Origin of the sequence: Chryseobacterium taeanense, from assembly GCF_900099685.1 — a bacterium.
Lineage (GTDB): Bacteria > Bacteroidota > Bacteroidia > Flavobacteriales > Weeksellaceae > Chryseobacterium > Chryseobacterium taeanense.
The window spans coordinates 1-106056 of the sequence record NZ_FNDW01000014.1; the positions used below are offsets into that span (position 1 = coordinate 1).

A 106056-nucleotide genomic window follows, 5' to 3' on the forward strand; every position below is an offset into this window, starting at 1 on the left:
TCCACGATTCTGCCATTTCTGCGTACAGGAACTACAAGATAGCTTTCGTCAAACTTATCCATCGTCATTGCATATTCCCATAATGGTGCTCCATGTTCTTTCCGGATCTCATTTTCATTTTCTTCGTAGATTTTAATAATATTTTTGATGTAGATTTCATCCTCTTTCCAGAGACTTTTAGAGTGATACTCTTCAGAAGCGGAGGCAGAATAGATTTCATCATGTACACAGGAGTTGAGAAGAAAAAGAAACACTGCCATGAAAGACAGCCATGAAATTTTTTTCGTCATAGTTATTGTAACGTTTTTTTGAGGGTTAAATATATAAATTTTTATCACTCAAATATGATAAAAAATAAATAAATTTCAATGCCCTGTTTTTGATGCATATTTATTTTAAGAAAAAAATTATATTTGTTCTGTTCAAATTGATATACGTATGAATGCAACTATTGGTAAGAGAATAAGAAAATATAGAGAAGAAAAGGGGTTTTCTCAGGAAGAGCTGGCAGAGAGACTACACATTTCACGTTCAACGTATCAGAGAATCGAAAACGGAGAGACCAATTCGTGGGTCAATCATATTGAAAACATCTGCACTTCTCTGGAAGTTAATATGGATGAAATATTAAAACCGGAAGAAGGATTTACACAAATCAACAAAGAAAACTCTTCAAGCGATAATGCTTATAATAATATGATTCAAAATCAGACCAATAATTACAATGCTTCCGAAAAGCTTATTGAGCAATACGAAGATCGCATTAAAGAACTAAAAGACCAGGTAGCATACTGGAAAAGCCAGGCTGAAAATAGTAAATAAATTCTGCCTTTTCCGAAAAGTTGTCGCAACCTTGCAATGACTTTTCGGGAACACCCGAAAGTTTGTCGCACCCTCGCAACGGCTTTTCGGGAACCTCCGAAAGTTCCCTGCAACCTGCAGGAGGTTTTCGGAAACATCCGAAAGGTATTCTTATCCCTCAGAGACTTTCGGATTGTAATAAGAACAAAAACCGTATCGTACGGTTTATCATAATTAAATACATATAATGATGAATTCTATTGATTTACCTAAACTCCGCAACGCAGAATACCTGCAGTACGTGAAAGACTTCTCAGGAATCATTAACCTGAACAATCCCGAAACCTTACAGATCGATGCCAAGCTTTCGGCTTTTAATGCCAGAATTGCAGAGCTGGAGGCACTTTACAAAAAAGCGTTAGCCAACGATAAGACCCAGGAACTGTTGCTGCTGGATGAAAGAAGAGACAATGCCATCAACGGGATCAATTACTTTGCCTTATCACAGTCTTACCATTATGACAGTGAAAAAAGACAGAAAGCACAGCTGATTCTCAACAACATTGCATTGTATGGCAGCGGTATCCCAAGACTCAATTACCAGGCAGAAACCGCCACCCTCAACAACCTGATCCGCGACTGGGAAAATAAACCGGAGCTGATGGATGCGATCGCTTCTTTTGATTTGTCGGATTGGGTTAATGAACTGAAAGATGCCAACGACCAGTTCAATGCAAAATATCTTTCCCGAACTCAGGAATATGGTGATGCGAATCCGGATACTATTAAATCGAAAAGGGGAGAAACCAATGCGGCTTATTATGCACTACGCGACCGTATCGATGCGCTTCATCTTTTGGCAGAAACTTCGCCATCACCTTACGCCACCCTTATTAATCAACTGAATGCCCTTACCGATCAATACAATGTACTGTTGGTAAATCGAAAGGATACGACAGCTCCCGGGAATAATCAGCAGCCTCCTTTACAGCAATAACATTCGAATCGACGAATCAGAAAATATATATACCCGCCCAATCACTGGCGGGTTTCTTTTTGAATTAATTTCAAAGAACTAAGAATTTAACCTATTCACTTCTTGTTTTACTTTTGTACATTTTGAAATATTTTGATATCTGAGTTTATCCATTTGCTGAGCAGCCAATCCGAAGCCACTGGAAAATAATCTCCCGCAAATTATGGTAATTAAGCAGATTTTAATAAAAAATCCGCTCAATCTGCTCAATCCGCGGGAGTATCTGTTAGCTCAAATGTCTTTTGCAGTGAAGCTGCGAAAAATGTATCGAAAACCTGTGGGTACAGACGGCTGGTAGCTGAACTTCTCTATATTATTTTGTTCAAAAATAACCCGACGAGACGAAATGGATCAAAATGCACAACAGATATTATATAATTAAAAAAAATACTTTCTCTACCTTTGTAAGTAATAAATGTATTCACATACAATACATCAATTCCAACCAATAATTAAAATACCTTGAATCAAAATATTCCATTAGCCGAAAAATTACGGCCGAAAACACTGGATGATGTTCTGGGGCAGGAGCATCTGACAGGGGAGAAGGGGACGATACGGAAAATGCTGCAGAATAATTCGCTGAACTCTCTCATTTTCTGGGGACCGCCGGGAACGGGAAAGACAACGCTGGCCGAAATTATTTCGGAACAATCCGGAAGGAAATTTTATAAGCTTTCGGCGGTATCATCGGGGGTAAAAGACGTTCGGGATGTAATTGAAGATGCCAAGAAGCAGAATCTTTTTTCCGGGAAGTCGCCCATCTTATTTATTGATGAAATTCACCGTTTCAACAAATCGCAGCAGGATTCTCTGCTTCATGCCGTAGAGAAAGGCTGGATCGTACTGATCGGAGCAACTACGGAAAATCCCAGCTTCGAGGTGGTTTCCGCATTGCTTTCAAGAAGTCAGGTTTATGTGCTGAAGGCGTTAAGCTACGAAAAACTGGAAGAGTTGATTGATATTGCGCTGGAGAGATTCAACCGTGATGAAAATACGGCATTCAAAATCCTTGAAAAAGAAGCGATGATACAGTATTCTGGGGGAGATGCCAGGAAGCTCATCAATTCTGTGGAGCTGGTGCTGAATCAGTATAAAGGTTCTTCTAAAACAGACATTGCGAATGATGATGTCATGGAGGTTTTGCAGGAAACAATGGCTTTGTATGACAAAAATGGAGAGCAGCATTACGATATTATTTCAGCCTTCATCAAGTCGATGCGCGGAAGCGATCCAAACGGGGCAGTGTACTGGCTGGCAAGAATGCTTGCGGGAGGTGAGGATATTAAATTCATTGCAAGAAGAATGCTGATTCTGGCCTCTGAAGATATCGGACTGGCCAACCCGAATGCTTTGGTCATTGCCAATAATTGTTTTCAGGCCGTGAATGTGATCGGGAATCCGGAGGCAAGAATTATTCTGAGCGAAACGGCTGTTTACCTGGCAGTTTCTCCGAAGAGCAATTCTACGTATGTGGCGATTAATGAGGCGATGGCACTGGTAAAGAAAACCGGAAACCTGCCCGTTCCTCTGCATCTGAGAAATGCACCTACCAAACTGATGAAAGATCTTGATTACGGTAAGGAGTATAAATACGCCCATTCGTATGAAGGAAACTTTGTTGACCAGGATTTTCTTCCGGAAGAGATCCGGGATGTAAAATTGTATGAACCGGGAAATAATGCTACGGAGAAAAAGATCTACGAGGAACTGAAAAAGAAATGGAACGACAGGTATTAGAGATTAAACCAAGTTTTATCTTTACTGATTTTACGATAAGCAAAAAGGATACTTCTCGAAGTATCCTTTCATTTTAAATATGATCTAAGAAATTATTGTTTTGTAGAAATCGACACCATTTTTTTGCCGTTATGGTCTACGGGATGCATTTTATTCAGGATATCCCCGAAAATAAGAGTATCGGCATTGGTAAATTCGTAGCCGTCAATAAGCACCGGATTGTCTTTAGGGAAACCAAACTGTGCGTTGATCTCTGAAACCGCAATTCTGTCGATGTTTGCCTGTCCGTTTTTCAGCTTGTATTCTACCAGTCCGTTGTCTGCGATAAAGCCGAATTTTTTTAGGTTCTGCGGAAGTTCTGCCGCCGATTTAAAGGTACGTGTACTCTGAATGGCATTTTTATGATTGACAGTAAACATATCTACTGTTCCGACAATATCATTGGCTACTGCAAATTTTGTTGATGCATTCTTTTGTGCAAATAAAGTGGCGGAAGCCAACAATAAAAAAGAGTAGAGAAATTTTTTCATATGCTTTTGGAATAAGTAAGTAATAAAAACGTGATAAATATAGTTATTTTTTATAAAATGTGAATTTAATTACGGCATAATTTAAAGATTATTTATAAATAAGATTTTTTTATAATTAAGCATCATTATTTTCTGTACTGTTTTTCTTTTTTTCAACCATGCTTTTCAATATATTTTTGAGTCTCTGGAATAAGAAAGAACTCAGCAGCAGGATGATCCCCAGTATGATAAAAGCAATGATTCTGGATACGTTGTCCATTTCCCATACATCGTACAGGTATAGTTTTAAGATGGTCACGATGAGTAAAGCAAATCCGGCTTGGCTGTATTCCTGTGCGTTACTTTTTAATCCTTTGTAGATGAAAATACTGGCCAGAACTGCCCAGATGATCGGCAGGTACAACAGGCTGAAATGTTCCCGAAGTATTGCAATCTCCGAAATGTTCTCAGCAAAGCTTACTATATACAGATGGTAAAATTCCATGCTGACTGCAATTACAATGGCTGTTGCCAGCAGCCAGAAAGACATTCTGATCCTGAAAAATTCTGAATCGGGTGGGATCTTTACCGTTGTGAAAATCAGTGGAGCAAGGTATAAGCCGTAAAGGAAATAGAGTGCGGGATCTGTTTGTTTACCGACAATATCGTGTATGATACCGGTACCTGCAATGGTAGTATCAAAAATAATCAGGGATAAAAATATATATAGAAGTACTGTTTGCAGCGTAGAACTGATTTCCAGTTTTTTTCTGAATAATAAAATAATGAAAATATAATAGAGGCTGAACAGCATTGCAATACTAAAAACCGTAATGAATGGTTTTTCGGAAATATGGTAAATGAGTTCAAGTAAAACGGCAATATATATTATAGTATAACTTACGAGTGTAAATGCATTTTCAAAAAAGCTGTTTTCCTGCTCTCTTTTTTCAGGCAGTTTTCTAAGTAAGGTTAAATTGACAAAGGTTGTGAATACTGTTACGGAACTTGTCAGAAACAGCGGATTAAAAATAATATGCAGATTTTTAGCATCGATATATTCTGCCCAGGTCATCAGCTGAGCAATAATTACCAAAGGAAACAGAATATAAAAAAAGATTCTGAAAATGCGAAGATTAGTCTTTTTCCAGATGAATAATAGAAGAGTGGCCTCAACAGCCCAAGCGCTGGTAATTAAATGAGTTTTGAATTGTAAAGCGACGGCCAGGGTGAGAAGGCTGATGGTTATTCCGGAAAATACAGAGTGATTGATCCCTGATTTTTTTTCTGTGTATTCCCTGTAGAGGAGAATGGCATTGATTAAAGTAAATCCAACGGGGAAAAGAATAACAGGATCATACTGTAGTTGTTTAAAAATATAAACCGTACCGATAATACTGGTAAAGTTGATTAGTACGAGCATTAAAATATCCCACTGAAATAAAACGCCTTTCCTGAAATAATTATAAAGGGCGAATGCATAGAAAATAATATAGCTTGCAATATAAAAATATACCGTAATGATTTCGGTTTTTTCAATCGTCCAGTAAAACAGGTATATATTCGTGAAAACAAAAGCAATCCAGCCGATACTTTTCCATTCTTTTAAATATGCAACAGCCAGCATCCCAAGATTGATAACCGTAATATAGATAAACAGAAAAGGATAATTGCTTTGTCCGTCACTAATCATTAACGGGGCAAGAAATCCTCCGAAAAGAGAAAAAATAATGAGTATTTCACTTTTATAGTAATATGAGAGTGATATAGAGATGAGCGTAATGAGACAAGTAATTGAGAATGCAGCTGTCTGTGAAAACAGATGATACTCCCGGAAAGCAATTGTGGTGGTAAAATACAAAATGGCGATACCACCTCCTGTAATAATAGAAGCAAAAACAGTATAATTTCTTCGGAGAAAATGTCCCAGCGTAATGATTCCTGCTCCGGCGGTAAATCCTATTCCTGCTCTTGAAACTTCACCGATCCAGTTTTTATCAATAGCATATTTTACGAAATATCCGATTCCAAGCACAAGCGTGAAAATTCCTGCTATGGTTAAAGCATTTTGCTGTAAAAAATTAAATAGTGGAGCAAGACGGTCTTTGGCTTCTTCTTCCGGAATAGAAACGGGAATTTTTTCCTCATCATGTTCAGGTACCGGAACGATAATGGTTTCGGAAATTTCCTGTATTTCCTCAGTCTGCTTCTTAGGTTGGCTTTTTCTGATTTCAGAAATCTCATTTTCCAGAATCCTGATCCTTTTATTCAGATTGCTATAGAGAATAATAATGATTATAACTAATATAATGACCAGGATATACATTATTTTCTGTTTAAATTAAATCAAATATAATCAAATGTTTTTAAGTGTGATGATGGTTAATCCACTATATCTATAATACAGTGGATTACTATTTTTTAGCTCTCTAAATAAAACTCCTGATAGCTTCCCAAAAAATAAGCTTCGGCATCGAGCGCCTTCAGTTCTTCCAAAGCATTTTGGTAAAGAGCAGATTCCCATTTTCCGACGACGTTGATGAAGAAAAAATAATTTCCTAATCCTCTTTTCAGGGTTCTTGATTCTATTTTGCTGAGGTTCATTTTCCGCCATGCAAATACCGATAAAACCTGGTGAAGTCCTCCGGCATGATCTTCAGGAAGTGTGATAAGCAATCCCGATTTTTCACCTAAAACCTGTATGGTTTCATTACGGTAGCTTTCGGAGTCTTTAGATATGATAATGAATCTTGTATGATTCTGCTCAAAATCGTGAATATTTCGATGGATGATTTTCAGTCCGTAAAGATTGGCTGCGAACTGATTGGCTACGGCCGCAAGATTTCTGTCGGGATTTTCTGATACGTGTCTGGCTGCCGCTGCTGTGGAAGAGAAATCCTGTTTGGGAATCTCTTTGAAGTGCTCGTCAAGATAATGAAAGCTTTGTGCTAATGCCTGCGGATGCGAGTAGATTTTTTCAATACGGGAAAGGTCACAATCAGGATGTATCATCAGATGATGTGCTATGGGCATCACGGCTTCTGCCTGTATTTTAATTCCGGATGTTTTATATAAATAGTCAAGCGTCATGGAAACCGTCCCTTCAATAGAATTTTCCAGAGGAACAACCGCTTTGTCGACATCACCGTTTTCCACGGCAATAAAGCAGTCCAGAATATTGGGCTGTGGGATAAGCTCTTCGTCAGGAAAAAGCTGAATAGCGGCAAGCTGTGTAAAGCTGGCTTGCGGTCCTAAAAATGCAATCTTCATTATTTTTTTATTATGATTGAAATTTATTCATTCCAGTTTTGTTTAATCAGTTCCATGAGATAATCCGGACATTTTACTACTTTGCCGGTCTTCGCATCCAAAAAGAAAAGTGTGGTAGATGCTTCGGTAATTTTTATATTTTCTTCGTTGAAAATCTCATAATCGAATTCAATTCTTACCCCGGGGATTTTCCTGATATAAGTGTGGATTTCCAGTTTTTCATCGTAAAAAGCAGGCCTTAAATACTTAATTTTATACTCTGAAACAGGCAGCCAAATTCCCTGATTTTCAATTTCATTATAAGACATTCCTATGCTTCGGAAAAGCTCTACTCTGCCAATTTCGAGGTACTCGGCGTAATTGCCGTAGTAGACGTATTTCATAGGGTCTGTTTCTCCATAACGTACTCTTAATGAGTGTTTTGTATGTATCATTATCGTGGGTTAAATATACATACAAATATATTTTTAAATAATCAATAAGTGCAAAATTTTTTTTTGAAATAAAAAATATAGACCTTTGTCTTCCTTCCACAAACAATACTAACAAAGAACTAATCGGGGCATAAATTATGGGTGAAAATTTAATAATGACATGGCAGAAGTGCCTTCAGTTCATGAGAGACAATCTGAACGCAGCTGAAGACAATTCTGATCTTAAAAAACTTGAAAAATCTTTCGACCTGCTATTTGATAAGGTTCAGCCAATTTCTTTGGTTGACAATAACCTTACGTTGATGGTTCCGAGTGATTTTTACAAGGAATATATAGAGGATAATTACCTGTCCTTACTTTCTGCTGCCCTGAAGAAAAACATAGGAAAAGGTGTAAAACTTTGGTATTCTGTAATGGAAAACAAACCTTCCGGTTTAGAAAAACCCGTTACCATGAATATGAAAGGAAAGACGGTTCCTACTCCGAAGGTTCAGGAAACAATGCCTCAGGGATTTTCATCTAATATCGTAAATCCTTTTGTGGTACCGGGAATCAAAAAAGTAAATATTGATTCTAACTTAAAATCTGATTTTTCTTTCGATAATTATGTAGAAGGAGAAAGCAATAAATTTGCGGCTACGGTAGCAAGATCTATCGCCAAAAGACCGGGCGCAACAGCGTTCAACCCATTGTTTTTATATGGCGGATACGGAGTGGGTAAAACCCATCTCGGACAGGCGGTAGGACTGGAAGTAAAAAGCCAGTTTCCTGACAAAGTGGTTTTGTATTTGTCGTCAGAAAAATTCATTCAGCAGTTTATTTCGGCTGCCAAAGCGCATAAGCAGACCGAGTTTGCTAATTTTTACCAAATGGTTGATGTGCTGATTATTGATGATATTCAGTTCCTGTCGGGGAAATCTGCTACGCAGGATAGTTTCTTCCATATTTTCGATTATCTGCATCAGAATGGAAAACAGATTATCCTTACTTCTGATAAAGCTCCGGCAGATATTATGGACATTCAGGACAGAATTGTTTCCCGTTTTAAGTGGGGACTATCTGCAGAGATTAAATCTCCGGATTACAGTACACGTAAACAGATTATTGTAGATAAATTAAGCAGAGACGGTATTGTACTGACTGAAGATATGCTTGATTTCCTTGCGTCGGAAGCCAAAACAAACGTTAGAGAACTTATTGGAGTTATCAATTCAGTAATTGCTTATTCCACTATTTATAAGTCTGATCTTAGTCTTGAATTATTAAAGGATACGATCAATAAGATTGCCGCGAATCAAAAGAAAATCATCAACATTCCTTATATTCAGGAAGTGGTTTGTGATTATTTCGGGATTAAAAGAGAACAGCTTTTATCAAAAACAAGAAAAAGAGAAATTGCTCTTCCGAGACAACTGGCGATGTATTTTGCAAAAGAATTAACGAACGCTACTTTCACTAAAATCGGTGAAGAAATGGGAGGAAAAGACCATTCTACGGTAATGTATGCCTGTGAAACCATTAAAGATGTTTCTAAGATCGACAAAGAAGTGAAAAAATACGTCAAAGAATTGTCTGAAAGAATAAAACAATAAGAAAAAATTTAATTTAAATATCTGAAATGGAGAATAATTTTTATTCTTCATTTTTTATATAGTTTTGTAAAGTTTTTAACATATTGATATATTGCGATGAAAATATTAATGGTTTGTCTCGGAAACATTTGCAGAAGTCCTCTCGCCGAAGGAATAATGAAAGCTAAAGCTCCCAAGGATTTTCTGATAGACTCTGCAGGAACGATTTCACTTCATGAAGGTGAGCATCCGGATAAAAGAGCCATAAAGACTGCAGCTCATCACGGAATCGATATTTCAAAACAAAGATCAAGGCCGATTACAGCGAAAGATTTCGAGATATTTGATAAAATTTACTGTATGGATGCGGATATATTGGCAGATGTCGTTTCAAAAGTCGAAAGTGAAAATCAGAGACAAAAAATTTCTTTATTTCTGGAAACTTTAGGCGATCACAAGAACGTTGAAGTCCCGGATCCTTATTGGGGTGACATGAAAGATTTTGAAGATGTTTTCCAACTTTTGGATCATGGATGTGATGCTATTCTAAAACAAATAATTTAATATGAGAAAGATATTGATTTTACTTTTGCTGAGCTGTAATTTTATTTTCGGACAGACTAAAGATGAAAAGGATATCAGACAAGTAATGACTGATTTTATGAATTGCATTAAAACGAGGGATGAAGCTAAATTTGTTTCTCTTTTTCAAGAACCTGTTCTCTGGGCCGGAGTTTATACTGATCGGACTTACAGAAAAGTTTTAGAAAAAGACCCTAATGAAAAAAGTTTTTTTACAGATAATTATAAAGCATTTATCAAGAGTTTTAAAAACAATAAATCTGAAGAGCGGTTTGATAATGTTAAAATTATAGAAGACGGATCGATTGCCTCTGCTAATTTTGACTACAGTTTTTGGTATGATGGCAAGATGCTAAACTGGGGAAAAGAAATATGGACACTGATGAAGATCAACGGTCTATGGAAAATAACATCAGTTTCTTTTTCAATGGATATGACAGAATATTACGTACAACCTTCTTTACAAGATAGACTTAAAAAATAAGACAATGCTTTTTCTACTTCCTGCTTATCTTTCGGAAAATACTTCTATCACGCACTTTTCACCGGTGATAAAAGATTACATCATGCAAACTGACTATTTTTTTGTGGAAAATGAAAAAACAGCTCGGAAGGTTGTTAAATTTTTTACCCCTGAAAAAAAGCAGTCGGATCTTAAACTTTTTCTTTTAGATAAATACACGGAAAATGCCGATATTAAAGAAGCTCAGGAGTTGATGCTGAAAGGTCAGGATTTTGGGTTGCTTTCCGAAGCCGGACTTCCCTGTATTGCAGATCCTGGAAATTTAATGGTGAAATGGTGTCATGAAAAGAATATTCGTGTGATACCGATTTCAGGACCATCGTCGATTATTCTTGCTTTAATTTCAAGCGGTTTTAACGGTCAGGAATTCACATTCAACGGATATCTGCCCATTGATAAAGGAGAAAAAAAGAAACAAATTCTTCAGCTTGAAAGTCTTGTTCAAAAGACGGGATATTCTCAGATATTTATGGAGACTCCGTATCGAAATAATCATCTTTTTGAAGATCTGACGAAATTTTTATCTCCGAATACAAAGCTTTGCATCGCCGCTAACATCAACGATCCTGAACACGAATTCATTAAAACAAAAACTATAAAAGAATGGCAAAAGCAAAAGCCGGAACTTCATAAAATCCCGGCTGTATTTGTGTTAGGGAAATAGTTTTGAGGTCATTGCGAGGAGCAAAAGTGACGAAGCAATCCCGTATAAGCAGATACTTTTTTGCCTTATTATTTTTTTTCTTCTATTTCTCAATTTTTTCCAGAAAATGATTATAATCGGAATCAACAATAAGAAAGGCCAAAAAGAAATAATACCGAGTAGAAATTCGACAAAACTGTTCCAGCCCTCTGTAACAGAATCACCAAAACGGCTTCCGAAACCTATTTTTGAAGTAGCCGAACTTCTTATTTTTTCTTTGTAGATATTTAAATTCAATGTGCTGTAATTCACCCGGTCATCAATAAAACGCAGTCTCCCTTCTGCTATATCGATTTCATCTTCAAGTGCACGAATGTTTTCCTGTATTTCCAGCATATCTTTCGTTGTTTTTGCACTTTTCAGCATATCACGGTATTTTTCGAGATAAATTTTTTTGTTGCCAAGTTTTATGGAAATATCGGTATATTCTTCTGTTACATCATTTGATGATATATTTTTAGACAATACAGAACCAACTCCATTAGAAAAAGAATTGACTAAAGCATCAAAATTCTGATGAGGAACTCTTATCGTAATATCTAAATTCTCGTCAACATCCGTATTCTGGAATTCTTCTTTCTGAATATAGGCCTTATTATTTTTAAGGATCAAATTAATTTGTTGCTGAGCTTTCTTGATATCACCTACCTGAATCCTCATATCTCCGTTTTTGATGATTTTCTTAGAAATAGTATCAATTTTAGAAAACTTATTTTGTGATGTTTGATTATCTGGTAAAAGTTTTTCTGAGATAGCATTTGGCGGAGCAACGCTAGCTATTTTATCCTCTTGAATTATTTCAGATAAATCGGCTTTAAGCTCTAAATGAGAAGAGTTTTTTGATTTATTACAGTTGATAAGAAATAAACATAATAATGGTACAATTAATTTTTTCATGAACAAAAGTTTTTTGTTGAATCACATCAAAAATTGTACTGAAAAGCAAATAGTACTTATAGCCAGCTTTGATTTCTTTGCTTTTTATTGGATTTATTAATTTAGCTAAATTAATTTTATACTTTTAATCAATGAAAAAAAGTCTTTTAGCCGTTGTTTTCTTTCCGTTTTTAACGTTTGCTCAGGAAATTTCGACGCTTACCGATGAGATGGCGATGAAATTATCTGAAAAACCTCTTCACTGTATCAATCAGGAATATCCGAATAAAACCGCACATATTATCAATAATGCTGATGAAGTTTCTCTGAGTCCGAAAGCGCTTCATCCCACTTTTTATGGATGTTTCGACTGGCACAGTTCGGTACACGGTCACTGGATGCTGGTTCGCGTATTAAAAACAAAACCGGATCTGGCAATTGCTAAACAGATAGAAGATATTTTAAATGAATCATTTAAAAAAGAGAATCTGCAGATTGAAGCAGATTATTTTACAAAATACCAATTGACAGGAACTTTTGAAAGAACTTATGGCTGGGCATGGCTATTAAAGCTGGATGAAGAATTGGCAACATGGAATGATCCAAAAGCTAAAATTTGGCATCAGAATCTCAAACCTTTGATGGATAAAATTTTAAGTTCCTGGAAAACCTATCTGCCGAAACAGACTTATCCTAACCGAACGGGCGTTCATCCCAATACTGCGTTTGCGATGGCCTTTGCGATTGACTGGGCAAGAGCAACAGGCGACAGCGATTTTGAAAAACAATTGATCGAAAAAGCAAAATATTTTTATTTAAAAGATGAAAAAACACCGGCTTATCTTGAACCGGACGGCTCTGATTTTTTCTCGCCGAGTCTTGAAATCGCAGACCTGATGAGGAGAGTTCTTCCACAAAAAGAATTTGTACAGTGGCTGAACAGATTTTATGAAAAGCGTAGCCTGGAAAATATTGAAAAGATTCCGATTGTAAGTGATCTGAGTGACTATCAAACCGTTCATCTGGTCGGACTTTCCTTCTCTAAAGCTTGGTGTATGAAAGGAATTGCCAAATCCCTTCCTGATAATCATTCACTAAAAAAAGAATTTCAAAAAACGGCAAACACATTTCTTAATAATGGACTTCCGTTATTATTTCAGGGAAATTATGGAGGAGATCACTGGCTTGCAAGTTTTGCGGTATACGCACTGGAAGATTGATCCTTGAAAATAGTTTTAATCTATTTCTAAGCAGAATTTATTTCTCATGATGTAAAATAACATACTCCCATGCTTCCATGCTGAGGATCATCGTATCCGGAACAGCCTGCTGTTTTCCGGTGAAAAGATTTGTATAGAGGCCGGTATCAAATGAAGTGTCTAGCTGAACCATTACAGATGTATTGCTGAGATTCATAAAGGTAAGAACTTTGTCACCTTCTTTCTCCCTCACAAAAGAAATCACCTGATCCATCCTGTCGTTGATAATCCTTACCATTTCTCCGCCATATATGCCGTTCCAAAGGGCTTTGTTTTGGTGCTTTAATTTAAAAAGCAGAGTATAAAGCTTCTCATTTTCATGAGACTTCCAGTCAATCGGGTCTTTCTCAAAAAATTCTAAAGAACGGTCAAGACCAGCTTCCTGGCCACTATAGACAAGAGGCATGCCATCCATCATCACTGTGAAAACAATGCCCGCTTTCAAAGCGTCACCGAAATTGCTGTACTGATTGCCCTCCCAAGAGTTTTTATCATGATTATCAATGAAATTCAAACGGATGCCTTCTTTAGGAAAGATAGATACATGCTCGGCGAGATATGCTTCAGTAAGTGTTTTTACGCTTCTTTCATTCATAGCAATCTGGTGCAGGATATTCCATAAAGTCCAGTTATAGGTAGCGTCAAACGCTTTCCTGTGAAGCTCTCGATCTTCGGCTTCTGCAAGCATAAATACAGGTTTTATGGAATCAAGTTCGGCTCTGGCATTTTCCCAAAAATCGATAGGAATAAAACTCGCAATATCACATCGGTAGCCGTCAATATTATATTCACGGATCCAGTATTTAAGAGCCTCCGTCATGTATTTCCGAAGTTCGGGATATTGGTAATCCAGCTCAATAATATCGTCATAATCTCTCCAGCGGGTCGACTGAAACGTGTTTTTTCTGGATTTTCGGTACCATTCCGGATGTTCGTCTACCAAAGGATTGTCCCAGCTGGTGTGATTGGCCACCCAATCCAGGATGACATACATGCCTTCCTGATGAATAGCATGAACCAGACTTTTGAAATCATCCGGTGTCCCAAATTCCGGGTTTACTCCCATATAATCTTTCACAGAATAATAACTTCCTAAGCTTCCTTTACGGTGTACCTCTCCGATAGGCTGTACCGGCATCAGCCATATAATATCAATACCCATCTTTTTCAGCCCTGACAACTGTTTTTCTACGGCCTTAAATGTGCCTTCCTGTGAAAACTGCCGGATATTAAGTTCATAAACCGTGGCATTTTTAGCCCAGTCTGGGAGACTTATTTCTACGTATTGTTCAGGAATATAGCGGGATTCAGAGTGATGTTGCATAATTTTATTAAAGATAAAAGAAATATGATTATCAGCATGAAAGAAATAAATGTACCATAGTCGGTTTTATTAAAAAATAAGAGATTAATTCTGTAAAGTTTATTCTTAAATATAAAGCAAGACGTTGTGATAATTAATTTGTGGTATATAAATAGTCAGCAATTAAAATTTAAGGTTTAATTTTTGCAACTGCTTACTGAGGCAACTTGCCATCATTAAAAACCAATCACTTAATTATTAATATATGATTCCAAAAAAAATACATTATTGCTGGTTTGGAAGCCATGCAAAGCACGAACTTGCGGAACACTGCATCGAATCCTGGAAGAAGATTCATCCCGATTATGAGATTATAGAATGGAATGAAAGTAATTCGCCGCTGGAAGATAATCAGTATGTAAAAGAAGCTTTTGAGCAGAAAAAGTGGGCTTTCGTATCCGATTATGTAAGATCTAAGGTGATGTATGAGCACGGCGGAATTTATATGGATACTGATATGGAACTGAAGTTACCGCTGGATGAATTTCTAAATGAAAAAGCCGTTTGCGGTTTTGAAGTAAAAGGAGTTCCTTACTCTGCGTTCTGGATGGCTGAACCTAAGCATAAACTGGCAAAGGACTTTGTAGATTATTATGAACAACAGAAAGGCTTTGAAGAACGTATCAATACCGATATTTTTTCTGAAATGCTTGAAAAGGAATATGGAGCAGACCGCTACAGCGATACGGTTCAGGAATTAAGACATGGCGTAACTTTATATCCATCTGTATATTTTTCGCAGGATCTGCCTAAAAATTATGTAAGTCATCATTTTAACGGTTCGTGGTTCGGCGGAGATGAGGAAAACACCCATAAAAAGATGGTGAATACATATGGAATTCTAGAGCGGCTAATCAACCAGCCTGATGCTGTAAAATCAATAGAAAGTATTCTCAACGAGCATAAAATCATTGATATTAATAAAGTGCTGGATCTGTTTCCTGAAGAAAGTATCTTGGCATATCTTAAAGGCAAAAAAATAGAAAGCCGGTCTGAGTAAGGTAAAATACAATTCATTAAAATAAAAGCTCTGAAGATACTGCTTCGGAGCTTCTTTTATATATTAAATTAATATCTGATTCCCAGCTTTTTCAGGATGAAACTTAACAGCCAGATTGGTCCGACAAGCAGGAACTGAAGGTCTTTCAGGAAAGAAGGCTTTTTACCTTCAATTTTATGTCCTAAGAATTGAAGAATCCAGGTGATGATGAAAACTGAAAGATACACCAACCAGGAATTTTCTCTAAAACGAATGTTGATTCCATAGGCAAAGCTTTCCATAATGATCATAATGATAAGCATGATTAAACTTACAGTAAATGAAAGTCTCATATAAAATATTGTGACTAAAGCCATCGCAGCAATACTTATATAGCTGATGCAACCGATATAGATAAAGCATATGGACTTTGAGGGAATAAGTGAAATAAAACCAAGGATCGTCCAGAAAATTAAGGGGACACAGATCCAGTGAATCAGTTTGTTCGTAGAATTTCTGTGGCTTTCACTATACTCTGCGAAAAGCAAATCAATTTTTCTCATAGTTATAAATTGGGAATCACTAAAATAATAAATTTTTGTAATCACTCGACAGATTGCTTACATTTGTGTTATGTCTGTCTTAGAAAAATTCGGGGTTGAGATCTTTACACAACATAATATCTTCGAGAGAATCGCTGTCGACAAACCTTTCCGTCCGGATAATCCTGCATTTATCTTTATTAAAACAGGAACAATTAAGCTAAAGCAATCTTTCCGTGATCTGGAACTTTCTGCTAATATGTTTATGGTAACAGATCCGCAGACAGTCTACGAAATGATCTCAGTAAGCGATGATTTTCAATCGAGAATGGTTTCCTATAAAAGAGAATTTATTTCGGCATTATCATTAAAATTCAACAGATTAATAACGTACAGGTATTTCCGCCAGCAGATGAACATTGGTGTTCCTTTTCATGCGGATGAGATGGAAGTCGTATGGAAAAGTGTTAATTTTTTAAAATATATCCTCGACTCTGATACAGAGATGACCTATAAAAAAGAAATTGTAGAGCATCTTTTTTCTGTATTCTGTTATCAGATGGCTGGAATCATTTCCAAGGAAGACAGCAATGCCATGAATCAGATGTCGAGACAGGAAGAAATTGTATTTGTTTTTCTCAATGACGTAGCAAAATACCACAATACTGAAAGAAGCGTTGAGTTTTATGCCGGCCGCCAGTCGATTACAACCAGACATCTCTCATCAGTCATTAAGTCAGTTACCGGAAAGCCGGCCAGTGAGATTATTGCTTTAATTGTAATCAATGAAGCAAAAGTTCTTCTAAATTCTTCCAATAAGCCTGTTTTAGAAATTTCTTCGATACTTGGTTTTAGCGATCAGTACTCTTTTTCACACTTTTTTAAAAAGCATTTAGGTGAAAGCCCTACACAATACAGAAATCAGTTCGAAAGTTAGAATCTTACATTTGAACATCTTTTTCCAAAATTCAAACATTTGTTTGAGTTTCTTCGTGCCATAACTTTGCATTCGTAAAACAAGGTAAAATGGTACAGAATATAAAAACAGCGCTGTCATTTATGATAGGAGTCTTTCCTGCGCTGTTTTTTTCACAGGAAATAAAACAAATGACAGCGAATGAAGTGGCAGAACTTGCCCTTCAGAATCATCAGCAGCTGAAAGTTTCAGCCCAGAATATTGATATTGCGAAACAGAATACTAATGTTGTAAAACTTCAGAAGCTTCCCAACATTACTGCTTCTACAAGTCAGTTTTATTTAGGTGATGCGGTGGCGATTGATAAAGATTTTTCAAATTCCACAAACATTCCGATGCCTCATTATGGAAGTTCGTATGGTGTTCAGGCAACGCAACTAATCTTCAAAGGCGGATTAATCAATAAATCTATTGAACTGGCCAATCTTCGTGAACAGCTTTCTGAATTAGATCTCGAAAAGAATAAGCAGGACGTGAAATTCCTGGTAATCTCCAATTATTTGGATGTTTATAAAATCTTAAATCAACAGAAGGTTTTTGAAAGTAACAAAAAACTGGCTCAGGAGCGTCTTAAAAACATTCAGAAATTCTACCAGCAGGGAATGGTGACCCGAAATGAAGTGATCCGTGGTGAGCTGGCTATTAAGAATTTAGACCAGGGAATTCTGACATTGGTCAACAACAGGAAAATTCTAAACTATAATCTGAATATTGCTCTTGGACTTCCTTCAGATACTGAAATTCTTCCCGTTGAAAGTCTGGAAAACAAAGAATCCGGAATCGGAATAGAGTATTATCTGAATCTTGCCCATGACAACAATCCTTTGCTGAAATCTGCACAAACCAATGTTAATGTTGCCGACAAGAATATTGAAATCATTAAAACCGATAAGATGCCTACTATTTCAGGTTTTGGCGGATATACTTTACAAAGACCGATCACTACAAGAAATCCTGTTCTGGATATGTACTCAGGAGGATGGCAAACCGGAATCTCTTTGAGCTATAATATTGATAATTTATATAAAACAAAAGAACGGGTAAAGTTAGGAGAACTTCAAAAAAACCAGGCGAATGATGCGGTAACGCTGACTCAGCAGAATGTGGATATGGCTGTGAATGCTGCTTATATCAAATATCAGGAATCGATACAGCAGGCTGAAATTCTTAATGATGCTAAAAAACTGGCTGAAGAAAACTATAAAATTACTGAAGCTAAATACCTTAATCAGCTGGCCGTACAGGCAGAAATGATCGATGCACAGAACCAGAAATTACAATCTGAATTAGATTATGCCAATGCTGAGATCAATATGCTGTATCAATATTACAATCTTCTGAAATCTACGGGGACATTATAATTTTTAAAAGGTAAATAAAACAATGGAAAACAAGGAACAAAATACACAGAATACATCTTCTGCTCAGGTACAATCAAGTGCTGAAGCAAAAAAGAAACAAAATAAAAAGAACAGAATAAGAGCTATTATCTCCAATATCATCGTTTTTTTGGTAATTGGTTTCGGACTGTTCTGGCTGGTGCGCGAATATTTTCATGTGGGAGATAAAACCTATACGGAAGCAGCACAGGTTGAGGAATTTATCAATCCTATCAACACAAGGGTTTCAGCTTATATCAAAGAAATAAAATTCATAGAACATCAAAAGGTAAAAAAAGGAGATACTCTGGTGATTCTTGACGACCGTGAAATCCTTACCCAGCTGGGACAGGCAGAAGCGGCTTATCAGAATGCTCTTGCGCAGAGAACCGCTACAAGTTCTTCCGTGAATACAGTTTCCAATAATGTCAGTGTGATGCAATCCAATATTGCCGGAGCTAAAGCAAGACTCTGGAATGCTGAGCAGAATCTCAACCGTTACAAAAACCTGTTGGCTTCTGAAGCGGTGACCAGACAGCAATACGATCAGGTAAAAACCGAATATGATGCACAAAAAGCAGCCTATGAAACTTTAGTTAACCAAAAACAGTCTGCAAATCTTTCTACCAAAGAGGTGAAAAGCAAATTGGGAATCAATGATGCTGAAATCAAGAGAACCAAAGCGGCACTTGAGATGGCAAAGATCAATCTTTCCTATACTGTAATCACAGCACCATATGACGGGGTAATGGGGCGCAGAACAATCTCTGAAGGTCAACTCATACAACCTGGGCAGCAGGTAGCGACCATTGTATTAAACGGACAGAAATGGGTAACTGCCAATTTCCTTGAAAGCCAGATGCCGGATGTGAAAATCGGTGAAAAACTGATGATGACCGTAGATGCATTAGGCGGACAAAAATTTGAAGGCGTTGTGACGGCTATTTCTGCAGCAACAGGCTCAAGATATTCCAATGTTCCGACGGATAACTCTACCGGAAACTTTATCAAAGTTCAACAGAGAATCCCGGTAAGAATAGAGTTTACCGAATCCAACAAGAAAGCGGATCTCAATAAGCTTAGCGCAGGAATGAATGTGAATGTGAGAATTAATGGTGAGAAGTGAAATGTGAAAAGTGAATTATGAAAAGGAAAACATTTTACCTTCGAACTTCCAGCCTCAACCTTCAACCTCTAACCTAAATCTATGTACAACAAAGGACTATATAACGACTGGGTTCCCAAGCCCCTACAGCTACTTCTCATTGTATTGCTGCTTGCGGTAGTGATGCCACTGGGTGGTGTGTACACGGGAAACATCAGTTATCTCGTAAACGGTACCGGATCAATGACCGAATATTTTCTGTGGGCCAATTATGCCAATACCATCGGAATGGGAGCCTGTATGCCCATCGTACTCAGAATGAAAATGAGATTTAAAGTCCGTGATAAAATGGTGGTTTTACTGGTGCTTCTGGGATTGTTAAGCTATCTGAACTCTACGACTTATGACCCTATGATTTTTGTGTTCAGTTCATTGGTGATAGGGTTTTTAAAAATGATGGTCACGATTGAGCTTTTCCTTCCGTTGATGGCAATGGTCGGCAACCGCGGAATGTTTTATGGTGGATTTTATACCTTTATTCTCGTTTTGAATCAGGCAGTTGCTTATTATGCAGTAGATATTTCCATCCGTTACAACTGGCAGCATTTCTATATCATGGCGGCGGTAGGATGTTTCATTCTGGCTCTTCTGCACTGGATTTTTATGCATGATAAATATTTCGCCTTAAAAGTTCCATTACATTGTATAGACTGGCTCAGTGTCTTGCTTTTTGTGTCTACCTTTATGTTTTCGGCATATGTATTTTCATTTGGAAAACAGCAGGACTGGCTTAATTCAAACAAGATCATCAACGCCGGAATTGCAGCTTTCATAAGTTTTGCATTGCTCGCGATACGTCAGCTGACCCTAAAAAGACCTTATTTATCCTTTAAGATTTTTTCTAAAAATAATGTACAGCACGGACTATTCATGCTTTTGTGTCTGGGAATGTTTTTAGGAACAACCTCTATTCAGAATACTTTTGCGGTAGGGGTCTTAGGATACGATCAGCTTACAAATGCCAGACTGAATCTCTTAATGATTCCCGGACTGATACTGGCAGGTGTAATAGCTATCTTTTGGTTTAAAAAAGAAATTCCACTGAAAATGTATATCTTTTCAGGCTTTTCAGCGATGCTGGGGTACGCCATTGTCATGTATTTCTCCATGGTGCTGGAATTCAGCTATGATTACTGGTATTTACCGATGTTCCTGAAAGGATATGGAATGGGAGCGCTCTTCATCTCCGTATGGTTTTATACGCTGGACAAACTGGAATTAGATGATATGCTTGCTGCCATCGGTCTGGTTTTGGTGTGGAGAACGTTTCTCGCGGTTGGTATTTTTTCAGCATTATATTCCTGGTTTCAGTACCGTTTTCAGGTAGTGGCCATCGGTGATCTGGCAGTGTATATGGACGGAATGACGGTGACTCCTCAAAACGTAGCCTCTAATATGAAGCTCATTCAGCTGAATGCTATTATCATCGCTTCAAAAAAAATATTCGGATATATTATTCTGGCTGGTATCGGTATTCTGATCTATGTTTTCACCCACCATTTCGGAAAAGAACGTTTCGAATATGTACGATTTATAAGAATGCTTAACGGAAAGTCGGTTATCTCAAGAAGGAGACTCCGTGAGCGGAAAAAACTCTTGGAAGAGATAAAAGACGCAGCAGGACCTGCACTATAAAGATACCTTGTTTTTCATTTACTTAGTCAAAGCTTCATTTTATTTATAGAATGGAGCTTTGCATTTTTATGCCATTGTTTTTTAAAAGAGGTTTTTGGGGCAAATTCGCTATTGCTTGTCAATGCATTGTTGACCGCACTGTTGTGAGTGTGTTGACCGCACGGTCAAGGATGTGTTGACCGTACGGTCAAGGGTATGTTGACCGACCGATGCATGAGGAGTTGACAGGTCGAGATGAACTGCTCGTACGAAGCAAGGTGCTTGTGTCGGGGCTAGCACGATGCTTGTGACGTACCTTGCACGATGCTTGCAAGCTACCTTGCATGGTGCTGTGTTTTAGATGGTAGTGTCCTGATGGAGGTCACTCGAAGCCACCAAGATTTTAAGATTTGCTATCATTTGCTGAGCAAAGCGCCTTTGCGCCCGAAAAAAGTATGCGTATAGTAAATGTTCTTGCGGCCATAGCGTTAATAACTTCAAGAGATTCTTCATTTCGCTCTGCTACATTCAGAATGACAAACGTGAGATGAAGGTTGAAGGGTTTTAGGGTTTGAGAGTGAGAGTGTTTCAGATTGGTAGTGCCCTGGTGGCTTCTAGTAACCTCATCCATCAGGATTTATATCATTAGGAGTTGCTATCATTTGCTGAGCAAAGCGCCTTTGCGCTCGAAAAAAATATGTGTATAGTAAATGTTCTTGCGAGCATAGCGTTAATAACTGCAAGAGATTCTTCACTTCGCTTTGTTACGTTCAGAATGACAAACGTGAGATGAAGGTTGAAGGGTTTTAGGGTTTGAGAGTGAGAGTGTTTCAGATTGGTAGTACCCTGGTGGTTTCTAGTAACCTCAGCCATCAGGATTTATATCATTAGGAGTAGCTATCATTTGCTGAGCAAAGCGCCTTTGCGCTCGAAAAAAATATGTGTATAGTAAATGTTCTTGCGAGCATAGCGTTAATAACTTGTAGTAACCGGAAAATAAGTGAAAAACAGCTATCTTTACAGTCATAATTAAGCACTATGAAAGATCTTATGGGAAAGGCGATCCAGGATTATTATCATCAGGAAAATCCCGACAACCTGCAGACTGAAACTTCAATTTCCGAACTGGATGAACTTCCGGTAGATTACCTCTTCCGTGATTTTGAAGAAATGAATGAAATCGAGCAGAAAGCTTTGAAACTGGCTCACGGAAAAGTTCTCGATATTGGAGCGGGAGCAGGGTCTCATTCAATTTATCTTCAGAATGAAAGAAATCTTGATGTTACGGCCCTTGATATTTCGCCAAAATCTATTGAAGTGTGCCGACTGCGGGGAATCCGGAAGGCCGTTTGTGAAAATATGCTTCAGTTTTCGGATGAAACTTATGATACGATTCTTCTTCTGATGAACGGAACAGGAATTTTCCAAAGTCTTACGGTTATTGATATGTATCTTAAAAAGCTTCATTCGCTTCTGAATGAAAACGGACAAATTCTGATCGACAGTACCGATATTCTTTATATGTTTGACCGTGATGAAGACGGCGGTGTGTATATTCCTGCAGAAGGTTATTATGGGGAACTCGATTATATTGTTCACTACAAAGGTGAATCAGAAGAAGCAATCAAGTGGCTCTATCTTGACTTTAATACGTTAAAAAATGCCGCGGAAAACAATGGCTTTAAAATAGAAAAGATATTGCAGGAAGATGATTCTTATCTGGCAAAACTGACTAAAGAATAAGTCATTGCTAGGAGCAAAGCGACGAAGCAATCTCTTAATGATCTTAACAACTTAAATTACCTTAATGTTTCAATTCTAGTAATTAAGATTCTATTAGGGCTTTAAGAAAGTTAAGTTTAATGTTATTAAGAGATTGCTTCGTCGTTTCACTCCTCGCAATGACAAATAAAAAAATCCACATGAAAAACTCATGTGGATTTTGTATATCTACGAATGATGGTTTATCCAATCTCAATACCGTTTTCTACATTGCTGTCGTCCGGTGTTACGAAAGATAATTTCCCGTCTGGTTTCGTTGTTAATAATAACATTCCCTGAGATTCGATTCCTCTGATTTTTCTTGGCGCAAGATTTAATAAGATCATCACCTGCTTTCCAATTACCTCTTCCGGAGTGAAGCTTTCTGCAATCCCTGAAACCACAGTTCTTACATCAACACCGGTATCTACCGTTAGTTTTAATAATTTATCTGCTTTTTCCACTTTTTCAGCCTCTACAATGGTTGCTGTTCTCAGGTCGATTTTTGTAAAATCATCAAAAGTGATTTCGTCTTTCATAGGGTTGGCGTTAGGGTTTGTTTTCTTATTGTTTTGTTTTGTATTTTCAAGCTTTTGGATTTGGGCTTCAATCACATCATCTTCAATTTTAGAGAAAAGAAGAGAAGCTTCATTGATTTTATGACCGGTTTCTATCAATACAGATTTTGTTTCAATATCAGTCCAGCTTTGTTTTTCAACATTAAACATATTCAGTAGCTTCTCAGAGCTGAAAGGCATAAACGGTTCGCACAACTGCGCTAAAGCAACTGCAATCTGAGCACCTACAAACAAGGAATGAGCCGCTTTTTCAGGATTATCTTTAATTGTCTTCCAAGGTTCTTCAGTCTGTAAATACTGGTTTCCGAAACGTGCCAGATTCATCAACGCTGTTAAAGAATTTCTGAATTCATAATTCTCTAAAAATCCTCCAATCTCTTTTGCTGATTTATTGATTTCCTTTAATTCAGGAGCATTTGCATCACCTTGCGGAACAATTCCATCGTAATATTTATGAATAAGCACAGTAACCCTGTTGATGAAGTTTCCGAAAATTCCTACCAGCTCAGAGTTATTCTTGGTCTGGAAATCTTTCCAGGTGAAATTATTATCCTTTGTTTCCGGAGCCGACGAAAGGAGAGCGTATCTCAACACATCCTGTTGACCCGGGAAATCTTCCACGTATTCATGCGCCCAAACCGCCCAGTTTCTTGAGGTTGAAATTTTATCATTTTCAAGATTCAAGAATTCAAAAGCAGGTACATTTGCCGGCATAATGAAATCTCCGTGAGCCTTCATCATACTTGGGAAAATAATACAGTGGAATACGATATTATCCTTTCCGATGAAGTGAACCAGATCAGATTCTTCGCTCTGCCAGTAGTCTTTCCAGTCTTTCCCGTTTTTCTCCGCCCATTCTTTGGTGAAAGAAATATAGCCGATCGGCGCATCGAACCAAACATACAATACTTTTCCCTCAGCACCCGGAAGCGGAACCGGAACTCCCCAATTAAGGTCTCTCGTCATGGCGCGAGGCTTCAGTCCGTCATTCAACCATGATTTTACCTGTCCGTAAACGTTTGGTTTCCAATCGTCCTTATGACCTTCAATGATCCATTCGTTCAGGAAATCTTCGTATTCGTTTAATGGTAAATACCAGTTTTTTGTTTCTTTAAGAATAGGAACATTTCCGCTCAACATTGATTTTGGATTAATCAGCTCAGAGGGTGAAAGGGTAGATCCACATCGTTCACACTGATCTCCATAAGCGTTTTCGTTACCACAGTTAGGGCAGGTACCGACAATATACCGGTCTGCAAGGAATTCTCCTGCCTGTTCATCAAAATATTGCTCAGATATTTCTTCCGTAAACTTCCCTTTTTCATAAAGAACTTTAAAGAAATCCTGACTTGTTTCGTAATGTTTTTTAGAAGTCGTTCTGGAATACTCATCAAATGAAATCCCCAAATCTGAAAAAGATTTTTTAATGATTTCGTGGTATTTATCAACGATATCCTGAGGGGTAACTCCTTCTTTTTTGGCTCTTATGGTAATAGGAATTCCGTGTTCATCTGAGCCACAAATAAACGCTACTTCTTTTCCTGTTCTTCTTTGAAATCTTGCATAAACATCCGCAGGAATATACACTCCTGCCAAATGTCCTATATGAACCGGTCCGTTTGCATAAGGCAAAGCTGCCGTAATCATCTTTCTGTTCGACATTTATAGTAAAATTTTTATATGCAAAGATAGCGAATATCTGTGGAATACTGTATGGTATATTTTAAGGGGTTTTAAAGTCTATTAAGATGGTCGGATATTATATTTAGTTAAACCAATGTTTAACTTTATGTTAAATTTAAAATGGTGTTATGTTGTGCATATTTTAGTTTAAACAATTGATAATTAGATGTATGTAATAAAATGTTCGTTTAATTTACATAATTTTAATAAAATTTTTAAAAATTTAAGATAATTCTGGATTTTTTTTAAATTGCAACAGGCTCCGGCCATGTACGATAAAAAAGAAACTATATAAAAATAATATTGTGAAGAATTTTACAACGGTATTAAAAATTGCGCCTGCATTTTTATTGGCAAGTACAATAATTCATGCGCAAACCAACGACTCTGTAACAAAAGAGAAAAAAATAGAGGAGGTTGTTCTGATTGGTTATGGGAAACAGAAGAAAACGGATCTAACGGGGTCGATTACTTCTATTACTTCCAAAGATTTTAATGCTGGTGCTTCAACTGCGGATCAATTAATCGTAGGAAAGACACCGGGAGTACAGATTACCGGAAATAGTGGTGCACCAGGAGCTGGTTCAACCATTAGAGTAAGAGGAGGGTCTTCATTTATTAATAATGATCCTTTGATTGTAATTGATGGTGTTCCCATTGATTTTAACAGTTTAAGTGGGGCAACTAATCCTTTATCATTAATTAATCCTAATGATATCGAGACTTTCGATATTCTTAAAGATGCTTCTTCTGCAGCAATCTATGGGAACAGAGCTTCCAACGGTGTAATTTTAATTACGACTAAAAAGGGAACAACAGGAAAATTCAGAGTAAACTTCAATACCAATTTTTCAGTTTCCGAGAAAATGGGAAATGTTGATGTCATGAATGCTAGTCAATTCAGAAGTTTTGTAGATTCTTATGGAACTGCTGCGCAAAAATCTTATTTAGGTAATGCAGATACAAACTGGCAAGACCAAATTTATCAACAAGCTTGGGGAACGGATAATAATGTCGCTTTTTCAGGTGGTGTAAAAGGTTTGCCTTACAGGGTTTCATTAGGGTATAATGAACAAAACGGGATCGTAAAAACAAATGAATTTAGAAGAACATCCTTAGGTTTCAACTTATCACCTAAATTTTTTGATAATCATTTAACCGTCAATGGTAATTTTAAAGGAACTTTCTCTGAAAACAGATTTCCGGACGGTGGAGCTATCGGAGCTTCAATTTATTTCGATCCGACGCAGCCTGTTTATTCAGGAAATTCTAATTACGGAGGTTATTACGAATGGTTAGATCCTGCCAACACAGCAACCGGATTGAATGTAAACGGAACAAGAAACCCGCTTGGTTTATTGTATGGTAAAAGAGATATTTCTTCGGTATTCAGAATTATTCCAAGTTTGCAGTTGGATTATAAATTCCATTTTTTACCTGATTTAAGATTAAATTTAAACGGATCTTATGATTACGCAAAAAGTGACGGTTCTGTAAATGTATCAAAAGATTTTGCTCAGGGCATAGGAACTTTGGGTTCTTATAGGTCTTATTCTCAAGAGATTAAAAGTAAATTATTTGAATCATATCTGAATTATGTGAAAAAGATTCAGGCTATTAATACAACAGTAGATGTAATTGGTGGTTATTCTTATCAGAATAGACATGTTATTACTCCTGAAGCTCCTACCTATTATGGTAATGGTCAGAAAACTGATTTCTCAACACCAGGCGATGCCGAAAGAACATTAATTTCTTTTTATGCAAGAGGGATTTTTACTATTGCAGATAGATACGTTATTAATGGTTCCATAAGAAGAGATGGATCTTCAATATTTTGGAATGGAAACAGAGATCATTTATGGGGTAATTTCCCTGCGGTGTCGATTGCCTGGAAAATTAATGAAGAGGGATTCTTAAAAAACATATCAAGCATTAACTCTTTGAAAGTAAGAGCGGGTTGGGGGAAAACGGGTCAGCAAGAAACCGGGAATGATTATCCTGCTTTTGGTTCATATTCTTATAGTAATAGCAGTACTTCACAATATCAATTTGGAAATAATTACTACACTTTATTACGACCTGATGTTTATAATCCAAATCTTGTGTGGGAAACTACGACCACTAAAAATATTGGGTTGGATTTTGCCATCTTGAATAATAGAATTAGTGGATCATTTGATTATTTTGATAAAAAATCTGAAAATCTTATTTCAAGAGTACCGACTTGGGCTGGTGATCTAAGTAATTTCAATGTTAAAAATGTAGGAATTATCGCCAATAAAGGTTTTGAAGTTAATTTAAATTTAGTTCCTGTTAAAAAAGATAATATAACATGGGATGTTAATTTAAACGCTACTAGATTTAATCCAAAAGTAACAAGCTTATCACAATTTGTTGATTCCTCATATAAAATTCCGGTAGGAACACTTACTGGCATTAATAATTATATTCAGGCTGTTACGGTTGGTCAACCACTCAATTCATTTTACGTTTACCAACAGGTATATGACAGTAATGGTAAACCATTAGAAGGTATTTACGTTGACCGAAACGGAGATGGAAAATCTACTGAAGACGATAAATACTTTTATAAGTCTCCTAATCCTGATGTGATTTTAGGTTTCTCTACAAAAGTCAGCGTTAAAAAATGGGAATTCAGTACTGCGCTTAGAGCTGTGTTAGGAAATTATGTTTACAATAATTCAGCGTCTAACAGTTCTATTGCAAATATCCAGGCAAATAATTTCTTGAGTAACACGAATGTAAGTGTTTTAAGTACACAGTTTGCAACAACACAGCTTTTCTCTGATATGTTTATAGAAGATGCTTCATTTTTGAGAATGGATAATTTTTCAGTTGCTTATAATGTAGGAGAATTTATGGGTAAGGGAACTAATCTAAGAGTAAATGCAATGGCACAAAACGTATTTGTCATTACAAAATACAAAGGGGTAGATCCAGAGATTTTCGGAGGAATTGATAACGGATTTTATCAAAGGCCGAAAGTGTATTCAGTTGGCTTTAACTTTCAATTTTAATTAACATGAGAAATAAATATTTATATAAAAAGATTATTCTAGGATCTATTACTTTAGGAACTCTGTTTTTTGCGGGTTCCTGTACACAAGATCTCGAACAAGAACCTAGTTTAGGGCTGACCTCGGCTGTATTATACAAAGATTTTAATAATTATAAACCTGCTTTGGCTAAAATCTACGCAGGTCTTGCAATCGGAGGACAGGGAGATCAAAATAACGGCGATGCAAATACAGACATAGGAGGTATTGATGGCGGATTTTCAAACTATCTTCGCCAAATGTACAGTATGCAGGTTTTAACAACTGATGAAGCTGTTATAGCATGGGCAGATGCGGGTCTTCCAGAAATGCATAGCATGACTTGGAATGCTTCTAATCCTTTTGTAGCTGCAATCTATTATAGAATATTCAATGTAATTGCTGTAAGTAATGAGTTTATCAAAAACACAACAGATGAAAAACTTTCTTCAAATGGTATTAGTGGCGCTAACCTTACAGAAGCTAAATATATGCGTGCTGAAGCTCGCTTTTTGAGAGCACAATCATATTATCATGCAATGGATTTATTCGGAAATGTACCTTATGTCACCGAAGATACTGATATAATCAATACCCCACCGCCAAGAATTGTAAGAGCAGAATTATTCAAATACGTAGAGTCAGAACTTTTGGCTTGTGCTAATGACTTAAAAGATGCAAAAACCAATGAGTATGGTAGAGCAGATAAGGCTGCAGCGTGGGCGTTGCTGGCAAGATTATATCTTAATGCTCAGGTTTACACAGGTACAGGAAGATATACAGATTGTATTACGTATTGTAACAAAGTTATAAGTGCGGGTTATTCTCTGAAATCAAATTATGGATCATTATTTATGGCTGATAATAATATAAATAATCCTGAAGTTATTTTATCAGTGAATTACGATGGCACGAGTACAAAAACTTATGGAGGATCAACTTTTATGGTTCATGCTGCAGTTGGTGGTTCTATGCCAGCTTCCCAGTTTGGAATAAATGGAGGTTGGGGTGGTATAAGAACTACAAAATCTTTCGTTAATTTATTTTCAGGCTCTCCTAATGATCAAAGAGGAAACTTTTATACAAACGGTCAAAGTTTAGAAATAAACAGTGTTTCTACTTTTACAGATGGTTATGCATTTATTAAATATAAAAATATAAAATTCGCAAACGGTGCTGCAGGATCAGATGCGTCTGGTAATTTTGTAGATGCAGATATTCCATTATACCGTTTAGCAGATATATATTTAATGTACGGTGAAGCAGTTGCAAGAGGTGGCTCCGGTGGTAATATAGCTACAGCATTGGGTTATGTGAACGCTTTAAGAACTAGAGCAGGAGCAAATACTGTTTCGTCAGTTAATACCGATTTCTTTTTGGATGAAAGAGCCAGGGAACTATCTTGGGAAGCAACAAGAAGAACTGACTTAATTCGTTATGGTAAATTTACATCTTCATCATATTTATGGCCATGGAAAGGAGGAGTGAAAGATGGAAAAGCCGTTGAAGATTACAGAAATTTATTCCCAATTCCTGCAAACGATATTGTAGCAAATCCGAACTTGATTCAAAATCCTGGATACTAATCTTAAAACACTTTTAAAAATGAAAAATATATTCAAATTTTTAGTTTGTGGGCTGGTTGCAGTGATGCTTTTCTCATGCGAAAAAGATGAAGATCAGGCCATCGCAAGTTTGAAATCGAATGCGAACCTTAGTGCTGATAAAACGTCTATTGTACTTACAAAGCCAAATGCAACACAGAATGCTATCAAATATTCTTGGAGTAATCCGGATTATGGAGTAAACCTTGCCATAACAAATCAATTACAATTCGCAGTACAGGGTACGAATTTCGCAACACCTAAAACAATAGATCTTGCAGCAGGTACAAAACAAATTTCTTATACTGTTGAAGAATTTAATGCTATTTTGTTAGGATTAGCGCTTACACCAGATGTTGCATCAAATGTACAGATTAGATTAAAATCTACTCTAGGTACTTCGGTTACATATTCAAATATTATAAGTTTAACGGCAACGCCTTACGCGCTAATCTCTTATATGTATGCTCCTGGCGCATATCAGGGATGGAATCCTCCGACTGCGAATACATTGGTTTCGGCAAATTCTAATGGAATTTATATTGGATTTATCAATTTTACTGCAGGGAATTTAGTTTTTAAAATTACACCTCAAACAAACTGGAATAATTCTTACGGAACCAATTCTCAATTTAACTCTTCTACAAATACAATTCCCGTTATATATAATGGAGGAGGAGATATTGTAGCTCCCGGAATAGGATATTATCAAGCAACCATAGATACCAATGCAAATACTTTAAAAATGATTCCTTATCAAATGAGCCTTATTGGTTCTGCAACACCAGGAGGGAATTGGAGTACAGATATAGACATGGTCTGGGATAATACGTTACTGAAATGGAAAGCAACAGCTACATTTCTTTCAGGGGAGTTTAAATTTAGATTAAATCATGACTGGAACCAGACAAATTGGGGAGGTTCAGGCGGTGTTGCTTCTACTTCGGGAGCTAATATAGCGATCACGGCAGGAGTACATACTGTTTTATTTGATCCATACAACCTGAACTATTCGATTCAATAAACTCATATAAATTATTTAGCAAAGTGTTGCTTTTCGGCAGCACTTTCTTTATTTTTAAAAAATATTAATAGTCATTATGAAGAAAATTACAATTGGGGCATTATTGTTCTCGATGATGTTTGCAGGTGTTAATGCACAATCTTTAAAATCGCCGGACGGAAAATTTGAAATGGATTTCCAGCTAAAGCAGGGCGTACCTTACTATAACCTAAAATACGATGGAAAAATAATAGTTGAAGATTCAAAACTGGGACTGAGATTATTTAAAGATACTTCTATTAAATTTGCGTCTGAAATTGCAAAACCGGAAGATGCCAAATTTGATTTAAACAATGGCTTCACCAAAACAGACGAAAAAAGAGATGCTAAAAATGAAACCTGGCAACCTGTTTTAGGAGAAAAGAAAAATTATATCAATCATTACAACGAATTAGCAGTTACACTACATCAGGATGCTACCGACAGAGATATGATCGTTAAATTCAGACTATTTAATGATGGGTTGGGTTTCCGATATGAATTCCCGCAACAGAAAAACCTTAATTATTTTGTAATCCGTGAAGAAGATTCTGAGATTGATTTTCCGACCGACATGAAAGCCTGGTGGATTGCAGCCGATTATGACTCGCAGGAATATCAGCCACAAACTACGAAAATCTCTGAAATTCCGGCAAGATGGCCAAGTTCCTTCGACAGCAATGCTTCACAGCAGATGGTTCCTAATGCTGTGCAGTCACCACTGATGCTTAAAAAAGAAGGTAAAGATCCTTTATATGTCAATGTGGGAGAAGCCGCCGTTTTGAATTACCCTGCTTCTCATCTTGAAGTAGATGCAGTTAATTTTAAATTTAAAACACATCTAACTCCCGACAGACAAGGGGCAAAAGGCTATATGCAGACTTCAACCGTTTCCCCTTGGAGAACAATTATTGTGTCTCCAAAAGCTGAAGAAGTACTGGGATCTAAGATGATGTTTAATCTGAATGAGCCTACAAAATACACCGATACTTCCTACATTCATCCTACGAAATATATGGGAGTCTGGTGGGAAATGATTATCGGAAAATCACAATGGGCTTATTCCACGGCTGAAAACGTTCATATCGGAGTAACCGATTTTTCAAAGCTTACCCCTAATGGAAAACACGCTGCAAACAATACAAAAGTGAAAGAATACATCGATTTCGCAGCAGAAAACGGTTTCGGAGGACTTTTAATTGAAGGGTGGAATGTCGGCTGGGAAGATTGGTTTGGTCACTCAAAAGAATTTGTATTTGACTTTATAACACCATATCCTGATTTTGATATTAAAATGCTGAATGAATATGCTCATTCAAAAGGGATTAAGCTAATAATGCATCATGAAACATCGGGTTCTGCAACCAATTATGAAAGATGGGCAGATAAAGCATTCAAATTGATGAACGACTATGGTTACGATGCAGTGAAAACCGGTTATGTAGGAGATATTATTCCAAGAGGTGAGCATCATTATTCGCAATGGACAATCAATCACTTCTACAGAATTGCAGAAAAGGCCAATGAATATAAAATAATGGTTAATTCCCACGAATCGGTAAGACCAGGAGGAGAAAGCAGAACATACCCAAACTGGATCTCCGCAGAAGCGGCAAGAGGAACCGAATTTGAAGCTTTTGCTGGAAATAATCCGGATCATCAGACCATTCTTCCATTTACAAGATGGATGGGCGGACCGATGGATTATACTCCAGGGATTTTCCAGACAAAATTGGATTACTATTTTCCAGGAGATAAACGGTTTGTAAAAACAACCTTGGCAAAACAGTTGGCGTTGTATGTGGTAATGTACATGCCTCTTCAGATGGCTGCAGACCTGCCTGAAAATTACAAAAGGCATATGGATGCTTTCCAGTTTATCAAAGATGTAGCGGCAGATTGGGACGACACTAAAATTTTATCGGCAGAGCCGGGAGATTATATCATTACTGCCAGAAAAGCAAAAGGTACAGAAAACTGGTTCGTAGGTGGAATTACCGATGAGAACAAACGTGATTACACGGTAGATTTTTCTTTCCTCGATAAAGGTAAAAAGTATGAAGCAACAATTTATGAAGATGGAAAAGATGCAGATTACATCAACAATCCTCAGAGCTACAATATTTATAAAAAGAAAATTACAAGCAAATCTAAGATCAATATGAAGATGGTCAGAAGTGGCGGTTTTGCGATTTCTATAAAACCATTGTAATAGGTAATCAACTTTGTCAAAGTCTAATCTTTGACAAAGTTTTTTATTTTTTGAAGCTTTTTCCCCTTGGAATTTATGCTGAGCCTTTCGAGCGTTTTTATCAGGACTAATAATTACACACCAAACAAACGACTTGTTCAAAGTTGAATCTTTGTTAACGTAAAATCATAAAATGAAAAAAATAATCACAATATTTGCTTTATCGGCAGCATCCGTTGCATTTTCGCAAATCCAGAAAGTAGAACCGGCCTTTTGGTGGAAAGGAATGAAAAATCCTGAACTTCAGATCCTGGTTTACGGAAAAAATATTGCCAATGACGAAATCGAAATTTCAGACGGAGTTCAGATCAAAGATATTCAGAAAGTAGAAAACCCGAATTATGTTTTTATCACTGTAAATACCAATGAGGTCAACGTTCCGAAGTTTAAGATAAATACTAAAAAAGGCAAAAAAATCACAAGCTCTTATACGTACGAATTAAAGCAAAGAGAACCCCATTCTGCAGACAGAGAATCTTTTACGTCTAAAGATGTTATGTATCTCATCATGCCTGACCGTTTTGCAAATGGTGACGAGAAAAATGATTCAAGCCCAAACCTAACGGAAAAAGCAAACAGAAACCTTCCCAACGGTCGTCATGGAGGAGATTTGCGCGGAATTATCAATAATCTCGATTATATCCAGAACCTCGGAGCGACGGCAGTCTGGCTCACTCCGGTGAATGAAGACAATGAAAAAGTGTACTCTTATCATGGCTATGCGCAGACCGATTTATATAAAATAGATGCTCGCTACGGAACCAATGAAGAGTATCGCGAACTTTCCCAAAAATTAAATAAAAGAAACATGAAGCTCGTGATGGATTATGTCACCAATCACTGGGGAATTTCACACTGGATGATCAAAGATCTGCCGACAAAAGACTGGATTCATTGGTTTAATGACGGAGAAAATGGTTTTAAACGTTCCAATTATAAAACAACCACACAGTTTGATACCAATGCTTCTGATATTGATAAAATATCAGCGTTGGATGGGTGGTTTGATACAACAATGCCTGATATTAACCAAAAAAATCCTTTGGTTTTAAAATATCTTACTCAAAATGCAATCTGGTGGATTGAATATGCAGAGCTGGGAGGTTTTCGTGTGGATACTTATCCCTACAACGATAAAGAGGCAATGGCTAAATGGGCGAAAGCGATTACCGATGAATATCCGAAATTTAACATCGTAGGGGAAACCTGGCTGAATACAGCGGCATATATTTCGGCGTGGCAGAAAAATTCAAAAACAGGAGAAGCGGCAAATTATAATTCCAATCTTCCTTCAGTGATGGATTTTATGTTGTACAGCGATATGCCAAAAGCATTGAAGGAAAAAGAAGGATGGGACAGCGGAATGAATCGTATATATAACAGTCTTGCAAGCGATTTCCTTTATCCTGATATCAACAATGTTATGGTTTTCTTTGAAAATCATGATACCGAAAGATGGAATGAAATATTCAATGATGATCCGAAAGCTTATAAATTAGGATTAACATTAATATCAACTGTTCGCGGAATTCCACAGATTTATTACGGATCGGAAGTCGGAATGCGCGGTGATAAAAATAAAGGCGGGGATGCCGATATCCGAAGAGATTTTCCGGGCGGCTGGAAATCTGACAAAGTAAATGCCTTTAAACTTTCGGAGCAGACTGCCGAACAAAAGGAATTTTATCAGTTTACCCAAAAACTATTAAACTGGAGAAAAGGAAAAGAAGTCATTCACACAGGAAAAACTAAAAATTTTGTCCCGCAGAATAATGTTTTTGTGTATTTTAGATATAATGAAAAAGAAAGTGTAATGGTTATTTTAAATAACAATGAAACAGAACAAGCGGTTGACTTGAAACATTTTGCTGAATCATTAAAAGGATTTTCAAAAGGAAAAGACATCATCTCCGATAAAGAATTTTTATTGCAAAACAACTTAACCATACCCGCAAAAACTTCTATGGTCATTGAATTAAAGTAACTTAAAAATATATTAATTCACTTTGCTGAGTGATAGTTTATGCTGAGCCTGTCGAAGTACCTTTGCGAACGAAATATTAAGTGAAATTAAAAAAAATGCTTGGTGCTCTTTGCGTTAAAAACAAAAATTAAATATGAAAACAACAACAATATTCTATACTTTCATCATATGTCTATTGAGCTTTAATACCATTTCGGCTCAAACAAAATTTGAAAAAGAAAAAACAGAAATCGGAACAATGCTCGACGGATTCAATGTCGCAGCTGCAAAAGCAGATTTTGTAACCTATTTCAATTATTTCACAGATGAATCTACCTTCATCGGAACAGACGCAACGGAAGTCTGGGACAAAAAAGCTTTTATGGCTTGGGCTAAACCTTATTTCGACAAAAAGAAAACCTGGAATTTTACTTCCTTAAAAAGAAATATCTATTTCAGCAAAGATGGAAAGCTAGCCTGGTTTGATGAATTGCTCGATACTCAAATGAAGATCTGCCGTGGTTCTGGTGTGGTTGAAAAAATCAACGGGGAATGGAAAGTGAAACAATATGTTCTTTCGGTAACAGTTCCCAATGAAATTGTCGATAAAGTGGTCGTTGAAAAAACTCCGATCGAAGATGCTTTAATTAAACAATTAAAATCAAACTAAGATAATGATGAAAAAAGTAAAGCCAAATCTGTCCATGCTTCAAATCATTAACATGAGCATGGGCTTTTTGGGAATTCAGATGGCTTTTGGTCTGCAAAATGGAAATGCGAGCAGAATCTTGGCAAATTTTGGAGCAGATGTTCACGAGTTGTCGTGGTTTTGGCTGGTGGCTCCTATAACAGGTTTGATTGTTCAGCCAATCATCGGTCATATGGGAGATAATACCTGGAGTCCGTTGGGAAGAAGAAAACCTTACTTTTTAATAGGAGCTGTTTTATGTGCGATCGGATTGGTAATGCTTCCTAATGCAGCTTCTGCAACGCAGATGATGGCAGCAAACGTTTTGTTAATAGCTGTCATTTTCTTAGCAATGATGGATGCCTCTATAAATGTTGCCATGGAACCATTCCGGGCTTTGGTGGGAGATATGCTGCCGAAACATCAGGCAACGATAGGCTTTTCAGTTCAGACAATTCTCATAGGGATCGGTGCTGTGATCGGATCGGATCTTCCGGGATGGTTAACTAAAATGGGAATTTCAAATGAAGCGCCTAAAGGATTTGTGGCAGACAATGTGATTTATGCTTTCTATATTGGCGCAGCAGTGTTGATCTTATCCATTCTGTACACGATTATCACCACCAAAGAATACTCACCCGAAGAATTTGCTTCATTTGAAGGAGGAAAGGAAATAGTAGAAGAAAAGTCAAAACTTTCTGATATCTTTAAAGATTTTGCGAATGTACCTTCTCAGATGAAGAAATTAGGAATTGTACAGTTCTTTTCCTGGTTTGCTTTGTTTACAATGTGGGTTTTTACAACGAGTGCTCTGGCAACACATCATTTCGGACTTTCACCTGATGATACCCATTCTGCGGAATTTAATAAAGCCGGAGATTTAACAGGAAGTTTGTTCGGAAGTTATAATTTTTATGCCATTTTCTTTGCTTTTGCTTTAACGCCGATTGCGAAATTGATAGGTAAAAAGCAGACACACGCTTTAGCGCTGACTTGTGGAGGATTGGGGCTGATTGCCATGTATTTCATTAAAGACATTCATGATCTATGGATTTCAATGGTCGGACTGGGATTTGCCTGGGCAAGTATTTTAGCGATGCCTTATGCTATGCTGATTGATTCAATTCCACAAAAGAAAATGGGAGTTTATATGGGGATTTTCAACTTCTTTATCGTAATTCCTCAGATCATCAATGGTGTTTTCGGAGGTCCGATTGTAAGTGGAATCTTTGGTAAAATGGCCATTGATTACATCGTAGTCGGTGGAATCTGTATGCTGTTGGGCGCTGTTTTAACAATGATTTTTATTAAACCGGAACATGATACTCCAAAGGAAATCGAAGAAGAAATTCAACAGGTACATTTTTAATTTACTATGATAAACTTGAATAATTGGTAGATTTTAAAGTCTTTTACGCCAAAACTGCTTCAATTTTCTCTACCGCTTTCATTAAATTTTCTTCCTTCAATTGAGGAATCATTGTTCCCTGAGTCTGGAAAACTTCTACATCCGTAATTCCGATAAATCCGAATAAAGTCCTTAAATAATGTTCCATATTCTCAACAAGCCCATTTTCATAAACTCCGCCAATTGCAAAATTTAAATATAATTTTTTGTTTTCCAGAAGGCCCTTCGGCGTTCCGTCTGCATACGAAAATGTTTTTCCTGCAACAGAAATGCTGTCAATCCACGATTTTAAAGTAGATGGAAAAGTAAAATTGTAGAAAGGAACTCCAATGATGATGATATCCGCTTCCTGAATTTCTTTTAAGGCTTCATCAGAATATTTGGAAGCTTCTTTTTGTTCTTCACTCTTTTCCTCATGTGGTACCGCAAATGATGCAAAATGCTTAATTTCCAAATGCGGAATAGGATCTGCAGAAAGGTCACGAACTACAACTTTGCTTTCAGGATTTTTTTCTAAAAGTTGATTAATAAGAGTTTGAGAAAGTTTGTTACTTACAGAATTTTCTCCGCTGATGCTTGTTTTAATATTTAAAATATTAGCCATTTTGTTTAAATTTTTTGTTTTTATGTATGACAAAATTATTGTAAATTTACTTTCAAAAGGATAGCAGTTACCTAAAGGAAAGTGGAAAAATGGAGAAACAGCACAATCATAAAGAATGTATGCAGGTTCTGAAACCTGTCCGCGATACCTTAGATGTCATCAACGGAAAATGGAAGCTTCAGATCATTGTATCGCTTAATGCCGGGAACAAACGTTTTACGGAAATTGAGAGAAGTATTCCCAAGCTTACCTCAAAAGTTTTAGCCAAAGAATTAAAAGAGCTTGAGCAAAACGGACTGGTTGAAAGAATCGTAACCGACACTTATCCCGTCTCTATCGAATATTTGCCGACATCGTATACCAAAACCTTGCAACCCGTGGTAGAATCATTAAAAGACTGGGGAGAAAATCATCGCAGGCATATTTTTGGAAGCCCTTCAGAAACTGTAAATGGAGGTAAGTAATATTATTTCATAAAAAATGATAAATATTGATTTACAAACAATAGCAGCAATAAGTAATTTTACTCTAACCCCCAACCCCTAAAACTCTAACCCCCGAATCTCGTATCCCGAATTCTTTCTTACCTTACATCAACATTTCCCAGCGTAAGACTTCCGACATTTGTACCATAAATAATCACAATATGAAAACAGTATATCATAAAGCAGATACAAGAGGCCATGCCAATCATGGATGGTTGAATTCTTATCACACCTTCAGTTTTGCCAATTACCAGAATCCGGAAAGAACACATTTTGGAGCTCTGAGAGTGCTGAACGATGACACCGTTTCTCAGGGAATGGGCTTCGGAACACATCCTCACAGAGATATGGAAATCATTTCAATTCCGCTGGAAGGTGATCTGGAACACAAAGATTCTATGGGAACGACAGCCGTGATCAGAAAAGGTGAAATTCAGGTGATGAGTGCCGGAACCGGCGTAATGCACAGCGAGTACAATAAGAATAAAGATGAAGAAGTAAAATTTTTACAGATCTGGGTATTTCCAAGAGAAGTAGGGGTAGAACCGAGATATGACCAGAAAAGCATCAAAGAAGGTGAAAAAATCAATGGATTTCAGCAAATTTTATCGCCGGATAAAAACGACGACGGAGTCTGGATTCATCAGGATGCCTGGTTCAATCTGGCCAACTTTACTAAAGGAAACGGCAAGAATTATATGTTTCATAAAGAAGGAAACGGAGTATATACATTTGTTTTAAAAGGGAGCGCAAAAATTGGCGACAGAATTTTAAACGAAAAAGATGGTTTAGGAATCTGGGATACCCAAAGTTTCAACATTGAAGCCGTTGAAGATACCGAAATTCTCTTAATGGAAGTTCCAATGGAATTACCGGCATATTTAAAATAAACAATTTTAAACCACAAAAACCACAAAAGATATTATAAAGCTATTCTTTTAGATAATTAAAGTTCTCAAAAGAGAAAAAATCAAAGATTTTTAAAGCTTATGTGTTCTTAATTAACAATTTTAAATTAAACTTAAAAATAACTTAAGTGTTAAAATCTTTTGCGGCTTTTGCGGTTTTAAGAAATAGTAAAATAATATAAATCAGATTATACAATGAAAATCTTAGCAGTAGCAGGAAGCAATTCCGAAACATCAATCAACAAACTTTTAGTTTCTTACGCAGCTTCACTCATTCAGAATGCAGAAGTGGAAATTGTAGATATGAATCAATTTGAAATGCCGATTTACAAGCATCAGCGTGAAGTGGAAAATGGCGTTCCTCAACAGGCAATAGATTTTGCTTCAAAAATTGATGCAGCAGATATACTTTTGGTTTCTCTTTCCGAACATAACGGAACATATTCTACCGCTTTCAAAAATGTATTCGACTGGACTTCCAGAATCAAAGACAGAGCCGTATGGAATGAAAAACCAATGTTGTTGATGGCAACAGCTCCCGGAGCAAGAGGAGGACTGGGTGTTTTAGAAGCCGCAGCTAAACGTTTTCCACTTCACGGCGGAAATATTGTCGATACCTTTACGCTTCCTTTCTTTAATGATAATTTTGATAAATCGGCTCAGAAAATCTCTAATGACGAGAAAGACAGCGAATTGAAAGAAAAGATTGCAAAAATTTCGGCAGTAGAAATTATCCTTGAAAAATAGATTTGAATATTAATTTAAAATTAATATCTTTGCAAAAAGAAAAAAAGATGAATATTCAGACCACTTTTAAAGAATGTTTCTCCAAGAAAGGGAATATTGTGGACTCTGAAATTCTGAGATAATACAACGGCCGATAATCTACTAAGATTGTCGGCTTTTTTATTTTCGAAATTTAAACTTAAACATAGAAATAAATTGTGCCAATTTAGCACATTAACAATTAAAATTATTGTTAATCGTTAAACTGATACACTCTTACATTAATAATATGAGCAACACGTACAAATCAGCAGGAGTAGACAAAGAAGAAGGATACAAAACCGTTGACAAGATCAAGAAGGCGGTTGGAGAAACTCACAATTCCAATGTATTGAATCATTTAGGAAGTTTTGGAGCTTTTTATGAAATCGGAGGATATAAAAATCCTGTTTTGGTTTCAGGAACAGATGGTGTAGGAACAAAGCTGAAAGTAGCCTTAGACTCTAAAAAATACGATTCTATAGGGGTAGACTGTTTCGCCATGTGTGCCAATGATATCCTTTGCCACGGTGCAAAACCATTATTTTTCCTGGATTATTTAGCTTGTGGAAAATTGGATTCTGAAATCGCTGCTGAAATCGTTTTAGGAATGGTAGAAGCCTGTAAAGACAACAACTGTGCATTGATCGGTGGAGAAACTGCCGAAATGCCTGGAATGTACCAACCTGGAGATTATGATGTTGCAGGATTCTGTGTGGGAATCGTTGAAAAAGACCAGATTATTGATGGTTCAGGAATTAAAGCAGGTAATAAAATTATTTCATTACCAAGTTCAGGGTTTCACTCCAACGGATTCTCTTTGGTAAGAAAAGTTTTCCCTGATTTTAATGAAGAGTTTGAAGGAAAACCTTTGTACGAGACGCTTTTGGTACCTACAAGATTATATTATAAAGATATCCATAAAGTTCTTGAAGAAGTAAAAGTTTGCGGAATTGCCCACATCACAGGAGGCGGATTATATGAAAATGTTCCGAGAATTATTCCTGAAGGGCTTTGTGCTTCAATCGAGGCATCGAAAATTCAAATTCCATCCATCATGCTTGAATTGGAAAAAAGAGGTGGCGTAGCCCGTGAAGAGATGTTCGGAACATTCAATATGGGTGTCGGAATGATCGTTGTGGTAGATGCCGAACATGCAGAAAAAGTACTGCACCTTCTGGATGATGCTTACGAAATCGGAGAAATTACAGAAGGAAACGAAAAAATAGATTTAAAATTCTAAAAAGACATCAGATTTGAGATATCAGACGCAAGACTTTTAGTCTAAAATCTAGTATCTGACATCTAACATCTAATTAATGAAAAACCTAGTTATACTCGTTTCAGGTTCAGGAACCAATCTTCAGCGAATTATCGATACTATTGATAACGGAGAAATCCCGAATGCAAAAATATCTTTGGTAGTGGCCGACAGAGAATGCTACGGACTTGAAAGAGCAAAAAATCACAACATAAGTAACGTTCTGATTCCAAGAGGAAAAAACTTCAGCAGTGAACTGAGTAAAGTGATTCCTGAAAATACAGACTTAATCGTTTTAGCCGGATTTTTATCCATTCTAAAACCTGAATTCTGTGAGAACTGGGACAGAAAAATAATCAATATTCATCCTGCCTTGCTTCCGAAATTCGGAGGAAAAGGAATGTGGGGACATCACGTCCACAACGCGGTGATTGAAGCCAAGGAAAAAGAAAGTGGAGCTACTGTACATTTCGTGACATCAGGAATTGATGAAGGAGAAATCATCCTTCAAAAATCTTTTAGCATCACAGAAAATGACATCCCCGAATCTGTAGCAGAAAAAGTTCATTTAATTGAATATGAAATTTTTCCTGAAGCGATTAATAAAGTATTAGGAAACTAATGTTTATATCAAAAATGTATATGAAAACAAATCTATTCGTATTATTACTGGTGTTGGTAACTTTAAATTCTTGTTCATTCAATGAAGAAGATTTTGAGGAAACTAATGTTACAAACGTTGATAATGATTTAAAACCGGAAAAAATTTACAGGTCTCATTTTGGGTTTGAAGAATATGAAGTTTTGCCTATACCAGATCTAGTTTATGATTTATTTACTTATAATAATGTGAATAAACTTGTTAAAATGGAAAAAGCTAATTTTTCAAATATTGTTTATTGGGTTTATTTAAATTTTGAGTATAATGGAAATAAGGTTGTTCTTGAAAATAAGAGTGATTTACCAAACCTTCCAGTTCCTAAAAAGAAGATTATTTATACTTTAGATAATAGTGGCAGAATCATTGAAAAAAGTATTCCGGATCCTATAGCTCCTTATGCTGAAAAAAAGTATAACTTTCAGTATAATAGTCAGGGAAGATTGTATCAGATTAGATTAACTTATCCTAATATAACGCAGGAAAGCCCTTATTTTTCAATGATTCAGGATTTTGAAAATGTAGAAACGTTTTATTATCAAGGAGGAAATCTGGAAAAAACAATTACACAAACGATGAGAAGTATTTATGAAAATTCCAATGTTAAAGTTGAAAAGGTATTTTCTGATTATGATGCTGCGAAAAATCCTTTTAAAAAATTAGAAATGATAGATTTTTATTTTTATCGTAGCATTTCTGATAATAATTACAGAAACCTTAAAACCTATGCATATGATGAGAATAATGTTAAGACTTTATATTCAGAACAAGGTTTTCAATTTTCGTATGACCCAAATCATAATTTAATATTGACCTTTTAATAAAATCTAAGTAAAAATAATAGACCGGAGGTGAAAGACCCGGTCTACAGTTTGAAATAGCTGTAAAAAGTAAAAATTGAAAGTAAAAGTTCTTAGGTAAAAAGAGTCCTGAAAGGACCATCTATATCAGCATAGGATGAAAATCCTATCAGATTATGAATGAAGAACAACTACAAAGAAAAAATTGAAAGTAAGATGAGCAAAAAAAGAGTTTTAATCAGTGTTTCTGACAAAAGCGGATTAATAGAATTCGCACAGTTTTTGGAAGCCCAAAATTATGAATTGATTTCTACGGGGGGTACATTCAAACATTTGAAAGACGCTGGTTTAAATCCGATTCAGATTGATGAGGTTACCGATTTTCCTGAAATGTTGGATGGAAGAGTGAAAACATTACATCCAAAAGTTCACGGTGGATTATTGGCTGTACGTTCCAACGAAGAACACATGAATACCGTTCAGGAGCACGGAATTGGTCTGATTGACATGGTAATCGTAAATCTTTATCCCTTCTTTGAAAATGTAAACAAAAACATTTCTCTACACGAAAAGGTAGAATTCATCGATATTGGTGGTCCTTCAATGCTTCGTTCTGCAGCTAAAAATTTTGATTCTGTAACGGTAATTACTGATGTTGAAGATTATGCAGCCGTAAAAATCGAAATGGAACAGAACGGTGATACATACATTGAAACTCGTAAGAAATTAGCAGGAAAAGTATTCAACCTTACCTCTGCTTATGATGCAGCAATTTCAAGAATGCTTTTAGAAGAAGATTATCCTGCTTATTTAAATGCCTCTTACAAAAAAGTTTCTGACCTGAGATATGGCGAAAACCCACATCAGACAGCGGCTTACTATGTTTCTACTTTCGAAAACGGTGCCATGAAAGATTTCGAACAATTGGGAGGTAAAGAATTGTCTTTCAATAATCTTCGTGATATGGATCTTTGCTGGAAAGTGGTAACAGAATTCAAAGAAGAAATGGCTTGTTGCGCCGTAAAACACTCTACACCTTGTGGCGTTGCGATCGGAACCTCAGCGTTGGAAACCTATCAGAAAACTTTCGAATGTGATCCTGTTTCTATCTTTGGCGGAATTGTTGCAATGAACTACAAAATCGACGCAGCAACAGCGGAAGAATTAAATAAAACGTTCCTTGAAATCGTAATGGCTCCCGAGTTTGATGAAGAAGCCCTGGAAATTTTAAGAAAGAAGAAAAATCTGAGAATTATAAAAATCGTAAACCCTGTTTCTGATAAGCAGACTTGGGTAAAAATTGACGGTGGAATTCTTGTTCAGGACAACGACAATATATTCTCTGAAGATATTAAAGTGGTAACTGAAACCCAGCCTACGGAAGAACAGAAGAAAGCGTTGTTATTCTCTCAGAGAGTAGTAAAATATGTTAAATCCAATGCGATTGTCGTTTCCAACGGAATTCAGGCTTTCGGAATCGGTGGCGGACAGGTCAACAGAATCTGGGCAACCCAACAGGCGATAGAAAGAGCCAAAGAAAAGTTCTCAGGAGAATTGGTATTGGCTTCAGATGCATTTTTCCCTTTCCGTGATGTGGTAGATTTCTGCGCTCAGGAAGGAATAACCGCAATCATCCAGCCTGGAGGAAGTGTAAAAGATCAGGACAGTATTGATGCTGCCAATGAGCACAACATTCCGATGATGTTTACAGGAATCAGACATTTTTTACATTAATTAAAATTAGATTAAAATTACAGATGAAAATGTGTAATTTGATATAATCCCTTTTTAATCTTTGCTGAGTGTTAACGCCTTTGCGATCTTAAAAACAGTTAGTTAATAAAAAAATCTTAGCGGACTTTGCGTTAATAATTTTTATCAGGATTAAATGCATACATCCAAAAATCATTTTTGAGATTGTATTTATAGCATTCAAAATTATATATTTGTAAATTATAGACTAGATAATTAAATAAAGTATGAGAATATTAATCATAGGTGAAGGTGGAAGAGAATCTGCTTTGGCAGCAAAACTTCAGGATGATCCGAGAATTACGAAGATGTTTTTCGCCAACGGAAACGCTACCACGGATGTAATAGGAAAAAATGTTCATTTATCAGAGATTAAAGAACTTAGAGATTTCGCAATCAAAGAAAAGATTGATTTAACGATCGTTGGTCCCGAAGCGCCGCTTGTAGCTGGTTTGAAGGATGAATTTAAAAAACACGATCTTAAAGTATTTGGTCCCGCTCACAAAGTGGCAAGCCTCGAAGGAAGTAAGGCTTTCTCTAAAAAATTTATGCAGACCTATGATATCAAAACAGCAAAAGCTGAAGTATTTGAGTCATACAATGAGGCTAAAGAATATGTTCAGACACAGCAATATCCTTTAGTAATTAAAGCAAGCGGACTGGCTGGTGGAAAAGGTGTGGTGATCTGTGATACCTTGGAAGAAGCTGAAGCTACCATCCATGATTTCATGATCAGAAGAATCTTTGGAGATGCCGGAATCCGTTTAGTGATCGAAGAATATCTTGAAGGGTTTGAAGCATCCATCATTGCTTTTTCAAACGGGGAAAAACTTTTCCCTTGTGTAGCTGCTAAAGACTATAAAAAAGCCGGAAACGGAGATACAGGACCTAACACCGGAGGTATGGGATGCGTAGCTCCAAGCCCTGAATTTACGCAGGCACATTACGAAGACTTTGAGAAAAATATCATGCGGCCTACTCTTGATGGGCTTAAAGCAGAAGGCCTTGGGTTTAAAGGAATCATTTTCTTCGGATTAATGGTCACCAAAAACGGAACTTACCTTCTTGAATACAACATGAGATTCGGAGATCCTGAAACGCAGGTATTAATGGCCTTAATGGAAAACAATCTTCTTGATGTAATCCAGGATTGTATGGATGGAAAAGAGGTTGACCTTAAATTTAAGGATGAAAAAGCCGTTTGCTTGGTAATGTGTTCAGGAGGATATCCTAGAAATATCGAATTAGGTTTCGAGATTGTAGGAGAAGATAAATTAAAATACAGCAAACTTTTATACGCAGGAGCAATAAGAAAAGGTGACAAAGTAGTTTCAAACGGAGGCAGAGTGCTGAACATCGTGGCTACCGGAGCAACTTACGAAGATGCCCGCAATAAAGTTTACGAAGATGCAAGTCACGTACATTTCGATTACGGCTTCTACAGAGAAGACATCGGAAAGTTCTAACATAAATCACGAAAAAAGATTTGGAGAAATCCAGGTCTTTTTTTGTAAAGAATTTAATAGCAGTAAGCTTTAAGCTATAGGCGATAAGCTTTACAAATGCCTACTGCTTTCAGCCTATAGCCTAAAGCATTAACAATTATAAAAAATGAACAACGGGATTATCATATTAGATTTCGGATCACAGTACAACCAGCTTATCGGAAGAAGAATCCGTGAGATGGGTGTGTATTCTGAAATTTTACCTTTCAATACACCATTAGAAACCATCTTAGAAAAACAGCCAAAAGGAATTATCCTTTCCGGCGGACCAAGCTCTGTCAATGCAGAAAATGCTCACCTGGTGCAAAAGGAATTATACGAGCAGGGGATTCCCGTATTAGGAATCTGCTACGGAATGCAGCTTACAGCGCATCTTTTAGGCGGAAAAGTTCATAAAGGTGTAAAAGGGGAGTACGGAAAAGCGCACCTGGAAATCGTAAAAGAATCTTCTTTGCTAAAAGGCGTAACCAATAATTCTATCGTTTGGATGAGCCACTTTGATGAAGTTGGACAATTGCCTCCAGGATTTGAATTAAATGCTCAGTCGGGTGTCGTGGCCTCCATGGCAAATGAAGATAAAAAAATATATTGCGTGCAGTTCCATCCCGAAGTTTCTCACACCGAAGAAGGTGGGAAAATGTTGGAGAATTTCGTGTTCGGAATCTGTAATGCAGAAAAAAACTGGAAACTGACGAACTATATCGATAAAACAGTTGCAGAAATCCGTGAAAGAGTAGGAGATCAGAAAGTGATTCTTGGACTTTCCGGAGGCGTAGATTCTTCCGTTGCAGCGGTATTGATTCACAGAGCAATCGGCGATCAGCTGACTTGTATCTTCGTTGATACAGGGCTTTTAAGAAAAGACGAAGGTAAAAAAGTGATGGATAATTATGGAGAACATTTCCATATGAACATCAAACTGGTAGATGCTTCCGAAAGATTTTTATCAAAACTGGCTGGAGTTGATGATCCTGAAGCCAAAAGAAAGATCATCGGAAACGAATTCATTCATGTTTTTGATGAAGAATCTCATAAAATTGAAGGAGCTAAATTCTTAGCTCAGGGAACAATTTATCCCGATGTGATTGAAAGCCAGTCAGTGAACGGACCTTCTGCCGTAATCAAATCTCACCACAACGTTGGCGGGCTTCCGGAAGAAATGGAGTTTGAATTGCTGGAGCCTTTAAGAGAATTATTTAAAGATGAAGTAAGAAAAGTAGGTGAAGAATTGGGAATTCCTCATCATTTGGTACACAGGCATCCTTTCCCTGGTCCTGGCTTGGGAATCAGAGTATTAGGAGCGGTAGATGCGGAGAAAGTAAGAATCCTTCAGGAAGCAGATGATATTTTCATTGAAGAATTGTATAAAAACGATTTGTACGAAAAAGTTTCTCAGGCATTCGTTGTGCTTCTTCCAGTAAAATCGGTAGGGGTAATGGGCGATGAGAGAACGTACGAATACACAGCCGTAGTTCGTTCCGCCAATACCATAGACTTTATGACAGCAACGTGGAGCAGACTTCCTTACGAGTTCTTAGATACCGTTTCAAGCAGAATCATCAACGAAGTAAGAGGAATCAACAGAGTAGCGTATGATATTTCAAGCAAACCCCCTGCAACCATTGAGTGGGAATAATTTTTGACTTGAATTTTAGATATACATCCTGCCTTCGGGCGGGATTTTTTGTTTGAAATTTTATCTAAATATTTATCAGCAATACTTATTAAGATTTCTTATTTTTCTTTTTTTTGTTATAATATTCAGATTCTTTATCCCTATATTTAACCTGATTGCCTATCATAAATGGCATAATGATAAACACTATAATCAATAATACTATTACTTTAAACCACATAATTAATTTATAAAGTAAAAATAATCATTAAGCCGATATATCTGTATCAAAAATTACTATAATTTTCGGTTAAAGTTCTCAATCTTATTCCTTGCCTTAAAAGTCAAGTTTAAAGTCAGACGCTATTGATTTGTATGACAACGATGGAAGAAATAAGTTTATCAATTCATCCATTATAATTATTTGAATTGTTTATCAGTCCAGGCAATTTTGATAACTTCAGTTTAATATTCACGCCGTTATTGAATATTTTAGTAACATCGGTTTAAATATTAGTAAGGTTATTTTAGATGTTAGCACCGTTGGATTAGATATTCGTAATGTAAGTTTAGATATTAGCAATGTCATTGTATATTTTAGCAATGTGGCTTTATAAATTCTCATTGTTGACTTAGATATTAACACTGTTGATTTAAATATTAGCAATGTCATTTTAAATATTGGCAATGTAGATTTGGATATTAGCAATGTAATTTTAAATATTAACATCGTTGGTTTAAATATTATTAACTTCGATTTAGATATTAATAACTTTGATTTAAATACTCACAACTTCGATGTAGATATTAGGAACTTCGATTTAAATATGAGTAACTTCATTTAAAAAGCTTGTGACTTCAATGTAGATGTTAGCGACTATGATTTAAATATTTACAACTTCAATGTAGATATTAGCAACTTCGATTTAAATATTCACAACTTCGACTTAAATATGAGCGACTTCATTTAAGATATTCGCAACTTTAGAAAAAAAAATAGTAAAACAATTTTAAACAGCTATAATAGAATTTATAAATTGGAATGAAAAATGCTTAGGTACCTCAAAAAGTCTGAGATTTTCCCTAAATTTAAATAAAATTACATCAAATGCAAATAGAAACAAGACCATTAACCGTGCAGGATTACGATGAATTAGTCGTTACCATGAAGAGGGCTTATCCTCAAATGTCAGAATATGTGTGGTCTAAAAAAAGCATCGAAAAACTTACGCGGATATTTCCTAAAGGTCAGATCTGCATTACGGTAGATGGTAAGTTAGCTGCAGTAGCGCTTTCCATTATTGTTGATTATGATGAGTTTGGGGACGATCATACCTATAGTGATATCACGGGCAATTATACATTTAATACCCATATTTCCACAGGAAACGTTTTGTACGGAATTGAAGTATTTGTTGATCCTGAATTTCGTGAACTTCGCCTCGGAAGAAGATTATACGATGCCCGCAAAGAACTTTGCGAGTTGTTGAATTTAAGATCTATCATTTTAGGAGGAAGAATTCCGAACTACCATAAGCATAGTGAACTTTCACCGAGAGAATATATCCGCAGAGTACGCGATAAGGAGATTTATGATCCTGTTTTATCATTTCAGCTTTCCAATAATTTTCTGCCGATCAGAGTTCTTAAAAAATATCTTCCCGAAGATGAGTCTTCCAGGGAGAATGCAGTCTTGTTGCAATGGAATAACATCTATTACAGCAAAAAGCCCAACACAATGCAGGACAGTATTATCCGTCTCGGACTTGTACAATGGCAGATGAGACATTTTAAAGACATCGATGCATTCTACGAACAGGTCGAATTTTTTGTTGATGTGATGGGCGATTATAAAGCAGATTTCGTATTGTTCCCGGAACTTTTCAATACGCCTTTATTAGCTCCTTTCAACAAGCTTTCAGAAAGAGACAGCATGATTGAGCTTGCCAAACTAACTGAAGAAATTAAAATGAAAATCTCCGATCTGGCGATCAGTTACAATGTCAATATCATTTCCGGAAGTATGCCGGTTTTTGAAAATAATGATCTGTATAATGTAAGTTACCTGCTTCATAGAGACGGAAGAGTCGATGAATACCGTAAAATTCACATCACGCCAAATGAGAAAAAATATTATGGCATGAAAGGAGGAAATGAGATTCGTGTTTTTGATACCGACTGCGGGAAAATAGGCTTAGTCATTTGCTATGATGTCGAGTTCCCTGAGCTTCCGAGAATTTTGGCAGATCAGGGGATGAAGATTCTTTTTGTTCCTTACCTTACCGATACGCAGAATGCCTACATGAGAGTACGTCACTGCGCTGCGGCCAGAGCTATAGAAAATGAATGCTATGTGGCTATAGCAGGTTGCGTAGGTAATCTACCAGGCGTTAATAATATGGATATTCAGTTTGGTCAGGCGGCAGTTTTCACACCATCCGATTTTGCTTTTCCGTCAAATGCTGTCAAAGGAGAAGCAACACCCAATACCGAAATGACCCTGATTGTTGATGTCGATCTGAACTTACTCAAAGACCTTCATCATCATGGCTCAGTTCAGGTCATGAAAGACCGCAGAAAAGATCTTTACGAAACATATTTGAAGTAAATCAGTAAAATACTAAATGTAGCCTCTCTTTTTCGGGAGGTTTTTTATTTTCCGAATCTTAAAGTTTTTAGGGTAAAGATATTGTCTGATGTAAGGTTAATTCTTTTTTTCGCTAAATGCTGTATAAATCTGACAGTTAATTATATTCATTTTTTTGGTATGTATTTTTAAATAATTTATTCTAAATAAAAAGCTCAATTAAATTGATAAAACATTGTAAGTGAAGCCTTTTTATCGTTGATATTTAAATATCAATATTTTAAACATATTGCATTATTGTTACAATTTGACTAAATTTGTACAATAGCAGTTTGATTACAACTGATATTGACCAAATCATAACCTGAGAAACTCATTAAATATTATAATAAGTATGAAAAAAATAGATTACAGATCCCTTATAAGAGATAAAAGTTTGTATTGCTTTGGAGTTGTATTTTTCTGACGAAATAAATGTCTGCGAAATAGTGCTGCAATTTTTATCTTAACCCCTAAACATACCGTTAATCGTTTGAGATAAAAAGCTTTTTCCTCAATTAATATTTCCCTTGCTAAAAAAATATTTTCATCATTATTTATAAAACATGAAAATAATTTAAAATTTATAAATATCACTGAGATTAATAAATAAAGTAACCTATATAAGTACATACGTAATATAAACAGAGATGAAATTTGACTATAAAGAAATACATATCGGAAGTATCATACAGACTCGTGTAGAAGATACCTCAACAGATTTAGAGAGAATTTGCAAATTCATGAAATCTACAAAAAAACAGGTTAGTGACATGTATGCATCTAAAAGTCTTGATACAGATGTTCTGATGAGATGGAGCAAGCTTCTCGAATATGACTTTTTCAGGATATATTCCCAACATCTTATTCTATACTCACCTCCGTCAAAAGTAGATAAAAAGGACGAAAAGAAATCTATGCTTCCGAACTTCCGCAAGAGCATCTATACCCGTGAGGTTATTGATTTTATTGTTGAGCTCATAGAAACTCAGGAAAAGACGATGCCTCAGATCGTTAAGGAGTACAGAATTCCGAAATCTACTCTGCATCGATGGACTAAAAAATATGGTAATCTTAATAATAATTAATTATGAAAAAGAATACTTCACAACCAGACTTCAGAAAAATTTATACTGATATTCTTCAAAAGAAATTTCCTGAAAAAAAGAAAGATTGTGAAAAGCTTTTAAATAAAAAAGTGTTTACGGAACTGGATGTTATTGCAATTAATAATATCATATTTCCTCCCTCCTCAAAAGATACCACAAGATCTAATCAACAGCACAGATCTTACAGTAAATCTACAATTATTAAAATCCTGGAATTCCAGAAACAGCATGGTCTGAATAATACCAAACTTGCTCTACATTACAAGTTGAGCCGTAATACGGTTTCAAAATGGAAAAAACTCTTTGTCGTATAAATCTGCTATTAATTAGGAATGCTTTTTGAAATAGTTGTGGCTTGTTTTTTTGTATTTTTATAAATTATGTTTGACAAGCAACAAAGAAAATTTAAAAGGTCTGCCAAATTGATTTCCGTATTGAGTAAATACGGCTTCAAAGATCTTCTGGCAAGAATGAATGTCGGAAATAAGCAGGTTGAAATCTCTGCGAATCCTGAAGAAATTATATCCAAAGGTACGGTTTATGAAAGAATAAGGTTGGCTTTGGAAGAACTGGGGCCAACTTTTGTGAAACTTGGTCAGACTTTCAGCAACCGGGAAGATCTTCTTCCGCCGGAATTGATTCAGGAACTGCAAAAACTTCAGGACAAGGTGGAGAAAGTAGAAATGGACGTTGCCGAAATCCTTGAGAACGAATTTAATATTATAGCAGACGAACATTTTTCGGATATACAAAACGAGCCTCTGGCTACGGCATCCATTGCGCAAGTTTACAAAGCAACAATGTCAGATGGCGCAGAGGTTATCCTGAAAATTAAAAAACCTGATGTACAAGCGGTTATTGAAGATGATTTGCTACTGCTAAAAGATATTGAAAAACTCATCTCATCCTATTCTGAAATAGGAGATAAGCTGAATCTGAAGCAGGCCATTTCAACCTTTGAAAAATCATTACTTGAAGAGGTTTCCTTAATCAATGAAAAGGAAAATATTCTACAGTTCAGGAGAAATTTTAAAAACTCAAGAGAAAGCTACGTTCCTGCAGTATATGAAGAATTCTCCAACAATAATATACTCTGCATGGAGTTTATTGATGGTATAAAAGTAACAGATAAAGTAACCCTTTTAGCCAATTCTATCGATCCTGTAACAGTATCCGAAACCGGTCTTAGACTGTTTGTCTCGCAAATCCTGGATTACGGCTTTTTTCACGCAGATCCTCACGCCGGGAATATTTTAGTCAAAAAAGACGGGAAAATTGTTTTCATAGACTTTGGCGCAGTGGGTAAAATTCCTCCGAATGATAAAGAAATTCTTGAAAATCTTATCGTAAGCTTTGTTGCTAAAAATCCGCATAAAATTGTACGCTACCTAAAGAAAATGGCAGTCAGTTATCAGATTCCTGATGAAAGAAGATTTGAAGGCGATGTAGAAGATATTCTGGATTTTGTTCACAGTACCTCACTGAAAGAAATCGATCCTCATGCCGTAATGAACAAAATGAAAGATGTTCTGAAGGATAACCGTCTTTATATGCCCGATTATTTTTATCTTTTATTTAAAGGAATAGGTTTGATCGAAGGAGTCGGAAGAACCATCAATCCGGATCTGGATATTGTGAAAAGTTTACATCCCTACACCAAAAAAATATTTGCAAGAAAAATAAGTCCGCAAAATATTTTTAAGACAGGAATGGATAAACTGATGAATTTTACAGATAATGTAGATGAAATTCCCAAAGAATTACGTTCTGTTTTACAAAAGTTAGATGAAAATAAATTCACGGTTTCCAGCGAAATTAAAAATATTGAAAAGACCAATCAATTAATAAAATCAAGCATTGTCAATCTGATTCTGGCTATGATTCTAGGAGCAAATATCATTGCAACGGCCATTGTTTTCGCTTCAGAATCCGGACCAAGAATAGGAGAGATGTCTTTGATAGCTGTACTTGGATTTATTTTTTCAATTTTATTGGTTGTCATTATTTTGTTAAGGATTACAAGAAAATAATTGTTAGGGATGTTTCGATAAGTTCAGCATAACATTTCTAAAAACTTCCATCATCCATCTTCAAAGCTTCCCGCTAAAGTTTAAAAAATTAATTACCTATCTTTGCAAAATGGAAAAACTCACTTTTGCAGATTTTGATCTCCCGGTTAAAATCCTTGATGTTTTAGCAGATTTGGAATTGTTCGAGCCCACACCGATTCAGGAGAAAAGCCTGAAGCCTATACTTTCAGGGCGCGATGTGATGGGGATTGCACAAACCGGAACCGGAAAAACACTCGCTTATCTGTTACCTGTCCTTAAAACATGGAAATACAATAAAAACGGGAATCCTACTGTTCTGATTCTGGTCCCTACAAGAGAACTTGTAGTGCAGGTTTCAGAAATTGTTGAGAAATTAACAGAAAATACCACTGCAAGAGTTATAGGAATTTACGGAGGAAAAAATATCAATACCCAAAAACTTTTGTTCGACGGAGGTTGCGATATTCTTGTGGGAACTCCGGGAAGAGTAATGGATCTCGCGATCGATAATGCGATTTCTCTGAAAGAGGTTCAGAAGCTGATTATTGATGAGTTTGATGAAATGCTGAATCTTGGTTTCAGACCACAGCTTACCCATATTTTTGAAATGATGAAGGAGAAAAGACAGAATATCCTTTTTTCCGCAACCATGACAGATGCTGTAGATGAAATGCTGGATGAGTATTTTGCAAGCCCGGTTGAAATTTCATTAGCAAAATCCGGAACTCCGCTTGAAAAAATTGAGCAGACCGCTTATAAAGTAGAAAACTTCAACACAAAAATTAATCTTCTTGAATATTTGTTGAAGAAAGATTCTGAAATGTCAAAAGTTTTGATTTTCACTAATAATAAGAAAAATTCCGATCTTGTTTTCACCAAAATTGATGAGCTTTTCCCGGAGCAGTTTGATGTTATTCACTCCAATAAATCCCAGAATTACAGGCTTAAAGCCATGAAACGTTTTGAAAATGAAGAAATAAGAGGTCTTATTACAACGGATGTCATGGCAAGAGGTCTTGATATTTCAGATATTACTCACGTTATTAATTTTGAAACACCCGATATTCCGGAACAGTACATTCACAGAATCGGTAGAACGGGTAGAGCCGATAAGGATGGAAAAGCGGTGACTTTCGTAACGAAAAAAGAAGAAACTTTAGCGCTTGACATCGAATTGCTGATGGATAAAGAACTAAAATATATCGACTTCCCTGAAGAAGTGAAGATTAATCCTAAAAAGATTGCTTCTGAAGAAGAGCAGATTTTGATGAAAAATCCGGCTCAAGTAAAATTGAATGAAGGAGGAGGTGCTTTCCATGAAAAGAAAGACAAAAACAAGAAAGAAAACTGGGGCGGCCCATCCAAAAGAAAAGCACCGAAAAAATTCGGGGCAAACAGGGCTCAGCAAAAAGCGATCTCTAAATCAAAAAGAAAGAAATAATAAAAAAGCGATTCCATCCGGAATCGCTTTTTAGTTTATAATTCTTCATTATTTATTTCATATAAGGGCGCATAACGGAAGTCCAAAGCTGATAGCCTTCCGGAGTCATATGAAGCATATCTTCCACAAAAATATCTTTTCTTACATTTCCATTGCTGTCCTGCATTACTTTTGTAATATCGATAAATTCAGCATTCGGTTGTTTTTTCATAAAAGCTGCAATCTTTTCATTAGCTTCCTTCATTTGAGGCCAAAGCTTTTCGCGGCTCGGAGAATATTTTATGGAAATATAATCAACTTCTATTTTCGGGAATTTTGCTCTTATTTTTTTATAAAATGTTTTAAATCTGTCTACAACGACATCAGCTTTTAATTTGTCATCATCGGCAAAATCGTTCTCACCGCAATAAATGATGATCTGTTTCGGCTGATAGTTTAAAAGATCGTTGGAATAATAATTAAGATCAGTTAATCTTGAACCTCCAAAACCTCTGTTGATGATAGTTTTATCTGGAAAATAATTAGCAACATCTTTCCATTTTGTAAAAGATGAACTTCCGATTAAAAGAATCGCATCTTTTGGCGGTGTAGTTTCCTGATCCAGCTTTTTGAAATTTTGGATATCCTGCCAGAACATTGGTTTTTTTTCCTGTGAAAAGAAAAGGGCAAAAGTCAGCAATAAAAATGCTGATAACATCTTCTTCATTGTTTAATCATTTTAAAATTTTTATCTCATAAAAAACTCCCGAAGACCGGGAGCTTAATTTTTTTATCTTTTATAAGAAATGTAAGTGTAATCGATCACCTGATCTCCATCCTGATCAATATTCCCGAACATCTGTTTAAGTTTCATTTCCGAACTTGTAAGAACAACTACCTGATATTTTCTTGAGCTGTCGTTATCATATTTGATGATAAGGTTTTTGGTCTCCGTATCATACTCATAAGTTCCTTCCGATTTATAGCTTACCTGGCAGTCTGCGCCTGTTCCTGTATAGGCAGTGTAAGACGTATAATAATCTGTTCTGTATTCGGTAATATTTTTTGCAGAGCATCCGCTGGGAACATCTGTTTCAATGACAGTCTTATCGTCTTTACCTGAAATTACTTCTGTTTTACTGGTTTTCCACTCACCTTTCATCATGTCCATTTCATAAGCTTGGATATCGTCATCTTGACATGAACTGAGCGCTAACGCTGAAAAGGCAAATAAAAGTAATTGTTTTTTCATTTTCACAAATTTAAGAATATGCTAAAATATAAATAAATTTGAAATATCTCTAATGAAATCAAGGTTTTTTAAACGAATGTTTGTAGAAAAAATAATCTATGCCGGAAGTTTGAAGCTTGATGCTGGAAGTTTATTATTATACCACTTGATTTTTTTGTTTAAGGTTTGAAGATGTATGCTGGAAGTTTATTGTGTACGCTTAATTTTTTTTAACATAGCGAAAATAAACCTCCATCATCCAGCCTCCAGCTTCCTAATAACTCATTTCTACAATCTTGCGGGCATCCTCTGGACTAAGTTTTTTGTATTCTCCGAGACCCGTCCAATTTCTTTCTGTAAATGCCTTTTCCACTCTTTCAGCGGTTCCCTGGAAATCTTCGGTATATTCTGATAGTTTTGTCTGAATATGAAGGCTGTGAAAGAATTCTTCCAGTTTTTTGATTCCGGCTTCGGCTTTTTCTTCAATACTTCCGTCCTTTATTCCCCAGACTCTTTCAGCATACTGTGCAAGCTTTCCTTTTTTAGTCTCAAAATTATAACGGTAATGAGACGGAGCAATAATTGCCAGCGTTCTCGCATGATCTATCCCGAAATATGCTGTAAGCTCGTGTCCCATAGCGTGAACCGCCCAATCGGTAATCACACCTTTCTGAATCAGACCGTTCAGAGCCATGGTGCAGCACCACATAAAATTTCCTGCAGCATCATAATCGAACTCGTCTGCAAGAACTTTCGGAACCGTTTCCTGTAAGCTGATGAGAATGCTTTCCGCAATTCTTTCCTGAAGGTCAGCAGATGAAGGAGCGGTCATGTATTGTTCCAGAACGTGAGTATAAGCGTCTGTTAAACCATTAACAATCTGTCTTGGCGGAATTGATTTTACCACTTCAGGATCCAGCACTGAAAATTCAGGGAAAAGACCCGGGCCGCCGGATGCCAATTTTTCATTGGTTTCTCTTCTTGAAATTACATATCCGGAATTCATTTCAGAACCTGTTGCAGGTAAAGTCAGTACACTTCCGAAAGGCATTCCTTCTCCTTCAAAAGTTCTTACAGGTTTTGTAAGAATTTCCCATGGCTCGCCGTCATAATTAGCTGCTGCAGAGAGAAATTTGGTTCCGTCGATTACCGATCCTCCGCCCACGGCAAGAAGATAAGTGATGCCTTTTTCTTTGATGAAACTTAAAGCGTTGAGCAGAACTTCATATTCCGGATTGGCAGGAACGCCACCAAATTCGTACACTTCATGATCTTTCAGTGCCTCTTTCACCTGGTCGTAAACACCATTATTTTTGATGCTTCCGCCACCATAGATAATTAAAACTTTGGCTTCTGCAGGAATTTCCTTTGAAATTTTGGCGATTTCACCTTTTCCGAAAAGTATTTTTGTTGGATTTTTAAACTCGAAATTAAGCATTGTTCTTAAATTTATTTTGATTCAAATGTACGCAATGCGTAATGAAAAATGAGTTAAGAAAGTTTTAAAATTCTTATGATTGATTTTTATTAAAACTATCGGTTGTATTGTAAACGGCGTATTATATATTTGATATAGATGCTTCGTCGGTTCGAGTGAAATTCTGAAAGAATTTTGTATCGAGAACATATTGATGACGAGAAGTTCTCGATACGATTTTCTCCATTACATTACGAAAACCTACTCGAACTGACGATTTTTGTATGTAAAGTGAAATTCAGGCATTCAGTTGAGAACATCAACTACTTCAATGAGACCGTCAAGTAGTCCGAATAGGGGATCAATCAGTTCGATGAAGCAAGCAGGTGTTTCGAATAAGCGATCAATCACTCCGAATGAGCAATCAACCGTTCAGAAGTATCGATCAACCGTTCCGAAGAGATAATCAACCGTTCAGAAGAAGCGATCAACTGCTCAGAAGAGGCAATCAAGTACAATTTGTTATTTTTCAATGCTTTACAGCTTCGTTTGAAGAGATGAATCAGTTAAACAATATACTGTATAATAGAATTCAGATCTATTTTTGAACGTAAAAAGTAATTCTGTGCATGAAATAAGTTACGGATGTTATAGAAATAGAACTTGAATACCCATATTAATAAGTCCCATTATTTTTTGTCTCAATTTTTCCCGTTTTCCTGTTGATTTTAATGAAAAAAGACTCTTTATTTTCAGCATTGTTTGTAAGCTTGGAGAGATAAAGAAAGATATTTTTATCGTCCATTGTATAAGATCTGCCCGATACATTACCAGTGTCAACAGTATAACCATAGGTGTTGGCTATTAAAATGGCTTCCGGAAGATTATCGACCGTTCCGATAAAACTTCTCAGTTGCTGTTCGGTGGAAAAGTATTTCGTTTTACCTTTTTCGCAGGCCAGCAGATAAGAAAAGCAATCTTCTCCCAGACATTTCTGGAAAAATCCTTTTTCAGGAGCGGGATCGTTTAAGGTCATAAAATCCGGTGCCTGACTTTCATAGATAACCGCTTTGTCGGGATCGGGATTGTTGCGGAGAACAGACCAGTAATCGTATTTTTTATCGGGAACAATAAAAGGGAAAAGCAATTCGGGATTATCTAAAATTTCCGGGATCTTTTTGTAATCTGAAGGAACCGTTTTCTGACCGAAAACCAAACCTGAACATAGCAATAAAACCGGAAGTAATACTTTCATTCTGTTATTTTTTTTATTTAGCAAAAAAGCTGTTTAAACTATTTTAAATTTAACCACAAACCGAAGGTTCGACGGAGTCAAAAGAGTCAAAAGGCTATTTTAAAGTTGTTATTAGAGAAACAAAATTCTCAAAAGAATAAAAATCAAAGATTTTTTTAAAACTATTGTATTCTTTATTCTTCATGTTGATGAACTTTAATTAAAATTATCTAAATCTTTTGCATCTTTTGCGGTTAATAGAAAGTTTAAACAAGTAAAAAGTAAATTTACTGGAATATAATTTTGTAATACCCGTTTTCATCTTTCACATCAATTCCCACGCCAGTAAAAGTTAATTTGTTAATCTGGTAACCATCACACCCGCCTTTAAATTCGGATGACTGAATCGTGAATGTAAAATTTTTGATATTGGAAATGAAATTATAATTTTTTGTTCCATCATAAGCGCCTACATTTTCCAGAATAAGCATATCATCATTCGTTTTTGTAAGCTGTATCGTAGTCTGGTTTTCTTCCTTAACTGAATAATTGGTAAGCGTTCCGTTTGTGATCAGATTTACATCATTGGAATCCACAAATTTAAAGGCAATTGGTTGCGGCGCGTTGTAGCAGTCTTCGCCGCAAGCGGTGAAAAGGAGAAAGGGGAGGAGGAATAGGAATATTTTTTTCATGGGATTGATTTTGTAATTGATAAAAATAATGATTTTATTACTAATTAATAAATCTTCGTGTCGCCCTAACAATATTATAGATCATATATGATGACCATATTCTCATTAAAATATCTATAATAATCAAATAGCCTGAGAATGATGTGTCAGTTTTTCTAAGAGGGTTGATGTAAATGAAGAATTTTTCGAATGCAAATTTTAATCCATCCCATGACCAATCAAATAAAGAAATTTGCAGATTATTAAACCCATTCAATGAAATTGCAATTAAAAATAATGTAAGATGACCTAATAGCAAATATAAAAAAGGCTTAATAAAACTTTGTCCATATTCACTGAGTGAGTTACTTAGAATTAAAATGACCTTATCCCAAAAATCATTTTTTAAAGGTGATGACCATTTAATGGTCTTATTGTGATAATTTAATTCATTTTTGTAAAACCTATTTTCATTAATTTTATCATCTAGTTTTGACATTGATATTTTTAATTGACGATAATTTTCTTTAATTGAAGGGTACTCCGATGAAGCTAATTTTCTGTTATTTAAAAGAGTATTTTCAAAACCAATAAAATTAGGACCTTTAAGCGCTCTCAAATTTTCTTTCCAACTACAGTTTATAAAAAGACAATCTGAGATAAAACTATCAATAATTACTAATTCATTATATTTTTTAAAATCTATTCTAAAAAATTGTCCTTTTTCTAAATTACTATCAACTATTTGAAAATATCCGTTATTTTGATCATTTATTATTGTTGAAATATTTGCTAAATGCAGAATACCATTATTATTGAAATTATCTAATAAAAAGTTATTACATTTTATATCCTCAAGTTTTAAACTTTTATTTTTTAGATTCCCAGAAATAGTTATATTGTTGATTTCTAAATTATTAATGGCTATATTCCCAGAATTACTATCCCCATAATAAATAACAAGTTTTTCTAACTTGTTACTATTAATGTTGAAATTTTCAAATGAGACTCGATAAAAAGCAAATTTTTTGGAATTATACGTATCGAAATTGATGTTTTTAAATTCACCGTCCCAAATGTCAATGTTTTGTATATCACTAAATTTAATATCAAAGTCTTTTTTTAATATTGCATTCTTCATAAAAATGCCATTCTTTATTGAACATTCTGAAAACATTATATTCTCCTGAAATTTACACTCTGAAAAAAATATAAATTGTTCTAACTCAAAACTGCAATTTTTAATAATTACTGGCAGAGATATATTTATAGTTTCATCTAAATGCATGGCTTGACCTACAATTTTATAGTTTTCAAAGATTATTTTAGTATTGTAGTCTGTTGATAAAATATCTGTTGTAGGATTTTTAAGTAATTCTACAAATTCGTTTGATGAAATTGTTGTTCTGGTCATGTGTAAGATGGTTTGGTTATTTTTTGTAAAAATATTTTATTTTAATTAAATAGCTTCTTAAAAAAGTTTTATTTAATATAATTTTCCACCCAAAATCCCCTACATTTGTTATATGATACACGACCAACGCGCAGAAAAATTCAGGCAGATCGTGGAAAATAAGTTCCAGATCTACAATTCATTGTTTATGAGCCTGCCTTATGATAAAATGACGAATATTGGGATGCTCCTTCCATTTCTTTGTGAAGAAAGCAAAATCGGCTATGAAGCCGGAAAAACTCCCGAAGAAATTGTTGAAGAATTCTTTAAAAGTCATACCGATTTACAAACCGAAGAGCAGAAACTCGAACTGCTTTTTAAAATCATACAATACATCGAAAGACAGGTGGTTCTGTTCGACAGTATTGAAGATGCAGCGTTTCCTAATCTTCACTCCGACAGTGATAAAGGAACAGTGACCAACCTTTACGAGCATTCGCTTCAGGATCACAAACTTGAAGAAGTTCGCCAGAAACTGAAAGATTTTACGGTGAAAATTGTTTTTACTGCACACCCGACACAGTTTTACCCGAACTCTGTGCAGAGAATCCTTCATGATCTCAGAAATGCAATAACCAACGACTCGATCACCAATATCGATATGCTTTTGCAGCAGCTGGGTAAAACACCTTTCGTCAACAAAGAAAAACCGACTCCGATTGATGAAGCGATGAGCATCATTTATTACCTGAGATATGTGTATTATGATACGATCGGAGAGCTTTTCACTAAAATAAAAGAAACCTTCGGAAATGAGCATTTCCATCTTCATGAAGATCTTATCCAGTTAGGATTCTGGCCGGGCGGTGACAGGGACGGAAATCCTTTTGTAACTGCAGATACTACGAAAAGAGTTGCGGAAGAACTTCATTCTGCGATTCTGAAAGCGTATTACAATAATCTGAAATCGGTGAGAAGAAGGTTAAGTTTCAGAGGGGTTTCTGAAGTGCTTACCAAACTGAGCAATGAATTGTACGCTGCTATTTTCAGGAATGAAAAAATAACAGCGGAAGATATCATCAGAAGAATTGACGAGGCTGAAAAAATTCTTGTTGAACAACATAATTCCCTATTTGTTAATTTGCTGACCGATTTCAGAGATCGCGTAAGAATTTTCGGGACGCACTTTGCTACGCTGGATGTACGTCAGGACAGCAGGATTCATCAGAAAGTGATGGACGAGGTTTTTGCTAAAATAAACGGAAATACGGATGCCGATTATGAAGAAAAATTTAACAGCCTGATTAATGTTTCGGAAAAGGTAAATCCCGAAGATTTTGAAGATATCGTTAAAGATACTTTGCTTACGGTTTCACAAATTTCCGAAATACAGAAACTGAATGGCTCAAGAGGAATGAACCGTTATATTATTTCCAATTCCGATGCGGTAAAAGATGTGATGAATGTTTATGCATTTTTCAAAGTTTCCGGTTATCAGGACGAAGAAATTAATGTCGATATCGTGCCACTTTTTGAAACGATGGAAGGACTTGCCAACGCAGAAAATGTGATGCATGAACTGTATCAGAATCCTGTATATAAAAAGCATCTGGAAAGAAGAGGAAATCAGCAGACGATAATGCTTGGTTTTTCAGACGGAACCAAAGACGGCGGTTACCTGAAAGCCAACTGGGAAATTTATAAGGCTAAAGAAGTTCTTACCAAATTATCCGAAGAAAGTGGAATTAAAGTAGTCTTTTTCGACGGACGCGGCGGTCCGCCCGCAAGAGGTGGCGGAAAAACGCACGATTTCTATGCTTCGCAGGGAAAAACAATTGCCAACCATAAAATTGAACTGACAATCCAAGGGCAGACGATTACCAGCATTTTCGGAAATAAAGAACAGGCGAAATATAATTTTGAGCAGCTCTTAACCGCCGGTGTGGAAAATGATGTTTTTAAAAATTCCAAAAAAGATTTTACGGAAAAAGAAAGAGCATTAATCATCGAACTGGCAGAAATCAGCTATAAAAAATATTCAGATTTAAAAGCTCATCCGATGTTTGTTCCTTATCTTCAGGAAATGAGTACGCTGGAATATTACGGAAAAACCAATATTGGAAGCCGTCCGTCAAAAAGAGGTGCCGGAAATGAGCTTAAATTTGAGGATCTGAGAGCGATTCCGTTTGTGGGATCATGGTCGCAATTGAAGCAAAATGTTCCGGGATTTTTCGGATTTGGTTTTGCCATGCAGCAGATGAAGGAGCAGGGAAGATTTGATGAAGTAAAAGAATTGTATAAAGGCTCCGATTTCTTTAAAACATTGGTGCTAAACTCAATGATGAGTATGAATAAAACGTATTTCCCATTAACGTATTATATTAAGAATAATCCAAAATTCGGCGCGTTCTGGAATGTTTTGTTTGATGAATATAATCTTTCCAAAAGTATTATGCTGGAACTTACAGGCTTCAAAATGTTACAGGAAGAAGATCCGCTTTCAAGAAAATCGGTGAAGATCCGTGAAAGAATTGTACTTCCGTTATTGAGTATTCAGCAATATGCTTTAATGAAAATTCAGAAAGGAGAAGGAAATAAGGAAGCCTATGAAAAACTTGTGACACGTTCATTGTTTGGAAATATTAATGCGAGCAGGAATTCGGCGTAATCAATGATATGTTGTTTTTTTAATGCATTGAAAAATAACATAATCACTAGAATTTGAATCAGACTTCGACCTCGCTCAGTCTTCGTAAATTACAAGAAAACCTCTCAATCCGAGAGGTTTTTGTATTTATTGTTTGATAAATTTCTCATAATAGACTTTATCCTTTGTTTGAATTTTAAGGTAATAAACTCCTTTTGCAAAATCCTCAACTTTCAGCGATTTTTGATGGTTGACTTTTGTAATCAATCGCCCTAAATTATCATAAACCTCCAAAGATAAAACTTCACTTTCAGAAGCAACATTCAGAATGTTTTTAACCGGATTCGGGAAAATGGTTAAATTGTTTTTCTTTACTAATTCTGAAGTATTTAAAACATTATTATATAAACTTCCAAAGTTTAAAATCCCAAAACCCATCTGATCAGAGTGACTTGGATAAAGAGATGCTGTTTGCCTTAATTTATTTCTCATCAAATCCCTGTTCATGGTAGGAAAAGCCTGAACGAGACAGGCGACTCCTCCCGCTGCGATAGGGGTGGCTATTGATGTTCCACTCACCAAAACAGTTGAATTGTTATTGTTAACCGTTGTCGCTAAACTACCCCTGGCGCTGGCATCCGGTTTTATGGCTCCTGCTGAATTGGGTCCGTAAGAAGAAAAATCAGAAGATACTCCGCTAGCATCTACGGAACCGATTGAAAAGACTTTTGCATTGTCGGCCGGTGTCATGATATAATGCCATGGCTGCATTCCGGAATTACCGGCGGCAAATAATACAAAAATTCCTTTATTGACGGCAATTTCAGCACCACGCGCAATGAAGGAAGTGCTGCCGTTCATGTCGGAGTATGTATAGCTGTATTTCGGGTCGTCAAAAGTGGCATATCCTAAAGAGGTCGTAATCATATCGACTCCTTTTCGGTCGGCTTCTTCCGCAGCTTCGATCCAGTACAATTCTTCTTCAGGGATTTCTACGGTGGCATTTTCGCTTCGGTAAAGATAAAAATCGGCATCCGGGGCAGACCCTACAAAAGTATCCAGTATGTATCCTCCGATGGCTCCAAGTACTACAGATCCGTGAGCGTTGAGCGATGTGTTGTAAATATCCGTTCCTTTTGTGACAAAATCGTATCCGCCTTTGATTTGATTATTGGTCCATAATCTTGCGTATGCTGAACCCGTATTCACATTTGGAAAGCCAGCATCGATAACGGCAATCGTAACGCCTGTTCCTGTGTATCCTGCAAGATGTAACGGACGAAGATTGATCTGGTCAATCTGTTCAGAACCGGAACCATAATTAAAAACCGTTAAATTTTTATTTACAGTAGATGAAGGATCTTCCCATTTATTAACGTTTTTAATTTTCGGAACCCCAGACGTATTTTTAGCAAAACTTTCTACTGATGCAACATAGCTTTGAGATTCCAGTATTGATATTTGAGCCGGAGTAGCATTTACCGCAACACCATTCAGCCATTTTGAATAATCCGTAACCGTAAATCCTAAATTTTGAATATTGGTGATGTATGATTGTTCAATTGGTGCATCCTGATCGTTGAGTGCTACGCCTAGTGCTGTTCTGCGGTCGAGGGATTTCTGGGATAGCTCAGACAGCGGATTGGCATAAAATGCAGCTTTGTTGGGCTTGTCATTAAAAAATACGAAAACAAGCGATGTTTGGGCAAAACTTATCGAATAACCTGCTAAGAGACAAAAAAGTAAAGTTTTTTTCATGTATCTATTTTTAGATAAAGATAAAACAAAATCAATAAAATTTTTGAAAGGATTTTAAATTCCTTATTTTTACAGAAATATTTATTTATGAAAAAGATTCAAATGGTTGACTTACAAAGTCAGTATTACAAAATAAAAAATGAAGTAGATAATGCAGTTTTAAATGTAATGGATTCAGCGGCTTTTATCAACGGCCCTGAGGTAAAGTCTTTCCAGAATGAATTGGAGTCTTATTTAGACGTAAAACACGTGATTCCGTGTGCAAATGGTACGGATGCGCTTCAGATCGCTTTAATGTCGCTCGATCTTAAAGAAGGCGATGAGATCATTACCGCAGATTTTACTTTTGCGGCAACGGTTGAGGTCATTCATCTTCTTAAACTTAAATCTGTGTTGGTAGACGTAGACTACGATACTTTCACGATCTCTACAGAAGCTATTAAAAAAGCGATTACTCCAAAAACAAAAGCGATTATTCCTGTTCATATTTTCGGACAATGTGCCAATATGGAAGAAATTTTAAAGATTGCCGAAGAACATAATTTATACGTCATTGAAGATAATGCTCAGGCTATTGGTTCCGAATTTACTTTTGCAGACGGAACGGTAAAAAAAGCAGGAACAATGTCTACGGTAGGGACAACTTCTTTTTTTCCATCGAAAAATTTAGGCTGTTACGGTGATGGTGGAGCAATATTTACCAATAATGATGAATTGGCGCATCGTTTAAGAGGGATCGTAAATCATGGAATGTATGAAAGATACTACCACGATGAGGTTGGGGTAAATTCAAGATTGGATAGTGTACAGGCTGCTATTTTAAGAAAAAAATTACCCAATCTTGACAATTATAACGAGGCAAGAAAAAAAGCAGCAGATTATTATGATGAAGCTTTTGCAGGAAATGAACACATTTTAACGCCGAAAAGAGCTGAATATTCTACTCATGTTTTTCATCAATATACTTTAAGAATTCTGAACGGTAAACGTAATGAGTTGCAGAAATTTTTAACTGAGAAGGAAATTCCTGCCATGATTTATTATCCTGTAGCATTAAGAAAGCAAAAAGCATATTATCAGGAAAGTAATGATGCAGATTTTGTAAATACAGACAAGCTTTTGGATCAGGTAATCTCTCTTCCGATGCACACTGAGCTTGATGATGAGCAGCTGAAATATATTACGGATGCGGTGTTGGAGTTTATAGGATAAGCTATGCTTCACGACGAAAGGATTTTAAAAAATAAGTTTGCTTATTTTTTTACAATAGTTTTTATTCTTGGTTGGATTATTTACTATAGTGTATTTGTAATCAATATTTTACTTAAAGGTTACAGATTAGCTGAAAAATATGTAAAATTCAGATCTTTTGCATATTTTCTGAATTTTATTGTATTTGTACTATTAATAGTAACATTTATATATATTTTTAAGGAATCAAAAAAAATGTTTACATATTTAAATATTACAAGTTTTTTGATAATAATTTTAGGCTCTTTAAGTTTTTATATGAATTATGGAGAACTTTGGAAAACTTATCTTAAATCTTTTATAATTACACTTTTCATGTTTTTAATAGTCCCGACATTATTGATAAATTATTTTAAGCATACTCCAAAGAAGAATGAAATAGAAGAAATAGGAACACACAATGATTAAAAAAATAATAATTAAAAAATGGCAATACTTGTAACAGGAGGTTTAGGATATATCGGTTCGCACACGGTTGTAGAACTTTTGAATAACAATTTTGAAGTTGTTATTGTGGATGATTTATCGAACTCCGAGAAATTTATATTAAAAAATATTGAAGAAATTACAGGTAGAAAGCCTGTTTTTTATCCTTTTGATTTAAAAAGAAGAGAACTTCTGACTCAGGTTTTCGATGCCCATAATATTGAAGGCTGTATTAATTTTGCCGCATCGAAAGCAGTGGGAGAGAGCCAGCTAAAGCCTGTTGACTATTACGAAAACAATTTGTTCTCACTTATTAATATTTTACAGGAATTTAAAGAAAGAGAAATTTCAAACTTTATTTTCAGTTCTTCATGTACGGTGTATGGCCAGGCCGATACGATGCCGATTGATGAGAATACTCCTCTGAAAACGCCGGAAAGCGTTTACGGAAAGACGAAACAGATGGGAGAGGAAATTTTAATTGATTTCGCTAAAGCTTACCAACGTAAAATTACTTTATTAAGGTATTTTAATCCGATCGGAGCGCATCCTTCTGCCAAAATCGGAGAACTACCTATAGGAGTTCCGAATAATTTAGTACCTTACGTCATGCAGACGGCAGCCGGCATCCGTGAAAAACTTAATATCTGGGGAAATGATTATCCTACTGAAGATGGTACAGCGGTTCGTGATTATATTTATGTGGTAGATCTTGCCAAAGCTCACGTTGCGGCATTAAAAAAATTAATGCAAATTACATCCGATGGCACTGTGGTTGATATCTATAATCTTGGCACAGGGAAAGGCTCTTCAGTTTTAGAGGTCGTTACAGCATTTGAAATTGCAAACCATGTAGAAGTTCCTTATCAGGTCTGTGATCGTAGAGAAGGTGATATTACAATCGCTTACGCCAATGCAGATAAAGCAGAAAGAGAACTCGGCTGGAAATCTGAAACCACTCTGGAAGAAGCACTAAAAACGGTTTGGGAATGGCAGAAGTATCTGGAGACAAAAAAATAAAGAAGTTAAATTATAATAAAAAAAATATATGAAAACACAAAGAATAGGAATTACGTTTTCCTCATTCGATTTGCTGCATGCAGGCCATATCAAGATGCTTGAGGAAGCCAAAACGGTTTGTGATTATTTAATTGTAGGTCTTCAGATTGATCCTTCGCATGATCGTCCTAATAAGAATAAACCTACGCAGACTATTGTTGAAAGATATATTCAGCTGAAAGCAGTAGATGCTGTAGATGAAATAATTCCTTATTACACCGAGCAGGATTTGGAAGATATTCTAAAGTCTTTTGTGATTGACGTGAGAATTATCGGAGACGATTATCTTGACCGCGACTTTACAGGGAAAAAATATTGCGAAGAAAAAGGAATTGAAATTTTTTATAATAAAAGAGATCATCGGTTTTCCTCAAGCGATCTGAGAAAAAGAATTTATGAGGCAGAGCTAAAAAAGATTTCCCATGCGGAAGCAAAATAAAAAAATCCCGAAATAATAAGTTTCGGGATTTTTGTTGTATATATAGAAAGGATTACATTGGTCCTCCCTGTTGATCGTCTCCTGTAGCATTGGAGTTGATGTCTTTTTTACGCTTAGGCTGTTCGATTTTCTCTCCCTGCTTGAATCTATAAGTAAAAGAAAGTGCAAACTGTCTTGGTTGCCATTGCATATAAGAATCTCTGACACTATTTGCTGTGTAAGTAGTAGATCGCATTGCTCTGGTATTGAAGATATCCTGGATGTTAAATGAAATTGTAGCATTTCCGCTCCAGATGGTTTTTGATGCGCCAAAATTAATGGCATACATGTCTTTCCTTTCCTGATATGCTGTTTTCTGACCTCCTCTGTAGAATCCTTGTAGCTGTAAACTGAATGTTTTGTCAACTTTAAATGTAGAGGTAAGTCTTGCCCTCGTTGAAAGTCCTTTTCCTTCAAAATTAGCGACTGCCTGAATTGGATTTCCTAATTTGTCAAAGGTATCATAAAGCGTACTTCCTTTGGTGTTGTATCCGAATAAATCTAGATTTCCAAGTAATTTCAACCAACCGGTTGCGTCCCAGTTAAAGTTTAAATCCAGTCCATAACGGTCATCAGTACCCAAGTTAATAGGTTTTGTATGAGATTCAATCACTTTAGGCATCATGATATTTCCATCTTCATCTTCAGCTAATTTATTATATACTAGCATTTTAGTATCGTCAGTCTGATGTCTGTAATACAAAGTAGGATTGATCGTAAATTTCCTTTTGGAAATACTGTAGCCAAATTCATAAGAATCAACATATGAAGGATTCAGATTAATATTTCCATCAAAAATATTCTGATTGTCATTATAATTCGGGTTAGGAATCATGAAGAACGATCTCGGACGGTCAATTCTCCTTGTATAGTTTAATAATAACTGATTATCTTTAGCAAATTCATAGCTTAAATAAACACTAGGAAATAAATTGTTATAATTTTTTGTAGTGTTAAGAGCCGGACTGTTTGGTACTAAATTTTTATAAAAAATATCCACATTGGAAAGCTCATCTCTTAATCCTAACTGATATCCCAGATTTCCGATTTTACTTCTAAATTGTAAGTAGAAAGCGTTAAAAGTTTCTTTATAAGTTGCATCATAGGTATATGGTGTCAGAAAAGAGAAAACAGGAGGTTCTTCCGTACTCTGTTGTACATCATTGCTGTAATCGTTATTATTAATGTCTAACCTGTAACCAGCTTCTAGTTTAGAATTTTCTCCAATTGGAAGTTCGTAATCTGCCTTGGCAATTACGGATCTGTTTATCGTATTCTGATTTACAATATTTTTCAAATCTAACACTCCAGTCTGACTGATATCTGTATCATTATAGGATCTGTTTCTTTGTAAGCTCAATGATAACGATAAGTTTTGTCCTTTATCATCAAATTTATGGTCTAAACCGAAATCTCCTTGAAATGCGAGATTATTATTAGCTCCTAACGTTATCCTTTTGGAAGTACTGTTAGGATCTTTAAAATAATCGTAATAATAATCAATATTACCTACACTTTCATTATCAAAAGTTCTTACAGTACCTGAAGCATTTACAGAAGTTTTATCCGTAATGTCATATACAAGCCCAGCAGAAGCATTATAATTGTTGTTCTTACTGTTGTTTTCAGAATCGGTATTTCTTTGTACCAAATCATCATCAAGCACCGCATTGGTGAAATAATCATCGTTTCTGCTGGTATTTTTAGATTCTCTGTAGCCACCACCACCATTCAGGAACCAGGTAAGATTTCCTTTTCTCCAGCTAAGGTTGGTGTTAAGGTTGGTTTGAGGCAAATATCCCAGTGTTCCGGTAACGCTTCCGTTAAAACCGGTTTTTTTATTTTTCTTTAAAATAATGTTTAAAATACCTGCAGTTCCGCTCGCTTCAAATTTTGAAGAAGGATTGGTAATTACTTCAATTCTTTCAATTTGGTCAGCAGGAATACTTTGTAAAGCATTGGCGCCATCATCAATTCCCAATAATGCTGATGGCTTGCCGTTGATTAAGAATCTTACATTAGAACTACCACGCATCGAAACGGTACCATCCGTATCCACAGAAACCGACGGTACGTTGGAAAGTACATCCTGAAGATTTCCTCCCTTACTTACAATATCCTGAGAAGGATCGTATGTTCTTTTGTCGAGTTCAACTTTATATGGCTTTGTTGAAGGTGCTGTGATAACTACACCCTGAATGTCACCTGTTTTAAGATTCGTAGCACTTGTTTCAGGATCAATGGAAAGCGCTCCTATATTGCCGGCAGTTGCAATCTGCTTCGTAACAACACTCTTTTTGTAATCGATTGCCTCAATGGTGATATCGTACTGTCCGGGTGTGAGGTCAAGCTTGTATTGCCCCTTTTCATCGGTAAGTGCAGCATCACTGAATTGCTTATTCGTTTTATTACTAAACGTAACAGAGGCATAAGGAACGGGCTGGTTGTTTTTGCTGACGACCGACCCGGAAATACCTACCTTCTCCTGTGCAAAAGCCAACGCTGCTGCCGAAAGTACAAAAGTAAGCCCTAAGGTTTTTCTTGTAAAAATGTTAATGATTTCCGTCTGATTCATAAGGTATTTTTTGTGTAAAATCGTGAAAGATTTCTCTTAATATTATGAAATTATCAATCTCTTTTTGATTTCAAATATTAAGCCTAATTTATTATTTATGGTATATATGTCGCTTAAAAAAGCGAAATGTTAATTATTAAATTGTTAAAAAAAAGTTAATATGATTATTATTTTATGTTTTTAGAATTCAGCCAGTCCTGATACGCTTTAGCGTTAATGGCGTGTTGTTCTGCACTTGCCGTAAATTTATGGTATCCTAATCTTGCGGGATCGGCACACATAAAGATGTAATCGTTTTTTTCAGCGTTTAAAATTGCATCTACAGAATTTTTATCCACCACACAGATCGGTCCCGGAGGAATACCTTTATTAGCGTACGTGTTATATGGTGAAGGGGTAGATAAATGTTTATAGAAAACTCTTTTGATAGGTTCTTTAAAATTAGTCTGCTTATTGATGGCATAAATTACCGTCGGATCCGACTGTAGTTTCATATCTTTTCTGTAACGATTCAGGTATAATCCGGCAATAGTTTTCATTTCATCTTTTTTTCCTCCGGATTCTTTATAAACAATGGAAGCCAAAGCATAAATCTGATCTCTTGTAAGACCTGACTGTTCTTCTTTTGCTTTTCTTTCTGAATTCCAGAATTCATTATACTGATCGTTGAATTTTTTGAAAAATTCCTGAGGAGTCACCGTCCAGAAAAAATTATAGGTATCAATAAAGAAATATTTTTTAAGATCTTCTGCACTGCTGTAGCCTTTCTCTTTGGCAATTGTACTCAGGCCGTTCACAAACTGTAAAGAATCCAGTTCTGTTTTTTTTGTGACTTTACCAAGCATCTGATAAACATCTCCGAAGTCACCTATCCTGAAGCTGTTTTCACTTTGGTTTCCGGCTTTAATCATATTCACAAGTTTTGCATTTCCTAAACCTTTCTGAAAATGATAACGACCCGCTTTGAAATACTTATCCAATTCTTTTTCTTTAGCTACGGATTCAAATGCTTCTTTATCATCTACATATTGTGTTGCAGAATCAAGAATTTGATTAAAATTTGCGTTATGGGGAATCAGAACATAGCCGTCTTTTTTAATATTGTTCCCGTAATATTTAGTATAAAATCTAAAACCAAAAAATCCACCTATCACAAAAACAAGCAGAATAATGGTGAGTATAGCTTTTTTCATTTAATCTTAATTAATATTTGTCTTAAATAAGGTCGATTTTACCTTTAAAAACTTGTTTTGCAGGGCCTTCCAGCCATATGTTTTTGAAAGTGTTCCCATTTTGTTCAGCATATACTTTAAGATTTCCGCCTAAAGTCTTTACTTTTACGGAGATTAGATTGTTATTTTGAAGAAAAGTTAAAGCTGAAGCCGTAACTCCTGTACCGCAGCTGTACGTTTCATCCTCAACGCCTCGTTCATAGGTTCTTACGAAAATTTTATCATCATTAATTTTTTCCACAAAATTCACATTGATTCCTTTTTCTTTGTAATTTTCAGAATTTCGGATGCTGTTTCCTTCCGCAAATACATTATAATTAACAATATCTTCAACGTATTTTACATAATGTGGCGAACCGGTATTCATAACGGTATCATTCCCATCGCTGGAAATGGTTTCCACGTCAGACATTTTTAATTTAACCACACCATTATGAATTTCTGCCACGTGTTCTCCATCAATTGCTAAAAATTTGCAGTTTCCTTCAAAAATATCAAGAAAAAAAGCAAAGGCAACCGAGCAGCGCGCTCCGTTTCCGCAAAAGCTTTTCGAGCCATCCGAGTTATAATAATCTACTTCAAAATCAAAATTCTCTGCTGAATTTATTTTAATCAACCCATCCGCGCCGATACCGAAACGGCGGTCACAAAGCTTTTGAATGTCGGCAATTGAAAGATCGTTCCATTCTCCGGAGCGGTTGTCGATCATTACAAAATCGTTTCCGGTTCCCTGATATTTATAAAATTCCATATCTAATAGCTGATTTATCTGAATTAAACATACAAAATTAGTGCAATTAAAACAAAAAACGAACAGTGTTAGCTGTCCGTTTTCTTATTTATAATCGTTTTATCTAAATCCTCCGCTATTTGTATTCCTGGTATTCGGTTGAGACGAACTTTGCTGAGTCGACGATCCTGAATTGTTTCTAAATCCACCATTATTAGAGTTTGTATTGGAAGAGTTATTCGAGGAGTTATTTCTGAATCCGCTGTTGTTTTGCTGAGTCGGTGCTTTCTGGCGTTGATTCCTGAATCCACTATCAGATTGCTGATTCCTGTTCTGCCTGTTGCTATTTCTGAATCCTCCATTGTTGGAATTACCCCGGAAACCATTATTAGGTCTGGCGGAAGTGGTCTCACCATCGGATCTTCTTTCAATATAAACTTTTCTTCTCGAATTATTGTAATTCTGGTAATAATATGGCATACCGTTATCATAGTAGTAATTCATATTATTTCGGTAATAATATCCATCATTACCCCAGTATCCTCCGTTTCCGTAGTATCCTTGCGGAGCATAATAATATCCGTTATCATAATAAGGATCTCCATACGTACTTGCGTACGGATCTGCGTAGGCTGTACACGATGCTAAACCTGCAATTGCGACAACACTGAATGCTATTTTTAATAAATTTTTCATGACTTTACGTACTTTTTGTTCTTAAACTTTTCTTCCAGGTAATAAAGCCCTGGATTGCCATTATAGTAAATACCAAATATTGAACCGAAGTGATACCGAGACCTTTATAAATCATCATGGGGATACATATAAAATCTCCGATGATCCAGAAAATCCAGTTTTCAACACGTCTTTTTGCCATGAACCACATTCCTACAAGAAAAATAGAAGTGGTAACAACATCCAGCCAGTTGCCCCAGTCGAGGTGATACAAACCCAGTCGAATGTTTCTCATTGAAAACTGATTATCAATGAAAGGTTTATAGTAATATACTACAGTTACTAAGATTAAGCTTAAAGCAAAAAGTAAAATCCCGTAAAACCATTCTTTTTTTGAAGCCCATGAAACTTCCACGTGAATATGGTCATTTGAGTTTTTCGCCCATAAAATCCATCCGTAAATACTCATTACTGTATAATATACATTAATCATGCAGTCTCCCAACAGTCCAAAATTGAAAAGAATATAAACATAAATAAGGGTAGAAATGATTCCTGTAGGATAAACCCATATATTTTTTTTAATGGAAAAATAAACGCTTAAAATTCCGAATATGGCAGCAAATGCTTCAAGGAAAATCTGCAACGTAGTGTATGTTTCGTAGGGTTTTACGAAAAGATCATATAGATTCATAAGATCAAAAATAAACAAAAAAAGAGATACTTTAAAATGATTTAAATAATATGAAAATCAGATTTTTATATTTCTTTCTTTAAAATAAATGATGAAAATCTATTAATAAACGTTAAGGTTTCTAAAATTTTTATATTTTCGTAAATCTTTAATTAAATTAGAAAATATGTATAAAATTTGGAAGAAAAAATCATTGACTCAGCTCCTTGCTGAAGCATCGGATGATGAAAAGGGCCTTAAAAAAACCCTTAGTGCGACATCTCTTGTTGCTTTAGGAATTGGTGCTATCATTGGCGCAGGACTTTTTTCTTTAACAGGAATTGCAGCTTCAGATAATGCAGGTCCTGCAGTTGTATATTCATTTATATTGGCCGCTTTAGGATGTGCCTTCGCTGGTTTATGTTATGCGGAATTCGCATCGATGATACCTGTTGCAGGAAGTGCTTATACATACTCTTACGCTACAATGGGTGAGTTTATTGCCTGGATTATAGGATGGGATCTGGTTCTTGAATATGCTTTAGGAGCAGCAACAGTAGCTGTAAGCTGGTCTCAGTACGTAACCAAATTTTTACACCAGCTCGGAATAGATTTACCGAATTCACTGCTGCACGGCCCATGGGACGAATCAGCGGGAATCATCAACTTACCTGCAATAATAATTGTTTGTTTGTTGTCTTTACTTTTGATAAGAGGTACTAAAGAATCTGCTTTTCTCAACAACCTTTTGGTAGTATTAAAAGTAACCGTTGTTTTAGTATTTATAGCACTTGGTTGGGGCTTTATTAATAGTGCGAATCATACTCCTTTCATTCCTGTAAACGAAGGAGAATCGATGGTAAGCGCAGGGAAAATGTCTTTCATGGAGTTTTTTAAAAGCGATTATTTCGGGCATTACGGATGGAGCGGAATTCTTCGTGGTGCAGGAGTTGTTTTCTTCGCATTCATTGGTTTTGATGCAGTAAGTACAGCAGCACAGGAAGCAAAAAATCCGCAAAAAGGCATGCCAATCGGAATTATCGGTTCATTAGTTATTTGTACTATTTTATATGTTTTATTTGCATATGTTTTAACAGGATTAGAGAATTATCTTAATTTTAAAGGAGATGCAAGTCCGGTAACGACTGCATTTGCTAAAACAGGATATACTTTCCTCAATTCTGCTCTTACTATTGCTATCATTGCAGGATATACTTCGGTAATGTTGGTAATGTTAATGGGACAAAGTCGTGTTTTTTACAGTATGAGTACTGATGGTCTTTTACCTAAATTTTTTAGTGATCTTCATCATAAAAACAGAACACCTTGGAAAACAAACATTGTTTTCATGATTTTCGTAAGTTTATTTGCCGGATTTGTACCTGTTACGGATTTGGGACATATGGTAAGTATCGGAACTCTTTTCGCATTCTGTCTTGTTTGTATCGGAGTTATTGTGATGAGAAAATCAAATCCAAATGCTGTAAGAGGTTTTAAAGTACCATTTGTTCCTTTATTGCCAATTATAGGAGTTATCGTTTGTGTAGGGCTAATGATTGGTCTTCCGATCGAAAGCTGGGAAAGACTTGCGATTTGGCTTGTCATTGGCTTAGCAATTTACTTTTTCTATGGAATGAGAAATTCTAAACTCAATAAAAATTAAATATTTTAAAATAAACTTTTTTATAAATCCTATCTTCCTGATAGGATTTTATTATTAATATTATCATGAAAAAGATTTTACCATTATTACTTCTGTTCTTAGGTATCTTTACATTTTCTCAACAGATTGAAAGCTTTAAAACCATTTTAAATGATAAAATAAGCATTAGGGCGATTGAATTAGATGACGATAAAGTCTGGTACAGCGGGACGGATTCCAAATTCGGGTTTGTTGATCTGATAGATCCTGAACATCAAAAGCAGATTAAATTATCTGATGAAAAACTTCAGTTCAGAACACTGGCGCAGGATGAGGATTACTTCTATGCTGCAAATATTGAAAGTCCGGCTCGTTTTTTTAAAATTGATAAAAAGAATTTTACCCACCAAATTGTATTTAATGATATAAGTAAGGCTGCATTTTATGACGCTTTTCATTTCGTACATAATCAATTAGCTTTTGCGTTTAGTGATACAGATGATAACAGATTGAAACTCGTAGTGTATAAAAACGGAGAATGGAGTTTCTTTAAAAACGATATCAGACTAAATACGGGTGAAGCAGCATTTGCCGCGAGCAATACCAATATCGCTTCAACAAAAAAATATTTGTGGATTGCGACCGGCGGGAAATCTTCGAGAATTTTAAGATTAAATTTCAAGGAAAATAAAATTGATGTTTTTAATACACCAATTATTCAGGGAGAATCGTCTCAGGGAATCTATTCAATAGATTTCTCAGACGATAAATTCGGAATTGCTGTGGGCGGTGATTACACAAAACAGGAAGCCAATATCGATAATATCACAACAACCAATGACGGTGGAGAAACATGGCAAATTCAGGCTTCGGGAAAAAATGCAGGATATACGACCTGTGTTAAAATTAAACCTAATTCAAAAGGAAAAGAGATTATTGCAGTTGGAGATCAGCACATCAGCTATTCTTCCGATTACGGAAAAACATGGAAAAAGATTTCCGATGAGAAAGGATTTTTTGTCTGCCAATGGATTGATACAAATACGGTGGTTTTCGCTGGAAAAGATAAGATTTCAGTGATGAAATTAAAGTTTTGATCTTCATCTGTTATTACTCCGATAAAATTTTAAGATGAGTTCAGTTTGCTGCGGCTAAGTATTTAGACTCATTATAAATTTCTGAAAAAGACCCTAATATATTTCATGATTAGAAATTCATCAGATATCTTTAATTTTGCATTATGAAACTTTGATAAAAGTTCATTAAAATTTTATGTCGAAATGAATTCTTTAATAGATAAATATAATATTCCCGGTCCGCGTTACACCTCTTATCCGACTGTTCCCTATTGGGACGAAAGCAGCTTTTCCCCGGAATTATGGAAGCAGAGTGTAATCAGAACCTTTAACGAATCGAATGCAGAAGAAGGGATCTCCATTTACATCCACTTACCGTTTTGTGAGGCACTCTGTACGTTCTGTGCTTGTCACAAACGAATTACCAAGCAGCACAGCGTAGAAATTCCTTATCTGGAAAGTGTTTTAAAGGAGTGGCAGCTTTATCTTAACTTGTTTAATGAAAAGCCAAAGCTTAAAGAACTTCACCTGGGCGGTGGAACACCAACCTTTTTTTCTCCGCAGAATTTAAAAACCTTATTGCAAGGAATTTTTGAAACGGTTGAAATTGCCGAAGATCAGGAATTTTCTTTTGAAGGGCATCCTAACAATACTACCAGAGAACATCTTCAGACGTTGTATGATCTTGGTTTCAGAAGGGCAAGTTTCGGAGTTCAGGATTATGATTTGAAAGTGCAGAAGGCGATCAACAGGATACAGCCTTTTGAAAATGTAAAGAAAGTAACGGAATGGGCAAGAGAGATCGGATATACAGGAATTAGCCACGATCTTGTTTTTGGTCTTCCGCATCAGACCTGGGAAGCGATGGAATATACCATCCGTAAAACGATGGAACTGAAGCCTGACCGTCTCGCGTTCTATTCTTATGCGCACGTTCCGTGGGTAAAAGGCGTAGGACAGAGAGGTTTTGATGAAAACGACCTTCCGAGTGGCGAGGAAAAACGACGTTTATATGAAGATGGTAAAAGATTGCTTCAGGATTTAGGATATATCGAAGTAGGAATGGATCATTTTTCTTTGGAACACGACGATCTCTATCAATCGTTGATTCAGAAGAAACTACACAGAAATTTCATGGGATATACTTCCAGTAAAACCCAGTTGATGGTAGGTCTCGGAATGTCTGCTATTTCAGATTCCTGGTATGCCTTTGCACAGAATGTGAAAACAGTGGAAGAGTATCAGAAAATTGTTGAGGAAGGCGAAATTCCGGTGGTGAAGGGACATATTTTAAATGAGGAAGATCTTATGGTAAGACGGCACATTCTGAATTTAATGTGTCAACTGGAAACTAATTTTGATGCAAATAATTCTTTCCCTGAACTTGAAAATGCCTTTGAAATGTTGCAGGAAATGGAAAAGGATGAATTGGTTGAAATTAATAGCCATCATATTCAGATTACGGAAAAAGGAAGAGCATTTACAAGAAATGTAGCAATGGTTTTTGATCTTAGAATGATGAGAAATAAACCTGAAACCAGGATTTTCTCAATGACTATTTAAAAAAAATGCCTTTAAAATATTATTGAAAAGTTTCTGTCTGCTGATACCAGGCAGAAACTTTTTTATTAAAACTCAACGTTGTTTTTATACCCTTTACAATTCTGTATTAAAACGATGAAAATATTTATATGGATAAATCTTTACATTTATCCATATAACTTTCCGAATTTATACAGGTGATTTCTAAGATTTATATGGATGAATTTTTAAAATCAAACAATTTTTTATTTCAAATGAAAAAAACTCCGGACAGAATTCCGGAGCTTTTCTCATTTATTATTCTTTAAATTCTATTGAATAATCAGCTTTTTACTGTAAACTTTTTGATTTCCGGAATTCAGATTAATAAAATAAATTCCCGCCGGAATTCCGGAAATGTTTATACTCTTATCGTTTTCAATTTTCGACTGCTCTAGAACTTTTCGACCTTCAGTATTCATAATTTCAACGATTGTATTTTTATCTTTAATTCCTTCAATAAAAACCTTTCCTGTTGCAGGATTCGGATAGATTTTTATCTGAGATGAAAGGTCACTTTCATTTGTTGCCAACGTTGATGTTGTTACCCGAAATATTTTACCGTTGTTCACTGCTGCCACGAAAAGCTCATTCTGATTATTGATTCCGAAGGTAGAAAAATTATTTCCTGAGAAGGCCGGAGACCATGTGATAGAATCATCATTATTCATAATTCCGATTTGGGTAGAACAATAGTCTGCGAAAATATATTTCCCTTGTAAAGCAGGATATTGTGTACCCCTATAAATATATCCTCCGGTAATGGAGCATTTACCTCCAGAATGATCGTAGGCAGCCACCGGAAAAGTCATTGTAGACTGAGCTGCACATCCTGTTGTATTGTAGGCATTGTTACCCTCATAGCATCTCCATCCGTAGTTAATTCCCGCCTGTGATAATGGCATTCTGTTGATCTCTTCAATCTGTCCCTGACCTACATCGGCAATCATTACATTGCCAGAAGTTGTATCAAAATTAAACTTCCATGCGTTTCTCAACCCATAAGCCCAGACTTCATCGGCTCCGTCTGTTCCCACAAAAGGATTATCAGGCGGAATATTGTACGGTCCGGTAGAATTGATATCAAGTCTTAACAGCTTTCCTAGAAGCGAATTTTTGTTTTGAGCATTATTGTTGGGGTCGCCACCGCTTCCACCGTCTCCGGTTACAATCCAGAGATAACCGTCCGGCGCAAAATGAATGCTTCCTCCGTTATGATTGTCGAACGGCTTGGGCTGATTTAAAATAATTTTTTCTGTAGAGACATCGGCTACATCCGGATTTGAACCTCTGGTGTATCTGGCTACCGTAATATTACCGTTGATGTCATTATAATACACAAAAAAATACCCGTTGGTAGAGTATTGCGGGTGAAAGGCAAGTCCTAAAAGACCTCTTTCTCCTCCATAAGTGATCTTGGAGCTGATGTTGAGAAAGTTGGTGGCGTTTATGCTTCCGTCTGATTGTACAATTTTAATAATTCCGTCTTGCTGCACCACGAACATTCTACTGTCGTTGGCGTGAGAAATTTCTACCGGAGCTGTAAATCCGGTCGCAAATTCTTCCAGATTAATGCTTTGTGCATTAAAAAAGAAAGAAGAAAAAAGGCTTACGCCAAAAAGTAGATTTTTCATAATATTTTGATATTTAGTGTATTAAATCAGAATGAAAATTTCATACCATTTAATCATTATAAAATTCATTAAAATATCATCAAAAAATTATTAAATCTTAAATAAAAATAAGAATACCGATATATCTGAAAATAAACGATTTCTGTTGTTAAAAATTCATAAAATACAAGAAAATGATTATATTTGCCGACTTAATTTAACGTAGTTATAACAAAATGCAAGGAAAAGGACTTATTACAATTGTTGCTATTGTACTAGGGTTGATTTGCTTAAACGAGCTATTACCAACATGGTACGCCAGCAAAATTGAAAAGCAGGCGACTGCTATTGCAGGAGACAATCCGGAGAAGTATCAGAAAGAAATTGCTAAACTTTCTAAGGATACATTGAATCTTGGATTCACAAAACTTTATTACACCAAAGCAAAAGACAAGGAAATGAAACTTGGTCTTGACCTTAAAGGAGGGATCAACGTTCTTTTGGAAATCAACCAAAGAGATTTGGTGAATGATTTGACGAATTATTCAACCAATCCGGTTCTTATTGAGGCTTTGAACAAAACTGATGAAGTTCAGAAGAATTCTACAAAATCTTACATCGACAATTTCTTTGATGAGTTCGATGCAATTAACAAAGCAAAAGGTACGAATCTTAAGTTGGCAGATCCGGAAATTTTCGGAAATACCACTCTTACTGAGGTAAAGTACAATACACCTGACGATCAGGTGAAAAGCATTGTTAAAAGAAAAATCGATGCTTCTGTAGGAACGGCTTTCGAAGTTATCAGAACGAGAATCGACAAATTGGGAGCGATTCAGCCAAACGTTCAGAGAGTACCTGGTACAGCGAGGATTTCTGTGGAAATGCCGGGGATGAAGGATATCGATAAAGTGAAGAAAATGCTTCAGACTTCTGCAAAACTACAGTTCTGGGAAGTACAGCAGGCTCCTGAAGTTTATCCTTATTTTGAAACAGTAGCCGCAATGGTGAGTTCAAAAGGAGATTCTATGGGCGTTGCCAACAATGTAAAATTCATGAATATTTTACAGGGAGGCAAATCGATGACCCAAAGTGCTGTAGGAAGTGTAAAATTGTCTGATACCGCTGCTGTAAACAAAATTTTGAATAGCAAAGTAGCTCAGTCTTTACGTCCTGCTAATATTAAATATACACAATTCTTGTGGGGATACAAGCCGGAAGCAACTGATGCAGAAAGCTTGGTATTATATGCCATCAGAGGAAATATCAATCAGAAAGCTCCGGTAGACGGTGCTGTTGAATCTGCCAACATCGGCTATGATGAGCTGAGCAGAGTAGTGGTAGATATGCAGATGGATTCTAAAGGAGCTAAAGAATGGAAAACATTAACTGAAAAGAATGTTGGTAAGCCTGTAGCGGTGACCCTTGACGGCAGAGTATATACTGCACCAAACGTTGTAAATGCAATTCCTAACGGTAGAACACAGATTTCCGGTAACTTCTCTCAGGAGGAAGCTAAGGAGCTTGTTGATGTTTTAGGAGCGGGTAAATTACCAGCAGGAGCAAAAGTAGTTCAGGCTACGGTAGTTGGTCCGTCTTTAGGACAGGAATCTATTGATGCTGGTTTAATGTCATTCATTATTGCATTCAGCATTATTATCGTTTATATCATTTTCTACTATGGAGGAGCTGGTGTGTATGCAGTAATTGCAATGATCATCAACTTATTCTATATTTTTGGGATTATGGATTCCGGCGACTTTACGCTTACGCTTCCTGGTATCGCGGGTATTGTTCTTACAATGGCTGTTGCGGTCGATACGAACGTTATCATTTATGAAAGAACAAAAGAAGAATTATTCGCAGGGAAAAGCATTTTGGAAGCGTATAAAGATGGTTTCAAACATGCATTAAATGCGATTATCGATGGTCACACAACGACTTTCTTAACGGCTGTTGTATTGTTCTTCTTCGGAACGGGACCTATTAAAGGCTTCGCTTTAACATTGATGATCGGGGTTGCAATGACATTATTTACGTCTGTGCTGCTTTCGAGAGTAATGATCTTCTCAAGATTAAATAAAGGAAAAGGACTTTCTGTATGGACTCCGATAACAAAAAATCTGTTCAGAAATACCTGGATCGATTTCATAGGAAAAAGAAAATATGCTTACATTTTCTCTGTTGTTTTAACGGTGGTTTGTATCATTTCAATTGCTACCCAGGGTTTCAAATACGGAATTGATTTTACAGGTGGTAGAAATTATGTGGTAAGATTCGATAAAAACGTTAAGGCCGAAGATGTTGAAAATAAATTGGTCGCTTTGTTTAAAACGGAAGATGGTAAAAACTCTTCTGTTGAAGCTAAAACTTTTGGTAACGATAAACAATTAAAGATTTCCACAGATTATCTGATTGAAGATGAATCTTTAAAAGCGGATCAGATTATTGAACAGAAGCTATTTGAAGGTTTAAAATCAGAATTGCCTGCAGGAACAACCTTGAAAGATTTCAAATCTGCAGATAAGGAGCATGCGGGAATTATTTCTTCTGAAAAAGTTGGTCCTTCAGTAGCTGACGATATTCAAACGCATGGTATTTATGCCGTATTGGGAGCTTTAGGAATTATTTTCATTTACATCTTGTTAAGATTTAGAAAATGGCAGTTTTCTCTTGGTGCTGTTGCTGCACTATTCCATGATGCGATTATTATTTTGGGAGCATATTCACTGCTTCACAGATATATGCCGTTCAATATGGAGATCAATCAGGATTTTGTTGCGGCAATTCTTACCGTACTTGGTTATTCCATCAACGATACAGTAATTATCTTCGACAGAATCAGGGAATATTTAAGAGAGAAAAAGTCGTTGACATTGGCAGGATTATTTGATGATTCTATCTCAAGTACATTGGGTAGAACATTCAACACCTCATTTACCACAATCTTGGTAATTTTAGCAATCTTCATTTTTGGTGGAGACAATTTAAGAGGATTCATGTTTGCCATGTTAATCGGTATCGGATTCGGTACTTACTCATCAATATTTGTTGCATCGGCAATTGCATACGACTTCTTAAAAACCGGAAAGGAAGAAGAAGTTCATGGTAAAACGACGACGAACAAAGAAGTACTTGCTTCAAAATAATTTATACTACAATAAATAAGAGAAAGCCTTTCAGTGATGGAAGGCTTTTTTTGTTGAATGATTTATCGTTAACCGTCAATTTCTCCGATATGAATGTTGAATTTAATGTAGTTGAAATTCACTTTGCAGCACAAAATAATTATTCGCTTTTCAGGCTAATGGTTAATTTATTTATTTTAAAAAATAATTTTGAAAGGTAAAATTGCCAATTGACAATTCAAACTATTCTCCGATTTCATTACTTTTGCAGCACTATGGAAAATTCGAGGAAAAAAGCCGCAATGAGCTTTATTTTTATTACGTTGCTGATTGATATTACGGGGTGGGGAATCATCATTCCTGTAGTTCCCAAGCTTATTGAGGAACTCATTCATAGCGATATAAGTGAAGCTGCCAAATATGGAGGCTGGCTTGGGTTTGCCTATGCATTTACACAGTTTATTTTTTCTCCGGTTGTCGGTAATTTAAGCGACAAATTTGGAAGAAGACCAATTATCCTGATTTCTCTTTTCGGATTTGCCATTGACTATATTCTGTTGGCCTTGGCACCAACAATTCTCTGGCTTTTTATAGGAAGGATTATTGCTGGGATTACGGGAGCAAGTGTCACGACTGCGAGTGCTTATATTGCAGATATTTCCACAGATGAAGACCGTGCAAAGAATTTTGGACTTATTGGTGCGGCTTTCGGGCTTGGCTTTATTATAGGGCCGGTTTTAGGCGGACTTTTGGGTCATTATGGAGCCAGAGTTCCCTTCTACGCAGCTGCCGGGTTATGCCTCGTTAATTTTCTGTATGGCTATTTTATACTTCCCGAAAGTTTAGATAAAGATAAAAGGCGAGAATTCAACTGGAAGCGGGCGAATCCGATCGGGTCATTCAAATTTTTGGGAAAACATCCTGAAATTTCGGGGTTGATTGTTTCTTTAATTTTAATCTATATCGCAGGACACGCTGTGCAGAGCAACTGGAATTTCTTCACCATGTATAAATTCAACTGGAATGAAAGAATGGTAGGAATATCTTTAGGGGTTGTAGGTTTGCTGGTGGGGCTTGTGCAGGGAGGTTTAATCAGATGGACAACACCGAAACTTGGCGAACGGAAGAGTATCTATTACGGATTAACTCTATACGCTATAGGAATGCTTTTGTTTGCTTTTGCTACAGAGGGCTGGATGATGTTTGTTTTTTTAATTCCATATTGTTTGGGAGGAATTTGTGGGCCTGCACTTCAGTCGGTTATTACCAAAAGTGTCCCGTCAAATGAGCAGGGAGAATTGCAGGGGGCGCTTACAAGTCTTATGAGTGCGACTGCGATTATCGGACCACCGATGATGACGAATTTATTTTACTATTTTACCCATGATGAAGCTCCGTTTAAATTCTCGGGGGCACCTTTTTTCCTGGCTTTTATTTTAATGGCAATTAGTGTAATCATTACGTATTTTAATTTTCAGAAAAAGGAAGTTGAAAAAGAAAAAATCAATCTCTAAGAACGATCATTGGTTTGATTATTTTTATTAATTAAAATTTAGGCTAATTGGATACGTTAAAATTCCGATTAATCCTGCTGTTAGAATTTTGCAGACAGATATTGAGCAGCTCATCAGAGAGATTGCAATACTGAAAAAAGAATAATGCTGTCAAACTTAATATTTTATTAAAACTTAATATTTCATATTCAGTTTCGCATTTCTTTTGTAATTTTGTAATATGGAACTAAGCATTGGAGAAATGGCACTTATTGCCATTGCGATCGTCGTATTATTCGGACCGGATAAACTCCCCCAAATTGCCCGTGATCTGGGTGCTGGGGTAAGAAAGATGCGTGGTGCGGTAGAAGATATCAAAACGGAAATTATGAAAGAGACAGACAATCCTGTTTCCGAAATTAAACGTGAGATTGAGAAAGTAAAAGATGCTGCCAAAGATTTCAATCCGATGAAAGATGTTCAGGACAATATTCTTACAGAGCCGCAATCCTCTAATGAGCCTCCAAAGCCAAAGCCTTCCGAGGATGAAACTTATGAAGGTCCGATAAGCAGATAGTATGAACGAGATTATTCAGGAAGACAGAAAGCTATTTTTGTTTCTCAATAATTTGGGAAATTCATCATTTGACCAGTTTTGGATGCTTATTTCAAGTACATGGATCTGGATTCCACTTTATATTATATTTTTATATTTTTTATTTAAAAATTATAAACTAAGATCATTAGTTTTTATTTTAATATTTGTCGCCATAGGAGTTACGGTTTCCGACCAGGTTGCCGGCATCTTTAAGCACGGAATTGAAAGATTGAGACCTTGTCACGATCCCCTTTTAGAGCATCATATGCGGATTGTAAAATGTGGCGGACAATTCGGATTTTATTCAGCTCATGCCTCTAATACTTTTTTTCTGGCAACCTATTTAAGTATTTTGTTAAAAAACAGGATTAAATGGTTTCCTTATGCTATATTTGTGTGGGCTACTGTAGTATCTTACAGTCGTATATATTTAGGAGTGCATTTCCCGATAGATATTTTGGTGGGGGCGTTTGTTGGAACTTTATTGGGAGTGATATTTTCTGCACTCGCCAAAAAAGTAATCAATAAACAAAATATAACCTCATGAAAAAACACCTATTTTTTTTAACCTTAATCTTTTCAACGGTATCTTTACAGGCTCAGGATAAAAAAACTGCCGAAGAATGCTTTCAAAATGCAGACTATAAGTGTGCCGAAGAACAATATGCAAAACTTGCTCAAACTGAAAAGATTCAGAAATTACAATCTGAATATTACAATTATCTCGGAACATCCCAAAGAAGGCTGGGTAAAACAACTTCGGCTTTTAAATCTTATGAATCTGCTTTGAGAGCCAATCCTATGTCTGCAGCCGTATATGCAAACCTGGGTTCTATTCATGGACAAAAAGGAAATAAGCAGGCTGCATTGGATTATCTTAATCAGGGAATTAAGCTTGAACCTGAAAATGCGGAAATGTATCTTACGCGCTCTAAAGTGTATGAAAATCTTGGTAAAAAAGACCTGGCTGCCAAAGATTTAAATCAGATTTTAAGTTTTGCTCCCGATAATATTTATGCAAGAACAGGCTTGGCCAATCTAAAGAAAAATAGTGGTGATTTGGAAGGATCCCTTAAAGATTATAATCAGCTGATTTCCGAAAAGCCGGAATCTCTTTTGTATAGCGGAAGAGGCGATGTTTATTTCAGGTTGAAGAAAAATAAAGAAGCACTTGCCGATGTCAATAAAGCGATTTCAATTGATCCAAAATTCGCGCAGGCGTACGTAAATAAAGCATTAATTTTATTTGAAACAGCAAAGCCTAAGGAGGCTTGCGCCAGTCTTGATAAAGCAGTAAGTCTGGGGTACGAAAAGCCGTTGCTGCTTGAATATTATTCTAAATGTGAAGTGAAAAAATAATTTTCCGGGTTTTTGTTTTCAGGTGGCGGCTTCGCCGCCACCTGAAAACAAAAATAAATTCAAAACTTCGATATTTAGATCAATCATTATGATAAGGCTTTCCTTGTAAGATCTGGTCGGCACGATAAAGCTGCTCTACAATAAAAAGCCGGATCATCTGGTGGGTGAAAGTCATTTTCGACAAAGACATTTTCTCATTGGCTCTGTTGTAAATTTCCTCAGAAAATCCGTACGCACCGCCAATCAGAAGGTGAATTTTTTTTACCGAAGAATTCATCCAGTTGTCAATTTTTTGCGAAAACTCACGGCTTGTAAACTGTTTGCCTTTTTCATCCAAAATCAGGACGAGATCCGTTCGGTCAATATAATTCATGAACAGTTTAGCTTCTTCTTTCTTTAAAAGATCAGGCGAAAGGTTTTTTGCGTTTTTAACGTCCGGAATTTCATTGATTTCAAAATTCCAGTGTTTGGGAAGTCTTTTTATATAATAATTGATGAGAGACGTAATCTCCTTATCGTCTGTTTTACCGATACAAAGTAAGTTGATCTGCATTTTTTCGTTTAAATATTTACAGTTTCAAAGATATTCATAAATTAAAGACAGTCATAATCTAAATTACGGTAGAAATTCAAGTCTAAAAAAATGATTACTTTTGTATGATTCCGATTCAATGAAAATAATAATTGTGTCTTTCATGTTTTTATATTCTCTGTTAATTTTCGTTATCAGTAGTAATTTTTATGCAGCGAATAGAGATATTTGTAAACAGCAGCTTTTAAAATAGATAATATTTTTAAACTAATATGGGCATAAAACTTCCAAAATTCATAATAAAATTTAAAGATTTCTTAGATGATATACATATTCCTCTCCTGGGAATATCACTTTGGCAGATGTTTCAGATTTATATCAGAGGAATTTTTAAAGACAAAATAGGTCGGAAAGCCGCTGCTATTTCATGGAGTTTTACAATAAGTTTATTTCCTTTTATCCTGTTTTTGTTGTCGGTGATCCCTTATATGCCACATTATGAAAAATTACAGTATTATATATTTGATGTACTGATGCACAATGTTTTTCCTTCTAATATGGAAGGCGATGTTCGGGGATATATTGAAAAAAGTATTATTCCTAATATGAAGGGAATCAGTAATCTGACGATCGTTTTAGCTTTGGTATTTGCCACTAATGGAACTTTTTCGCTAATCAACGGCTTCAATGAAAATACAGATGAAAAGATGACTGATGTAAAAGAATTTATTCTCTCATTTTTTATTACAATCGGATTTGTGCTGATTGTCTTTCTTGCACTTTTCGGGATATACTATTCGGAAGTGGTCTTAAAACAGTTTACACCGGTTTATGATGTCTCCTGGGTGGTTGATAACCTTTCGGAAATCATCGGTTTTGTATCTTTCCCACTGTTCTATTTTATCCTTTTAACTCTTTTTTACTGGTTGGGAACAGTGAAGATTATCAGATTCAGGCAGGCAATTCCGGGAGCTATTTTAACGACAGTTCTTTTTGTGGTGACGACTTATTTTTTTGCTTTGTATGTGAAAAATATTGCGCGCTACAATGTCTTATATGGTTCGATAGGAAGTATGATTCTTCTGATGGTTTGGGTAAATGTAAATGTATATCTTCTCCTTTTTGGAAACGAACTCAATATGGCCATCAGAAAGCTGCGTATTGAAAAACTGTTGTCTGACCAATTGCAAAAATCAAGGCATCACAAATCTAAAAATTCAGAAGAGTAGTAGCTTTAAATGTATTTTTTTACTTTTCTTCAATTCCTTACCTGAATTCTTCTTTTGAGAAATAGGTAATGTAATGTGTCGAATTTTAATTTAATTCATGGAACAATTAACCGATAAAAGTAAAATAAGAAATCTAATTTAGGCTAAGAATTCCATATTTATTTATTTTTTCCAGTAGCTGTTCTGAGGTAATGAAATTAAGTTTTGCTTACATTACAATCTCCTTACTTTCGACACACCGTTGATATCTTTCAGTTTTTTAAAAGTCTGCTCCAGTTGGCTTTTATTTTTCACTTCAAGATTAATATTTCCGGTAAAAATTCCGTCATTCGACTCAATAGACATACTTTTCATGTCCATTCCCATAGCACCACTGATTACGGTTGTAATATCGTTAATCATTCCCATTCTGTCAAGTCCTTCGATTTCTATCTTTATTCTGTTCTTGAAACTTTCAGCATTCACCCATTTGGCAGGAATCACCCTGTAATCGTACTGTGCACGAAGGTTGATAGCATTCGGACAATTGTCACTGTGTACCTTTATTCCGTCAGAAATTGTGATAAATCCAAATATTTTATCACCAGGAATTACAGTACAGCACTTTGCGTAAGTATAATTTAGCTTTTCTTCGTCTTTTCCGAAGACGATCATATCAAGATTCTGCTCCTTCGGTTCTATATACGCTGTGTTTTTTGATGGAGATTTTCTGAATCTTGAAAGTAAATTATTAAATACATTTTTACTTTCAATGTATTTTCTTAAACTGCTTGCATCCAGTTCGTTACTTTGAAATTTAAGGAAAAGTTCCTGAGAACTCTTGAGGTTGAAAAATTTCTGCAGTTTATTAACTTCATCATCATTGAAATTGATTTTGGCGTGACGAAGTTTTCGCTGAAGAATTTCTTTCCCGTCTTCTACTAACTGATTTTTTTGTGAGTTTAAATAACTCTTAATCTTTGACTTAGCTTTTGAAGTAACTACGAATTCTAGCCAATCAGATTTGGGTTTCTGATTTTGAGAAGATAAGATGTCTACCTGATCTCCGTTTTGCAAAACATAAGAAATAGGAACAAGTTTTCCATTGATTTTTGCACCTAAACACTTCATCCCCAGATCGGAGTGAACGGAAAAGGCAAAATCCAGCGCAGTAGCATTGGTTGGCAAAATTTTAATTTCACCTTTCGGCGTAAATACAAAAACTTCCTTAGAATAAAGATTTAGCTTGATATTATCCAGAAGCTCGGAAGTAGAAAGATCCTGTTGTTGTTCCAGTACTTCGCGTATCTCTGTTACCCAGTTTTCAAAATTCCGATCATCGGAACTCTGTTTATAGCCTTCTTTATATTTGTAATGAGCTGCAACTCCTTTTTCTGCAATTTCATCCATTCTTTCTGAACGAATTTGCACTTCGATCCATTTTTTATCGGGTCCTAAAACAGTTAAATGCAAACTTTCATACCCTGTGGAACGTGGTTGCGTAATCCAGTCACGCATTCTTGAAGGATTACTGTGATAAACATCCGTTACAATCGAATAAATTTTCCAGGCGAGAAATTTTTCGTTTTTAGCGTCAGATCTGTAAATAATTCGGATGGCATAATTGTCATAAACCTCTTCAAAAGAAACGCCCTGTTTCAGCATTTTCCTGTAGATTGAAGAAATCGCTTTTGCTCTGCCTTTTATTTTAAAATTTAATCCTTCTTCATGGAGTCTTTCAGAAACTTCTGTTTTAAATTCTTCAATATAACGTTCACGATTTTCCTTGGCAAGTTCAAGTTTTTCAGTGATTTCCGTATAAATGTCAGGATTGTTATATTTTAAAGATAAATCTTCAAGTTCAGATTTTATATTATATAGACCTAAACGGTGAGCCATCGGAGCATAAATATACACGGTTTCTGAAGCAATTTTTTTCTGCTTGTCAGGTGCCATGCTTTCCAGCGTACGCATATTATGAAGACGGTCTGCAATTTTGATCAGAATTACCCGGAAATCTTCAGAAAGAGTAAGCAAAAGTTTTCTGTAATTTTCCGATTGTACCGAGATATTCTGATGGTTCATGATCGAAATCTTGGTGAGTCCGTTCACAATATTGGCAATTTTTTCACCAAAAATTTTCTTCAGATCTTCATATGTATAATCTGAATCTTCAACCACATCATGCAGCAGCGCACAAGCAATAGAAGTGGCTCCCAGACCGATTTCTGTTGCAACAATTTTTGCAACAGCGATGGGATGGTAAATGTATGGTTCACCTGTTTTTCTCCGCTGGTCTTTGTGAGCGTCCAGAGCGATGTCAAATGCTTTCCGGATGAGTTTGTTATTTTCCTCATCCAAAGTTCTGTATGTGTTAGAAATCAGATCCTTATATCGGGCTAGGATTTCTTTGTTCTCTTGTTCTAAGTCGTAACTCATTCGTGCTAAAGCCTATATTTACACGAAAATACGAAATTTTTCGCACTTTTCAAACACGAAAAAAATCCGCAGACTAATCTACGGATTCCGGTTATTAATTCTTATCATTTGTTTTTAAAACTTTACTTCGGAGTCCATGCCACTGGTAGAACCTTTGATTCTCACGTCCGGGCTGTTATGGATTTCCACTTTATTTCTCACATGAATATAATTTTTAATGTAAGTGTAATTTGCCTGTTCAAGATTCATATTTTCAATCAGATATGTTTTTAGTGCCGTGTTCTTATCTAAAATACTTCTGGCACTGTCAATCTCATGGTCTTTCACGGCTACGCTGACGATGTAGGGCGAATGGTTTTCTTCATTGAGATATACAATGTAATCTGAGTTTTGAAAACCTGAACTTTCCAGGTCAGCTTCCAATTTCTTATAATCGATGTTGGGTTCAAATAATCCAGCTAAAACATTTGACATAACAATGGTTTTAATTTTGAATAAAGATACTAAAATTTTTTCATTTAAATTGATATAAACGTATTGATATTAATTATTTATTGTGTTATCTATAAATATTTTAATTTCTATTTGATATATCTATTAACTTTTTTTTGATTTAATAAAAAACGGGCATAAGCCCGTCTTATATGATTAATCTATTCTTTCATTTTTAATTTCCTCTACAACTTCAGGATTCAATAAGGTCGTAATGTCTCCGAAATTACTGAAATCACCTTCGGCAATTTTCCTTAAAATTCTACGCATGATCTTTCCAGAACGTGTTTTCGGTAACCCGGAAACAAACTGTATTTTATCCAGCTTGGCGATCGGGCCGATCTGCTCTGAAATCAGCTGATTGATCTCTTTTTTAAGGTTTTCTTTCTGACGGCTTTCTCCTGTTTCCTTCAGAATAACAAAACCATATAAAGCATTTCCTTTGATGTCATGAGGATAACCTACTATTGCAGATTCTGCTACGGCAGGATGTTCATTGATGCTGTCTTCGATAGGTGCAGTTCCTAAATTATGTCCCGAAACAATAATTACATCATCCACGCGTCCGGTGATTCTGTAATAACCGACCTCATCCCGTAAGGCACCGTCTCCTGTGAAATATTTTCCCGGAAAAGCAGTGAAATAGGTTTCTTTGTAACGCTGATGATCTCCCCAGATCGTCCTTGCAATGCCTGGCCAAGGAAAACGGATGCAAAGGTTTCCAGTGACCTGATTTCCCATGATTTCGTTGCGTTTGTCGTCCATCAGAACAGGCTGTATTCCCGGTAGAGGAAGGGTAGCATAGGTAGGTTTAGTTGGCGTTACAAAAGGAAGCGGAGAAATCATAATTCCACCGGTCTCTGTCTGCCACCAGGTATCAACGACCGGACATTTTTTCTTTCCGACATGATCGTTGAACCAGTGCCATGCTTCTTCGTTAATAGGTTCTCCTACCGAACCGATGACTTTCAGCGTACTCAGATCGTGTTTGTCTACCCATTCTACACTTTCTTTTGCCAGGGAGCGGATTGCGGTTGGTGCCGTATAAAACTGTGTGACTTTATGTTTTTCAATTACTTCCCAAAATCTGTCGGGTTGAGGATAGGTAGGAACTCCCTCGAAAATAACCGTTGTAGCACCGTTAAGAAGCGGGCCGTAAAGGATATATGAATGTCCTGTAATCCAGCCAATGTCGGCTGTACACCAGTAAATATCGTTTTCTTTATAATTAAATACATTTTTAAAAGTGTAAGCGGTATACACCATGTATCCGGCGCAAGTGTGAAGCATTCCTTTCGGTTTTCCTGTAGAGCCTGAGGTGTAAAGAATGAAAAGCGGATCTTCAGCATCCATAATCACGCTGACAAAGTCGGGAGATGCACTTTCGTAAAGATCAGCCATCCAGAAATCTCTGTGTTCTTTCATATTGATTTCGTTATTGGTTCTTTTTACAACCAATACTTTTTCTACACTTGGCGATTTTTCCAAGGCTTCATCCACGATACTTTTCAGGTCAAGAACTTTGTTTCCTCTGTAGCTTCCATCTGAAGTGATGACCATTTTTGCACCACAGTCATTCACTCTGGAAGAAACGGCAGATGCTGAAAATCCTGCAAAGATCACCGAATGTACAGCACCTAATTTCGCGCAGGCAAGCATGGTAATAGCAAGCTCAGGAATCATCGGAAGATAAATACATACTCTATCGCCTTTTTCGATACCCATTTCTCTCAGTACATTGGCTGTTTTATTCACTCTGGTGTAGAGTTCATTATAGGAAATATGCAGCGCTTCTTCTTTAGGATCGTTGGGTTCCCAGATGATGGCTGTTTTTTCTCCGCGTACCGAAAGATGCCTGTCTAGACAGTTTTTGGTGATATTCAGTTTTGCATTTTTAAACCAGGTGATTTTGGCTTCATTCATGTCATATTTCACCACTTTACTCCATCGCTGATACCATACAAAATTTTGATCGGCAATCCTGTCCCAGAATTTTTTAGGATTTTTGATAGAGTTTTTATACTCTTCAAAATAATGCGGTAAATCTTCTATCAGGTAGTTTCTCATACTTTCTGTTTTAGAATTATTTTTCTGTTTGATTTTTAAAAATTATTATTTAAGCTGATTATTTAATCAAATGCTATACTTTATATTGTTGAATTTTCTGTTGAATTTCCCCGATAATGTTTTCGTCGTCAATCGTTGGTGGTATCTGAAATTCTCTTCCGTCTAATAGTGTTCTGATGAGTTTTCTTAAAATTTTCCCTGAACGTGTTTTAGGTAAACGTTTTACGGTCATTACACTTTTAAGGCAGGCTACTGCTCCGATGTTTTCCCGAACCATTTGTACAATGTCTTTTTCCATCTGTTCCTCAGAAATAGCAGAACCGTTTTTTACGACTACCGTTGCAAAAGGAACTTGTCCTTTTAATTCATCATCAATTCCTACGACAGCACACTCAGCCACATCAGGATGTGAAGAAACGATTTCCTCCATTTCCGAGGTAGAAAGACGGTGTCCCGCAACATTGATTACATCATCCACCCTCCCTGTAATGAATACGTAACCGTCTTCATCTTTTATCGCCCCGTCTCCTGAAAAATAATAACCTTGATATTGTGACAGATAACTTTTTTTAAAACGTTCATCATCATTCCAGATTCCCAGCAATGCCCCGGGAGGTAAAGGAAGTTTAATTACCAGATAACCTTCATGATGAGCATCCAGCTCATAACCGTTTTCATCAAAAATTTTAATATCATATCCCGGAATTGGTTTTCCTGCGGAAGCTCTTTTAATAGAATAGTTTTCATCAAAAGTCATAAGTCCCAGCATTGGCCAGCCCGATTCTGTCTGCCACCAATGGTCGATAGCAGGAACACCAATATGTTTTTGAAACCAATCCAGTGTAGCAACATCGCATCGTTCACCTGCCAGAAATTGTTTTTTAAAATGGGTTAAATCATATTTTTTTACCAGTTCACCGTTGGGATCTTCTTTTTTTATGGCTCTTATGGCGGTCGGAGCGGTAAACATTACGGATACTTTGTATTCTGAAATGATTCTCCAGAAGGTTCCTGCATCAGGTGTCATGACTGGTTTTCCTTCAAAAATAATAGTTGTATTTCTGTTAATTAAGGGTCCGTAAACAGAGAAGCTGTGGCCAACAGCCCAACCGAAATCTGATGCAGCCCAATAGGTTTCTCCGGGTTCAACCCCATAAATTTTTGTCATTGAAAATTTTAATGCTGTGGCATAGCCGCCGGTGTCGCGGGTAATTCCTTTTGGTTTTCCGGTAGTTCCGGAAGTGTACAGTAAATAGAGTGGGTGAGTTGATTCTACGGCAACACAATCAACAGCTGTTGATTGTTCAACTAATTCTTGATAATCAATCAGTCCATCAAACATTTCATGCTGATTATCTACTAATTTCCGGTTGAAAACAATAATGTTTTCCACTTTATCCTGAGACAGTTCAATTGCTTTTTCAACCAAAGGCAGATATGGAATTCTTTTGGCGATTTCTACGCCAGCGGTTGCTGTTATCAGTACTTTAGGTTTGCAATCATCGATTCTTACGACCAATTCATGCGGGGCAAAGCCTCCGAAAACCACGTTATGAATCACACCGATTCTTGCACAGGCCAGCATGGCAAAAAGTGTCTCGGGAATCATGGGCATATAAATAACGGTTGTATCTCCTTTTTTCAGACCTAATGAAGCTAAGCCTCCCGCCAGTTTTGAGATTTCCTCTTTTGCCTGATTGAATGTGTATGTCTTTTTCTGTCCGGTTACCGGAGAATCATATATAATCGCTGCCTGATTGCCTAAACCATCTTCAATATGTTTGTCGATGCACAGATAGCACATATTCAGCTTTCCGTCGGAAAACCATTGTGGATAATCATTTTCACCTTCGGAAAGAATCTGTTCAGGGAACTTAAACCAATCGATTTTTTGAGCCTGTTTTTTCCAGAACTCTTCTTTATCGTCTATACTTTTTTGAAATAAATTTTCTGCGTTCATAGTAGTTTTTTTGTTTAGATTGTTTTCTGAAGTTTGCTCTAGTCAATATTTTTAACTTAAATTATCAACTTTTTAGGCCGTCATTTCTTCAATCTGCTGTATTAGTTTTTTTATGGAATAGGGTTTCGTTATATATGCATCAGCACCGATTTCAAGGCCTTTTTCAATGTCTTTAGGATTGTTTTTTGCACTCAGGAAAATGACTTTTGTATTTTTTAATGCTTCATTTTGCTTAATGATTTCCAGTGTGCTAAATCCGTCTAAATTGGGCATCATAATATCCAGAAGGATGACATCTGGAATCATATTTTTGACAAAATCCAGAACTTCCGTTCCGTCTCTTGCAATATAGACATCATAACCGTTTTTTTTAAAACTGTATTCCAGAGACATTAATATTTTGTGTTCATCATCAGCAATGATTATCTTTTTCATATTACTTTCTTATCGTTCAACTTCATGTTCTTTATTTCGTTCGGGCAGACGTATGGTAAATGTGACACCCAGTCCGCTGTTTTCTGCTTTTATGGTTCCTCTTTGTGCCTCGGCGATCTTTTTACAGATGGCAAGCCCGAGTCCGCTTCCTGTCTGTTTCAAAATATTTTGATTCTTCGACTGGTAAAATTTGTCAAAAATCATTTCCAGATCTTCTTCCGGAATGTGTTTTCCGGTGTTGAAAACGGTGATAATCAGGTGTTGTTCGCGGGTGAAAAATTTCGTTTGAATTGTACCTTGTTCATCGGTAAATTTCAACGCATTTCCTAAAATATTCTGGAATAGCTGAATCATCCTGGCTTCATCATATTCAAAGATAAAATGATTTAATAAATTGACCTCGCTGATATGGATTTTTTTCTGCTGAATAAGGTGCAGGAGAGGGTTTAACGCCTTTTTATACGTTTCAAGAATGTTGTTTTCCTGAATGTTCAGAGCGATTTGTCCATGCTCCAGTTTGTCAAGATACAGGATATCGTTGATGATTTCACTTAAGCGGTCAGATTCAGTGATGATATTATTTAAAAATTCTTTTTTGATTTCCAGTGGAATATCGTCGTCGTCAGCCAGAATTTCCCCGGCAGAACGAATTGCTGTGATTGGTGTACGCAGTTCATGGGCAACAGAATCTAGGAAATCGTCTTTTTGTCGATCTTTCACAATCAGGCTTTCATTGGCGTTTCTTAAATCATCAGAAAGTTTCTTTAATTCCTTAGATTGTTCGGTTAGTTTTTTGTTTAAAATAATATTTTCTTTAGATTCTTCCAAAATATTCAAGACCTCTTTGAGGGAGATTTTGTCTTCTTTGGTAACGCCTTCGATCAGAATTTTTGCCGAAGCTGTCCCGATTCTTCCTGCGAGAAGATTTTCAGAAAACTTAATAAATCTGGAGTCGGCCGTTTCTGCTTCTGAATCAATATTATATTTAAGGTTAAAAATTCTTAACGCCTGTTCTGTTTTATTCTTTCCTAAAAATCTTTCTAAAATGTTTTTAATGTCTGAAACATAGGCCGTTCCACGCCAGATAAATGCATTCTCGTGGTTCTGAATGTATTTATCGATGTCTACATAAAGTTCTGCAAAGTTTCTTTCACGATAATTGCCCTTCATGCTTACCGAAATACCTGCAAAAAGTCCTGTATTTACAAGAAGTGACCAAAAAAAGATCTGCGGAATTCTTCCCAAATAAGGAATATTAAAGAAGCTGAAAGTTTCATACATACCTCTCAAAACACCTTTAAATTCCTGATTATACGAGAAATAATATTGAGGAATAATCAGCCCGAAATAGCAGATCAGTAGCCCGGCGATTAATCCAGTGAGAACTCCTTTGTAGCTTCCTCTTCTCCAGAAAATAGCTCCGAAATAAGCGGGAGCCAGTTGTGCAATGACCACAAAAGAAATCAACCCTACAGAGTCCAGAGAAGTTTTCAGGATAAAGTATTTATAAAAGGCAAAAGCCATAATGATGAGTCCGAAAATGCTGAATTTTCTGATCCGGGTGATATTACGGGTGTTGTTGGCTTCATCTTCAGATTTGAATTTTCCCAAAAGCCCGTATGGGATAATCATATTATTGGAAAGCATTATTGATAAAGTAATTGCCGAAATAATAATCATGGAAATGCTGGAACTTAATCCACCAAGGAAAACAAGCACTGTGATTACTGTATTTTCAAAGTGTTGCGGAATCAAAATGGAATAAAACTCAGGATTTACCTGTTGTCCGCTAAAAATCAGTCTTCCTCCCCATGCAATCGGAAATATGAAAAGTGTAAAAATCAATAGATACAGCGGAAAAAACCAGATGGCGGTTTTAATATGCTTTTCCTGTCTGTTTTCGATAATAGCCGTGTGAAATTGTCTCGGTAAAAGGCAGATTGCAGTTCCTGAGATCATGCACAATATCATCCAGTTGAGGGCACCTCCAATTCCGTTAAAGGTGTTTTTTGCTTTAAAATCACTGAACTTGCTGGCCTGCTGATAGATATCTGAAAATCCGTCAAACACAAAATAAATGACGAAAAGTCCCAGGATAATAATGAAAAACAGCTTTAAAAAGCTTTCCAAAGCAATAGCAGATATTATTCCCAATCTTTTCTCTGAAGCATCAACATATTTTGTTCCGTAATAAGAAGAAAATACGGCAATGAGTAATACCACAAACGTAGCACTGTCTGTGAGCATATTTTTTGAGACAGGAGTTTCTGTCACCAAATGAAATGTTTCGGAAATAGCCTTAATCTGAAGTCCGATGTAAGGAATAACCGCGAAAAGACATACCAATGTAATGATAGCACTCAGGCTTCTGCTGTTTCCATATCGGAGTGAGATAAAATCGGCAAGACTGCTGATCTTATTAATTCTGGAAATCCGTACAATTCGTGTATTAATATAAATCCAGGAAGGAATAACGATGATGGGGCCAATATAAATCGTAAGATAATTGAGTCCGCTGGTTGCTGCAACGCCGATGCTTCCGTAATATGTCCAAGCGGTACAGTACACGGCAAGGGAAAGGGCATAAATGTATGGATTATTGATCCAGAGCTTACTTTTTTTCTTCTCTGCAAGATATGCAACAAAGAATAAAAGCGCCAGATAGAGCAAAACCACAGAGAACAGTGCAAGACTACTCATATTTTTTTACGATTATCAAAGCGATGATGATGGAAAGCATCCATACAGCGAAAAGATACACCAAAAGCATAGGATATCCCAGCACTTCATGTTCGCTATTAAAAAGTAAAGAGACAGGAATACTGAAAGCAATCATCAGTCCGATGCTCAGCAAAATCAGTTTTTGTTCGTGTCTCTTTTTCATGATTGTTGATTGATGAATGATAATTGATCGATTAACATTTTAAAGCTTGTCATTTACCAATTATCATTCATTATTAGTTATTTAAAAATTATTCTTTATCATCAGAATATTCGCCGGTTAAGGAATAATATCCGAAAATCCCCAGTCCTCCTGAGATGATAGGCATCAATACAAATAATATGATGATCCCGAAAACCAAATCTTCCTGTTTTCCCGAAGTTATTTTAGGAATTCCCAAAACTGTAATTCCGAAATATCCTACAACCAGCGCAACTGCGATCCATACCAGGCCTAATATTTTTTTGAGTCTGTTCATTTTAATACATTTAAAATTAATAAAAATTTGATTGAAACCACCGTTATTCGTGGATATTATTATTTTTACTTTTCAGATAGAATATTCCGATGATAAGGCAGACAGTCGCCACGCCGATCGGATACCAAAGTCCTTCCAGATACCACGCTGCGTGTCCTGCTTCTTTTCCTGTGGTTACAAGATAAGTAGCTACCGCAGGAAGCAATCCTCCAAATACACCATTTCCGATATGGTAAGGCAGAGACATTGATGTATAACGGATTCTTACCGGGAACATCTCTACCAAAAATGCCGCAATCGGTCCATACACCATTGTTACAAAAATCACCTGGATGAAAACCATCAGAACAAGATACCATTTGGTGTCGTCATTAAGCTTTACAGAATGGGTCACTTTAGGTTCTTCAGCTTTTCCGTCTTTCATTACCGGGCCGGCTGCAGACCAGTGTACGATACTGTCTTTTTTCGCCAGAGTGCCGTCGGTGTAAAGTGTTTCTTTATGAAATGTTATCAGGCTGTCCGTTGCGATCTTATCATGAACTTTTACGGTTCTTTTTTCTGTAACCCCATTGGCAGCAATCGTTTTGGTTTCAAAATTTACGCTTTTAAACATAGAATCGTAAATAGGTCTGTATGCTAAAATAGCAATCAGCATTCCGGTCATCATGACGGCTTTTCTTCCGATTTTATCTGAAAGCCATCCGAAAAATACAAAGAAAGGAGTTCCTAAAAACAGGGCTGTTGCCATCAGAGAATCTACCTGTGCAGATTCCACGTTCATGACTTTCTGAAGGAAGCTCATCGCGTAAAACTGTCCGGTGTACCAGATTACCCCTTGTCCCATTGCGGCTCCGAATAATGCAAGCAGCACAAATTTAAAATTGAATTTATTTCCGAAACTTTCTTTTAAAGGATTTTTAGAAGTTTTTCCTTCGCTTTTGGCCTTTGCAAAGAGTGGAGATTCTTTCATGTTTTTTCTGATGATATAAGAAACTCCCACCATTAAAATGGAAATCCAGAACGGTACTCTCCATCCCCAGCCATCGAATTCTTCTGCAGAAAGAGAGGTTTTGGTCACTAAAATTACAATTAAAGAAATGAAAAGTCCTGCTGTTGCAGTTGTCTGTATCCATGATGTCCAGTAGCCTCTTCTTCCCGGCTGTGCGTATTCTGCGACATAGGTTGCAGCGCCTCCATATTCACCTCCAAGAGCCAGACCTTGCAATAATCTTAAAATTAAAACTAAAACAGGTGCTAAAAATCCGATGGTTTCATAGCTCGGGATACATCCGATCAGGAAAGTAGAAAATCCCATAATCAGTAACGTGACCAGGAATGTATATTTTCTTCCGATGAGGTCTCCCAGTCGTCCGAAGAACAATGCTCCGAAGGGTCTTACCACAAATCCTGCCGCAAAAGTGGCTAAGGTAGATAAAAATGCTGCGGTGGGATTATCAGCCGGGAAAAATTTCGTTGCCAGTACAACGGCCAGACTTCCGAAGATATAGAAGTCATACCATTCTATTAATGTTCCGAGAGATGAGGCTGTAATCACGCTCCAAATTGTGCGATTTTTTTGCCTTTCGTTCATATTCTCGTAGCTTACTTGATTGTTATCGCTCATATTGCTTGAATTTTATTGTTTGTTTTAAATGATCGTAATGTTTAATTTAGATCTATAAATAAATCTGGAATTGTAAAATAAATTCTCCTTTTGATGAAGGATCTTCTGTAGGACTTGTGTACACCGGTCTTGTAGAGTACTGAGTAGTGATTTTTGCGTGATGACCATCGATAAACCAGTTGGCACCAATATCAAACTGAGAGGACGGCTTATTAAGAGCATCAAAATCTTTATGGGTAAATGCAGCGAAAGGTTGAATCCTGATTTTTGGCTTTTCAGCTTGGTTCGGTAACAGTAATCCTGCTTGTGCGTAGATAATATTTCCTGTTCCGATTGTGGGTTGAAGATTTCCCGGTCCGGCAATAGCTTTATTTCCTGCGAAATTAGGATCGGAAGATGCAATATTCATAATCCCTATATTTCTGAGGTAATTCGGGCCGAACTGGTAGTTGTAGTATCCGGCATAAGCGGAAATTGCCATCTTATTTTTAGCATTTCCAAGAGGGATATCAGCAAATGCATCAACTGCCCAAAGTGAGATATCATGCTTTTCAATAGCAGAATTCACTGAAGTTCTTGTTCCATCTTTCTGATGATAAAAACCGGCTCCTATATTAAATACTTTTTTGGTTCCCAGATAAGATCCTACTTTGAAAGGTAATGTGTTGGATTCTTCGTCCAGAAACTGATATTCCACATATCCAGCTTTTGAAAAATTTGGGTTTCCATTATTGTCTACTGCTACTGCTTTTGATGGATCTGTAACATTAGGCGGAACTAAATCTGTTGCAAAGGGTTTATTTAAACTGAATCGGTATTCTAGTTTTCCGTATTTCCCTTTAGCAAACATTCCGAGCTGTCGTGCGAACTGGTCAGAATTGTCAATCAGTGGCCATGTGAAAATAGGAGAGTCTACGGTAAGGAAATTAAGTGTGGAGGCCATAGTCATACGCGAAAGTCCCATATAATAATGTAAACCTGCACCTAAAGATAAACTAAATTTTCCTGCTTCTCCGGGTAAAATAACAGCATACTCGTTCCATGCATCGTGAAAAAAAAGTTGTGTTTTTTTTCCGTTTCCATAACCTCCTGTTCCTGAAGTTCCGGGAGCGCCACCATTGATGAATGTTTGGTTGTTGATTCCAAAATGCGCCAAGATCATATACCTTTTAGAAATCTGGGCGTACACTAAAGTCCGTAATCTTCTATTTCCTAAGCTCCAGGAATTGTCGGTTGGTTCTCCGCCGACCATGCTTCCGGGGTTCATTTGGGTGTTTCTAAGCCAGAACTGGTCCCACAAAATAAATCTTACATATTTATCACCTTGCTGATTGAGGTTGATTTTTAATCCGCTGCCATAATCAGGAGAACCTTGTGCATATAGTGAACTGCTTATTAAAGCAAATCCAATACAAGTGAGTATTTTCTTCATAAATTATTAATTTTTGGCGTTGTTTTTTGTGAAAGCCAAATTGTAATTAATAATTTAGTTATGAAAATTTAATATATATTAGTGCTAATAGTATAGTTATAAGTTTTTAATTATGAATTGTGAGTTATTGAAGTATCTGTATTTTGAGTTTATTTAATATGTAATATTTTGATTTAAAAATGTTTATTATTTTTATTTGTATGAAAAAACTCATAACTTATACCTAATAATTCATAACTCACCAGAAACTATTTTTTAAATCTTTCCCATTTAATCAGCATATATTTATCTGCAAATTGTGTGATAATTAATCCGGCATTCTTAAGGTTTTCTTCTTTAGAAATGTACTCGGTAAGTTCGTTTTGCTTCAGAATTTTATAGACCGGGTGAAATTCCGAATGGGGTGGTCTTGTGATATTGTATTTCTTAATCCACGAGCTTATGGTAACATGAGAAACACCTATAATTCTTTCTATTTCACGATAACTTAAGCCTTCCAGATAAAGCTGTAGTGCTTTTGTGACATAATAATCATCTATCTTTTTACCTAATTTTTTTACCGTAAAATAATAATTGCAGTCTTTGCATAAAAAGCGTTGCTTTTCATTAACAATTCCGCTTTTTACTATTTTATTGCTATTGCATTTGGGACAGTTATTTTCCATAACTATATCTTTTTAGCAAATATATAATAATTTAGCATATTATTAATTTAGTATAAAGATAAAATTACCTGAATATTAATTTAATTCAATAAAATAATCTTTTTTATTTGTTTATTATAGAAATTATATTTTAAATTTGCGAAAAATTTTAGATAAATAAATGGAAATAGAAATTTCCTCCTCCATTCATTTGATGTATGTGAGTGAAATACAGCAGGAAATGTACGATTCTGCACAGCGTAGAGGAACGGGAATAGCAAAACGCTCGATAGAATACCTCAGTAAAAAAATTACTGAAGGAAACGCTGTAATAGCTACGGATAAAGGAAAATGGGTAGGTTTCTGTTATATTGAAACCTGGTCTCACGGGCAGTTTGTAGCCAATTCCGGGCTTATAGTTTCTCCGGATTTCAGGCATTTAGGAGTTGCCACATTAATAAAAGATAAAGTTTTTGCTTTATCACGGAATAAATACCCAAACGCTAAAATTTTCGGATTGACAACAGGATTGGCAGTAATGAAAATCAACAGTGATTTAGGATATAAACCCGTTATCTACTCTGAGCTGACCCAGGACGAAGAATTTTGGGATGGTTGTAAAAGCTGCATCAATTATGAAATTTTAATGAAAAAAGAACGTAAAAATTGCCTGTGTACGGCAATGCTTTTTGTTCCTGAAAACATAAAAAACAGTGCTGGAAATATTCAGGCTGAAAATCAATACAATAATGAGCAAGAAAGTAGTTTTAGCATTTAGCGGAGGTCTTGATACCTCTTACTGTGCCAAATATCTCAGTGAAATATTGGGATATGATGTGTATGCGGTTACTGTAAACACAGGTGGTTTTTCTAAAGATGAAGAAAGAGAATTAGAGAAGAGGGCATTTGATCTTGGAGTGAAACAATACAGGTGCGTTGATGCTCAGGAAGATTATTATAATTCTTGTGTGAAATATTTGATTTTTGGTAATGTGTTGAAAAACAATACTTATCCTCTGTCGGTAAGCGCGGAGCGTACGATTCAGGCGCAGGAAATTGCAAAATACGCGATTGAAATAGAAGCGGATGCCATCGCTCACGGAAGTACAGGAGCCGGAAACGATCAGGTTCGTTTTGACCTGATTTTCCAGGTGATGTGCCCAAAGGTAGAAATCATTACGCCAATCCGCGATATGACTCTTTCCCGTGAAGAGGAAATTGAATTCTTGAGAAGTTATGGCTACGAAATGGAATTCCAGAAAGCACAATATTCTGTAAATAAAGGTCTTTGGGGAACTTCGGTAGGCGGAAAAGAAACACTTACTTCAAGAAATCATCTACCCGAAGAAGCTTTTCCTTCTCAAATTAAGGAAACTCAGCCTTCAGAATTAGAAATTGAGTTTAAAAATGGAGAAGCTGTAGCAGTAAACGGAGAAAACTTTGAACACTCTGTTTATGCTATTCAGAAAATTGAGAAATTGGCTTCGGCTTACGGAATCGGTCGTGACATTCACGTTGGAGATACAATTGTCGGCATTAAAGGAAGAGTCGGTTTTGAAGCGGCTGCGGCATCTGTTATCATCAAATCGCATCATTTACTGGAGAAACATACGCTTTCAAAATACCAGCAGATGATGAAGTCTCAATTATCCGATTGGTATGGCAACTGGCTTCACGAAGCACTTTTCTTAGATCCTGTCATGAGAAATATCGAGTCTTTCTTGATTGATTCTCAAAAAACGGTTAGTGGAAAAGTATTTGTAACCCTTCATCCTTACCGATTTGTTTTAAACGGAATTGAATCTCAGCACGATTTAATGTCTGATAAATTTGGAAGTTATGGCGAAGCAAACCGAGCATGGACAGGCGAAGATGTGAAAGGCTACACAAAAATTGTAAGCAATTCTTTAAATATATACCATCAGATAAATCAAAATATAAATTAATTCATTTAGAGTCCTGAAAGGACGACCTAAGACAGGATAGGATAAAATCCTATTATTATGAATATTAAAGTATGATTAATCAAAAAGAAATAAAAACAGCAGGAATCATCGGAGCCAACGGTTACACGGGAAGCGAATTGGTTCGACTGTTGGCTTTTCATCCTCATGTGTCATTACGCTTTTTATATAGTCGCTCGAATTCGGGAACAAAAATTTCAGATTTGTACCCGGATTTAGAGACAGTTTGTGAAATAGTTTTAACCGATAAACCTGAAGACGTAGACATTTTATTTTTATGTCTTCCACATAAAGAAAGTCAAAATTGGCTGAATCAAAATCCTGTAAAAGATTCAACACTAATCATCGATTTAGGAAACGATTTTCGTCTTGATGGAAATTTAGGAAACAGAAATTTTATCTACGGGTTACCTGAAATCAATAAAAAACAACTTTCAGAGGCGAAAAGTATTTCAAATCCGGGATGTTTTGCAACAGCAATTCAGTTGGCTTTGCTTCCTTTGGCTCAGAAAGGTTTGTTAAATGAAGTTTATACAACGGGAATCACGGGTTCAACAGGCGCAGGACAATCTTTGCAGGCGACAACACATTTTACCTGGAGAAATGATAATATTTCGGCTTATAAAACTTTGACGCATCAACATGTAGATGAGATTTTACAGCAATTAAATTCCTATAATGTTCATGAGGTTAATCTGAATTTCGTTCCATGGAGAGGAGATTTTGCAAGGGGAATTTTTACAAGTTCCACGGTGAAAACAGATTTGGAACTTTCAGAAATATATCAATTGTTTAATGATTTTTATGCAGATGCATCTTTTGTAAAGGTAAGTGAGAAAGCAATTGATCTAAAACAGGTTGTCAATACCAATCGCTGTGTGATACAGATTGAAAAGAGTGGAAATGTTGCGGTTATTCATTCAGCGATTGATAATCTGTTGAAAGGAGCTTCCGGGCAGGCGGTGCAAAATATGAACATTGCGATGGGCTGGGAAGAGAATTCAGGATTGAACTTAAAACCGATAGCGTTTTAATTGTGAATGGTCAATAAATCAATCGTGAATTTTAAAATTTTAGACAGAGTTCCAAGTCTTGAACTTTTGTTTCTCGTATGTTTGCGTAAGAAAGATTTACGTTTTACATAGGATAACAAAAAGCTAAGAGACAGAAGAAATATTTTGTGTCAGGTAGTTAATTTGAT

86 protein-coding genes are annotated in these 106056 nt (G+C 36.2%); 51 read left to right on the top strand and 35 right to left on the bottom strand.

Going from position 1 to position 106056, the window contains the following annotated elements:
* The coding region (locus BLR30_RS15910) for a hypothetical protein (RefSeq protein ID WP_139164647.1) at positions 1-290 on the bottom strand (290 nt) is incomplete at its 3' end.
* Between the two features lie 148 nt (positions 291-438).
* On the opposite strand from BLR30_RS15910, the gene BLR30_RS15915 reads away from it, so the two are divergent.
* From BLR30_RS15915 to BLR30_RS15925, 3 genes are all read left to right on the top strand, one after another.
* A complete protein-coding gene (locus BLR30_RS15915) occupies positions 439-822 on the top strand; it encodes a helix-turn-helix domain-containing protein (RefSeq protein ID WP_089861061.1) in 384 nt (127 codons plus the stop codon).
* Positions 823-1048: 226 nt separating this feature from the next.
* Positions 1049-1798: a DUF6261 family protein gene (locus tag BLR30_RS15920; RefSeq protein WP_089861063.1), complete on the top strand. Its 750-nt coding sequence runs from the start codon at positions 1049-1051 to the stop codon at positions 1796-1798.
* A 501-nt stretch (positions 1799-2299) separates the two neighbouring features.
* On the top strand, positions 2300-3577 hold the full coding sequence (locus BLR30_RS15925; RefSeq protein ID WP_089861065.1) for a replication-associated recombination protein A: 1278 nt from the start codon (positions 2300-2302) through the stop codon (positions 3575-3577).
* A gap of 92 nt (positions 3578-3669) precedes the next feature.
* On the opposite strand, the gene BLR30_RS15930 is transcribed toward BLR30_RS15925, so the two are convergent.
* From BLR30_RS15930 to BLR30_RS15945, 4 genes are all read right to left on the bottom strand, one after another.
* Positions 3670-4107 (bottom strand): hypothetical protein, encoded by a 438-nt coding sequence (locus BLR30_RS15930; RefSeq protein WP_089861068.1) that lies wholly within the window; start codon positions 4105-4107, stop codon positions 3670-3672.
* 115 nt (positions 4108-4222) lie between these two features.
* Complete coding sequence (locus tag BLR30_RS15935; protein WP_228400787.1) at positions 4223-6412, bottom strand: DUF2339 domain-containing protein; 2190 nt, start codon at positions 6410-6412, stop codon at positions 4223-4225.
* A 95-nt stretch (positions 6413-6507) separates the two neighbouring features.
* The gene (gene pheA, locus BLR30_RS15940) at positions 6508-7356 is read right to left on the bottom strand and encodes a prephenate dehydratase (RefSeq protein ID WP_089861072.1); all 849 of its coding nucleotides are present in this window, start codon (positions 7354-7356) and stop codon (positions 6508-6510) included.
* A gap of 23 nt (positions 7357-7379) precedes the next feature.
* Positions 7380-7790 (bottom strand): acyl-CoA thioesterase, encoded by a 411-nt coding sequence (locus tag BLR30_RS15945; RefSeq protein ID WP_089861075.1) that lies wholly within the window; start codon positions 7788-7790, stop codon positions 7380-7382.
* Positions 7791-7927: 137 nt separating this feature from the next.
* Between BLR30_RS15945 and dnaA the strand changes: the two genes are divergently transcribed.
* The 4 genes from dnaA to BLR30_RS15965 all read left to right on the top strand — a co-directional run bounded on the left by dnaA (position 7928) and on the right by BLR30_RS15965 (position 11130).
* Positions 7928-9382, top strand: coding sequence for a chromosomal replication initiator protein DnaA (dnaA, locus tag BLR30_RS15950; RefSeq protein WP_089861077.1), 1455 nt, complete (start codon positions 7928-7930; stop codon positions 9380-9382).
* Between the two features lie 96 nt (positions 9383-9478).
* A complete protein-coding gene (locus tag BLR30_RS15955) occupies positions 9479-9925 on the top strand; it encodes a low molecular weight protein-tyrosine-phosphatase (protein WP_089861078.1) in 447 nt (148 codons plus the stop codon).
* Between the two features lies 1 nt (position 9926).
* Positions 9927-10427, top strand: a complete 501-nt coding sequence (locus BLR30_RS15960; RefSeq protein ID WP_089861080.1) for a Cif family virulence factor — start codon at positions 9927-9929, stop codon at positions 10425-10427.
* 4 nt (positions 10428-10431) lie between these two features.
* Positions 10432-11130: an SAM-dependent methyltransferase gene (locus BLR30_RS15965; protein WP_089861082.1), complete on the top strand. Its 699-nt coding sequence runs from the start codon at positions 10432-10434 to the stop codon at positions 11128-11130.
* Here the strand turns inward: BLR30_RS15965 and BLR30_RS15970 are convergent.
* Positions 11119-12066 (bottom strand): DUF4349 domain-containing protein, encoded by a 948-nt coding sequence (locus BLR30_RS15970; RefSeq protein ID WP_089861084.1) that lies wholly within the window; start codon positions 12064-12066, stop codon positions 11119-11121. The genes BLR30_RS15965 and BLR30_RS15970 overlap by 12 nt on opposite strands.
* A gap of 131 nt (positions 12067-12197) precedes the next feature.
* Here BLR30_RS15970 and BLR30_RS15975 point away from each other — a divergent pair, with 131 nt between their 5' ends.
* The gene (locus tag BLR30_RS15975) at positions 12198-13265 is read left to right on the top strand and encodes a DUF2891 domain-containing protein (RefSeq protein WP_089861086.1); all 1068 of its coding nucleotides are present in this window, start codon (positions 12198-12200) and stop codon (positions 13263-13265) included.
* Between the two features lie 37 nt (positions 13266-13302).
* On the opposite strand, the gene BLR30_RS15980 is transcribed toward BLR30_RS15975, so the two are convergent.
* Complete coding sequence (locus BLR30_RS15980; RefSeq protein WP_089861088.1) at positions 13303-14628, bottom strand: alpha-amylase family glycosyl hydrolase; 1326 nt, start codon at positions 14626-14628, stop codon at positions 13303-13305.
* Between the two features lie 244 nt (positions 14629-14872).
* Between BLR30_RS15980 and BLR30_RS15985 the strand changes: the two genes are divergently transcribed.
* Positions 14873-15667 (top strand): glycosyltransferase family 32 protein, encoded by a 795-nt coding sequence (locus BLR30_RS15985; RefSeq protein ID WP_089861090.1) that lies wholly within the window; start codon positions 14873-14875, stop codon positions 15665-15667.
* Between the two features lie 68 nt (positions 15668-15735).
* Here BLR30_RS15985 and BLR30_RS15990 read toward each other — a convergent pair whose 3' ends face one another.
* Positions 15736-16209, bottom strand: a complete 474-nt coding sequence (locus tag BLR30_RS15990) for an Mpo1 family 2-hydroxy fatty acid dioxygenase (RefSeq protein WP_089861093.1) — start codon at positions 16207-16209, stop codon at positions 15736-15738.
* A 70-nt stretch (positions 16210-16279) separates the two neighbouring features.
* Between BLR30_RS15990 and BLR30_RS15995 the strand changes: the two genes are divergently transcribed.
* The 5 genes from BLR30_RS15995 (at position 16280) to BLR30_RS16015 (ending at position 23065) form a co-directional block, all read left to right on the top strand.
* Positions 16280-17125, top strand: a complete 846-nt coding sequence (locus BLR30_RS15995; RefSeq protein ID WP_089861096.1) for a helix-turn-helix domain-containing protein — start codon at positions 16280-16282, stop codon at positions 17123-17125.
* An 89-nt stretch (positions 17126-17214) separates the two neighbouring features.
* Positions 17215-18525, top strand: coding sequence for a TolC family protein (locus tag BLR30_RS16000; protein ID WP_089861098.1), 1311 nt, complete (start codon positions 17215-17217; stop codon positions 18523-18525).
* Between the two features lie 22 nt (positions 18526-18547).
* Complete coding sequence (locus BLR30_RS16005) at positions 18548-19669, top strand: HlyD family secretion protein (protein ID WP_089861101.1); 1122 nt, start codon at positions 18548-18550, stop codon at positions 19667-19669.
* 81 nt (positions 19670-19750) lie between these two features.
* Positions 19751-21343, top strand: coding sequence for an MFS transporter (locus BLR30_RS16010; protein ID WP_089861103.1), 1593 nt, complete (start codon positions 19751-19753; stop codon positions 21341-21343).
* Between the two features lie 1017 nt (positions 21344-22360).
* Entirely contained in the window at positions 22361-23065 is a 705-nt protein-coding gene (locus BLR30_RS16015; protein ID WP_089861105.1) for a class I SAM-dependent methyltransferase, read from the top strand.
* 221 nt (positions 23066-23286) lie between these two features.
* On the opposite strand, the gene metG is transcribed toward BLR30_RS16015, so the two are convergent.
* On the bottom strand, positions 23287-25323 hold the full coding sequence (gene metG, locus BLR30_RS16020) for a methionine--tRNA ligase (protein ID WP_089861107.1): 2037 nt from the start codon (positions 25321-25323) through the stop codon (positions 23287-23289).
* A 326-nt stretch (positions 25324-25649) separates the two neighbouring features.
* Here metG and BLR30_RS16025 point away from each other — a divergent pair, with 326 nt between their 5' ends.
* From BLR30_RS16025 to BLR30_RS16055, 7 genes are all read left to right on the top strand, one after another.
* The gene (locus BLR30_RS16025; RefSeq protein ID WP_089861109.1) at positions 25650-28385 is read left to right on the top strand and encodes a SusC/RagA family TonB-linked outer membrane protein; all 2736 of its coding nucleotides are present in this window, start codon (positions 25650-25652) and stop codon (positions 28383-28385) included.
* 5 nt (positions 28386-28390) lie between these two features.
* Positions 28391-29989: a RagB/SusD family nutrient uptake outer membrane protein gene (locus BLR30_RS16030; protein ID WP_175443678.1), complete on the top strand. Its 1599-nt coding sequence runs from the start codon at positions 28391-28393 to the stop codon at positions 29987-29989.
* Between the two features lie 19 nt (positions 29990-30008).
* Complete coding sequence (locus tag BLR30_RS16035; RefSeq protein ID WP_089861111.1) at positions 30009-31031, top strand: SusE domain-containing protein; 1023 nt, start codon at positions 30009-30011, stop codon at positions 31029-31031.
* A gap of 76 nt (positions 31032-31107) precedes the next feature.
* A complete protein-coding gene (locus BLR30_RS16040; protein WP_089861113.1) occupies positions 31108-33261 on the top strand; it encodes a glycoside hydrolase family 97 protein in 2154 nt (717 codons plus the stop codon).
* Between the two features lie 172 nt (positions 33262-33433).
* Positions 33434-35284, top strand: coding sequence for a glycoside hydrolase family 13 protein (locus BLR30_RS16045; RefSeq protein ID WP_089861115.1), 1851 nt, complete (start codon positions 33434-33436; stop codon positions 35282-35284).
* A 133-nt stretch (positions 35285-35417) separates the two neighbouring features.
* Complete coding sequence (locus tag BLR30_RS16050; RefSeq protein WP_089861117.1) at positions 35418-35933, top strand: nuclear transport factor 2 family protein; 516 nt, start codon at positions 35418-35420, stop codon at positions 35931-35933.
* A 4-nt stretch (positions 35934-35937) separates the two neighbouring features.
* Positions 35938-37320 carry an MFS transporter gene (locus BLR30_RS16055; protein WP_175443679.1) on the top strand — a complete coding sequence of 461 codons (1383 nt, stop codon included), beginning with the start codon at positions 35938-35940 and terminating at the stop codon, positions 37318-37320.
* A gap of 43 nt (positions 37321-37363) precedes the next feature.
* Here the strand turns inward: BLR30_RS16055 and BLR30_RS16060 are convergent, their stop codons facing one another.
* Entirely contained in the window at positions 37364-37963 is a 600-nt protein-coding gene (locus tag BLR30_RS16060; RefSeq protein ID WP_089861120.1) for an FMN-dependent NADH-azoreductase, read from the bottom strand.
* 89 nt (positions 37964-38052) lie between these two features.
* Here BLR30_RS16060 and BLR30_RS16065 point away from each other — a divergent pair, with 89 nt between their 5' ends.
* From BLR30_RS16065 to BLR30_RS16130, 14 genes are all read left to right on the top strand, one after another.
* On the top strand, positions 38053-38427 hold the full coding sequence (locus BLR30_RS16065; protein WP_089861122.1) for a winged helix-turn-helix transcriptional regulator: 375 nt from the start codon (positions 38053-38055) through the stop codon (positions 38425-38427).
* A gap of 182 nt (positions 38428-38609) precedes the next feature.
* Complete coding sequence (locus BLR30_RS16070; protein WP_089861124.1) at positions 38610-39338, top strand: pirin family protein; 729 nt, start codon at positions 38610-38612, stop codon at positions 39336-39338.
* 213 nt (positions 39339-39551) lie between these two features.
* Entirely contained in the window at positions 39552-40103 is a 552-nt protein-coding gene (locus BLR30_RS16075) for an NADPH-dependent FMN reductase (RefSeq protein ID WP_089861127.1), read from the top strand.
* 268 nt (positions 40104-40371) lie between these two features.
* A complete protein-coding gene (gene purM / locus BLR30_RS16080) occupies positions 40372-41364 on the top strand; it encodes a phosphoribosylformylglycinamidine cyclo-ligase (RefSeq protein WP_089861129.1) in 993 nt (330 codons plus the stop codon).
* A 76-nt stretch (positions 41365-41440) separates the two neighbouring features.
* A complete protein-coding gene (purN, locus tag BLR30_RS16085; protein ID WP_089861131.1) occupies positions 41441-42004 on the top strand; it encodes a phosphoribosylglycinamide formyltransferase in 564 nt (187 codons plus the stop codon).
* Positions 42005-42024: 20 nt separating this feature from the next.
* Positions 42025-42861: a hypothetical protein gene (locus tag BLR30_RS16090; protein ID WP_139164648.1), complete on the top strand. Its 837-nt coding sequence runs from the start codon at positions 42025-42027 to the stop codon at positions 42859-42861.
* Positions 42862-43056: 195 nt separating this feature from the next.
* A complete protein-coding gene (gene purH / locus BLR30_RS16095) occupies positions 43057-44574 on the top strand; it encodes a bifunctional phosphoribosylaminoimidazolecarboxamide formyltransferase/IMP cyclohydrolase (RefSeq protein WP_089861232.1) in 1518 nt (505 codons plus the stop codon).
* Positions 44575-44819: 245 nt separating this feature from the next.
* Complete coding sequence (gene purD, locus BLR30_RS16100; protein ID WP_089861135.1) at positions 44820-46058, top strand: phosphoribosylamine--glycine ligase; 1239 nt, start codon at positions 44820-44822, stop codon at positions 46056-46058.
* Positions 46059-46203: 145 nt separating this feature from the next.
* Complete coding sequence (gene guaA, locus BLR30_RS16105) at positions 46204-47733, top strand: glutamine-hydrolyzing GMP synthase (protein WP_089861137.1); 1530 nt, start codon at positions 46204-46206, stop codon at positions 47731-47733.
* Positions 47734-48820: 1087 nt separating this feature from the next.
* Positions 48821-50320, top strand: coding sequence for a carbon-nitrogen hydrolase family protein (locus tag BLR30_RS16110; protein WP_089861140.1), 1500 nt, complete (start codon positions 48821-48823; stop codon positions 50318-50320).
* A 668-nt stretch (positions 50321-50988) separates the two neighbouring features.
* Positions 50989-51426: a transposase gene (locus BLR30_RS16115; protein WP_089861142.1), complete on the top strand. Its 438-nt coding sequence runs from the start codon at positions 50989-50991 to the stop codon at positions 51424-51426.
* Positions 51427-51428: 2 nt separating this feature from the next.
* Positions 51429-51761, top strand: coding sequence for a transposase (locus BLR30_RS16120; RefSeq protein ID WP_089861144.1), 333 nt, complete (start codon positions 51429-51431; stop codon positions 51759-51761).
* Positions 51762-51827: 66 nt separating this feature from the next.
* Positions 51828-53477 carry an ABC1 kinase family protein gene (locus BLR30_RS16125; RefSeq protein ID WP_089861146.1) on the top strand — a complete coding sequence of 550 codons (1650 nt, stop codon included), beginning with the start codon at positions 51828-51830 and terminating at the stop codon, positions 53475-53477.
* 109 nt (positions 53478-53586) lie between these two features.
* A complete protein-coding gene (locus BLR30_RS16130) occupies positions 53587-54939 on the top strand; it encodes a DEAD/DEAH box helicase (protein ID WP_089861148.1) in 1353 nt (450 codons plus the stop codon).
* 52 nt (positions 54940-54991) lie between these two features.
* On the opposite strand, the gene BLR30_RS16135 is transcribed toward BLR30_RS16130, so the two are convergent.
* From BLR30_RS16135 to BLR30_RS16165, 6 genes are all read right to left on the bottom strand, one after another.
* Positions 54992-55645, bottom strand: coding sequence for a GDSL-type esterase/lipase family protein (locus BLR30_RS16135; RefSeq protein WP_089861150.1), 654 nt, complete (start codon positions 55643-55645; stop codon positions 54992-54994).
* A 63-nt stretch (positions 55646-55708) separates the two neighbouring features.
* Positions 55709-56170: a lipocalin-like domain-containing protein gene (locus tag BLR30_RS16140; RefSeq protein ID WP_089861152.1), complete on the bottom strand. Its 462-nt coding sequence runs from the start codon at positions 56168-56170 to the stop codon at positions 55709-55711.
* A 253-nt stretch (positions 56171-56423) separates the two neighbouring features.
* The gene (locus BLR30_RS16145) at positions 56424-57587 is read right to left on the bottom strand and encodes an iron-containing alcohol dehydrogenase (RefSeq protein ID WP_089861154.1); all 1164 of its coding nucleotides are present in this window, start codon (positions 57585-57587) and stop codon (positions 56424-56426) included.
* 655 nt (positions 57588-58242) lie between these two features.
* On the bottom strand, positions 58243-58821 hold the full coding sequence (locus BLR30_RS16155) for a hypothetical protein (RefSeq protein ID WP_089861158.1): 579 nt from the start codon (positions 58819-58821) through the stop codon (positions 58243-58245).
* 266 nt (positions 58822-59087) lie between these two features.
* Positions 59088-59492: a hypothetical protein gene (locus tag BLR30_RS16160; protein WP_089861160.1), complete on the bottom strand. Its 405-nt coding sequence runs from the start codon at positions 59490-59492 to the stop codon at positions 59088-59090.
* A gap of 40 nt (positions 59493-59532) precedes the next feature.
* Complete coding sequence (locus tag BLR30_RS16165) at positions 59533-60885, bottom strand: hypothetical protein (protein ID WP_089861162.1); 1353 nt, start codon at positions 60883-60885, stop codon at positions 59533-59535.
* Positions 60886-60997: 112 nt separating this feature from the next.
* Here BLR30_RS16165 and BLR30_RS16170 point away from each other — a divergent pair, with 112 nt between their 5' ends.
* Entirely contained in the window at positions 60998-63532 is a 2535-nt protein-coding gene (locus tag BLR30_RS16170; RefSeq protein WP_089861164.1) for a phosphoenolpyruvate carboxylase, read from the top strand.
* Between the two features lie 126 nt (positions 63533-63658).
* Here BLR30_RS16170 and BLR30_RS16175 read toward each other — a convergent pair whose 3' ends face one another.
* Entirely contained in the window at positions 63659-65269 is a 1611-nt protein-coding gene (locus tag BLR30_RS16175; protein WP_089861166.1) for a S8 family peptidase, read from the bottom strand.
* A gap of 87 nt (positions 65270-65356) precedes the next feature.
* Here BLR30_RS16175 and BLR30_RS16180 point away from each other — a divergent pair, with 87 nt between their 5' ends.
* From BLR30_RS16180 to BLR30_RS16195, 3 genes are all read left to right on the top strand, one after another.
* The gene (locus BLR30_RS16180) at positions 65357-66481 is read left to right on the top strand and encodes a DegT/DnrJ/EryC1/StrS family aminotransferase (protein WP_089861168.1); all 1125 of its coding nucleotides are present in this window, start codon (positions 65357-65359) and stop codon (positions 66479-66481) included.
* Positions 66482-66946: 465 nt separating this feature from the next.
* Positions 66947-67966 carry a UDP-glucose 4-epimerase GalE gene (gene galE, locus BLR30_RS16190; protein ID WP_089861172.1) on the top strand — a complete coding sequence of 340 codons (1020 nt, stop codon included), beginning with the start codon at positions 66947-66949 and terminating at the stop codon, positions 67964-67966.
* A gap of 28 nt (positions 67967-67994) precedes the next feature.
* Positions 67995-68444 carry an adenylyltransferase/cytidyltransferase family protein gene (locus BLR30_RS16195; protein ID WP_089861174.1) on the top strand — a complete coding sequence of 150 codons (450 nt, stop codon included), beginning with the start codon at positions 67995-67997 and terminating at the stop codon, positions 68442-68444.
* A 52-nt stretch (positions 68445-68496) separates the two neighbouring features.
* On the opposite strand, the gene BLR30_RS16200 is transcribed toward BLR30_RS16195, so the two are convergent.
* The 5 genes from BLR30_RS16200 to pnuC all read right to left on the bottom strand — a co-directional run bounded on the left by BLR30_RS16200 (position 68497) and on the right by pnuC (position 74389).
* Positions 68497-71058: a TonB-dependent receptor gene (locus tag BLR30_RS16200; RefSeq protein WP_089861176.1), complete on the bottom strand. Its 2562-nt coding sequence runs from the start codon at positions 71056-71058 to the stop codon at positions 68497-68499.
* Between the two features lie 167 nt (positions 71059-71225).
* The gene (gene mltG / locus BLR30_RS16205) at positions 71226-72251 is read right to left on the bottom strand and encodes an endolytic transglycosylase MltG (RefSeq protein WP_089861178.1); all 1026 of its coding nucleotides are present in this window, start codon (positions 72249-72251) and stop codon (positions 71226-71228) included.
* A 22-nt stretch (positions 72252-72273) separates the two neighbouring features.
* Positions 72274-73041, bottom strand: coding sequence for a diaminopimelate epimerase (gene dapF / locus BLR30_RS16210; RefSeq protein WP_089861180.1), 768 nt, complete (start codon positions 73039-73041; stop codon positions 72274-72276).
* A 99-nt stretch (positions 73042-73140) separates the two neighbouring features.
* Positions 73141-73716 (bottom strand): hypothetical protein, encoded by a 576-nt coding sequence (locus BLR30_RS16215; protein WP_089861182.1) that lies wholly within the window; start codon positions 73714-73716, stop codon positions 73141-73143.
* 4 nt (positions 73717-73720) lie between these two features.
* On the bottom strand, positions 73721-74389 hold the full coding sequence (gene pnuC / locus BLR30_RS16220; RefSeq protein ID WP_089861184.1) for a nicotinamide riboside transporter PnuC: 669 nt from the start codon (positions 74387-74389) through the stop codon (positions 73721-73723).
* 166 nt (positions 74390-74555) lie between these two features.
* Here pnuC and BLR30_RS16225 point away from each other — a divergent pair, with 166 nt between their 5' ends.
* The 3 genes from BLR30_RS16225 (at position 74556) to hemN (ending at position 78649) form a co-directional block, all read left to right on the top strand.
* Positions 74556-76031 carry an amino acid permease gene (locus BLR30_RS16225; RefSeq protein ID WP_175443680.1) on the top strand — a complete coding sequence of 492 codons (1476 nt, stop codon included), beginning with the start codon at positions 74556-74558 and terminating at the stop codon, positions 76029-76031.
* Between the two features lie 65 nt (positions 76032-76096).
* Positions 76097-77107: a WD40/YVTN/BNR-like repeat-containing protein gene (locus tag BLR30_RS16230; protein ID WP_089861185.1), complete on the top strand. Its 1011-nt coding sequence runs from the start codon at positions 76097-76099 to the stop codon at positions 77105-77107.
* Positions 77108-77290: 183 nt separating this feature from the next.
* Positions 77291-78649: an oxygen-independent coproporphyrinogen III oxidase gene (gene hemN / locus BLR30_RS16235; RefSeq protein WP_089861187.1), complete on the top strand. Its 1359-nt coding sequence runs from the start codon at positions 77291-77293 to the stop codon at positions 78647-78649.
* A 290-nt stretch (positions 78650-78939) separates the two neighbouring features.
* Here the strand turns inward: hemN and BLR30_RS16240 are convergent, their stop codons facing one another.
* Positions 78940-80301, bottom strand: coding sequence for a PQQ-dependent sugar dehydrogenase (locus BLR30_RS16240; protein WP_089861189.1), 1362 nt, complete (start codon positions 80299-80301; stop codon positions 78940-78942).
* A 215-nt stretch (positions 80302-80516) separates the two neighbouring features.
* Here BLR30_RS16240 and secD point away from each other — a divergent pair, with 215 nt between their 5' ends.
* The 5 genes from secD (at position 80517) to BLR30_RS16265 (ending at position 86858) form a co-directional block, all read left to right on the top strand.
* Positions 80517-83429: a protein translocase subunit SecD gene (gene secD, locus BLR30_RS16245; protein WP_089861191.1), complete on the top strand. Its 2913-nt coding sequence runs from the start codon at positions 80517-80519 to the stop codon at positions 83427-83429.
* 224 nt (positions 83430-83653) lie between these two features.
* Positions 83654-84922 (top strand): TCR/Tet family MFS transporter, encoded by a 1269-nt coding sequence (locus BLR30_RS16250; protein ID WP_262484113.1) that lies wholly within the window; start codon positions 83654-83656, stop codon positions 84920-84922.
* Positions 84923-85142: 220 nt separating this feature from the next.
* Positions 85143-85478, top strand: a complete 336-nt coding sequence (locus BLR30_RS16255; protein ID WP_089861195.1) for a Sec-independent protein translocase subunit TatA/TatB — start codon at positions 85143-85145, stop codon at positions 85476-85478.
* Between the two features lies 1 nt (position 85479).
* On the top strand, positions 85480-86046 hold the full coding sequence (locus tag BLR30_RS16260; RefSeq protein WP_089861197.1) for a phosphatase PAP2 family protein: 567 nt from the start codon (positions 85480-85482) through the stop codon (positions 86044-86046).
* Entirely contained in the window at positions 86043-86858 is an 816-nt protein-coding gene (locus tag BLR30_RS16265) for a tetratricopeptide repeat protein (protein ID WP_089861199.1), read from the top strand. The genes BLR30_RS16260 and BLR30_RS16265 overlap by 4 nt, the downstream gene beginning before the upstream one ends.
* A gap of 79 nt (positions 86859-86937) precedes the next feature.
* On the opposite strand, the gene rlmH is transcribed toward BLR30_RS16265, so the two are convergent.
* The gene (rlmH, locus tag BLR30_RS16270) at positions 86938-87411 is read right to left on the bottom strand and encodes a 23S rRNA (pseudouridine(1915)-N(3))-methyltransferase RlmH (RefSeq protein WP_089861201.1); all 474 of its coding nucleotides are present in this window, start codon (positions 87409-87411) and stop codon (positions 86938-86940) included.
* Between the two features lie 251 nt (positions 87412-87662).
* On the opposite strand from rlmH, the gene BLR30_RS16275 reads away from it, so the two are divergent.
* On the top strand, positions 87663-88619 hold the full coding sequence (locus BLR30_RS16275; RefSeq protein WP_089861203.1) for a YihY/virulence factor BrkB family protein: 957 nt from the start codon (positions 87663-87665) through the stop codon (positions 88617-88619).
* Positions 88620-88832: 213 nt separating this feature from the next.
* On the opposite strand, the gene BLR30_RS16280 is transcribed toward BLR30_RS16275, so the two are convergent.
* The 11 genes from BLR30_RS16280 to BLR30_RS16330 all read right to left on the bottom strand — a co-directional run bounded on the left by BLR30_RS16280 (position 88833) and on the right by BLR30_RS16330 (position 102912).
* Positions 88833-91037, bottom strand: coding sequence for a RelA/SpoT family protein (locus BLR30_RS16280; protein ID WP_089861205.1), 2205 nt, complete (start codon positions 91035-91037; stop codon positions 88833-88835).
* A 114-nt stretch (positions 91038-91151) separates the two neighbouring features.
* Positions 91152-91511 (bottom strand): hypothetical protein, encoded by a 360-nt coding sequence (locus BLR30_RS16285; RefSeq protein WP_089861207.1) that lies wholly within the window; start codon positions 91509-91511, stop codon positions 91152-91154.
* A gap of 174 nt (positions 91512-91685) precedes the next feature.
* Entirely contained in the window at positions 91686-93629 is a 1944-nt protein-coding gene (gene acs, locus BLR30_RS16290) for an acetate--CoA ligase (RefSeq protein WP_262484114.1), read from the bottom strand.
* Between the two features lie 40 nt (positions 93630-93669).
* Positions 93670-95556, bottom strand: coding sequence for an AMP-binding protein (locus BLR30_RS16295; protein WP_089861211.1), 1887 nt, complete (start codon positions 95554-95556; stop codon positions 93670-93672).
* A gap of 72 nt (positions 95557-95628) precedes the next feature.
* Positions 95629-95991 (bottom strand): response regulator transcription factor, encoded by a 363-nt coding sequence (locus tag BLR30_RS16300; RefSeq protein ID WP_089861213.1) that lies wholly within the window; start codon positions 95989-95991, stop codon positions 95629-95631.
* Between the two features lie 9 nt (positions 95992-96000).
* Positions 96001-98691, bottom strand: coding sequence for an ATP-binding protein (locus BLR30_RS16305; protein WP_089861215.1), 2691 nt, complete (start codon positions 98689-98691; stop codon positions 96001-96003).
* Positions 98684-98875 carry a hypothetical protein gene (locus tag BLR30_RS16310; protein ID WP_089861216.1) on the bottom strand — a complete coding sequence of 64 codons (192 nt, stop codon included), beginning with the start codon at positions 98873-98875 and terminating at the stop codon, positions 98684-98686. Before BLR30_RS16310 ends, BLR30_RS16305 begins: the two co-directional genes overlap by 8 nt.
* 88 nt (positions 98876-98963) lie before the next feature.
* Positions 98964-99191: a DUF6814 family protein gene (locus BLR30_RS16315; RefSeq protein WP_089861218.1), complete on the bottom strand. Its 228-nt coding sequence runs from the start codon at positions 99189-99191 to the stop codon at positions 98964-98966.
* 43 nt (positions 99192-99234) lie between these two features.
* Positions 99235-100815, bottom strand: coding sequence for an MFS transporter (locus BLR30_RS16320; RefSeq protein ID WP_089861220.1), 1581 nt, complete (start codon positions 100813-100815; stop codon positions 99235-99237).
* Between the two features lie 52 nt (positions 100816-100867).
* Entirely contained in the window at positions 100868-102247 is a 1380-nt protein-coding gene (locus tag BLR30_RS16325) for a porin (RefSeq protein ID WP_089861222.1), read from the bottom strand.
* A 248-nt stretch (positions 102248-102495) separates the two neighbouring features.
* Positions 102496-102912 (bottom strand): IS1/IS1595 family N-terminal zinc-binding domain-containing protein, encoded by a 417-nt coding sequence (locus BLR30_RS16330; RefSeq protein ID WP_089861224.1) that lies wholly within the window; start codon positions 102910-102912, stop codon positions 102496-102498.
* A gap of 160 nt (positions 102913-103072) precedes the next feature.
* Between BLR30_RS16330 and BLR30_RS16335 the strand changes: the two genes are divergently transcribed.
* The 3 genes from BLR30_RS16335 (at position 103073) to argC (ending at position 105889) form a co-directional block, all read left to right on the top strand.
* Positions 103073-103669 carry a GNAT family N-acetyltransferase gene (locus BLR30_RS16335; protein ID WP_139164649.1) on the top strand — a complete coding sequence of 199 codons (597 nt, stop codon included), beginning with the start codon at positions 103073-103075 and terminating at the stop codon, positions 103667-103669.
* Positions 103641-104837: an argininosuccinate synthase gene (locus BLR30_RS16340; protein ID WP_089861226.1), complete on the top strand. Its 1197-nt coding sequence runs from the start codon at positions 103641-103643 to the stop codon at positions 104835-104837. The genes BLR30_RS16335 and BLR30_RS16340 overlap by 29 nt, the downstream gene beginning before the upstream one ends.
* 71 nt (positions 104838-104908) lie before the next feature.
* Positions 104909-105889 (top strand): N-acetyl-gamma-glutamyl-phosphate reductase, encoded by a 981-nt coding sequence (gene argC / locus BLR30_RS16345; protein WP_089861228.1) that lies wholly within the window; start codon positions 104909-104911, stop codon positions 105887-105889.
* Positions 105890-106056: the final 167 nt, after the last annotated feature.

What these genes read in the sequence shown, in the direction of transcription:
- dapF (WP_089861180.1), bottom strand. Translation starts at nt 73,041, where the DNA reads ATGGAATTTTATAAATATCAGGGAACCGGAAACGATTTTGTAATGATC.
- BLR30_RS16310 (WP_089861216.1), bottom strand. Translation starts at nt 98,875, where the DNA reads ATGAAAAAGAGACACGAACAAAAACTGATTTTGCTGAGCATCGGACTG.
- BLR30_RS16000 (WP_089861098.1), top strand. Translation starts at nt 17,215, where the DNA reads ATGGTACAGAATATAAAAACAGCGCTGTCATTTATGATAGGAGTCTTT.
- purM (WP_089861129.1), top strand. Translation starts at nt 40,372, where the DNA reads ATGAGCAACACGTACAAATCAGCAGGAGTAGACAAAGAAGAAGGATAC.
- BLR30_RS16260 (WP_089861197.1), top strand. Translation starts at nt 85,480, where the DNA reads ATGAACGAGATTATTCAGGAAGACAGAAAGCTATTTTTGTTTCTCAAT.
- BLR30_RS16225 (WP_175443680.1), top strand. Translation starts at nt 74,556, where the DNA reads ATGTATAAAATTTGGAAGAAAAAATCATTGACTCAGCTCCTTGCTGAA.
- BLR30_RS16135 (WP_089861150.1), bottom strand. Translation starts at nt 55,645, where the DNA reads ATGAAGAAGATGTTATCAGCATTTTTATTGCTGACTTTTGCCCTTTTC.
- BLR30_RS16230 (WP_089861185.1), top strand. Translation starts at nt 76,097, where the DNA reads ATGAAAAAGATTTTACCATTATTACTTCTGTTCTTAGGTATCTTTACA.
- rlmH (WP_089861201.1), bottom strand. Translation starts at nt 87,411, where the DNA reads ATGCAGATCAACTTACTTTGTATCGGTAAAACAGACGATAAGGAGATT.
- BLR30_RS16070 (WP_089861124.1), top strand. Translation starts at nt 38,610, where the DNA reads ATGAAAACAGTATATCATAAAGCAGATACAAGAGGCCATGCCAATCAT.
- BLR30_RS16275 (WP_089861203.1), top strand. Translation starts at nt 87,663, where the DNA reads ATGGGCATAAAACTTCCAAAATTCATAATAAAATTTAAAGATTTCTTA.
- BLR30_RS16130 (WP_089861148.1), top strand. Translation starts at nt 53,587, where the DNA reads ATGGAAAAACTCACTTTTGCAGATTTTGATCTCCCGGTTAAAATCCTT.
- BLR30_RS16315 (WP_089861218.1), bottom strand. Translation starts at nt 99,191, where the DNA reads ATGAACAGACTCAAAAAAATATTAGGCCTGGTATGGATCGCAGTTGCG.
- BLR30_RS16125 (WP_089861146.1), top strand. Translation starts at nt 51,828, where the DNA reads ATGTTTGACAAGCAACAAAGAAAATTTAAAAGGTCTGCCAAATTGATT.
- BLR30_RS15985 (WP_089861090.1), top strand. Translation starts at nt 14,873, where the DNA reads ATGATTCCAAAAAAAATACATTATTGCTGGTTTGGAAGCCATGCAAAG.
- BLR30_RS16320 (WP_089861220.1), bottom strand. Translation starts at nt 100,815, where the DNA reads ATGAGCGATAACAATCAAGTAAGCTACGAGAATATGAACGAAAGGCAA.
- BLR30_RS16280 (WP_089861205.1), bottom strand. Translation starts at nt 91,037, where the DNA reads ATGAGTTACGACTTAGAACAAGAGAACAAAGAAATCCTAGCCCGATAT.
- BLR30_RS15990 (WP_089861093.1), bottom strand. Translation starts at nt 16,209, where the DNA reads ATGAGAAAAATTGATTTGCTTTTCGCAGAGTATAGTGAAAGCCACAGA.
- BLR30_RS16330 (WP_089861224.1), bottom strand. Translation starts at nt 102,912, where the DNA reads ATGGAAAATAACTGTCCCAAATGCAATAGCAATAAAATAGTAAAAAGC.
- purD (WP_089861135.1), top strand. Translation starts at nt 44,820, where the DNA reads ATGAGAATATTAATCATAGGTGAAGGTGGAAGAGAATCTGCTTTGGCA.
- BLR30_RS15920 (WP_089861063.1), top strand. Translation starts at nt 1,049, where the DNA reads ATGATGAATTCTATTGATTTACCTAAACTCCGCAACGCAGAATACCTG.
- BLR30_RS16255 (WP_089861195.1), top strand. Translation starts at nt 85,143, where the DNA reads ATGGAACTAAGCATTGGAGAAATGGCACTTATTGCCATTGCGATCGTC.
- BLR30_RS16055 (WP_175443679.1), top strand. Translation starts at nt 35,938, where the DNA reads ATGATGAAAAAAGTAAAGCCAAATCTGTCCATGCTTCAAATCATTAAC.
- BLR30_RS16285 (WP_089861207.1), bottom strand. Translation starts at nt 91,511, where the DNA reads ATGTCAAATGTTTTAGCTGGATTATTTGAACCCAACATCGATTATAAG.
- BLR30_RS15935 (WP_228400787.1), bottom strand. Translation starts at nt 6,412, where the DNA reads ATGTATATCCTGGTCATTATATTAGTTATAATCATTATTATTCTCTAT.
- BLR30_RS16340 (WP_089861226.1), top strand. Translation starts at nt 103,641, where the DNA reads ATGAGCAAGAAAGTAGTTTTAGCATTTAGCGGAGGTCTTGATACCTCT.
- BLR30_RS16045 (WP_089861115.1), top strand. Translation starts at nt 33,434, where the DNA reads ATGAAAAAAATAATCACAATATTTGCTTTATCGGCAGCATCCGTTGCA.
- BLR30_RS16300 (WP_089861213.1), bottom strand. Translation starts at nt 95,991, where the DNA reads ATGAAAAAGATAATCATTGCTGATGATGAACACAAAATATTAATGTCT.
- BLR30_RS16120 (WP_089861144.1), top strand. Translation starts at nt 51,429, where the DNA reads ATGAAAAAGAATACTTCACAACCAGACTTCAGAAAAATTTATACTGAT.
- BLR30_RS15960 (WP_089861080.1), top strand. Translation starts at nt 9,927, where the DNA reads ATGAGAAAGATATTGATTTTACTTTTGCTGAGCTGTAATTTTATTTTC.
- BLR30_RS16200 (WP_089861176.1), bottom strand. Translation starts at nt 71,058, where the DNA reads ATGAATCAGACGGAAATCATTAACATTTTTACAAGAAAAACCTTAGGG.
- BLR30_RS16035 (WP_089861111.1), top strand. Translation starts at nt 30,009, where the DNA reads ATGAAAAATATATTCAAATTTTTAGTTTGTGGGCTGGTTGCAGTGATG.
- BLR30_RS16030 (WP_175443678.1), top strand. Translation starts at nt 28,391, where the DNA reads ATGAGAAATAAATATTTATATAAAAAGATTATTCTAGGATCTATTACT.
- BLR30_RS16145 (WP_089861154.1), bottom strand. Translation starts at nt 57,587, where the DNA reads ATGCTTAATTTCGAGTTTAAAAATCCAACAAAAATACTTTTCGGAAAA.
- BLR30_RS16065 (WP_089861122.1), top strand. Translation starts at nt 38,053, where the DNA reads ATGGAGAAACAGCACAATCATAAAGAATGTATGCAGGTTCTGAAACCT.
- purH (WP_089861232.1), top strand. Translation starts at nt 43,057, where the DNA reads ATGAGCAAAAAAAGAGTTTTAATCAGTGTTTCTGACAAAAGCGGATTA.
- BLR30_RS16295 (WP_089861211.1), bottom strand. Translation starts at nt 95,556, where the DNA reads ATGAACGCAGAAAATTTATTTCAAAAAAGTATAGACGATAAAGAAGAG.
- BLR30_RS16010 (WP_089861103.1), top strand. Translation starts at nt 19,751, where the DNA reads ATGTACAACAAAGGACTATATAACGACTGGGTTCCCAAGCCCCTACAG.
- BLR30_RS16015 (WP_089861105.1), top strand. Translation starts at nt 22,361, where the DNA reads ATGAAAGATCTTATGGGAAAGGCGATCCAGGATTATTATCATCAGGAA.
- BLR30_RS16335 (WP_139164649.1), top strand. Translation starts at nt 103,073, where the DNA reads ATGGAAATAGAAATTTCCTCCTCCATTCATTTGATGTATGTGAGTGAA.
- pheA (WP_089861072.1), bottom strand. Translation starts at nt 7,356, where the DNA reads ATGAAGATTGCATTTTTAGGACCGCAAGCCAGCTTTACACAGCTTGCC.
- BLR30_RS15970 (WP_089861084.1), bottom strand. Translation starts at nt 12,066, where the DNA reads ATGAAAAAATTAATTGTACCATTATTATGTTTATTTCTTATCAACTGT.
- argC (WP_089861228.1), top strand. Translation starts at nt 104,909, where the DNA reads ATGATTAATCAAAAAGAAATAAAAACAGCAGGAATCATCGGAGCCAAC.
- BLR30_RS15915 (WP_089861061.1), top strand. Translation starts at nt 439, where the DNA reads ATGAATGCAACTATTGGTAAGAGAATAAGAAAATATAGAGAAGAAAAG.
- hemN (WP_089861187.1), top strand. Translation starts at nt 77,291, where the DNA reads ATGAATTCTTTAATAGATAAATATAATATTCCCGGTCCGCGTTACACC.
- BLR30_RS16060 (WP_089861120.1), bottom strand. Translation starts at nt 37,963, where the DNA reads ATGGCTAATATTTTAAATATTAAAACAAGCATCAGCGGAGAAAATTCT.
- BLR30_RS16195 (WP_089861174.1), top strand. Translation starts at nt 67,995, where the DNA reads ATGAAAACACAAAGAATAGGAATTACGTTTTCCTCATTCGATTTGCTG.
- BLR30_RS16180 (WP_089861168.1), top strand. Translation starts at nt 65,357, where the DNA reads ATGAAAAAGATTCAAATGGTTGACTTACAAAGTCAGTATTACAAAATA.
- BLR30_RS15995 (WP_089861096.1), top strand. Translation starts at nt 16,280, where the DNA reads ATGTCTGTCTTAGAAAAATTCGGGGTTGAGATCTTTACACAACATAAT.
- BLR30_RS15965 (WP_089861082.1), top strand. Translation starts at nt 10,432, where the DNA reads ATGCTTTTTCTACTTCCTGCTTATCTTTCGGAAAATACTTCTATCACG.
- BLR30_RS16155 (WP_089861158.1), bottom strand. Translation starts at nt 58,821, where the DNA reads ATGAAAGTATTACTTCCGGTTTTATTGCTATGTTCAGGTTTGGTTTTC.
- BLR30_RS16110 (WP_089861140.1), top strand. Translation starts at nt 48,821, where the DNA reads ATGCAAATAGAAACAAGACCATTAACCGTGCAGGATTACGATGAATTA.
- BLR30_RS16115 (WP_089861142.1), top strand. Translation starts at nt 50,989, where the DNA reads ATGAAATTTGACTATAAAGAAATACATATCGGAAGTATCATACAGACT.
- BLR30_RS16090 (WP_139164648.1), top strand. Translation starts at nt 42,025, where the DNA reads ATGAAAACAAATCTATTCGTATTATTACTGGTGTTGGTAACTTTAAAT.
- BLR30_RS15980 (WP_089861088.1), bottom strand. Translation starts at nt 14,628, where the DNA reads ATGCAACATCACTCTGAATCCCGCTATATTCCTGAACAATACGTAGAA.
- metG (WP_089861107.1), bottom strand. Translation starts at nt 25,323, where the DNA reads ATGTCGAACAGAAAGATGATTACGGCAGCTTTGCCTTATGCAAACGGA.
- secD (WP_089861191.1), top strand. Translation starts at nt 80,517, where the DNA reads ATGCAAGGAAAAGGACTTATTACAATTGTTGCTATTGTACTAGGGTTG.
- guaA (WP_089861137.1), top strand. Translation starts at nt 46,204, where the DNA reads ATGAACAACGGGATTATCATATTAGATTTCGGATCACAGTACAACCAG.
- BLR30_RS16050 (WP_089861117.1), top strand. Translation starts at nt 35,418, where the DNA reads ATGAAAACAACAACAATATTCTATACTTTCATCATATGTCTATTGAGC.
- dnaA (WP_089861077.1), top strand. Translation starts at nt 7,928, where the DNA reads ATGGGTGAAAATTTAATAATGACATGGCAGAAGTGCCTTCAGTTCATG.
- BLR30_RS16240 (WP_089861189.1), bottom strand. Translation starts at nt 80,301, where the DNA reads ATGAAAAATCTACTTTTTGGCGTAAGCCTTTTTTCTTCTTTCTTTTTT.
- BLR30_RS16040 (WP_089861113.1), top strand. Translation starts at nt 31,108, where the DNA reads ATGAAGAAAATTACAATTGGGGCATTATTGTTCTCGATGATGTTTGCA.
- pnuC (WP_089861184.1), bottom strand. Translation starts at nt 74,389, where the DNA reads ATGAATCTATATGATCTTTTCGTAAAACCCTACGAAACATACACTACG.
- BLR30_RS16170 (WP_089861164.1), top strand. Translation starts at nt 60,998, where the DNA reads ATGATACACGACCAACGCGCAGAAAAATTCAGGCAGATCGTGGAAAAT.
- BLR30_RS16160 (WP_089861160.1), bottom strand. Translation starts at nt 59,492, where the DNA reads ATGAAAAAAATATTCCTATTCCTCCTCCCCTTTCTCCTTTTCACCGCT.
- BLR30_RS16165 (WP_089861162.1), bottom strand. Translation starts at nt 60,885, where the DNA reads ATGACCAGAACAACAATTTCATCAAACGAATTTGTAGAATTACTTAAA.
- BLR30_RS16140 (WP_089861152.1), bottom strand. Translation starts at nt 56,170, where the DNA reads ATGAAAAAACAATTACTTTTATTTGCCTTTTCAGCGTTAGCGCTCAGT.
- BLR30_RS16175 (WP_089861166.1), bottom strand. Translation starts at nt 65,269, where the DNA reads ATGAAAAAAACTTTACTTTTTTGTCTCTTAGCAGGTTATTCGATAAGT.
- BLR30_RS16075 (WP_089861127.1), top strand. Translation starts at nt 39,552, where the DNA reads ATGAAAATCTTAGCAGTAGCAGGAAGCAATTCCGAAACATCAATCAAC.
- galE (WP_089861172.1), top strand. Translation starts at nt 66,947, where the DNA reads ATGGCAATACTTGTAACAGGAGGTTTAGGATATATCGGTTCGCACACG.
- BLR30_RS15945 (WP_089861075.1), bottom strand. Translation starts at nt 7,790, where the DNA reads ATGATACATACAAAACACTCATTAAGAGTACGTTATGGAGAAACAGAC.
- BLR30_RS16005 (WP_089861101.1), top strand. Translation starts at nt 18,548, where the DNA reads ATGGAAAACAAGGAACAAAATACACAGAATACATCTTCTGCTCAGGTA.
- BLR30_RS15975 (WP_089861086.1), top strand. Translation starts at nt 12,198, where the DNA reads ATGAAAAAAAGTCTTTTAGCCGTTGTTTTCTTTCCGTTTTTAACGTTT.
- purN (WP_089861131.1), top strand. Translation starts at nt 41,441, where the DNA reads ATGAAAAACCTAGTTATACTCGTTTCAGGTTCAGGAACCAATCTTCAG.
- BLR30_RS16215 (WP_089861182.1), bottom strand. Translation starts at nt 73,716, where the DNA reads ATGAAAAATTTATTAAAAATAGCATTCAGTGTTGTCGCAATTGCAGGT.
- BLR30_RS15930 (WP_089861068.1), bottom strand. Translation starts at nt 4,107, where the DNA reads ATGAAAAAATTTCTCTACTCTTTTTTATTGTTGGCTTCCGCCACTTTA.
- BLR30_RS15955 (WP_089861078.1), top strand. Translation starts at nt 9,479, where the DNA reads ATGAAAATATTAATGGTTTGTCTCGGAAACATTTGCAGAAGTCCTCTC.
- BLR30_RS16325 (WP_089861222.1), bottom strand. Translation starts at nt 102,247, where the DNA reads ATGAAGAAAATACTCACTTGTATTGGATTTGCTTTAATAAGCAGTTCA.
- BLR30_RS16305 (WP_089861215.1), bottom strand. Translation starts at nt 98,691, where the DNA reads ATGAGTAGTCTTGCACTGTTCTCTGTGGTTTTGCTCTATCTGGCGCTT.
- mltG (WP_089861178.1), bottom strand. Translation starts at nt 72,251, where the DNA reads ATGAAAAAAGCTATACTCACCATTATTCTGCTTGTTTTTGTGATAGGT.
- BLR30_RS16265 (WP_089861199.1), top strand. Translation starts at nt 86,043, where the DNA reads ATGAAAAAACACCTATTTTTTTTAACCTTAATCTTTTCAACGGTATCT.